Source organism: Pseudomaricurvus sp. ABR4_320 (assembly GCF_056159445.1).
Genome location: NZ_JBSWVF010000008.1, coordinates 171,826 through 257,656 on the forward strand (window position 1 = coordinate 171,826; position 85,831 = coordinate 257,656).

An 85,831-nucleotide genomic window follows, 5' to 3' on the forward strand; every position below is an offset into this window, starting at 1 on the left:
ACTCACTGGTTATTACGGTGTGCATTTGCTTGGCGGCGCCAAGTATGGCGTCGACCGGACAGGCCTGAATGCATTTGGTGCAGCCGATGCATTCATCCTCGCGAATAAATGCGACTTTTTTCACGTCGGATTCTTCGCCATGTTCTTCGTCGAGGGTTGGCGCTTCAACCCCCAGTAGATCTGCCAGCGTGTTAATGGTGCTCTGGCCGCCCGGTGGGCATTTGTTGATTGAATCACCTTCGGCAATGGCTTCCGCATAGGGGCGGCAGCCGGGATAGCCGCACTGGCCACATTGCGTTTGTGGAAGCAGGCTGTCGATTTGTTCAACAATGGGATCGCCTTCAACGCGAAATGCTATGGCCGCGTAGCCTAAAATAGCGCCGAATACGAGAGCGAGTAAGACCAGGGCGATAATGGCTGCCGCCACCGGGTGGTTCGAAAGAAATTCCAACATGATTACACCAACCCGCTAAATCCCATAAACGCCAGTGACATCAAGCCCGCGGTAATCATGCCTATGGCGGCACCTTGAAATGGGACAGGGATATCGGCTGCGGCGAGTCGCTCGCGCATGGCAGAAAAGAGTACCAGCACGAAGGAGAAGCCTAATGCTGCGCCAAATCCGTAAAGTGCCGATTCAGCAAACGTGTGCATTTTGGCTGTGTTTTGCAGGGCGACCCCCAGTACCGCACAGTTGGTGGTGATTAGCGGCAGAAATACACCGAGGACGCGATAGAGCAGTGGGCTGGTTTTTTCAATAAACATCTTGGCAAACTGTACAACCACGGCAATGACAAGAATAAATGCAATGGTTTTTAGGTATTCAAGCCCAAGTGGAGACAGCACGTATTCATGTACGAGATAGCTGCAGATGCTGGCAAGGGTCAGGACAAAGGTGGTTGCACCGCCCATACCAATGGCGGTTTCCAGTTTGTTGGAAACACCCATAAATGGGCAGAGTCCCAGAAACTGTACCAACACAAAATTGTTGACCAGAATTGTGCTGATCAATATCACCACGAATTCAGTCATCGCCTGACTCCAGTATAAAAAGTGAACATTCTAATCAATGGGCCGTGTCAGCCCTAATCTGTTTTGCCGTTGAGGCTGACCGGCGGCTTCAATAAGCGGCCGGTCGCTAGATTACATAATGCGTTGGCCGGGTTTAGCGCCACTGTCGGGCTGCAAGAGGTAGATCTCTTCTCCGCCAGGGCCTGCGGCCAGGACCATGCCTTCGGACATGCCAAATTTCATTTTGCGCGGCGCAAGATTGGCCACCAGTACGGTCAACCGACCTTCCAGCGCTTCTGGGGTGTAAGCACTTTTGATGCCGGAGAATACCTGCCGGGTTTCACCGCCCAGATCCAACGTCAGTTTCAACAACTTCTTGGCGCCTTCTACGGCCTCTGCTTTGGCGATCAGTGCGACGCGCAGATCGACCTTGGCAAAGTCATCGAAGCTGATTTCGGCGGCGATGGGTTCTTTTTGCAGTTCGCTGGTGGCCTCGCTGGGGGAGGCGGCGGTTTGCAGTTCAGCCAATTCGGCTTTTGCGGCGGCTTGCATGGCTTCGATTTGAGGTGCTTCGACGCGCTTCAGAAGAGGTTTGAACGCTTGAATGGCAACGGACCCGCGATAGGTGAGGGGGTGCTGCCAATCGAGCACTTCATCCAGAAAGGCTTCGGCATCGGCGCTCAACGTTGGTACCACTGGCTTCAGGAAGCGCACGAGAGCCCGAAACATGTTGATGCCCAAACTGCAGATCGCGAGAACCTGGGCTTCGCTGCCCTCTTGTTTGGCGAGAGACCAGGGAGCCTGCGCGGCGATGTACTCATTAGCCGCATCAGCCAAACCCATGATTTCACGCATTGCCTTGCTGTATTCACGGTTTTCGAAATAGTTGGCGATGACGCTGTCTGCTGCTTCAAATTTGGACCACAGTTCTGGATCGCAAGGCTCGGCGTTGAGGACACCACCATTTTTCTGGACGAACTTGGCCGTACGGCTGGCGATATTAACCACTTTGCCGACCAGGTCGCTGTTTACCCGCTGTACAAAGTCTTCCAGATTGAGATCCAGATCTTCCACGCCGCTGCCCAGTTTGGCCGCAAAGTAATAGCGCAGGTAGTCTGGGTTCAAGTGGTCGAGATAGGTTCTCGCATTAATAAACGTGCCGCGGGACTTCGACATCTTTTTGCCATTGACCGTCAAAAAGCCGTGAACACAGACTTTGGATGGCGTGCGGAAATCCGCTGAGGTCAACATGGATGGCCAGAAGAGCGCGTGGAAATTGACGATGTCCTTACCGATAAAATGGTACAGCTCGGTGGTGGATTCTGCATTCCAGTAATCGTTGAAGATGCCATCGGCTGTGTCTGGATTTTGCGAAACCAACCAGTTTTTAAAGCTGGCCATATACCCGATGGGGGCATCCAGCCATACGTAGAAGTACTTCTCGGTTTCACTGGGGATTTCAAAACCGAAATAGGGCGCATCGCGGGAGATATCCCACTCTTGCAGTCCGCTGTCTAGCCATTCGGCGAGTTTGTTGGCTACTTCATCCTGGAGGTGACCGGCACGGGTCCACTCTTTAAGAAAGTCCCCGAAGGCTGGCAAAGTAAAAAACAGGTGATCGCTTTCTTTGGGAACCGGCGTCGCACCAGAGAGTACCGATTTGGGGTCGATCAACTCCATAGGTGCATAAGTGGCGCCGCAAGCCTCGCAGTTGTCGCCGTATTGATCTGGCGTTTTACATTTTGGGCATGAGCCTTTGATGTAACGGTCGGCCAAAAATAGGGATTTTTCAGGATCATAGGCCTGAGTGATGGCGCGACGTGCGATGTGCCCATTGGCCTCCAGGCGCTTGTAGATCAGCTCGCAAAGCGCTTGATTTTCTGGCGAATGGGTCGAGTGGAAGTTGTCAAAACCGATGTTGAAATCGGCGAAATCACGCTCGTGTTCTTCTTTTACGCGGGCAATCTGCTCTTCAGGGGACAGCCCCAGTTGTTCCGCTTTAAGCATGATCGCAGTGCCATGCGCGTCATCGGCACAGACGTAAGTGCATTCGTGGCCGCGCATTTTCTGGAAGCGCACCCATATGTCGGTCTGGATGTATTCCACCAAGTGTCCGAGGTGGATTGAGCCATTGGCGTATGGCAGGGCGCTAGTGACCAGAATTCTACGGCGGTCTGTCATTGGAGGAACGTCTCCCGGCGTTGTGACAGTGAAAAACACGGCAGGCCTTAAGGCCCGTTAAAAAAGCGCGCAACTATAGCATTTTTGGATCGAATGAGCATTTTTTAGACCGCTATTTGAATTTGGATAAATTCATGGGGATTACCCTGTGCTAAAACGGCGGCCGTGTTTGAGAAAGTCATCTAAAGTTAACATTGTGACCGTGTTGATTGTGGTGTGACACGGTTTTCCCGTGTCTTTGGATAGACTCCGGCTAGTGTGGATATGGAAAGGTTTACTCCTGATACGATTCAGTAAGGTAGGCGCAAATATGACCTTATACGCAAAAACTCGCAAAGGCATCGAGGAGGTCCGCTCTCGCTCTGGTGCGGTCGACGCCAGAACCCGGCGGGCTCTGATCCTATGCAATGGTCAAATGAGCACCGATGAAATTCTCGCTGCATTGGGCAACGAAGAGGCAATGAAAGCTCTGGATTGGCTGAAAAAGGAAAATTATATTGCGCCAGCGGGCGCTACAACCGCGCCGATTATGGCTGCAGTGGGCCGTTTTTCGGCAGATTTGAATCGATTACCGACAAAACGGTCTCCCAAGGATGTATTAAAAGCCCGTCACTTTATGGTTCATACGATTGGCCATTTCTACGGCGAGGAGGGCCATGCTCTCCTGAGGTCGCAAATTGCAGAAACCCATACCCGATTTGCCTTGAAGGCTCTCTACCCGGAATGGGCTGAAATTATGGAAAATTTCGATCAGTTTCCAAAACTAAAAAAAGAATTGTTCAAGGTGCTGTAGAGCCGACGCGGGCCTTGCGATGAGTGTCGACGAGGCCCTGCCGATCATTGTTCAGATTTTTTAGGCAATGGGTGCATTACTTAAGTCATCGTTCGGATTAAATTCATATTCCGGATCTGGCTGTAGCTCTTCCTGAAATTCTTCCACATGCTGCTCCACCGCTGTGACTGGCCGATCGTATTGGGCAACGTGGAAGATGGCATCCCCTTCGTAGACCAGTGGCAAGTTGGTTCTGCCAATGACTACGCCATCCTGGGTCGCTTGCATGGTCGCTTCCTGGGTTCCCAGTGGGTCTGCGATTAACGCCAACACCTGTCCTTTGCTGACTTTGGCGCCAAGCGGAACCAGCGTGCGCAGAATGCCGCTCTCGGGTGCTCTTAACCAGTGTGTTTGGTAGCTGATAATCGGCGTGCGATGAACTTTGCGGCTTTGGCTTTTACGTAGCATGCCAATGCTGCGCATGACGTTGATGATGCCCTTGAGGCCTGCCCGAATGTGCATTTCATCAAACCGCAGAGCCTCTCCGGCTTCATACAGGATAACCGGGATTCCTGCTTGCCCGGCCGCATCGCGCAGGGATCCGTCGCGCAGTTGCGCATCAATGGCCAGTGGCACACCGAAAGCTTCTGTCATGGCTTGGTTGCGCTCGTCGGAGAGGTCGGCGCGAATCTGGGGAAAATTACTGCGATGTCTGGCGCCGGTATGTAGGTCAATCCCATGGGTGGACTTGCGTACAATCTCGCGAAAGAAAGTGTAGGCGGTGCGTCCTGTCAAAGACCCCTTGCTGGAGCCAGGAAAGGATCGATTGAGGTCTCGACCATCAGGCAAGTAGCGGTCGTGATGTACAAAGCCGTAGACATTGACGATAGGAATGGCGAGCAGGGTGCCTTTGAGCTTTTCCAGACTTCGGTGCTGAAGCAGTCGGCGTATCACCTCTACGCCGTTGATTTCGTCTCCGTGAAGCGCCGCGCTGACGAAAAGCACCGGCCCCGGCCGGCTTCCCCGTATCACCTGTACCGGGATGGAAATGTTATCGTGGGTGTAGAGTGGCGCGACAGGAATATCGACCAGGCGCCGTTCGCCAGGGGCGATGTCCACACCGCCGATGTTGAGTAGATCAGGGGGAGAGTCGTTACTTTTAGCGCGAGGCATTAGGTCGAGATGGGCTCCTGTGAGAGGCTATAGGATTTCTGCGGGTCGACCAGAAAGCGGCCGTGCATGGCGGTACGGCCGAGCAATGCTCGGAATTTCATTGTATCCCGGTCAGTAAGCGTGACTTCGGCAGGAAACTCGGCTTCACCAATTTTAATCTGGGTCTCGATCACATAGCGCATTTCTTCATGGCCGCCGGAATCCCTTACGGTTCTCCGATCTTTCACGCGAGCTTCACAGTTGGCTTGAAGATCATTGTTTTCCTGTTCAGGGTGGACAGAGAAGCGTACCCATAATTCGCCATCTTTATCAAAGGGTTCAACAAAGAAGGCGTGTAGTGCACTGGTTCTGGCGCCGGTATCGACTTTCATTTTGATGCGCTCAATGCCGAGCGCCGGGAGTGATGCCCACTCCCGCCAGCCGATGGTGAGTTTTTCAGACATGACAGTGTTCTCGTTTGTCCTGCAGGACCTGTCTTCATAAAAAGGGTTTGCCCATGAATAATAGGAAACCCCTTGCAAGGCAGAGGCCTGGCCGCGAATAAAGATCGTTCAAATACTCAGGGTTCGCGGTCCGGAGCATTATTGGGGTTGAGGTTATTGTCTGTTTCCAGCTCCTGCACGGCGGGCATGCGTTTGCGTCTGGCACGCGCCGGTACCATACCGCGCATGGATTCCAATTTCCCGAAGCAGAGCAGTTTGTCATCGGCCTCAAGAACGCGATCAGCACGTGGGTTGGGAATAACTTTGTTTCCGCGATAGAGCGTTAAAACGTTGATGTCACTCTCGCTAAGGCGGGTCTCAGCGATGGTCTGCCCAACAAATTTGGAGCCTTCGGGAACATAAATTTCGCTGACGCCATAACCGCGGCTAACCGTGAGTCGCTGTCGCACATCGATCTCTGGAAAGTCCACTTGAGCGGCTATGTAATCAATGACCGCGCCGGCAACGTCGAGGCCGGTAGCCTTTTCGATACCTTCTAATCCGGGGGAGGAGTTGACTTCCATTACCTGTGGGCCGTTCTTGCCTTCCAGCATGTCGACGCCCGCAACGCGCAGCCCCATGATCTGGGCACAGCGAACCGCTGTCTCAGCGTATTCTTCTGGCAGGTCTACCGGCTCAGCAATTCCACCTCGATGCACATTGCTGCGAAACTCCTGTCCTTGTGCAACACGGCGCATAGCTGCAACCACTTGGTCACCGACAACAAACGCGCGAATGTCTTTGCCTTTGCTTTCGGCGACGAATTTTTGCACCAGCACATTTTGCTTCTGGCTTTGTAACAATTCGATAATGGCCTCTGCCGCTTTTACCGATTCCGCCAGCAGTACACCTATCCCCTGGGTCCCCTCAATTAACTTAATGATGACCGGGGCGCCACCAACACGCTCGATGGCTGGCAGTACGTCTTTCTTGTCGCGAACAAAGGTGGTTTTGGGAATGCCAATATGATGTCGACTGAGAATTTGCAGGCTGCGCAGTTTATCCCGGGAATTCAAAATACCGTGGGCGGTATTCGCGCAAAAAACATCCATCTGCTGAAATTGTCGAACGACCGCCGTACCGTAATAGGTAATGGATGCGCCGATACGTGGCAGTACAGCATCAAAATTATCCAGGGGTTTCTGACGGTAAAATAGGTCCGGCGAACCGCGATCCAGATCGATGGCGAATTTTAAGGTGTTGAGGATATGTACCTCATGGTCGCGTTGTTGCGCCGATTCCTTAAGGCGTCGCGTACTGTAGGCATCAGGCGCGCAAGACAAAATTCCAAGTTTCATAGATAGGCCAGTTCCGGCTGGTTTAACGAATTAACACGTGAGTTATTGGCGATTATGATGTGGTATACGCAGGAAGATCGGGCTGCGATTCAGTTTTTGCGATAACCTTCCCAAGATAAGTCCGGCAACAGTAATTCAATTTCTGCCCGTGTGCCAGTTGTACCTTAGGTGCTATGTGAGAAGGTGAGTTACCGGGATGGTGTGAGGCATATAGAGAGGTAGAAAAGGATGACAGAATCCGAACAGATTGCGTCTTGGATGGAAGAAATTGCCGCCTTGGCGCTTCCGGATACAGATTTCCAACTGGGCGAGATTGCCGAGGTGGCAAATCTCCATGTGACAGGGGCAGGGTTAAACCTTGAGCTGCGGATGATGATCCCGGCAGAGGGCTGTCGCCCACAGCTGCAAAGTGAGATTTCAGCCTGGTGCCAGAAACATGGTGTGTCTTTGGCTGAGCTCGATATCGATACCGAGGTGCTCGCGGCTCCTGCTGCAGCGACGGAAACCGGTATTCCTGGGGTCAAAAATATATTGGCCGTGGCATCCGGCAAAGGGGGGGTTGGAAAATCGACCACGTCAGTGAATTTAGCCTTAGCTCTGGCCGCTGAAGGCGCAAAAGTAGGCATTCTCGATGCCGACATTTACGGCCCCAGTATTCCCACGATGTTGGGTGCAGCGGGGCAGAGACCGGAGGTTCATTCCGGCAAAATCATGGATCCAGTTCCCGCTCTGGGGCTTTCATCCAACTCGATCGGCTATTTGGTCGATGAAAACGCCGCCATGGCTTGGCGTGGCCCCATGGCGACTGGCGCGTTGCAGCAACTGTTGCGTCAGACCCGCTGGGGTAATCTCGATTATTTGGTGATCGATATGCCGCCGGGCACCGGTGATATTCAACTAACGCTGGCGCAAAATGTTCCTGTTACCGGAGCGGTTGTTGTCACCACACCCCAGGACATCGCACTTCTGGATGCTCGCAAAGGCATCGAGTTGTTCGACAAGGTCAGTGTGCCTGTTGTTGGAATTGTGGAGAATATGTCGACGCACATTTGCAGCCAGTGTGGGCACGAGGAGGCGATTTTTGGTCACGGAGGTGGTGAAAAGCTTGCCGCCCAGTTCGGAACCCAACTGCTTGGTGCGCTACCTCTGAGCTTGGCGATCCGCGAGCAGGCCGACAGTGGTTTGCCGACCGTTGCGGCGGATAAAAACTCTGATGCCGCGCTCAGCTATCGCCGCATTGCCCGTCGAGTAGCCGCCATTCTGTGTATTAGCAATCAGGCGGAGTCGCTGCCGACCATCGAGATCAGTGACGATTAAGCAGTCTGTGCGGCGAATGGTGCTGGCTCCAGCCTATTGATCGCTGGTTAGCCTAGCGCTCGTGACGGGATGGCTCTCGGCCGGGAAACTCAGTAGAATTCGCGCTTTTGGATCTCCAGGCAATGAGCGATGAGTGTAAACCGCTTCTCTGGGTAACTGCGGGGAAGATCCAGTACATTTTTTGCTTTGGGAGAATACGCCAGTCATGTCTATCAAGTCCGACAAGTGGATCCGTCGCATGGCGGAACAGGAAGGAATGATCGAACCGTTCGAAGCGGGCCAGATTCGTCACGATGCTGACGGTCAGCGCTTGGTCTCCTACGGAACGTCCAGCTACGGTTACGACGTACGTTGCGCCAATGAATTTAAGATCTTCACCAACGTACATTCCGTGGTGGTTGATCCTAAGCACTTCGATGAAAACAGCTTTGTCGATGTTCAGGAAGATGTGTGCATTATTCCGCCCAATTCGTTTGCTCTCGCACGCACCGTGGAGTATTTCCGCATTCCCCGCAGTGTGTTGACCATCTGCCTTGGAAAATCCACCTACGCGCGCTGTGGCATTATTGTAAACGTGACGCCATTAGAGCCTGAGTGGGAAGGGCATGTGACCTTGGAATTTTCCAATACCACGCCGCTGCCAGCGAAAATCTACGCCAATGAAGGCGTGGCGCAGATGTTGTTCTACGAATCAGATGAAGTCTGCGAAACCTCCTACAAAGATCGCGGTGGCAAATATCAAGGGCAGCGCGGGGTGACCTTGCCACACGCGTAAGCCTCTCAATCACCGATCTATTCTTCGCGAAAGCCGTTGCCGCTCGGTAACGGCTTTCCGCTTTCGCGTTTCTCCGCGAATTCCTGACATCCAATTCCTTTATTGAATGGTATAAGCTTCAGGGCATCTGTTCTTTGCTCGGAATGCGCCTCTCTCGAATGTCTAAGGATGTTTTATGACACAAGTTCGTTTACCCGTCGCCTTGTTAATCTGCCCCACGCCAGAGGCGTTGCTCTCATCATTGCAGACACGTTGTGAGCTCGTGCATTGGTACGACCTTTCCGACGCAGAGCAGGGCGCCTGGCTGCAAGAGCAAGCCTCTGCGGTGACAATCGTAATGACGAGCGGCAATCTCGGCTGTCCCAATCAACTTGTCGATCAATTGCCGGCCCTGAAGTTGATTGCCATCAACGGCGTCGGTTTTGACAAAGTGGATATCCCATACATGCAAAAGCGTGGTGTTGCGGTGACCAATACCCCCGGGGTATTAACCAACGATGTTGCCGACCTGGCGGTGGGATTGGTACTGGGTTTGTTCCGCAACCTTCACCACGCTGATGCGTTTGCCCGTCGGGGCGATTGGCAAAAAGCGAATTTCCCGCTGGCCAGACAAGTCTCCGGTCGACATTTCGGTATTGTTGGCTTGGGCCGGATCGGAATGGCCATTGCCCAACGTCTGTCGGCTTTTGGGAAAGTCAGTTATACATCGCGTCAACCCAAAACTTGTGACTATAGCTACGTCGATAATCTGGAGACATTAGCTCGTAATGTGGATGTGTTAATTCTCTGCGCGGCGGCTACCCCGGAAACCAGACACATCGTTGATCGCAACATTCTTGCTGCACTCGGTTCTGAAGGTGTTTTAGTGAATATTGCCCGCGGCGCTTTAGTGGATGAAAGCGCGCTGGTTGATGCTTTGCAAAGTGGCGCCATCGCCGGCGCGGCTCTGGATGTTTTCGAGCAGGAACCGTTAATTCCTGAGGGGTTGGTAAACAGCGATCGCGTTTTGTTAGCGCCACATATCGGCAGTGCAACAGTGGAGTGCCGGGCGGCGATGGCCGATCTGGTGCTGGCGAATATCAACGCGTATCTGAACGAAGAACCTTTGCTGACGCCAGTTGATTAATTTAGAACGCAGTTCAAGTCATTTTTGCCGATCGCTTTACGTTCTCGGTTTTTATTTCGACCAACAGCTTCGCTAGCTTTCCACCCCTTGAGCCTCAAGACGAAATTGTTTTGGGGTGATCCCCGTGTGCCGTTTGAAAAAGCGGCTAAAATGCGCCGGATCAATGAAGCCCAAATCGGTGGCAATTTGAGAGGCTGTGCTGTTGGTGTAAACCAACGTTCGTTGGGCTTCAGTCAGTATTCTTCGGTGAATAAGCTGTAGGGCCTTAGATTGCCGAAAGCGTTTGCATAGGTTGTTCAAATGCGTGGCGGAAATGCCAATCTGATTTGCATACCAGTCGACACTGTGCTGTTGATTGAAGTGGTGCTCAACGAGTTCGATAAAGTTCTCAACATGCCAGTTGGCTGCTGAATCTTCCTGTTGTGTTTGGTCGGGTTGTAAGTGACGATCAATCCATATCGCGAGAGCCTGAATGAGGCTTTCCAGTTGCAGTTCCCGGTGGGGCTGCTGAATGTGAGTCTCCAGACACACGCCATGCAGTAATGTGCTTATGTATTCCTGGTGCTCCGCCGTTGACAGCTTGTGACCAGACGCTTGCAGCCAGTGAAGTTGTCCTAACCGATCTTCTAAGGTTTTGAGCAGTGGTCTCGCCACAAATAAGACGTATCCAGAAGAATGCTCTTGCCAGAGAAAGGTATGAACGCTTTGGGCGGGCACGATCAGTAGGTCGCCGGGCGCGACTAGGTATTTTTGAGCGTCGACCTCGGCTTTGCCTTGTCCTGTTAACAGAAAAAAGACCTGGAGCAGATCCGGGTGGCGGTGAGGCTTAATTTGCCAGTCGTATTGGGCGCTGCGAATACTCAGTTCTTCGCAGTGGGCACGATCCAATAGGGGCCAGGGCGTTGGCTCGCCGTAGAAGTCGGTCGCGGGAATATTGTGATGTCCGGCCATGGGCTGTTAGAAAATTGATAATTATGTTGAGTGTTATTTCTAATTTATACCAAAAGAATCTTTGCTATCCTAGCATCTGGCGCCAGGCGGTAAATTTTGTTTAAGTATTGAGCAATTAGTGCCGTATACCTCGTAATTGCCAGCGATAGCTTGTAAAGTCACGCGGTTTGTAGTCCCCGCATTATTCTTACTCTGTCCGACTGCGTTTGTGGACTTATCCCGAGCAGACCTCCGAAATTGTATTGATCACCCCTTTGTGCTCCGGCTCTGGTGGGCCACCGTTCGCGCTTTGGTGGTGTGTTGAACGCTGCAGTAACTGATTGTTTTATAGGAAGAAAACCCTTGGTAACAAGTAACGGAAAAACCATTGGAAGAAAAGAGTTTATCGCGCTGATGGCGGTGGTCATGTCTCTCACGGCTTTGACCACCGATGCCATGTTGCCTGCGTTACACGCTATTGGTGTGGAATTACAGGTTGCCACAGCGGCAGATACCCAGCTGATTATCTCGGTCATGTTTATCGGGATTGCGTTGGGACAGATCGCTCTTGGCCCTCTTGCAGACAGTCTAGGTCGCAAGCCAACGATGCTGATAGGGATTGGCATTTTCCTGATAGGCTCGGTATTAACGATTGTCGCAGATGATTTTGGCACCATGATGGTTGGTCGACTGATCCAGGGGTTGGGGATGGGCGCGCCGCGAGTTTTGTGTATGGCGATCATTCGAGATCAGTTTCGGGGCCGCGAGATGGCCCAAATCACATCCAATATCATGAGTATTTTTATATTGGTGCCGATGTTGGCGCCAATGTTTGGGCAATCCATGCTGTTTCTGGGGGAGTGGCGATTGATTTTCGCCGCAATATTTGTCTTTGGGCTTTGCGTTGGCCTTTGGTTTTATTTGCGTATGCCAGAAACACTGTCGGCAGACAATAAGGTGCCTTTTTCATTGTCTCGCATTACGCGCACCACGGCGATGATTTGCCGGAATCGTGCGATCATGCTTTATACGCTTGCGACGGGCTTGGTTTTTTCGGGCTTTGTGGCCTATCTAAGTTCATCGGCGACGATATTCCAGTCGATCTATAAAATGGGTGATTCGTTTGCACTCATTTTTGCGGCGATTGCGCTGGGTATTGGTATCGGTTCACACATGAATAGCCGCTTGGTCATGCGGTTTGGCATGGCGCCAATCGTTTACGCTGCAGCGATGTTGGTGTTGGCGTCTTCGTTGATTTACATGGGCGCCACTCTCATTGTGGGGACGAATTTGCCGCTCTGGTGTACTTGCCTTTGGCTAGTGTCGGTTGTGTTTTGCAATGGGTTGGTGTTTGGAAATCTCAATGCAATGGCAATGGAGCCGCTGGAGAAAAATGCCGGGATTGGTTCAATGGTGGTTGGTATGTTATCGACGCTGATTTCGGTTCCGCTGGGTGCGTTCGTCGCCCGATCTATGGGGAGTGATATGCTGCCGCTGGCCATCGGCTTTTTTGTTTTTTATCTGGTTGCGCTACTGGTTGTAAAGCTGGCAGGTCGGTTTTCTGAGCCTGTGACGCGTTAGGGGCCTCGTAGGACTCGACAATCTTCCTCGGAATCATTTTAATCAGCGTTTTGTTGCTGGTTACTTATCTTGAAACTTAGAAGTAAACTGATCGTCAGCTTTACCGCTGTCACTTTGATACTCGTGCTTCTGCTCTTTCTGGTGTTGCGTTGGAGCTTTGGTCGTGGTGCAGAGGCTTATATTCTCCAGCAAGACCGAGCTGAATTGGAAGCTTACGGGGAAGCCTTGTCCCGTTGGTATTCGATTCACCCGTCCTGGGAGCCCTTGTCTGATCGAAATCAATGGCATGCGTGGCTGGAGCAAAATGATCCCGATCCAAACAGCGGCAGCAGGGGACCTGGACCAGAGTTTCAACCCGGCGATAGCAGACCTCCTTCAGGCCCGCCTGATGGCAGGGGGCCTAATGGGCCGGGTGGTGGACCTCCTGACAATGGCGCCGGTCCGGTAAAGCCATATTTTTTGCTGTCACCGGATGGCAATCTGTTAGCCGGGGAAAGGCGCGAAATCGGAATGCAATTTCCGATAAAAGACCCTGCAGAAAAGCTTCAGGCTTATTTGGCATTGCCTCCGCCACCATCACGATTGACAGGGTTTTGGAATAATCCGCTGGTCAATCAAAGCTTTGAAATTCTTTTGCTTCTTTCCGTGTGTGGCTTGTTGTTGTCGATCCTCGCTGCTGTGATCTTTTCATCGCGCTGGGTTGGCCGCCTGCTTGCTTTGCATGCGCATGTTGGCGTGCTTGCTCAGGGAGAATATGGTCGCCAGATGCCTGTGGATGGTCGAGATGAGATTGCTGAATTGTCTCTGCAATTAAACGAACTCTCCTTACGTTTGCAGTCATCCCGCGATCAACGGAAACAGTTAACGGCAGACATTTCTCACGAATTGCGAACGCCACTGGCAAATTTACGTGCGGGGTTGGAAGCGATGCAGGATGGCCTTTTGCCGGCGGATGGTAAGGGCTTGGAGGCTCTGTTGGGGCAGGTGCTAAGACTGAATCAACTGGTTGAAGATCTCTATCAGCTCTCTTTAGCCGATGCTGGCGTGTTGACTTGCCATCGAGAGCCGCTCGATCTGTCAGTGCTCGTTAGCGCGGTTATTAGCGATTACCGACTGCGAATCGAGGAAGCCGGCCTCAGTATAGAATGGGTGATCGATCGTGAAAATCGATATGACGTGCTCGGTGACAAGGGGAGATTAACGCAGTTGCTAACCAACTTGCTGGAAAACAGTCTGCGTTATACGGATGCGCCTGGCAAGATTAGTGTTTCGATTTCAAAGCGGGATAACGAAGTAATTTTGGTTGTCGAGGATAGTGCACCCGGAGTTGCGTCCGAGTATTTTACGCATTTGACCGATCGTCTGTTTCGTGTCGACAAATCCCGTAATCGTGTTAGCGGAGGTGCCGGCCTTGGGTTAAATCTGTGTCTCGCGATCGCAAAAATGCACCAGGGTGATTTGCAGATTACCGCCAGTTCGCTGGGGGGAATTGCCGTTACATTTTCTTTGGAGTTAGCCCCATGACATTGCCTCCGCAGATTTTGCTCGCCGAAGATGAGCCATTGTTGGCTCAGGCACTGTCGGCCTACCTTAAGCAGGATGGTTATCAGGTTTGCGTTGTAGATGATGGCGCCGAGGTAATCCCGACGTTTGAGCGAGTCAAACCGGGCATGTTGTTACTAGACATTATGCTGCCGAATATTGATGGCATGGTGCTGTGTCGTGAAATACGAAAAGTTAGCCAATTGCCAATACTCATGTTAACGGCGCGCGTGGATGAAGTGGATCGTTTACTGGGGTTGGAACTGGGCGCTGATGATTATATTTGTAAGCCCTATAGCCCTCGAGAGGTTCTCGCTCGCATTCGAGCCGTTTGGCGTCGTTACGAGATTTATCAGGAGAATTCTTCTGGCTCAGACAATACCTCGCCGACAGAGGAGGTCGTTTTGGATGAGAAAACACTGACGGTGCATTGGCAGGGCAAATCGGTGGAGTTGACTCTCGTTGAATTCAGGCTTCTACAGACATTGCAGGGCGAACCTCGCCGAGTGTTTAATCGTCAACAATTGATGAATCGTATTTATAACGACAGCCGTATCGTCAGTGATAGAACCATAGATTCACACATCACCAAGTTACGGCGCAAGTTGCAAGATGTTGGGCTTTCACAAGACATTATTCGATCGGTTTACGGCGCCGGTTATAAGATCAACTTGCCGATTTGATCCATTTCGTTTTTACTGTTACTGGAATTTCTTCTTTGAGTTTGTTCGGCCCTAGGTTGTTATTTCCATATTGTTTGCACATTCCCTTGTTATTCTGAACTGAGATTTTCGGACACACGTCTGTATTTGACCACGGTTTCCGTGTGCCAAGTGTGTCTTTTCATCGGCATTTGCTGTTTGATTCATTCGTCTCAGGAAGAATTCTAATGAAAGATCGCTCGTTGAGATCTCTGTTGCTTTTGGCCTCTTTAACCTTGCCTGTCGCATACCTCAGTGGTTGCGGTGGAGACTCAAGCAGTGGTGATTCTGACTCCACAGAAACAACAACAGAAACCACAACAACCACGACCGACGATAGCACCACGACGGATACGTCAGATGATTCGAGTACGACGGCCATCGATACATCCGGTGTCGACATTACTGATTGTGAAAGCGATACGGACATTGAAACAGTGGTCTGCGCGGCTGAAAGCTTTATCTCTACCCTGACCTCCGATGAGCAGACTTCGTTAATTTACGACTGGTCAGATTCCACGGCGAAAACCACTTGGTCAAATTTCCCTGTTGGAATTGCGTCTCGTAATGGTTTGAGGTTTGGGGATTTAAGTGAGGAGTCTGTTACTGCAGCATTGGGCGTGGCTAGGGCTGCTCTGAGTGAGGCGGGCTACGAAGATTTTATTGCTATGCTAAAAGCAGATGATTATCACTTATCCCAGTGAAGGGGTTCTGGTATCCAGTTTGACGACAGAGCAGCAAAGCTTGGTCAAGCAGGCCATCGCTGGTTGGGTGGAAGACTATGCTGCAGATGTTTCTGACGCGCGTATGGCGGAGTATACTTCGGATGCCGTTCTTGCCGAGACCTATATTGCTTGGGGAGGGACAGAGTCAGCGGGGGTGGATGTTGATGTGAATGGCACTTATATGCGAATTGATGGCCCTCGGCTTTGGATAGAAGTTGCCTGCCAAAATGGGATCGTTATACAAAATGAAACCCATTACCACACAATCTTTCGCGACAAGTCAATGGATTATGGGAATAGTCTGTGAGTGCGAAAGGTATCAGTCTGCAGGCGAGTCGCAATTCTACTTGTCTGTACGTCCTCTTTTTGCTCATTTTTGTATTTGGCTGCGCAAATGCACGGGCCCACGATGCGCTGACGAGCGGTGTCTGGTTGGATATCGGGTCTAAACATGTCTTTCTGGAAACGGTGGTCCCGGTCAATCAGTTGGCATTGGCGTTACCGGAATTCTCAGAAAAAGTGACCGTGTTACGTGAAGCCGACAGGGAGCTGTTAAAAGAGTATTTTATTGAGCACGTCGGCTTGCTCGGGAAGGATGAGAAGCGTTTTCCCGGTAAGGTTTTAGCGCTGTCGTTGGCAGATCAGGAAGGGCAAAGGTTTCTATCGGTTCAAATGGCGTTTTATTTGTCCGATTCATCTGACAGTGAGGGCTTGTTATTGCTCGACGATGCCGTACTGCACCGGGTCGTCAGTCACAAAACCTTTGTTTTGATACGCTCAGATTTTCGTCGTGGAATGGTGTCTGGCGATGTCACCCAGATAGGCGTTATACGCTACCGGCACAATTCTCTGCCATTAGTTGAAGCATCCGGTGATCGCTGGCAAGGATTCGTCGCCATGTTGATGTTAGGGGCTGAACACTTTTGGGAGGGAACCGACCATCTGCTGTTTTTACTGGGGATTCTATTGCTGACACCTGTGTCTGCCTGGCAGCGCAGGGCACGAAGAAAGGTTGCGGCAAAAACGCTCCTGTTGTCGATTACCGCGTTTACCCTGGGTCACTCAATATCTCTGGCTGCGGCATCTCTCGGTATTTTGGTGATTCCTGCCAGGCCGATCGAAGTGTTGGTTGCATTGTCAATTCTGGTGGTTTTTGTTCAAGTGTTGCGGGGAGTGGGAGGGCGCCATCGTGGAGTTTGGTTGGCTGGAGGTTTCGGGTTGATTCACGGTCTCGCCTTTGCCGGTGTATTGATGGATATGAAACTGGTTGGTGCTGATCTGGCCGTGGCACTCCTCGGATTTAACCTCGGCCTTGAATGTTTGCAGTTGCTTGTCATCGGTCTGTTGATTCCGTGCTTTTATCTGCTGGGGGATTCGCGGTTTGGTTCCTGGGTTGTCAGAGGTGTTTCGGTGTATGCCATGATTCTAGCCGGAGGTTGGGTTGTGGGGCGTTGGTTGGCAATACCCAGTCCTGTCGCCGGTTTGGATTCCTTGTTAACTGAACACAAACTCGCCATTTTCTTGGGGTTTGCGGTGTTGTGTTTACTGCAGGGAATGCGACGATCACGAGGCCATCGGGCGTCCTCTATCGCCACCTATACGATTGATTAAGTTGTTCTTCCGAGTGCACGGTTCCCCATTCCTGTAAGTCGGGGGGTGGCGTGCCACTGTACAGCTTTTACCCAATTCTGTTAGTCTTCCGGTCCCCCCCGACAACTTGAAACTCTGTTTTCCTGATCTTTGGATCAGGCTGGGTTTATAGCGCCCATATATCGAGTTTTGCCTCACGTCTAATTCATTGAGTAGTACTATGACTATAAAAATACGTCTCAGTCTGATGATGTTTTTGCAGTTTTTTGTTTGGGGTGGCTGGTTTGTAACCCTTGGAACGTTTCTAGCGAAAAACCTCTCCAGTAGCGGTGCCGAGATTGGCATGGCGTTCAGTACCCAATCCTGGGGCGCGATCGTTGCGCCATTTATTGTTGGCTTGATCGCGGATCGCTTCTTTAATGCAGAGCGTATTCTTGCGGTTTTGCATTTGGTGGGTGCGGTACTTTTGTACCTTATGGCAACGGCAAGCGATTTCTCAGCATTTTATCCTTTGGTTCTAGGCTATATGATTCTTTATATGCCTACTCTTGCGTTGGTGAACAGTGTCTCGTTTCGCCAGATTGCTGACCCTGCGAAAGATTTTCCCGGAATCCGAGTTTGGGGAACGGTTGGATGGATTGCAGCGGGTTTGGCGATTAGCTACCTGTTTTCTTGGGATTCATCCGACGCGATCGAAAGCGGTATGTTAAAAAATACCTTTTTGATGAGTGCGATTGCGGCGGCGATTCTCGGCGTCTATTCATTGACACTGCCAAGTACGCCGCCGGAACGATCTGGAGGTGAAAAAGTGTCTTTAGCCGTTTTGATCGGCGCCGATGCTTTCCGGCTATTGAGGGATCGAAACTTCCTCATTTTTTTCGTCGCCAGCGTGCTGATCTGTATTCCTTTGGCTTTTTATTACCAGAATGCGAATCCCTTTTTAAGCGCTGTAGGTGTCGAAAACCCAACCGGAAAAATGACCATTGGTCAGATGTCCGAAGTGCTCTTTATGCTACTGTTGCCTCTGTTCTTACAGCGATTTGGCATCAAGTGGACTCTGGTTGCAGCCATGTTGGCGTGGGCGCTGCGTTACGCGCTATTTGCATTCGGTGATGCCGACAGTGGTCTGTGGATGCTGATTTTGGGTATTGCTTTGCATGGTATTTGTTACGACTTTTTCTTCGTTGCCGGTCAGGTTTATACCGATGGTCGTGCAGGGCCTGCGTTTCGTAGTTCAGCCCAGGGGATGATAACCTTGGCGACCTATGGTGCTGGGATGTTGATCGGATTTTTCATTGCTGGCTGGGCAACGGATCACTATCAAGCTGCCGATGGCGTTATTTGGAACAGCTTGTGGATGTTTCCTTGTTTCATTGCTCTGGTCATCACAGTACTCTTTGCCGTCAGCTTTAATGGTAAGCGCGCAAACGCTGCGACTGAGGCGTAGGGATTCTTTGAGTTAGTCTGCAGTCGCAGGCGCGTTTGGAAAAATGGGTGGTTCGCTCATAGGCCACCCATTTCTTTTGGACTATGAGCTAGTTCAATAAGCTTTTTTCTTCTAGCTTTCGATCTTTCTTGAGCTTCACACGTATAACCGATAACGATAGGTTCTTCTATCAGGCTCTGCGGCAACAAACGAAAGTAGCATCAAACCCGTTGCAACTATACTCCCGTCCCCTATGCCCGAAAGTTGCATATCTCCGCCTATCCACAATCTCTAGTATCTGTAATGTTAAGGCCATTGAGAGAGTAAAATTATGGAGCACACCGTACTGGTCGTAGGTGGAGGTGCTGGCGGGCTGCCGCTGGTCACTTTGCTTGGGCGCCGTTTGGGGAAATCCGGTAAAGCTAAGATAGTCCTGGTGGATAACGCAGGTAGTCATGTATGGAAGCCACGCTTCCATGAGGTGGCGACGGGCGCTATCGACGGCGATCTGGATGCTGTGGATTTCCGCGCTCACGCTCGTCTCAATCACTACCGTTTTGAACCGGGTGCTCTGCAGTCGGTGAATCGCGAGAGTCGCACGATTACCCTGGCTCCCGTGACCGATGAAACTGGCGAGGTTATGTTGCCGGCTCGGCAATTGGCATACGACACGTTGGTTCTGGCCATTGGCAGTCAAAGTAATGACTTTGGTACGCCGGGGGTGCGGGATAATTGCTACTTTTTAGACCGGCGTGATCAGGTGGAGCGTTTTCGAGAGCGCTTTCTCAATTTGTGTCTAAAGGCGGACTATCGAGACTCGCCTCTGCGTGTGGCTATCGTTGGCGCTGGTGCTACTGGTGTTGAGCTGGCGGCTGAAATTCACCATGCGGTGGCCATGTTGCACCTCTATGGTCACGATCACCTGGATCGTTCGCGCCTGCAAGTGGATATTCTTGAGGCCGCGCCGCGCATACTGCCGGGTTTACCTGAGCGGATTTCGACGGCGGCGTCCAAGCGGTTATCGGGATTGGGGGTGACGATTCATACTGGCTCGGCTGTAAAAAGTGCGGAACCGGGTGCGTTTATTGTCGGAGAGGATGAGCGCCTGGAAGCTGATTTACTGGTCTGGGCAGCGGGCGTAAAAGCCTCGGGTCTGCTCACTGAAATTGATGGCCTCACCACTAATCGAATCAATCAAATCGAAGTGAATGCGTCACTTCAGGCAAAAGGCGATGAGAACATCTTTGTGATGGGAGATTGTGCCTGTCTGATCCCAGAGGGTGCTGAACGCCCGATTCCGCCTAGAGCTCAGGCTGCGCAGCAAATGGCAAAATTTTTGGCGAAGCAAATTCCCAAGCGCATGGAGGGCAGGTCTCTGGATAATTTTGAATACCGCGATCAGGGCTCCTTGGTGTCTCTGTCCAATTACAGTTCAGTCGGGCATCTGATGGGTAACTTAAAAGGCGGCAACTTTTTCATTGAAGGCTGGCTTGCGAGGATGATGTATGTCGGGCTGTACCGAATGCATCAGGCTGTTTTGTTCGGTTGGGCGCGTACCATCATGCTTCTTTTGGCGGGACGTTTTGGTCGTATGGTCAGACCCAGGCTCAAGCTGCACTGAGTTGTCTCATTATCATCATTGCTGCCGGTTGGTGGCGATGATGTTCCGTCGTTTTCTCCCTTTATTTGTATTCTTACCTATCATTACGCCTTTTCGGCAACATTATTCCTCATAGTCGCTGCTGTTGATCTGCGCTAAATGGCGCTTGAAGGCTTCCAGCGCTTTATGGTCAGTGCAATCCACGTTAAACGTGTTGTGAAAGTTAATGGTCATAGCGGCATGTTGATCTTTGAGTGTCACCGTGTAGCCATCAAAGCCAGCGTCGGCTGACATTCCATCCAGGCGCCATACCTCGCCACTCTTTTCTCCATAGCGAGTGACCTTTTCAAACACGCTTAGGGCTTCTCGAACATCGATTGCGACATCGTCTGACATGGTTGTGCTCCGCTTGATTAGTGCTCGGTGAGAGGTACGAAGCTTGACTGGCAAAGGTTCGCTTAAGAATTTGCCGCCTAACACAGTAATGTGACAATATTATTAAGATTTTGGCAAAAACTTGGTTTAGTGCATTTTTTATGTATTATTAATGTATATACAAAGTATAGCCTTGGGTTGGGTTAGTTCACTGGTTATAAGTAGATGTTACTTAAGCTTTTGAATTAAAAGGGAACAATGAACGGAGAATACCAATGAGAACAATAAAAACCGCTCTATGTGTTGGCCTGTTGTCAGCGTCTGTATGCTGGGCTGGCGACAAAAATTCTGCCGAAGAGACAATATTTCTCTGGCAAGATGCCGTTAACAGCGGGCTACAAGTGCAGCCTGTCCAGCTGGTTGAGCCAAAATTCCCCGCTCGGGCGGCCCATGAGCGCAAAGAAGGGTTTGTGACCTTGTCATTTCAGGTCAGTGAGAACGGTGACGTCACTGATATTCGGTTGATCGACGGTAAAAACAGCCGGTTTTTCCTGGGGGCAGCGAAAGAAGCTCTGTCGAAATCGACGTTTCGAGCAGAAAATCGCCGCGGGCAAGCCGTGGCGGTAGCCGGACTGGAAAAGCGTTATGACTTTGAGCTGGTTTCCGTAGCTGGGTATGCAGAGCGCAAAGCGGAATTGGCTGGGCTTTGAGCGTTATCGGCCGCTTTTATTGAGATTCCGCGGAAGTTGTACCCTCTGCGGGATCTGCTGATTGAGATGCCTGTTCCTGCACAAATTCCCGAATAAATCGACGTATCTCTCTGGCTGCGCTGCTGTCTAGCTCTTCACAGAGGGCGATAAACTCATCTCTCTCTTCCGAGCTGATCCGGATGATTAGCTGACTGTCCTTTTTCTTTTTGCGCTCTCGCTTACCGGATTTTGTCATTGAAATGTACAACATCAAGTGGTCTGGTGAAGGGCTGAGTCTACCGAGCTGCCGATAGGGTCGCAATTACCTGGCGTTAAATTGCCTATATTTGGTGGCATGCTGCCTCTGAGAGGGAGGGCGAGTTCTGTAGCCGTAGGATGGGCTTTTCTTTTTTAACGATCTAGAGCGCCTGTTTTGCTATTTTATCCCAAAATGTAGCACTTTTTAGGATGGGTGTTGATGCGCTGTAATCTCGGCGCTATATTCCCCGCAAACCGTCATTCAGCTTGCTGTCGATCAAATCACTTTCGTTTGAGCCTTCTCGGCATGCGAGTGTACTAATCTCCGGTAGGGTGATATCCATATTATCGGTGCGTTGAATCCGCTGCCGTATTCCATCTGTTGACCGCTTATAATTAAATGCCGCCGGGATAACATACCTGTGGGCGAAAACTAGTTGAGGTGCCTTGTGAACAAAGATCGATTGGTCATTTTCGATACAACCTTGCGCGATGGGGAGCAGAGTCCCGGAGCGTCCATGACTTTGGATGAAAAAGTCCGCATTGCCAAGATGCTGGAGAAGATGCGGGTCGATGTCATCGAGGCAGGTTTTGCCATTGCCAGTCCTGGGGATTTTGCTTCCGTAAAAGCGGTAGCGGATGCCGTAAAGAATTCTCGCGTATGCAGTTTGGCTCGCGCCAATAAGCTCGATATTGAGAGAGCCGGGGAGGCGATTGCCACGGCAGCAGCAGGGCGCATTCACACGTTTATTGCGACCTCGCCTATTCACATGAAATACAAGCTCAAGATGTCGCCAGAGCAGGTCCTTGAGCAGGCGGTCGAGGCGGTGAAACTGGCTCGCAATCTTTGTGATGATGTGGAGTTTTCTCTCGAAGACGGCAGTCGCACTGAGCCGGACTATATGTATCGAATTATTGAGGCGGTGATTGCTGCCGGTGCGGGAACGGTCAATATTCCGGATACCGTTGGCTATGGCTCTCCCGAAGAATATGGTGCCATGTTTAAAGGTGTGATCGACAATGTGCCTAATGCCGATAAAGCGATCTTTTCAACACATTGCCACAATGACCTTGGATTGGCGGTGGCCAATTCTCTCTCTGCGGTGATGAACGGTGTGCGCCAAGTCGAATGTACCATTAACGGTTTGGGGGAGCGTGCTGGCAATGCTGCGCTTGAGGAGATCGTTATGGCGGTGAATACCCGCAAAGATTTTTATCCGGTCGACACAGGTATCGATACTCGCCAGATCGTGCCAACGTCTCGCCTGGTCGCCAGCGTTACAGGATTCCCCGTGCAGCCCAACAAGGCGGTAGTGGGCGCTAATGCCTTTGCTCATGAATCCGGTATTCACCAAGATGGCGTGTTAAAGCACCGCGAAACCTACGAGATCATGACTGCCGAAGATGTAGGTTGGTCGTCAAACCGATTGGTGTTAGGCAAGCATTCAGGGCGAGCTGCTGTGCGTTCACGCTTTGAAGAGCTGGGTATCAGTTTTGAGTCCAAGGAAGAGCTGGATGAGGCTTTCGTTCGCTTCAAAGATCTTGCTGATAAGAAGCATGAAATTTTTGATGAAGATTTACAAGCACTGGTAGGCGCGCAACGTAAAACCGAAAAGTGCGAAGAAATTTATACCTTCAAAGCACTTGAAATCAGCTGTAAAACTGGCCAGAAACCCTCCGCAAACATTTCTTTGGCAAGTAGCGGAGAGGTGATGTCGGCTCAGGCGGTCGGTAGCGGCCCGGTGGATGCGGTATTTAAAGCCATCGAGTCTTTGGCGAAGAGTGGGGCAGAGCTGGAGCTGTATTTGGTCAGTGCCATTACTGCGGGCACCGAAGCCCAGGGTGATGTCACAGTTCGTCTCTCGCGCAATGGTGTCATCGTCAATGGTGTCGGTGCAGATACCGATGTTGTTGCCGCGTCCGCCAAGGCTTACATCAGTGCTTTAAATTTGCTGGAAACGAAATCCGGTCGTGCACATCCACAATTGGATGGAATCTGACCGTCTGCCGTCAATGCAGGCCGCTGCTTTCGGGGCGCGCGGCTTGTTTGCTTTCGCTCTTTTATCCCCCTCGTCAGATTGCCCAAGAAAGAGGCGGTTTCCCCCGGTTTAACGAGGGCAGTTGCTTGTCAGTGATCTACGCTTAGTAGTACCGACAACACCTTGATGACGAAAGAGACCCGCAAAAATGCTGTCGAAGTGGTTTGGAGTTAAGCGTCCACGCGATTACCAGTCTGATGCCTCGCAAAAAGAGGCTAGGTGCCAGCTTCTCGGTGCCAGTTTGGATGGCGCCTTGGCCATGGCGGAATTCGATAAAGCGGGCCGAATTACTCAGGTTAATCACGCCTATGCCTCTCTTCTCGGGTGCACCCCTGCCGATTTGACGGGGATGCCATACTCTCAATTGTGCGCAGAGGGGGCAGATACTGATGACGAGGCGAGTTATCGAGCGCAGTTATTATCGGGGCGCTCGGCATCTTGCAGTCGAGTTCGCCGTCGCCGTCCGGATGGTGGTCAGGTCTGGCTGAGTGTCCGATTGGTGCCTTTAGCTTCAGAAAGTGGTTCGGCATTGCTCGAGATCGCCGAAGATGTTTCCACAAATGTATACCGAGACCGTGAATCTCAAGGGCTTTGGAACGCGATTAACCGATCAATGGCTGTGGCGCATTTCGATACGACCGGTACGTTGATCCAGGCAAACGAGAATTTTCTGCAGATCATGGGCTACGGGTCTGAGGCGGTCACGGGAATGCGGCACGAACAGTTTTGCTCTGCAGCCCAGCGAGAAAGTGGTGCCAGTGAACGTCTTTGGAAGGAGCTGAATGATGGGCACTTTCAGTCGGGACAGTTCGAGCGGCTCCACAGCGGGGGTGGTTCTATTTATCTAGAGGCTTCATACAATCCGGTATTTGATGTGCATGGCAAGATTGCCAAAATCATCATGTTTGCCAGCGACGTGACGTCTCACACAGTGAAAGCCCTGCGCGAGGCAGAAGGTGCAGCCAAAGCTTACACCATTTCCTTGGACGCGCGTTCAAGTGCAGAAGGAGGTGCCGAGCAGGTCGAGGCGACCAGCGTGCGAGTTCAGAAAATCGCCGATCAGTTGCAGTCAACGGCTACTCGACTGGAAGAGTTGAGTCGAACATCTACCGAAATTGATTCGATTGTTGGGACAATCAATACCATCGCAGATCAGACCAATTTGTTGGCTCTGAATGCCGCCATAGAGGCCGCCCGTGCCGGCGAAGCTGGGCGCGGTTTCTCGGTGGTAGCCGATGAAGTAAGAAATTTGGCCCAGAAGACCACTGCATCGACTCTGGAAATTCGCGACATAGTCGGGCGAATTCAATCCGATACCTCTGCCGTTATCGACAGCATGGACCAAACCGTTGCCGAGGCCGAGGCGGGAAATCGCCTCTCGACCGAAGCCAGTGGCCACATTGGCGATGTGCTAAGACATATCGTCGATACCGTTGCGTCGGTGGAAGAGATTGCCAAGCAGGCGGGGCGTACAGGATAACCCGAAGATTGCCGATTCCTTTGCGGCAGTACTGGCGGTATCATACGTCGCTTTTACGGCCTTCGGGTAACCGGTAGTTGCCAGGCGGAGTACGCTCAGCACGGCGGATTGCACACGCTTTATGAATGAATTACAGCGTCAGACCTACCTCAAGACATTTGGCATTGTCAGCTATATGCCGCGAGTCCAGCTGCCCCATGCGCCGGCCTCAACCCAAGTAACCCCTTCTATCGTTGCCCTCGCTGAGGTTCGCCCAAGGTTGGCGGGCTTGGTGGATGCTCAAGCCGAGCCAGCTCCGGTGATTGCGAGCCCTGCGTCCTCTGCCGACACTGGCAGGGTGGCTGCCGAGGTTGCGGCTCTGGTTGATCAGGTTGAAAGTCGGCAAGTCAGGTCTTCTACTCGTCCGGCTATTCCGGATATTAAGCCCGCAGCTCCTGTCGCCAGAGAAGCGTCCTGTCGATTCTCCTTGGGAATCTGGCGACTGTCTGAACTGTTAATTGTCGACAGTCGCCAATCAGGGTTAGCGCTGCCGACGGATGCATTGTTGCGGAATTTACTCTTAGCGCTGTTTGGGCGGAAGATTGTCTTGCCAAGGGTTGAAATCTTCAATTGGCCTGTCAAATCCCATCAAGCTCTGGATGCTTCTGCTGCGGCTGCCCGTGATGCGCTGGCGGGTATGCTGAGTGGGTATGTCGAACAGGCGCCGATTTCGAATTGTTTGATTTTGGGGTGTGAGGCTGCGACTTATCTCTGTGACGGCGACACGGGCCCATCCTTTGGTGAAGCCAACGTCGATGGCGTTGCGCACCCAGCCATTGTGGTGCCTAGCCTTGCCGAGATGCTGCAGGCGCCGGAATTGAAATCGGTGGCTTGGAGAGAGCTTTCTTCGTTGCGCGCGCGTCTAAAGGGGGCTGAAAATGACCTTTGATGTTGAGGCGCTTCAGTTGTGATTGCACCTTTGTCGGAAGGGATGTCGATTGTCCAACTCGGGCAGTCTTCATTAAATGACGTATTGGATATGGAGTCTCGCGCCCACAGCCATCCCTGGACCACTGACACCATGCGCAGAGCTTTGGATAAATATCTCTGTTTTGGCTTAACGGCGGATTCTGGCGACGGTTCTGCTCCATTGCTGGCATTTGCGATCGTCTTGAATTTGCGGGGGGAGGCAGAACTGCTGGACTTTGTTGTCGATCCTGATTTTCAGGGGAGAGGACATGGGAGGCGGCTTTTGGAATGGCTATTGGACTATTTACCCTCGACCTACGGCGTAGAGCGTTTCTTTCTTGAAGTGCGGGAATCGAATCAAGCGGCGATCGGATTGTACAGTGGGCGTGGTTTCTCTGAGCTGGGTGTTAGGCCGGACTATTATCCCGCAGTCGGTTGGGGGCGAGAAAACGCATTGATTATGGCGATTGAGCTGAGTTTGATGGAACGTCAGTAACATCTTTTTAGGTTTTCAGGATTATCTATGCCGTTTGAGCAGCTTTCTTCCAACATCTTTTTAACCATCGGTATTGGCTGCCTGCTCGCTGCGCTTTTCATCACAGCGTTACTGACTCTCAAGCAACGTCGCCGTGAACGTCAGCTCCTGGGGCTGCGCTGGGTTGGGGGAGTGAGGTTGTTGTTGTCTCATATACAGCAGCATCGAGGATTGACCCACGGTTTTGTCTCCGGTGGTAAGGCTGTCTTTGGGGATATAGAAGCCCTGCAGCGAAAGGTCAGTCGTGACCTGGCAAAGATTTCTGCGCTCGACCCCGCGATTGAAGAAAATGAACGCTGGCAGCAGATTACGCAGCGGTGGGCGCAATTGGCAGGAAACTATCGACGCCTGGATCCTGCGGAAAACATGCGGCGCCACAACCGCCTCATTAAGCGAGTCCTCTATCTGATTGATGAGATCGCTCAAGATACCTATCTTTTATCGCTACGTAATAAAGACCATACATCGTTGCATTCGTACTGGCGTGAGTTATTGATGGCGTCAGAATCGATTGGGCAAGCTAGGGCCTTGGGAACCGGCGTGGCCGCAGCCGGTTATTGTGATCGGCAGTCAAAAGACCGGTTGCGAGAGCTCTGCTCTGAGATTGAGAATAACACCCGCAAATTGCGCCGAGATGTGCAGCCAGGTAGCAACGACTCGCCAAAACTGATCAAAATTTTGATCGACTGTATTAACGAGCACATTCTCCGGGATCGGCCGACAGTGACGCCTGAAGAATATTTCGCCCTGGCCAGTCGAGCCATTGATAGCTTATTCGATCAGTTTGATCGCATGCTTGCTGAATTGCAGTGGGATTAGATCCATCACTCAATCCTGGATACCTTCTTTCGTAACCGTCTAAACGTGACTGTCACTTTCAGGTTTTCGGTAAGCCCTTTCTCCGTCCCACTCTCCTCGTTGATTGATCCAACGTCCTGTTGCGAAATCGAGCGCTAGGCATTCCTTTTTATTTCTCAATCAGTGGTTTTTACCGTTGGTGATAACCCGTTCTTTTCAGTAATGATCCTTTTTGGTGCGTTTATGCTTGGGGTAATGGGCGCCAACAAATTTTTCTGATGAATCTTTTTGGTGTTTTATTGGGCGTTTGTGTCCATGGTGGTGCGATAAGTTCAGTCGACAAAAATCAGTTGTGCCGTTTTCTCTGAATCTACCGAAGTGAAGGAGGTAAATTTGCACTTTAGTTGTGCAAAATGGCGCAATATACGTTTTTTTGCCGTACTTTTTTTGAGTTGATGAAAAACTGATCGTTGGCATACATGCTGCTAAAGGATATGGGCGTTCAAACGATTTCGCTGACCGTGATAAAGGCTGATCGTTTATGGGGCATTCTTGGAGCAAGCGGTTTTTGCCGCTATTGCTTTAAGGTTTCTGAGTTCGACGTCGAGATCGCATCGATTTAACTAAAAAGCAGAAAACTATTATTGAGGAATGAACATGAGCTGGTTTAAACCGCTGGGGCGAGTTGTGGCAGCCACTGTTGTGGGGGTCTCATTTTCAACAACGATCGTACAGGCTGAAGAGCTTGGCTGGCCCGAAAAAGAAGAATTGAAATTTGGGTTTATTAAACTAACCGATATGGCGCCTATCGCCATTGCTTACGAAAATGGCTATTTTGAAGACGAAGGTCTCTACGTGACCATCGAAGCTCAGGCCAACTGGAAAGTCCTGCTCGACGGCGTGATTGATGGAACACTGGATGGTGCTCATATGCTCGCGGGGCAGCCACTTGCTGCAACCATCGGATTTGGGACTAAGGCTCACATCATTACACCGTTTTCTATGGACCTTAATGGAAATGGTATTACCGTTTCCAATGAGATCTGGGAGGCCATGGAGCCGAACATTTCCAAGATGGATGATGGCCGCCCAGAGCATCCAATTAAGGCTGATGCTCTAAAACCCGTCGTCGAAAAATATAAGTCGGAAGGCAAGCCTTTTAATATGGGCATGGTTTTTCCGGTCTCTACCCATAATTATGAATTGCGCTATTGGTTGGCTGCTGGTGGTATTCACCCCGGTTACTATGCGCCTAAAAAGGGTGATACATCGGGCCAAATTGATGCGGATGCACTCCTTTCCGTGACGCCACCGCCACAAATGCCTGCAACTCTGGAAGCTGGAACAATTTATGGTTACTGCGTGGGTGAGCCATGGAATCAGCAAGCAGTATTTAAGGGTATTGGTGTTCCCGTCATTACCGATTACGAAATTTGGAAAAACAATCCAGAAAAAGTGTTCGGTATTACCGCTGAATTCGCCGAGAAATATCCAAACACCACCATTCGGTTAACGCGTGCACTGATTCGTGCTGCAAAATGGCTGGATGAAAATGACAACGCTAATCGCCCTGCTGCTGTGAAGATACTGTCGCAATCAAATTATGTGGGTGCGGATTATGATGTTATCGCAAACAGCATGACCGGAACCTTCGAATATGAGAAGGGCGACAAGCGCGAGGTGCCCGACTTTAACGTGTTCTTCCGCTATAACGCCACCTATCCCTATTACTCTGATGCCATCTGGTATTTGACTCAAATGCGTCGTTGGGGACAGATCGCCGAAGACAAAAGCGACGAGTGGTATAAAGAAACCGCTGCCAATGTGTATCGCCCAGATATCTATCGTTTGGCCGCAGAATCTCTCGTCGAGGAAGGCTTAATGGACGCGAAAGACTTTCCGGATTTTGCCACCGAAGATGGTTACAAGGATCCGCAAAGTGAATTCATCGATGGCGTAACCTATGACGGTACTAAACCTAACGCCTATATCGACGCCTTTGAAATCGGTTTGAAATCCGGCGAAACCCCTTAACCGATAGCTATTACTTCCTGACGTTTTAGGAGCGACTTATGTCCACATCATCAACGAGTTCTATCGGCAAAACCGTCGAGAGGCGATTGTCACCTGAAAAGATCAAAAGTCTTTTCAACGATCTGACCAAAGTTCTGGTAATCCCTGTCATTGGTATCCTCGTCTTTCTGTTGCTGTGGTCATATGGCGCTCAGAAAATCGACACGTCTCTGGGTAAATTTCCCGGACCTGCCGTAGTCTGGGAGCAATTTCAGTCTCTGTATGCGGAGCATGTGCGCGAGCGGGAAAAAGAAGCCGCTTTCTACGAGCGCCAGGAAAAGCGTAACGCCGATCGTGTCGCTAAAGATCCAACCTATGAGCCAAAGATTCGGCCCTATACCGGTAAAGAGACGTTTATCGACCAAATTTTTACGTCTCTGGTGACGGTGATGTCCGGCTTCCTGCTGGCGGCGATTATTGCAATACCTCTGGGTATCGCGATAGGTCTAAGCAAGGCATTGAACTCTGCCATCAATCCGATTATCCAGATCTTCAAGCCGGTCTCTCCTCTGGCATGGTTGCCCTTGGTGACCATGGTCGTGAGCGCTACCTATGTCAGTGCCGATCCAATGGTGCCTAAATCTTTTGTGACATCCATGATTACAGTGACACTTTGCTGTCTTTGGCCAATGGTGATTAATACCGCTGTTGGTGTCGCGAATATCCCCAGTGACCTTGTCAATGTCAGTAAGGTACTGCGATTGCCTGCACTGACCCATGTGCGAAAAATTGTCTTACCGGCGTCCATCCCAATGATATTTACCGGAATGAGGCTGTCGCTCGGTGTGGCTTGGATGGTGTTGATTGCCGCTGAAATGCTGGCGCAAAACCCTGGTCTTGGAAAGTTTGTCTGGGATGAGTTCCAAAATGGCAGTTCCAACTCTCTCGGAAGAATCATGGCCGCAGTTTTGGTTATCGGATTCATTGGTTTTCTTCTCGACAGAATCATGCGGCAAATTCAGCGAGTTGTGTCTTGGGACAAATCCAGCGCTGAGCGTTAATTGAGTCGAATAGAAGGAGTATTTCCGTGAGTAACGTCATTCTAGATATCAGTCATGTCGATATGGTTTTTGAGACTCCGAAGGGCTCATTTACCGCTCTGAAAGATGTGAATCTTAAAATCAAAAAAGGTGAATATGTTTCATTGATCGGACATTCCGGTTGCGGAAAGTCCACGGTACTTAATGTTGTGGCGGGTTTGCACAAGGCAACGCGCGGGGGTGTCGTCCTTAACGGTAAAGAGGTGACCGAGCCTGGTCCGGAGCGAGCGGTTGTTTTTCAAAACCATTCGCTTTTGCCGTGGCTGACGTCCTTTCAGAACGTTGAGCTTGCCGTAAAACAGGTTTTTGGAAAAACGAAGACGAAGGCCGAAATCAAAGATTGGGTGGAGCACAACCTTGAATTGGTGCATATGAGTCACGCTTTGCACAAACGCCCCGACGAAATCTCTGGCGGCATGAAGCAGCGAGTTGGTATTGCGCGAGCTCTTTCTATGCAACCGGAAATTCTTCTGATGGATGAGCCTTTTGGTGCGTTGGACGCCCTGACCCGGGCACACCTTCAGGATTCTCTCATGGAGATTCAAAATGAGCTGAATAACACTGTGATTATGATTACTCACGATGTTGATGAAGCGGTTCTGCTGTCTGATCGCATTGTGATGATGACGAACGGGCCTGCGGCAACCATCGGTGAAATTCTGGATATTGATTTACCTAGACCACGAGAACGTTTGGCCCTGGCGGAAGATCCCATTTATACCCACTTGCGTTCGGAAGTTTTGAAGTTCCTCTATGAGAAACAGCGCAAGATAGAACCTATTTCAAAATCAAAGAAAAAAGGTACTGGCAAAAGTCAGGCCGCTTAATACTCACTTAAAACTGTTGTATGGAGTTTGCAATCCCATGAAATCAATATCAAAAAACGTATTGGCCTTAGCGGTTGTCACGTCGTTCAGTGGTTTAGTGTACGCCGCAGAGACGCTTACCGAAGCCATGACCTCTGGTACTGCATATGGTGATTTTCGTTTGCGTTACGAGGGCGTCGACCAAGACAATGCTCTGGATGACGCCAGTGCCTTGACGTTGCGCAGTCGCCTCGGCTACATCACTGACTCGATCAACGGGTTTTCCGCGACAATCGAATTTGAAGACAGTCGGATTGTTGCAGGTGTTGATGAGTTTTCCGTTCCGCCAGCAGGCTACAATACCGGAGAGTACTCCGTGATTGCAGACCCGGAAACAACCGAGCTGGATCAGGCATTTATTCAATACAAGAGTGATTTGTTTCAAGCGATGGTTGGTCGCCAGGTTATCAAGCTGGATAACGTACGTTTCGTCGGTGATGTGGGTTGGCGGCAGGATCGACAGACGTTTGACGCAGCGACCTTTGTTGCTACCCCTGCAGAAGGATTGACGGTCACTTATTCATACATCGATGAACGCAATCGCATCTTTGCAGAAGAAGCCGATATTAGTTCTAGCGACCACTTATTGAATGCCAGTTTTGAAACTGCCTTTGGTACATTGACCGGATATTCCTACTTATTGGAAGCCGACGATGGTCCAGATAACGCATTAGATACATACGGTATTCGTTTCGCAGGTGAGTCTGGTGGCGATACCAAGTTCAGTTATGCTGCTGAATTTGCCACGCAAACCTCGGAACTTGATGGTCGCGCCGACTATGACGCTGATTATATGCTGTTTGAAGGCGGTGTCAGTGTCAGTGGGATAACGGCGACTGTAGGCTATGAGGTTCTGGGTTCAGATGACGGCGCCTACGGTTTTTCTACACCGCTTGCGACGCTGCATGCCTTTAATGGATTTGCCGATATTTTTCTAACGACGCCGTCTGAAGGTTTGGAAGATCTATACGTAACAGCAGCTGGAAAAATTGGCCCTGGAAAGTTGTCCGTTACCTACCACAATTTTGCAGCCGATGAGAGCAGTGACGCAGTGGATGATCTTGGTACAGAAATCGATGTTGCCTACGGTATGAAATTCGGTAAGAATTATAACGCGGGTATCAAATACGCGGCTTATTCAGCAGATGATTATGCGGTGGATACCGATAAAATCTGGGTTTGGGTTGGTGCAAGTTTTTAATTAGATGAACCTTTGGGTTAGTCAGTGATGCAATTTGTATCACTGACTAACCTGTGCACAAGGTAGATCGGTTAGAAAGGTCTATTGATTGGTGGGAATATATATCCTCGGCCACCACCTACAGCCACACCATGATGAACAGAACCTTTGAATTGAAAGAATGTTATTGGCGATACATTGGTAATTGCTTCTGTCGCTAACGGAAATTCCAAGTTTACTTGTTTGATTTCTTGACCCTGTTCATCAAACAGCTGAAATTCCGTGCCTTTGATTTTGAGGGTAAACGTCACTTCTACGTCATCTTCGGTTTTCTTGCCACAGTCATGTTTTACATCTTGCATATCGAGCTCCTTTCTTTGGGTTAAAATTGCAATGTGAAATTGGCATAGATAAATCGATCTCTGGGATACCGGATTTCTTCGAATTGGTCGTCGAGCAGTTCTGAATCGCTGTTGGTGAGGTTGTTGATTCCCATCTCAATATGGCCCATGCGCTTTGGCAGTTTTAATCTTGATGATACGTCGAATGCCCAGCCATTGTTTGAAATGGTATTTTTAGAAAAGCTCTCATTGCTATCGGCGATGATCTGTGAGGAATAGTCGTATTCTTGGTCGGTGTATCTGGCATTCATCGAGAGAGAAAGAAACGAGTTTGGCCAAAACGTGAGATTTATTAGATTAATATACGAGCGGCCGCTATTCCCGAGAGCGTGTTGCAGGTTGTCCACTTTATTGTATTTGTAGCTAAGGGATAGCGATAGAGTATCAGTTGGTAAGCAATTCGTGTAGAGCTCGTGATAACTTTCATTGGATCTATGTTCTGAAAGGTCGATTGACGCGGTTTCGTAATTCGGCGTGCTATAGTTGAAATCAATTTTTCGTTTTATAAAGTTTCCTCCAAACGTACAGCTCAATGCTCTTTCTGTATCAAACCCCAAACCGTAGTTTTCACTAAGTGAATAGTTTAGGTCATCATAGATTTGGTTGAAGCCAGATGTTTCCGTTTTTGCAATCGTTTGATTGGCTGCGATGTCTCTTTTCACTTCTCTAAAAAATGCTGCTCTAAAGATGACACTGTCAAACCGATAGGATGTACCAAGTTTGGGTGACCATTCGTTAATGTCATCTATTCGACTTGTGCCCGCTAGGTAGTCCAGTCCGTTGAGAAAAATCGATCCTGGAATGTCACTGTGTTTGAGTTCATCATAGGAGACTCCTGCTTCCAGCTGAAGGCGAGGCGTAGGCGAAAATTGAACTGAGGAGAAAAACGTCGTTTGTTCGAAGGGGTAATTTAGTTTGAATTCGACAAGTAAACCCGGCACATTTGTTGATAAATAATTTAAGTTGGCGTTTTCATGCTGCTTGTAATAGCCATAGCCAGCTTCAAATTGAATAGAGTCGATGGACCTCTGGTATTTGATTTCCGCTGATAAAGGCGATTTGTCCGTCGTGATTCCTCCCATTTGATCATAATCATAATATGTCTCATCCCAATGTTGTTTAATTAGGGACGTCATAATCAGGCTGGTAGCACTGGGATTAAAAATCCCGCCGATTCTATAGGTGTTAATGTCTCTGTCTGTAGTCTGATGACTTTCGAATTCTGAGAGGCCAAGGTATCCGCTCTCTGTCTCGGTCTGTCGAATTTCGCCCTGAATTCTGAACCGGGGCGTGACTTCCCAATTTGCAATCAGATTGATGATATCCTGCTGTTGTGGATCATAGTTACTGCTTCCTGCGCTATCGTATTTATATTGGCTTATTCCTAACGACAAGGGGCCATTCAGAAGGTTGATAGAAAGGTCTTCTGAATAGGTGTTATTCGATCCCGCCATTCCTGAAATACGCGCGTTCACACCATCTGTCATAAATAGCTTGTTGTATTCGTTGGTACTTAAATCCAGCGGGCCTTGAAGAGCGTAGGGCAAAATGTCACTGTCCTTGCTTTGCGGTCGTGAGGTATCGTTTGATGGCGGCTGCAAAAGTTGTGATTGAAGAAGTTCTGAAACTCTGGCGGATTCGAGGTGCTTATCTGAGCGATAGTTGGCTGCAAGTAGCCGATGGCCTTGGCTGGAGAACGGGTTGGTGTCTATGGCTTCAATGGCTTTGATTTTTAGCCCTTGTTGAAATCCTATGGCTGTATATGCATCAGATATCGTAGAAGCTCTCGCGGCTTCGTCGTTTTGTAGCAGGCTCTCAGAGCGATAGGGTGCCCTTTGGTCGTTCAGTTGAAGTGACTTTTCGATATCTTTTATTGCGCTAATGGGACGGTTGCTGTAGAGCTTTCTTACGCCTTCATAAAACCAAGGGGTTGGGTCTTGAGGATCAAACTCTTTGGCTAATTCCCATTGAGTCGATGCTTCCTTGTCGCGCTTTTCTTCAAAGTAGGCTCGCCCTAAGTAGCTGCGTAGCACACTTTTCGTCGGGTCGAGGCTTGTTGCAATTTCTAGATCACGTCGACCGTTAGCAATATTTCCTCGACGTAGTTGTGTTAACCCTCTGCCGAGATAGGAGCGAGGGTTGTTTGGGGTGAGCGCTAGAGCTCGATCAAAGCCGAGGTTGGCCTCATCCAATTTTAACGAGAAGAGGTTCGCAAGCGCCTCTTGCGCAACGACTTCTCCATTATTGGTATCAAGCGCAGATGCTTTTTTCGCAGAGTATACGGCGTTAGATAGATCTCCTGTGGCGATCTGTAAGTCGCTCAGCCTGGACCATGCGAGGGAATTGTTTGGCGCTACCTGTGTGGCGGAGATTGCTGTCGCTTTGGCTTGATACAACTCAAGGTTAGCTTGTTGTGCAATGGAGAGAGCGATTAAGGCATGAACAGATGTCGCATCGAGGCTAACAGCGTTTTTTGCTAGGGCTAATGAGGCAGCATTATGATTTGATGCCGACGAAATAACGCTCTGCAATGCCAAAGATTCTGGTGTATTGATAGGACGTAAAATGTTTTCTGCCTTTTCTTTCTGTCCTGCCGAGAGTAGCAGTGCGGCTTTGGCGATGCTTGTGGTGCTTGTTTGGTTGAGAGGCAAAAGTGCTTTAATCGCCAAATCGGGTCGCTGCTGTTCGAGATATTGCGCTATTTGTAGTTTGATATTGCTGTCGAGAGCGAGATCATTGATTGTAAACAGGGGTGGATAATATATCGCCCAGTCAACCATTTCTGCTTTCTCTACATGTATTACGGAAAGTTGTTGCTGGTTTGCGGTGACCTTCGCCTGTTCTCCCGAACTGATTTGGATTGATGAGCCTGTAGTGGGTGATTGTGCATTCACCGTTCCTTCTATAACGGAAATGCTGCTCATGTCAGGCAGTGCTGTTACGATGAATTCTGTTCCTTCTACGCCCGCATTGACGAATGGTGTTTGAACATTGAAGCGGTTTTTTAAACGGCTGATAAAGTGGCTGATGCCTCGCTCCAATTGGAGTAATGACGAGCCATTTGAAGGCGGGGAGGGAAATGTGATGACCGTATCAGAGCCAATTCTCATGTAAGAATTGTTACGTAGATAAAGAGCGGCGCGGCTATTTTCTCCGGTAATCAGCACATGTTCCGTACAGATTCGCCGGTCTTTTAGCAGCGTTTCGACGGTACCCGTTTTCTGGTTTTGAATGCGTACTTCACCAGTAAGCGCAATGGCTGTTGCAATCCAATCCTCGCAACCCATGGCTTTTGATGAAATAAAAATAGCTAGGTATACAACCCATTGTTTCCGCACTTGTTGCTCCTTGTGCTGAACAGTATCCGTTTTCCATCCGACTGTCTTACTGAATCCGTTGCTCCTTTTTAAAACGATTCTTTGCCTGTTATGCCGTTATGGGAGAGACCCTTATCTGAAAAATTTAGGAGCTAAGCATTAGCGTGTGCTGATTATAGGGGTACGATAGATGAGGCTAGCGTAATGTGCTGTGACAATTTCACATTTCTTAAAACTTGTCACCTGAGTCTTTGTTGTTGCAGAGTTGTGGATGGTTTTATGGCTTTATTCTGGCTTCTGCGTCAATCAAAATCACAGTTTCCTTACGCGCCGCGATGGTGCTTCCGGGGTAAAGAATCCTATGTTCTCTCGCTTACTGTGTAGGAAGTGGTAAGGGGCGTGAATTGGCAATCATCTGACGGTTTTCATCCAGTTCTAACATAAAGTGGCAGTTAGATGGCAATTTACTTAGAGCGAGCTCGGTGATTCTCTGGTAATGGGCGATGAAGCGTTCTATCTGTTCGGGGCTCATCAATCCACTGGTGTCGCCTCCCTGGCCAAGGCGAGCTTCACGCAGCTTGTCTTCTTGCTCAAGACGCCAACGGTAAACCGTATCGAAGGAGGGGGCTTTTAGCATGATCATTATGTCGAGATTGTCGAACAATTCTCGATAGGCGCCAGTAAGCTGGAGATTGACATACTTGCGCCACAGCGCCTGATCATCCTCGTTGGCTTCCAGTGCGTTCACTGGTGTTTCAAGGTCCGAATCGTCGGCAGGAGGAACGCCGACGCACCAGCCTTCCAGTATGATAATGTCAAGGGGAGCTGCCAGATAATCCCAGGCTGATGTTGGTGAGCGATCATCGGCGGCTTTGTCGAATCGGGGGATTGCCACTTCATCCGCGGAACCATCAATGGCTTTCGTCAGCGTTGCCTGAGCGAGCTGAGTATCGTGAGTTCCGGGCACACCCCGCGTAACCAATAGAGGGTGAATCTCGGCTCCAAGTTGCTGCCGCTCTGATTTCGTGAGGTAAAAATCATCGATGGATACAGCTGCCGCCTGGAGTTGATAGCAGTCTTTGAAGAGCATGACCAAAGCGTCGGAAAGCGTGGTCTTTCCCGAGCCTTGGCAGCCATTAACACCAACGACTAAGGGGCGTTTAAGTTGGCGGCGTTGTTTCACAATCGCCTCAGCGATAGGGGCTATCTGATTTTCAATGATGTTGGCATAGGCCTCTGGAAGCCGATGCTGGGAGAGAAACGTAGAAAAGTCAGGTTGGCTCATTGATGCAGATATCCGTATTTACTGCTTCGGCCCATATCGACCGCAAGGTGGATTGATTCTTCAACAATACAGAGTCATGAGAAGCTTGTGAAGAGCGGTTCTTTTAACCACGGATACCTTGCGGGTAGGTCCGTGGACAAGGCGTCTAGCGGGAGGTACTCTGGTCTCTAAATAATTGTATGAGACATTTCGAGTTTTAATCACTATGGACAGTTTTCTTCCCTTCATTATTTTTGGTTGTATCATTTTTTTATTCTGGACGGTCGGAACCTACAACCGCTTTATCAAATACCGCAATATGATTGAGGAAGGTTGGAGCATCATCGATGTTGCTCTAAAGCGACGGGCCAATTTGATTCCGAAGTTGATCGCGGCGGTTCGTGGCTATATGGAGCATGAGAGCCGGATGCTGGAAGAGGTTACATCACAACGCCACGCCGCTGCTGATGATCGGGGCGACATCACCAAAAAGGAGACTCGAGTCTCTCGGTCTTTGAACCATTTATTGGGTCTTGCTGAGGCCTATCCGGATTTAAAAGCCAGCACGAATTTTCTGGAGTTACAATCGACGCTCAATGATGTGGAAGAGGAGATCGCAACCTCCCGAAACGTGTTCAACCAACGTATCCGTCAGATGAACACACTGGTTGAGCAGTTCCCTAGTAATGTCATTGCTAACATCTTTCACTTTCGTCGCGAAGAGTATTTCAATCTGGAATTGGCAACTGAACGAGACGTGCCTGCCACTCCCTGGGATGAACTAAAGTAGTCTTCTGTTCACCGGTCGCCTCTTTTGGTGCCCGGTGTAAATCTTTGTTGTCACAATCAACCGATATCGCTCTTGGTATTCACACGGAATCAGTTTCACGCTTTGACATAATTGTCATCGTCTTTGCCAAAAGTGGCTAGATAACGGCCTCTCTACTTTTTACGGCATCGTTCTAACTCACAGTCTCGTTTTATTTTTTTGTTATAAATCAGACGGTTATTTCTCTGCTTCGTCGTGGCATGAGTTTCGCTCTAGGAGCTGGTGCACGTTTTTCCTGTCGTGTCTTTGGGCGGACCTAATGCCGCTGCAATGTGGTTACGCTGATCGGAGTGGCTATGAGATTTCCAACGTCGACCTTCACCCGAGAGGTTATCGGCATCCTGCTAGTGAAAACGCTATTGATCGTATTGATCGGTCGTTTTTTCTTCTCTGAGGAAGTTGCTGTTACCGCGGTCAGCCAAGCCCGCCAAATGGGGCTTTCCGAGCTCTCTATTGAAACAATCGCAAGTCCAACTGAAGGGGAGTCTGACTAGTGGATGCCAATATTGTCGAGTTGTCTCGGCTGCAATTTGCCGTAACGGCGCTGTATCACTTTCTATTTGTTCCCTTAACCCTGGGTCTATCTTTTTTGCTTGCCATCATGGAATCGGTCTATGTGATGACGGGCAAGCAAATCTATAAAGATATGGTTCGTTTTTGGGGAAAGCTGTTCGGTATCAATTTCGCGTTGGGCGTAACGACCGGACTCACGATGGAATTTCAGTTTGGAACCAATTGGGCGTACTACTCCCATTACGTTGGGGATATCTTTGGTGCACCTTTGGCGATTGAGGGGTTAATGGCATTCTTCCTTGAATCGACCTTCATCGGATTGTTCTTTTTTGGTTGGGATCGGCTGTCAAAGGTGCAGCACCTTGTGGTGACGTGGCTTGTGGCATTGGGATCAAACCTCTCTGCATTGTGGATATTAATCGCCAATGGTTGGATGCAAAACCCGGTGGGTGCAGAGTTCAATTTTGAAACCATGCGCATGGAAATGGCCAGCTTTAGCGATGTGATTTTTAATCCCGTTGCACAGGTCAAGTTTGTTCACACCGTGTCTGCAGGCTATGTGACGGGATCCATGTTTGTGTTGGCGATCTCCAGTTATTACCTGCTCAATAAACGCGATGTTGCTTTCGCAAGACGGTCATTTGCGATCGCCGCCAGTTTTGGCATGGCATCCATTCTATCGGTGATTCTGCTTGGCGATGAATCCGGTTATGAACTGGGTGATGTACAGAAAACCAAACTGGCAGCAATTGAGGCAGAGTGGGAAACCCACCCCGCGCCTGCCAGCTTCACCTTGGTGGGCTTTCCGAATGAAGACACGGAGACCACCGACTATGCCATCAAAATTCCCTATCTTCTCGGTCTGATTGCAACACGGTCTGTTGACGAACAAGTCACAGGGATTAAGGACCTTAAAATTGAGCACGAAGCAAGAATTCGTCGCGGTATGCATGCTTATGCGCTGTTAGAAGCGTTGCGAGAGGGCAATGCCAGCTCGGAGATTAAATCAGAGTTTAAAGACTATGTTGATGATCTTGGTTACGGGTTGTTGCTAAAAAAATACACCAACAAGGTCACCGACGCGACGGAAGAGCAAATTGCACTGGCGGTGGAAGATACCATTCCCGGTGTTGCGCCCATGTTCTGGAGTTTTCGAATTATGGTTGGTATGGGTGCCTTGATGTTGTTTTTAATTGGCTCGGCATTTTATGTCACCTCGCGCCACCGTATTGAAAGACACCGCTGGTTATTACGCGCTTTACTCTTTGCGTTACCTGCGCCCTGGATTGCTGCTGAACTTGGTTGGGTGGTTGCTGAGTACGGCCGCCAGCCGTGGTCTATTGGCGAAGTTCTGCCGACGGTTTTGTCCGTTTCCACCCGCTCAATCGGTGACATATGGATGAGTTTGGTTAGCTTCGTTCTGTTTTATACCGGTTTGCTGATTGTGGAAATGTATTTGATGATCCGCTTTGCACGTCTTGGCCCCAGCAGCTTACATACCGGTAGATATCATTTTGAGCAGACGCGTGAGTATGCAGTTCCCGATGCGTCTACCGCGGTTTAGAGTTTGGCAAGTGAATTCTGAGGGCTAGTTTATGTACGATTATGAATTTCTGAAGCTGATTTGGTGGCTGCTCATTGGTGTCCTGTTGATCGGCTTTGCGGTTACCGACGGCTTCGATATGGGAGCCTTAAGTTTACTGCGAATCGCTACCCGCGATGATCGTGAGCGCCGGGTTATCTTAAATGCCGTTGGGCCTCACTGGGACGGTAATCAGGTATGGTTTATCACGGCTGGCGGCGCCATTTTTGCCGCCTGGCCAGTGGTCTACGGTGTGGCTTTTAGCGGTCTTTATTGGGCTCTTTTGCTGGTTTTATTTGCGCTTTTTTTTCGCCCTGTCGGATTTGAATATCGTTCGAAGATAGAAACCCGTCGCTGGCGTGAAAATTGGGACATTCTGCTGTCGGTTGCCAGTGCGATTCCCGCTCTGGTGTTTGGCGTTGCTTTTGGCAATTTGTTTTTAGGGCTGCCTTTTGATCTCGATCCGTACATGCTGTCTCACTATAACGGTAGTTTTTGGGCATTATTGAATCCGTTTGGTCTTCTATGTGGTTTGGTGAGCTTGTTGATGTTGGTGATGCATGGTGGCGCCTTTTTGCAGCTGCGCACGGACGGTGATTTAAGAGAGAGGCTTTCCCACATCACGAGAGTGGTAGCGCTTGCGTGTCTGGTGCTATTTGTCATAGCCGGTATTTGGGTGGCTTTGATGCCCGGTTATCACATTGCGACCATGCCCGCTGCGGGAAGTGTCATGACTCCTTTGCAAAAAACGGTGGAGTTGGTGCCCGGAGGATGGTTGAGTAATTACCAGGCCTATCCTTGGACTGTCATTTTCCCACTATTGGGAATAGCGAGTTTGGGGCTGACGGCTCTCGCCGCAAAGCGCTGTTGGTCATGGGCAACGTTTTTGCTCTCGAGCATCGCTGTGGCCGCAATCATCCTCACTGCAGGCTTTAGCTTATTCCCGTTTATTTTTCCTTCCAGCTTGCAGCCAGATCATAGCTTGACGCTGTGGGATGTTACATCCAGTCGGAAAACTCTCGACATTATGTTGGTCGTCGCCTTGGTGTTTGTACCCATCATCATCTGCTACACCACGTGGGGTTATTACAAAATGTGGCGACGTTTAAATGTCGAGTTTATTGAAGAGAATCGTCACGCTGTTTATTGAATGTAGAAGGAGAATCTGTATGTGGTATTTCGCCTGGATATTAGGGGTGTTGCTCGCCTGCTCCTTTGGCGTCGTTAACGCATTGTGGCTGGAAGTGACAGAGAATCTGGATCGTGATGCAGATGCAGAATAGAGGTGCAATTATGAGCCGCAGCCTACAGCAAGCAAATTGGTCGACCTGGATATCAATAAGCCGTTGGATATCGCTGGCCGCTGCAGGGATTTTATCCGCCATTGTGCTTACAGCTCCAAACGTCATCGCAAGCAATGCCAGCGAGTTAGATCATGGAGAGTTAACTCTGGTTATGCTGGGTATCAGTCTCGGCTTCGTGCATGGGCTTGGGTTTTCGTTAGATCGGCGATGGCAACGGCTACTCGTAAGTCCGATAACGGCTTGGCCATTAATGGGATTGGGTCTTTACCAGTGGCTGGGTTCATAGCGAAAAAGGAGGAAGACGGATATGTTGAAAGCAGTAGTTTCATTTTTTGTTTTGCCGGTTGTGACTGTGTCTTTTGGTGTTTCGGTCTCTGCCAGCCAGGAAGAGTTGGTTGCTTTAGATGCGGAGAGTAACGCTCGGGTCGCTCGATTTGGGGGAGAGCTTAAGAAGGAGCTGGTCGCCGCACTGACCTCTGGAGGTCCGGTTGCGGGAATTGCTGTCTGCCAGTCTCGCGCTCCGCAAATCGCGGAAGCAAACAGTCGTGAGGGGTGGACGGTAGCTCGGACATCTCTCAAATATCGCAATCCAGAGAACCGGCCCGATGAGTGGGAAATCAAGTGGTTGGAAAATTTCAAACGGCGCCAGGAACAGGGGGAGGATGTCAAAACCCTTATGGTGAGTGAAATTAAAGACGGCGAGTATCGATATATTCGCGCAATTCCAACTGCTGAGGTCTGTACAACCTGCCATGGCAGTGAACTGGCACCGGCTGTGGAAAACGCCTTAAAGGATTATTACCCAGATGATTTGGCTCGTGGGTACAAGGTAGGCGATATTCGTGGCGCGTTTACGGTGATTAAGCAGTTTTCGAACGAGAGCCTTCAATGAAATTTGTCATTAAACACCTTTGATACGGTCAGCCGAGATTGGATTTGACCATATCGAACACTTCTAGAATGCGCGCGACGAATTGATCTTTAGGGCGAAAGCTGCCATTGGTTCGCTGACGAAAATCACTTTCCATATTGTCGAGCATGCGTTTTAGGCGCCGCCGGTGCAAGCCTGTCATGGCTTGTATCGGGTCTGTGATCAGTCCCGATAGGGACGCGAAAGATGCAAGTATGACGAGCACAAACAGTACACTGAGAAGCGTAAGACCTGTGCCTGGCTCTGCTGGAAAAAAGCCGTAGTAAATGCCGCCCAAGGTTTCGCCAAGAAAGAAATTGTTGACGGCAAAGTGTTCTGCCAAGACTGCGGCGATAAAAAAGCCGATACCGAACCCTCCAGGAGTAAATTTCTGAAAGGCAAAGGCGCCAAATATCGTGCAGCTTACCGTGTTGGCGATATCAGAACTGGCTGTGCGGGCGACCCGGTATTGTAGTAACGCGTCTTCAACCAGTGCATCGAGCTGGCGTTCCGTGTGCGCACTGGCATCGAAATCACTGTCCTGGTGCTCTGCGTAAAGCGCCTCTAAAGATTCTTTCAGATAGCTATCGGGTATGACAGTCGCTCCGCTGGATTCGAGCAGCTCCGAGCGAATAAGGTCTGCAACTCGTGTTTGTACGTCTGTTGTCAGACCTTCGGGGACATGCTCCAGCCAGCTGGCAATACGTCGGTAGCCGCGTTTTTCCAATAAATGTCGAATCAGGCTTAGCAGGGCATAGATAGGTGCCCAGACCAGATTGACAGGGGCTCGCAATATATCCATACCGAATGCAATTCGATTTAGGCGCCATGCTCCGGGGTAGCAGAAGTGGCGTTTGACGAACGGCTGGACACGTTGCCGACAATCATTGAAGTACTTTTCCCCGGCATTCAGGATGGCACTTTCAATATCGGCTTGAGTAAAGTTGTCCTGTGGCTTTGACATCTCGACAGGCTCAGATCATCAGAAAGGCAGTGTTAATAGGATGCATGGCCGTCATAGTAAATTCAAGAAGGATTCGTTTTCAGTTAAGGTATGCAGGTTACATTAACCATGATTGTGCTATGTTGCCGTATAACCTGATTGGCAAGCTACACTTACCGGAGAGGCGATTGGGGCATCGCCACCAGTCCATTTCATTTGAATTTATACCCCAGAAGGAGATCTATGCTCGCGGAGTTTAACGAGAGAGTTGCTGCATTTTTTAAGAAGGATTCTGCCGGGGGCATCATCCTGATGCTGGCCGCAGCTCTCGCGCTGGTGTTTGCCAACACCCCCCTGGATAGTATCTACGAACTGTTTCTCGCCACACCCATGGAAATTCGAGTCGGTGCATTGGTTATTGCAAAGCCGTTACTGCTGTGGATCAACGATGGTTTGATGGCGGTATTTTTCTTTGTTGTGGGCCTTGAGCTTAAGCGCGAAGTGGTTGAGGGGGAGCTGTCCAAGCCCAGTAATATTGCGCTTCCTGCGATCGGTGCCATCGGCGGAATGGCGGTTCCCGCGTTGATCTTTATTCTTTTCAATAGCGACAATTCCTTTGAAATGCAGGGTTGGGCAATTCCCGCCGCGACCGACATTGCTTTTGCCCTCGGTGTTCTGGCTCTGTTGGGGTCCAGGGTACCCGTTACGATCAAGGTCTTTTTGGCGTCTCTCGCCATTTTCGATGACGTCGGTGCGATTATTATCATCGCGATTTTTTACACTGAGCAGATTTCTCTCACGGCGATTACCGTCGTCGCTTGTTGTTTGCCGATTCTCTACATACTAAATCGCAGCGACGTATCCATACCTACGCCCTACGTAATGGTGGGATTGGTCATGTGGGTAGCGACGCTGAAATCCGGTGTTCATGCGACTTTGGCCGCTGTTATTTTGGCCATGTTCATTCCTATGCGTTCAAAGAAAAATCCAGAGAAGTCGCTGGTAACGGATATGGAGCACAGCCTGCATTCAGTTGTCGCGTTTTTCGTGGTGCCAGTCTTTGCTTTTGCCAACGCTGGCTTGGATTTGCGTAATGTCGGTTTCTCGCAAGTATTCCATAGCGTTCCTATTGGTATCGCTTTGGGGCTGTTTCTTGGTAAGCAAATTGGTATTTTCGGTATCTGCTTTTTGGCCATTAAAACACGTCTCACACAGTTACCGAAGGGTGTTACGTGGATGCAGTTGTGGGGAACCAGCGCCATTTGTGGTATTGGATTTACAATGAGTTTATTTATTGGAACTCTCGCCTATACGGAAGACGGGCAGCTGTTTGATGAGCGCTTAGGTATTATTGTTGGGTCGCTGGCATCTGGACTAATGGGGTATTGGTTGCTGTCGATGAGTCTGCCAAAATCTGGTGCTGAAGTTTCAAAAGCAGCGAAGAGTGGCCATTAGTTATGACAGATTCAATAGATTATGGAGATCTTGCGGCGGTCGAATACGCCAATGTACTCAAGCGTTCGCAAGTCATGGATTGTGGAATTCGAGAATTGTGGTCGGGAACTCCGCGTATTGCTGGCTCAGCATTTACCGTTCAATTGGCGCCGGGCGATCATTTGATGTTGCATGCCGCGATTTATGAGGCGCCTCCCGGTTCCATCATCGTCGCGGATGGCTGTGACACCGCCTGTGCTGTCGCTGGAGGTAACGTCTGCGCTATTGCGCAACAGCGAGGAATTAAAGGGTTTGTTGTTGACGGTGTGATTCGTGACCTGGCTGAGATTCGTAAAATGGCATTTCCTGTTTATGTCAGGGGAGTCGTGCCATTCCCTGGCAAGAAAGCGTTTGTGTCGCCGTTGAATGAAACCATTTCCTGTGGCGGGGCCACTGTTAATGGTGGCGATATCGTAATTGCCGATGAAGAGGGTATCGTGGTACTTCCGGCTGGTGAGGCGCCGGCTCTCTATGCGGCCGCCCATGAAAAATTTGCTGCTGAACAGGCGCTTTCTCTTGACGAATGGGAAGCCAAACACCGTGCCAAGCTAGCATCTGTGTTGCCTAATTTTAACTAGCTCCCTTTCATTAAGAGGCCTTGCTGGCAGTGTAGCGCCGCAAGGCCTTTTCAACTTCGACCAATATCAGTACACCAACGGCAATCAAGCCTATCTCTATCCATGCTGTTGTAGGCACCGAGGTTGTTCCGAAAACAGTCTGCATGGGCTGCCAATAGGTGAGCGCAATCTGCAAAATAACCTGTAGGGTGACACCACCCCATATCCAAGGATTAGAAAAGGGATCCATTCGCCAGAATGGATGGTGTTGACTGCGACACGCAAACAGAAACACAATTTCAACGGCAACAAAGACATTGACGGCGATGGTTCGTGCCAGGTCTGTGTCGTTGCTGATTCCCTGCCAGCGCATAAAGAGACCGAAGGCGCCCGCCAGCATCAGTAGTCCTACTAACAGTATTCTGCCCAGCAGAACTTTATCGAGGATTGGGTGGCCAGGTGCTCTGGGTTTGCGAAGCATGACGTCCGTTTCGATAGGTTCAAACGCCAGGCTCATACCCAGCAGAACGGCGGTGGTCATGTTTATCCAAAGAATCTGTAATGGTGTTATGGGAAGGGTTACGCCCGCAAAGATAGCCGCGAGAATCACCAAGCCCTCGCCGAAGTTCGTGGGTAATGTCCAGGTGATGAATTTGACTAAGTTATCGTAGACGCCGCGGCCAGCTTCTACGGCGGCCTCGATGGTGGCGAAATTGTCGTCGGTGAGCACCATATCCGCGGCTTCTTTGGCGACATCTGTGCCACCAGCGCCCATTGCAATGCCAATGTCGGCGGCTTTCAAGGCTGGAGCATCGTTGACTCCATCGCCGGTCATAGCAACGACGTCTCCGTGGTGTTGTATCGCCTGCACCAAGCGCAGTTTTTCAGCGGGTTCCACACGAGCAAATACGCGAATGTCTTGCACGACGTTACGCAATTCTTCATCGTCCATTGCTGCGAGTTGCGTGCCAGTAAGTACACTGTCGTCGTTTGAGGCGATGCTCATTTGTCTGGCAATGGCCAGTGCCGTAATGGCGTGGTCACCAGTGATCATTTTGACTTCGATACCTGCGCGGTGACAGGCATCTACTGCTCGAGTGGCTTGAGGGCGTGGTGGATCAATCATTCCCTGTAGGCCGATAAAACAGAGCGGACCCTCAATATCTCTGTCATCAGCGAGTGTCTGTGCCGATTCCAACTTTGCAAAGGCGAGTACTCGCAGTCCTCGGGTGGCCATGTCCTGGGCTGCGGCATCGATGGACTTGGTGTCCGCAGCGATGACAATCCCGGATGCGTCGACCATGGTATCGCAGCGGGGCAGTATGCGTTCCAAGGCGCCTTTGATATAGATGACCTGATCATGACCTGCGGTGTGCAGAGTCGCCATGGTCTGCCGTGTTGCATCGAAAGGCAGCTCTGCGAGCCTTGTGTATTCTACTTGCAGCTGGCTTTCATCGAGTCCCGCTTTACGGGCTGACACGATAAGTGCAACCTCGGTTGGGTCGCCATCGACTCCCCAGCCTTCGTCTTTCTTCGATAGGGCGGAATCATTGCAGAGTGCACCCACCAAGAGACATTCGTGTAAAGCGCCGGTAATTTCGGTGGGGTTACCCTCCGTCGTCAGGGATCCTTGCGGGGTGTAGCCTTGCCCCGACACAGTCACCCATTGGCTGCCGGCATAGATTGCCTCGACAGTCATCTGGTTTTCGGTCAGCGTTCCCGTTTTATCTGAGCAAATGACTCGGGTGCTGCCGAGCGTCTCTACCGCTGGCAGTCGTCTGATGATCGCCTGGCGTTTGGCCATGCGCGCCACCCCAATCGCGAGAGTCACGGTCAAGGCCGCGGGAAGACCTTCTGGAATAGCGCCGACGGCCAGCGCGACGGCAGCCATCAGCATGTCCATAGCGGTCTCGCCGCGAATAATGCCGATGAGAAAGGTGACGGTTGCGAGGGTAAGAATAACCATTAGGAGGAGGTTGGAAAATTTCCCCATGGCCTGGGTCAGCGGTGTTTCCAGTGTGCTGGTATTGGACAGTAGGGCTGCGATGCGACCTGTTTCAGTATGATCGCCTGTCGCTACGACAAGCCCTCGGCCCTGTCCGGCGACCACCAGAGTGCCGGCGAAGGCCATGTTGGTTCGATCTGCGACGCGAGTTTCGTGGGGCAGCGGATCCTTATGTTTGATGACGGCGGCGGCCTCGCCGGTCAGCGCCGCTTCGGTCGCTTGTAGGCCGGTAGCGTGTGCGACCCGTAAGTCTGCTGGAACTCTGTCACCAGCGGTAAGATGCACAATGTCTCCGGGGACCAGGTGTTCGGCATTTAGACGCTGACGACTGCCCCCTCGTTGTACACTGACCTCTGATGATACGGTTCGAGCCAGGGCCGCTAGCGCTTGCTCGGCACGCCCCTCTTGGATAAATCCGACAATGGCGTTGAGCAGTACAACCCCGAAAATCACTGCAGAATCCACCCATTCGCCTAGTGCGGCGGCTGCGATACCGGCTGCGATCAAGATATAAATCAACGGCTGGTGAAATTGCAGCAGTAATCGCATCGCCGGGCTGCGACCGGCCTGTTGCGTCAAGCGGTTGTGGCCGTGTTCGTCTAGCCTAGACTGGGCGTCGTCGTGATTTAGGCCGTGTTCAAGGCTGGTGTCGAGATGATTGGTCAGCGCGTCCAAATCATGGGCGTGCCAAGGATGTTGAGGATCATAGGTGGAGCGAGTCTTAGCGTTCATAGGGATATCCTACGAGCATACAACCGGCGGTTTATTGATCTGAGATAGTTTTGTTCGATATTACACTGGGCCGGGTTTGTAGGCGACGCTGTTAATGCCGCTCGGTAGAACGTTGGGGTTCTCAATAGGGGGTTGAAGACTCTTAATATAGGGTTGAAGACTCCTAGCAGGGTGTTGAAGACTCCTAAAAGGGGTTGAAGACTCTCGTCGCATATTTGAAGGGCAGTTATTTTGCTTAATCAGCCAGTATCAATGGTCGGCAATTTATTGCGTATGCATTCTCCGCTAGAATAGCGGGCTTTTGGCCCGGATGGGCAATGTCCAGCATCAAACAGGGCGCTGTGTACATTCAATACAGAGTAAGGTTAAGAGGATGGGCGACAGCAATTTAGCCGATGAAATTAAGAAGAGACGCACATTTGCGATTATCTCTCACCCTGACGCAGGTAAAACCACCATTACTGAAAAGCTGTTGCTGCTCGGGCGGCTCATTCAATCCGCGGGAACCGTAAAAGGGAAAAAGTCCGACAAACATGCGACGTCTGACTGGATGACCATGGAACAGGAGCGTGGGATTTCTGTGACATCATCGGTCATGCAGTTTCCCTACCACGAGCGTATGGTTAATCTGCTGGACACTCCTGGGCACGAGGATTTTTCGGAAGATACCTATCGCACGCTTACCGCGGTGGATTCTGCGTTGATGGTGATTGATGGCGCCAAAGGTGTGGAAGATCGAACCATTAAGCTGATGAATGTTTGTCGCTTGCGGGACACACCTATTTTCAGCTTCGTAAACAAGATGGACCGGGATATTCGTGATCCTATCGAGTTGCTCGATGAGATTGAATCAGTGCTGGGTATTGCCGCCGCGCCAATTAACTGGCCCATCGGCATGGGCAAAGACTTTAAGGGCGTTTACAACCTCTACAATGACGTCATCCATGTTTTTGTTCCGGGCAAAGCCAGCACTCTGGCAGAAGCGGTTGAGATCCAAGGATTGGACTCTGACGAAGCAAAAGCGTTGATGGGTGAGGAATACGAGGATTTTTGTGATGTCCTAGAACTAGTGCGCGGTGCCAGTCATGAATTTGAATTGGATGCCTATCTGCAAGGACAGTTGACTCCAGTTTACTTCGGTACCGCTCTGGCAAATTTTGGTGTCGCTGAAATGCTTAACGACTTTGTCGATTGGGCACCGGGGCCTTTGCCTCGAATCACTGAGCAGCGTCAAGTAGCCGTGGACGAAGATAAGTTCAGTGGTTTTGTTTTTAAAATCCAGGCCAACATGGATCCCAAGCATCGGGACCGAATCGCGTTTCTGCGCATTTGCTCCGGCCAATATAATCGCGGGATGAAATTGCGACATTCACGGATTGGCAAAGACATTAAAATTGCCGATGCGGTGAGTTTTAAAGCGGGAGAGCGGGATCTGGTCGAGACGGCATACTCTGGCGACATTATCGGCCTGCATAATCACGGCACGATTCAAATCGGCGACACCTTTACCGAGGGCGAAATCCTCAAATACTCTGGTATCCCTCACTTTGCGCCAGAGCTCTTTCGGAAAATTCGTTTGAAAGATCCCATGAAAACCAAGCAGCTGCAAAAAGGGCTGCAACAGCTCTCAGAGGAAGGGTCGACACAGGTGTTTTTTCCGCTTAACTCCAATGACATCATCGTAGGGGCGGTGGGTGTTCTGCAGTTTGAAGTGGTTTCGTATCGCCTTCTCGATGAATATAAGGTTGAAGCCATCTATGAGCCGGTGAGCGTTTACACCGCGCGTTGGGTTTCCTGTGACGATAGCAAGAAGTTGCAGGAATTCCGTAACAAAGTCTCTGATAACCTCTCCATCGACGGTGGCGGTCATCTCACCTATCTTGCACCCACTCGGGTCAATCTCTCCCTCACGGAGGAGCGTTATCCGGATATCGCTTTGCACGCGACCCGAGAACATTGATCCTGGAAGTCTGTTACCCATGAGTAAAATGAATATCGACATCCCAGAGAGGATGCCGCGTCGTCATGGCGCGCGTTGGCTGCAGAGCTTTGGCCAGTTTGTTCTGAGTACCCTCGGTTGGAAGCTCGAAGGCGAGTTGCCCAACGAGCCAAAACTGTTGCTGGTACTTGCGCCTCACACCTCAAATTGGGATTTTATTATCGGAGCATGCATCTGGCTAAGTCTGGATTTAAAAGTCTCCTATATGATGAAAAAAGAAGCGTTCTTCTGGCCTTTCAAACGCTTTTTCATCAATATCGGTGGAATACCGATTGATCGCACCAAGCCACAAAATATTGTGCGTCAAGCGGTTAAGTCGTTTCGAGGCAACGCCGGAGTCTGGTTGGGCATCACCCCTGAAGGGACACGTAAAAAGGTTACCAAGTGGAAGACTGGCTTTTTGCGGATCGCCCACGATTCAGGGGTGCCGCTGTTGCTGATTGGCATCGACGCAAAAACCAAAACGGTACGGATTGATCGCCTGATCGAAACAACCGGAGATCACAATGCGCAGGCTGAAGAAATCCGGCAGTATATGAATGCCACTTTTCAGGGAATCAATCCTGAAAATCAATAGGGCTCCGGTATTTTGTTTATTTACCAATGAATGTCGGTGCTTTTCGATTATGAGGATACGTTTGAGGTAGGTCGAACCGATGCTGGCGTCTATTCTGTTAAGTGTTGTGGTCTGCTGCCTAATGGGGGCGGTATTGTTTTGGTCGCGACGATCCTGGTATCGGGTCGACGAGGCGGATCTCAGGCAGTTATTGCAGTCGGTAATACTGGGGCAGGCGAATGCCAATGAATGGCAGGTATTTATTGAAATGCCGATACGTTACGACCCGTTTCTGGACGATATCCGAGAGTCCTGTCGGGTGATCGACGAAGCTCATCAGCCAGTGTCTGAAGCTCGGCAATACCTGTTGGATGGGGAAGGTGTGGAAAAGATTCGTGAGTTGCTAGAAAAGCTCGACAAAGAGCGGCCGGAAAAGCCGCTCTTATGATCTCTTATTATTCAGAAGCGATAAAAAAGCTGTAGTCGGAATTCGGTGACACTGACATCCGCTTGGTATCGCAGTTTGGAGAATTCGTAGTCTGAGCCGTCGGTTTCTGATTCTTTATCCAGCAACCAGCGATAGTAGTCGTCATTGTTAATAGATACTGAGCGCTCGTTGATCCATTCGTCCATGGGGAGTGATTGACCATTATCGAGATGAGCCCACTTAAGTTTCTGCAGCCATTCTGATTCTGAGACCATTTCGGTAGAATCTGCAACTAGAATGGACGCCCACGTCAAGGTTGCTGCAATTGTCAGCAATAAGCCTGTATAGCGTGCAGACTTCCGTAGCGCCCCCATGGGTTCTCTCCTGTAATTCACTGTTACTCAATATGTGTAGGATCTCACAAGGCCTCAAAAGTGACTGTGACAGACGTCCAATTTCGGCCAACCTTGCAATGATGCACGCGCCACCCCCTTGAAATTTACTTGCTATGGATCTACCCGAATCATTAAGTCAAATTGTTGCGGAAGCGATCCCCGGGGCGCGCCTTGAACACTTCGAGGTAGTTTCAGAGCCGTCGCTGCGATTGTTGTTACTTAACCAGGATTATCCCCGAGAAGCGCTTTCCTACGATGTCGCATTGCGATTGATGGAAAATCCGTTCTACTGGGCATTTTGTTGGGCGTCGGGGAAAGTGCTTGCAGATTTCCTGCTTAAACACCCTGAACGAGTGAAGAACAAGCGCGTACTGGATTTCGGGTCAGGATCTGGTGTTGTTGCTATTGCTGCGGCTCTGGCGGGGGCGGATGAAGTCATTGCCTGTGATTGTGATCCGTTGGCTAGGCAGGCGATTCGCGATAACGCGCAACTGAATCAGGTTGAATTAACGGTGGCAGATGATCTCAACGCCGTGCGTGGCCCGGTAGACTGTTTAACGGCGTCCGATGTGCTTTATGATCGAGATAACCTGCCGTTGTTGGATGACTTTTTACAGCATGCTAAAAGTGTCATTATCGCAGATTCCCGGCTTAAACATTTTTCACATCCTGCCTATATCAAAATCGCCGAAACTCCTGCGTTGACGCTGCCTGATCTAGATGAATCTGTCGAATTTCGAACGGTACGACTGTATACCGCGAATGGTTGAGTGGACGTTTTAGGGGAAAAGTAGGATAAAAAAACGCCGGGTATCCCTGTTGAAGATAACCCGGCACAGCGACTGTTCTTGTCGTATCACGTTATCAAATCTGGAAAATTCAATAACGCTTAGATAGCTTGTCTTTGGCTAGCCGCCTTGGTTGAGCTTTGCTCGAACTGATGCAAGTTTGACACAAATGGTGAAAACTTGCATGGCTTTATTCAGTTCAGGCACGGATGGGACTGATGGGGCCAATCGAATATTGGCGTCATCTGGGTCTTTACCATAGGGAAAGGTCGCGCCCGCAGGCGTTAATTTCACGCCTGCATCGGAGGCCAGTTTCACAACTTCACGAGCGCAGCCCGGTTGCGTATCAAAAGAAATAAAGTAGCCGCCAACGGGAGATTCCCAGCTTCCGAGGTCTGAATCGGTAAAGGCTGCTTCAAGGTGTTCGAGCACGGTCTCAAAGCGTGGTTTAATAAATTCGGCGTGCTTTGCCATAAGCTCTGTAACCGCACTTAAATTTGGAAGCAGTTTTAAGTGGCGTAGCTGATTAATCTTATCAGGGCCAATGGTTGCGGCTTCCAGAGATTTTTTAAAGCCCGTCAGGTTTGCTGTAGAGGCGGCCATGAAGGCGACGCCTGCACCCGCATGAGTGATTTTGGATGTAGACGCGAATTGCAGAAGGCTGTCTTCGGTACCATTGCGGACGCAAGCGTCCCAAAGGCTGGCAAGCTGAGGTGGTTCACTGGTCAGGTCGTGTACGGCGTAGGCGTTATCCCAAAATATGCGGAAGGCTGGATTTGCAATCTTTCCGAGCTGCGCCATGCGTTCAACAGTGGCATCGCTGTAGATAACACCCGTGGGGTTGGAGTACTTGGGTACACACCAGATCCCGATAATCGATGGATCAGCTTTAATTTTAGCTTCAATTACATCCATATCTGGGCCGTCCGAAAGCATCGGCACGTTGATCATCTCGATATTCAATCGCTCACAAATAGTGAAGTGGCGATCGTAGCCTGGTACCGGGCAGAGAAATTTAGGGTTGGCGATGTCCTTCCATGCTTGGTCATTACTTTTAAGACCAAATTCTTTTGCGAAGGATACCGCTTGATACATCAGTGTCAGGCTGCTGTTACCGCCAGCAATCACCGTTTCTACTGGGACTCCGAGCAGTTCTCCTCCGAGGCGACGTGCCTCGATCAGACCATCCAAGCCGCCGTAATTACGGACATCTGTGCCATCTTCACTCATGTAATTGCCGTCGAGAATGCCGTCGAGAGCATCAGACAAGCTCAGTTGTTGAGTGGATGGTTTACCGCGGGTTAAATCCAGCTTGAGGGATTCCTGTTGCAGGGCGGCATAATCCTTGGCGAGTTGGGCTTCCCACTCGGCTAATTGTTCGGTGGAGGCGTTTTCCAGATTCACGATGCGACTCTCGGTTGTGCACTTGGAAAGGGAGATTGCGGTGGCGAGAGCGTCAGCGAATCGTCCCGGTGGATAGAGCGCGTGAGTATATTGCACCGGCGCACGCTTAAAAAGGGGATACGGGGGTTTTTTAGTCTATACGCTGCGTGTTTTGGGAAAGGGAATATCAGGATTCCATATGGGATTGAAGGTAATTATTGAGGCCCATTTTAGCGATCAGGCTGAGTTGTGTTTCAAGCCAGTCGACGTGTTCTTCTTCGGATTCCAGAATGCTCTCGAGCAGCTCCCGGCTGACATAATCGCGCACGGACTCGCAGTAGGTAATCGCTTCGCGTAGGTCGGGAATTGCAATGAGTTCAAGTTTGAGGTCGCACTCGAGCATTTCTCTAGTGCTTTCTCCAATCATCAATTTGCCCAAATCCTGAAGGTTTGGCACCCCTTCGAGAAACAGGATTCTCTGAATGAGTGCATCGGCGTGCTTCATTTCGTCAATGGACTCGTGATATTCGTGCTCATTGAGCGTGTCCAGTCCCCAATTTTTGTACATGCGAGCATGTAAAAAGTATTGGTTGATGGCGATGAGTTCGTTGAACAGAATTTTATTGAGATATTCAATAACTTTTACGTCACCCTTCATCAGACCGTCCTTTCTTGATGTGGGATAGGGAGAGGCAGACGCCATCTGCGTCAGCAAACAGGCAAAGGATATCTGCCGTTTAGTCTGCAACGGTGACTAGGACGAGTCAAGGCGTGAGGCTTGTTAAGGAAGGGGGGTTAACCTGCCGCGTAGAAAAGCTCAGATTCGGCAAGATTATCCATTTCGGCCAGGGTTTGATCGATGACTTGTTTGGTGTGAAGGCCGCATTTGCCGCACTGAGTCATGGCGCCGAGCTCTTGGCGAACTGCACGTAGAGTACTGGCACCGTTAATAACGGCGTCTTTTATGTGGGAGTCGGTAATGCCTTTACAGATACAAACGTACATAGCAGCTATTTAATTGTGTATCTAGGGGCTGTGTCATCGGAAGCATCCACCTGATTTCAGGATCGACCAACTTTGCTCAACGACCTACGCCAGTTAACGGTATAAAGTTAAAGTTATTCTAAATGATAATGGTTGTCAACAGCGGCTGGTTCAAATTCTCATTTTGCATTTTTCGGCTAGGGTGTGCCGAAATATACCAACGTATTGGGAGTGTTGAGTGATAGGTTTGCAGGAACTGGCGGAGACTTAAAAAGGATTAATTCTAAGGGGGATTGCGAAGGTGGACGTGAGCCAGCAAGGCCGGCTCATTTCGTTGCGTATTTCACACTTTTTGTCGATTGAGGTGCCTGGATTAAGGTTCCTCGTCGGTCTCGGGGAGCGGCCATCCTCCGAGCTCCCGCCAGCGATTGATAATCAAGCAGAAGAGCTCGGCGGTTTTGCCTGCATCATAAGCCGCTGAGTGGGCGCTGCTGTTGGAAAATTCGATGCCAGCCAATTGGCAACTGCGCGCCAGTACCGTGTGACCGTAGGCGAGACCGGAAAGAGTGGCTGTATCAAAGCAGCTAAATGGATGAAAGGGGTTGCGTTTGATGCCACAGCGGCGCGCTGCCTCGTTGATAAATCCCAGGTCGAAATGGGCGTTGTGAGCCACCATCACCGCTCTGGTACAGCCGTGATTTTTCACGGCGCGGCGAATGCCGGCGAACAGTTCGCTGAGCGCGATCATTTCTGGGGCGGCATCACGCTCTGGGTCGTGAAGGTCAATTCCAGTGAAGTCCAGCGCTGACTGTTCAATGTTCGCCCCTTCGAAAGGTTCGATGTGGTAGTCGATGGTGGACTCTGCAAAGAGATTGCCGTCGTCATCCATATTAAGGATGACGGCAGCGACTTCCAGCAGGGCATCGGTGCGCGAATTAAATCCTCCGGTTTCCACGTCGATGATGACCGGAAGAAAGCCTCGAAAGCGCAATGCAAGCGGGGACTTGCTGTTCTCTGATGTGCTGAGAGATGGATCGGCGGGTAGCAAAGTATCTTCCTTAATTAACCAGTTTCCACTGTAGGGTTTCACCGGCAAGTACGGGCATTAAATCACCTCCGGGAAAGGGGATGGATTCTGGCACCTGCCAGGGTGTTTTTTCCAGGGTAACCTGGGTTTCATTGCGAGGCAGGTCATAGAAGTCGGCGCCAAAATGGCTGGCGAAGTCTTCCAATCGTTCAATGGCTCCAGCCTCGTCAAACGCCTCCGCATAGAGTTCAAGAGCATGAGGGGCGTTGTATACGCCTGCGCAGCCACAAGCCGCTTCTTTGCGGTGGCGGGCATGAGGCGCGGAATCTGTGCCGAGGAAAAACTTGGGATTGCCGCTGATGGCCGCTTCCAGTAATGCTGTTTGGTGAATATTTCGTTTGAGAATGGGTAGACAGTAGAAGTGGGGGCGAATTCCTCCGACAAGCATATGGTTGCGATTGAACAGCAAGTGGTGTGGGGTAATCGTTGCTGCGACCTGACTGCCCGCTGAGGTTACAAAATCAGTAGCGTCGCGGGTCGTTATATGCTCAAGCACAATCGGCAGCTGAGGGTAGCGTGCTACCAGCGGTTGAAGCGTGCGATCGATAAAGATTTTTTCGCGATCAAAGATATCGACATTACTGTCTGTCACTTCACCGTGTATGAGCAGGCGCATTCCGCATTCCTGCATGGCTTCGATGGCAGGGTAGATATGGGCAATATCTGTGACGCCAGAATCTGAATTGGTGGTTGCCCCTGCGGGATAGAGTTTACAGGCGACAACGCCCGCAGATCTGGCTTCTTTGATGATTTCAGGTGAAGTGCGATCGGTCAGATACAGCACCATTAGCGGGGTAAAATTCCTATCGGGCGGAATTTCTAACTTGATTCTGTCGGCATACGCCAGCGCCATTTCAGCCGTGGTAATTGGCGGTACGGTGTTGGGCATGGTGATGACCCGATGGAACACTTTTGCAGCATCTGTGACCGTGGTCTTTAACGCGTCGCCGTCCCTGAGGTGGATGTGCCAGTCGTCGGGCTGGGTCAGGGTGATGCTGTTGTTCATGATTGTGCTCGTCCTCAGTGCCAAAGGCTGAATGCTACCGAATTATGGTGCTAAAGCACAGCGGAGTGCCGCCGATAACATGGGTATCAAAGTGCTCAAATCCCGTCTGAATTGCGGCATATGGGTTCCCGAGAGGGTTCGAAATCAAGGGGTTTGGCGCTAAAATTTTCTTATTGGGTGTTGTTTTAGGTGCTATACCCAGAGTATTCGTTGGTCGGCAGTAGGGCCGCGGTAGTGTCGGTGAGGCAATGATCCGTTATGAGCTTGATAGTCACAACAAGAGCTATGTTGGTGAGTAATTGTGAGAGATTCGTCGTCGCCACCTTGCTGATTGCTTGTGTGATGGGCGCCCCTCGTGCATTCTCAGCTAGCGCTTATCAGGTGCCTATGGATGCCTCCACCTGGACTGCTGAGACGTCGGTGTTCGCCTGTCGTCTAAGCCAGGATATTCCCCTATTCGGCGGTGCGACTTTCGAGAGGTTGGCTGGCGAAGAAGCCAAGTTTTTGTTGAACTCATTGTCCCCTCGATTGGCATCGGGAAAAGCCATGCTGAAGCTCAAGGCGCCCGCATGGAAGCCGGAATCCGTCACCCGTGAGCTTGGCTATGTGGATGTTACCCAGGGGCGTTTACCCATTACTGTGGTGAAAGACAAAGCTGAACGTATGCTTGAAGCTTTGCAGCATGGTCTCGATGTTGAATTCACCCGTGCGGCCTGGTTTGGCGGAGAAGAAAGCCTTCGAGTACGACTGAGTACCATCAATTTTCGCGCCCCCTATGAGCGGTATTTACAATGCCTTGCTCAATTGCTGCCCGTTAATTTTGATCAGATCCGCAGGACCTCAATCTTTTTCGCGCCCGGCGCAGCGGATCTCCCGGCGAGCGAAGAAGTGAAGCTCGACAATATCGCAATCTACGTGCGAGCCGATGAAAGTGTTGAGTCTTTTTATATTGACGGGCACACAGATTCTGATGGCACCCGTAGCGATAACTTGGAGCTTGCCAAGAAGCGCGCCGAGATGGTTCATCGCCTGCTCGTTGAGCGAGGTATTCCGCCCGAGAAGATTACCACTCGCTGGCACGGTGAGCGCTACCCGGTAGCGAGTAATCGCTCCGCTGGTGGACGCGCTAAAAATCGCCGAGTAACGATTCGACTGGAGAAAAATGATGAGGGAACCCTGCCTTCGCTAGCTTCCAGCCGATGACCTTATAAAGACTTTTCGGTTCATCTTTTCGTCGAAAATTTTCTTTAATGTCTGTGAAAAAGCGTTGATTGGAGCTACAATTCGCGCCCCAAAGCGCTTGAAAGAGTGCGCTGTCGTTTCCCTCGTATAAGTTCTCTGGTTGTTTCGGGAGTGTGTCATGTCTGCAGTCAACAAGGTCGTCCTTGCCTATTCAGGTGGTTTGGATACCTCCGTCATTGTCCGCTGGTTGCAGGAAACCTACGATTGTGAAGTCGTCACTTTTACCGCTGATATCGGTCAGGGGGAAGAGGTAGAGCCGGCTCGAGCTAAGGCTCAGGCAATGGGCGTGAAGCAGATTTATATCGAAGATCTGCGCGAAGAATTTGCTCGCGATTATGTCTATCCCATGTTCCGCGCCAATGCCATATACGAAGGTGAGTATTTGCTGGGCACCTCTATTGCGCGACCACTTATTGCCAAGCGACTGATTGAAATTGCCAACGAAACTGGTGCTGATGCGATTTCTCACGGCGCAACCGGTAAAGGCAATGATCAGGTTCGCTTCGAATTGGGTGCGTACGCACTAAAGCCTGGAATCAAAGTTATTGCACCGTGGCGCGAGTGGAATCTGACGTCTCGCGAAACGTTGATGAAGTATTGCGAAGAACACCAGATTCCTGTCGATTTCGCGAGCAGTAAGAAGAAAAGTCCCTATTCCATGGACGCTAATTTGCTCCATATCTCCTATGAAGGGGGCAATCTGGAAGACCCATGGTGGGAAGCTGATGACCCGGAGATGTGGCGTTGGACCGTAGCGCCTGAGCAGGCGCCGGATGAGCCAACGTATCTTGAATTAACCTATGAAAATGGTGATATCGTTGCTATTGATGGTCAGGCGATGTCTCCGGCAACGGTTATGGCTCATCTCAATAAAGTCGCCGGCGCCAATGGTGTCGGACGCCTAGACATCGTCGAAAATCGTTATGTCGGTATGAAGTCCCGCGGTTGTTATGAAACTCCGGCAGGGACCGTCATGCTGAAGGCGCATCGCGCCATTGAGTCGTTGACCCTGGATCGGGAAGCGGCACATTTAAAGGATGAGCTGATGCCTAAGTATGCCAGTTTGGTCTACAACGGTTATTGGTGGAGTCCTGAGCGAAAAATGCTGCAAGCCGCGATCGATGAATCGCAAAAAGCGGTGAGTGGCGATGTTCGCGTGAAACTCTACAAAGGCTCTGTATCTGTGGTTGGTCGCCGCTCCAGTGAATCCCTGTTCGATGAAAAAGTCGCAACGTTTGAGGATGATGCTGGCGCCTATGACCAAAAGGATGCTGCTGGATTTATCAAGCTGAACTCGTTGCGGTTACGCATAGCCGCAAATAAGGGGCGAGATTTCAGCTGATAATGAGCCGGTGAAAAGCCGGCAAATTATTAAGAATATAGACAGTTAATACTGCATTTGCTGTTGGACCGTGCCGGCAGCCTGTTCGGTGCCCGATGTCATTCGGGCGCGATACTCTACACTACAAGTTAATCAGCCTGAAGGGGCTGGTGTGCGCTGAGTCCGGCCGGTGTTGACCAGAATCAACAACTGGCAGACCCGATGCGGGTATGCTTGCGCTCCCTGTAGGAGACGGGGTGTTTATGCAGGCCTGGTGCACCTCATAAATGGATTAAAATTTAACCAATCAGGAATGTCACTATGAGTAGTAATCAGGTAGCGGCTGCAGAGCATCCCGTCTATGACTACAAGATAGTACGCCAGTTCGCCATCATGACGGTGGTCTGGGGTGTAGTCGGCATGGGGGTCGGCGTTTTAATCGCCAGCCAGCTCGTTTGGCCCGAACTAAACGATCTTTTCCAGCCTTATTCGCATTTTGGACGATTGCGTCCGCTACACACTAATGCGGTGATCTTTGCATTTGGTGGTTGTGCGTTATTTGCAACTTCATATTACGTCGTCCAGCGAACCTGCCAGGCCCCGCTGTTCGGTGGTTTCCTCATACCTTTTACGTTTTGGGGATGGCAGTTGGTTATTGTGCTGGCCGCGATAACACTACCGCTCGGTTACACCACCACTAAAGAGTATGCGGAGCTGGAATGGCCGATCGATATTCTGATTACATTGGTGTGGGTATCCTACGCAATCGTGTTTTTTGGCACGATCGTTAAGCGTAAGACATCTCACATCTATGTTGCTAACTGGTTTTATGGCGCGTTCATTATCACCATTGCGCTGCTGCATGTCGTTAACAGCATGGCGGTTCCTGTCACTCTGACCAAGTCTTATTCCATGTACAGCGGTGCAATGGATGCGATGATTCAGTGGTGGTACGGCCATAACGCAGTCGGTTTCTTCCTGACTGCGGGTTTCTTGGGAATGATGTATTACTTTGTTCCTAAGCAAGCGGGGCGCCCAGTTTACTCCTACCAGCTGTCCATTGTTCACTTTTGGGCGCTGATCAGTCTGTACATCTGGGCTGGGTCTCACCACCTTCACTATTCCGCTCTGCCCGATTGGACGCAAAGCCTTGGCATGGTGATGTCACTGGTTCTGTTGGCGCCTTCCTGGGGCGGAATGATTAACGGCATTATGACGCTGTCCGGGGCTTGGCATAAGCTTCGCACCGATCCGACGCTGCGTTTCCTTGTGGTTTCTCTGTCTTTCTATGGAATGTCCACGTTTGAAGGGCCGATGATGTCGATCAAGACAGTCAATGCGCTCTCTCATAACACCGATTGGACGGTTGGCCATGTGCATTCTGGTGCACTCGGCTGGGTTGCCATGATCTCTATCGGTTCTATCTATCACCTGTTGCCCGTACTCAGCGGTCGCAAGTCCATGTGGAGTGTACCGCTGGTTAACATGCACTTTTGGCTTGCCACCATTGGAACGGTTCTTTACATCGCCTCCATGTGGGTGAATGGAATCATGCAGGGCCTGATGTGGCGTGCCTTTAACTCTGATGGCACTCTGACCTATGCATTTGCTGAAGCGGTAGAAGCCAGTTACCCGGGCTACTTCGTTCGTGCCTTGGGAGGAGCTTTCTTCCTTACTGGAATGCTGCTGATGGCTTATAACACCTATCGCACCATGAGTGCCGGCGAGCGTACAGACTCTGCCGAAGCGCCACAGACTGCGTAAGGCATAAGGAGATAGACGTTGAAAAATCATGACTTAGTCGAGAAGAACCTCGGCCTGCTGATGATCCTTACTGTAGTTGCCATCGGTTTTGGTGGTTTGGTAGAGATTGTTCCTCAGTTCTTTCAGCCTCAGACGACAGAGCCTGTTGAAGGCCTGGAGCCATGGACTGCCGTTGAGCTAGAGGGGCGCGACATCTACATTCGCGAAGGCTGCCATGTCTGTCACACCCAGATGGTGCGTCCACTGCGAGCTGAAGTTGAACGTTATGGCCACTATTCTGTTGCCGGAGAATCAGTTTACGACCATCCTTTTTTGTGGGGTTCCAAGCGTACTGGGCCTGATCTTGCTCGGGTAGGTGGTCGCTATTCCGACGAGTGGCATCGTGCGCATCTATACAATCCTCGTAACGTTGTACCTCAATCCAACATGCCGGCGTTTCCTTGGTTGTTTGACAATGTTTTGGATGGGGAGCTAACCGGCAGAAAAATGGCCGCATTACGTTCAGTAGGTGTTCCTTACACCGATGAGGATATTGCAGGGGCTGAAGAGGCGGTTAAGGGAACAACCGAAATGGAGGCGTTGATCGCGTATCTCCAGCAACTGGGAACATTGCTGCAACAGAAACGCTAAACAAGGTTTGGCTGGAGGGACTTGCAATTGGATATCAACGATCTGAGAAGTTTAGCCACAGTACTTGTGGCCATAGCCTTTACCGGAGTTTGTTGGTGGGCATTTTCTCCCAGTCGTAGAAAGCGGTTTGACGAAGCAGCCAATCTCCCCTTCGAGGAAGATGATTTAGATGCGATGGAGCAGTCTTCTGCTGTCCTCCGCTCTAAGGATAAAGACAAGGCAGGATAAATTATGAGCACGTTTTGGAGCCTGTGGGTTATCGTATTAACGGTAACCAATATTGCGTTGGTCGCCTGGGTGTTATTTGCCAATCGCAAAGTAGCCGTGAGTGATGAGGCGGACCCAGAAAACAAAACCACTGGCCATTCCTATGATGGCATTGAAGAGTTTGATAACCCGTTGCCTAAGTGGTGGTTCCAGATGTTCTGCGGAACGCTGGTATTTTGGGTCATCTATTTGGTGCTTTACCCAGGATTGGGCAATTGGGGTGGTGTGCTTGGCTGGACGTCCCAGAACCAGCTGGAGCGGGAGCAAGAGAAAGCCGAAGAGCAATATGGCGCTATCTATGATGAATTCAGCGCTATGCCAATTGAAGAGGTTGCTCAGGACCCTCGCGCGCTGAAAATGGGGGTGCGCTTGTTTGCGAACAACTGCGCCGTTTGCCACGGGGCTGATGCTGGTGGAAACTACGGTTTCCCAAACCTGACGGATGACGATTGGCTGTACGGCGGTTCACCTGACACCATCAAGCAAACGCTATTACACGGACGCAACGGAAATATGCCTGCTTGGGGTCCTGTCATTGGTGAGGAAAAAGTTATCGCTGCGGCAGAATATGTACTGTCTTTGTCTGGACGTGAGCATGATGCGGCTCTTGCAGAAGATGGTAAAAAAGTCTTCGATCAAAACTGTATGGCTTGTCACGGACCAGATGGTAAAGGGATGCAGGCCCTTGGTGCTCCAAATTTGACCGACGACATCTGGCTTTATGAGGGTACTCCACAGGGGATCCGACATTCCATTCGTCAGGGGCGTAACAATGTGATGCCTGCACAGCAGGACAAGCTAAAAGAAGAGAAGATTCACCTTCTAACGGCATACGTGTATAGCTTGTCTCATTTCGAAGAATAACCGTCTGACTTTCAGGCCCGCTCATCGGGCCTGTTGAGAAAGATCTTTCCCACCCGCCGATTCTGGAATGGGGCGCCGGGTTATCGGCGGACAGGAAAGTCGAGCCCCGTTTTCGGGGCTTTTTTATGGCTGCAGTTCCGTCTCTGCGCGCGTGTAAGTTCTTTATGGGGCTGTTTGATAGGGCGTCGCCGTGGCCCAGTTAACATATTAGAAACATCGAAAGTATTTGTTTTCTGTCAACGTGCGGTCACTGGTTTTCGCTACCATGGTGATTGTTACGTACATGTGTGCAGAGACAAAATCGCAGGGCGCAGCCGTGTCACCATGCGGATTTCGAACCGGAGGTTTCAATGAACGACAAGATTCCACTCAAAGACGTCGACGAGGAGAAAACCGTTCGCTACCGACGGTTGTATGAAGAGGCCAACAGGGTCTACATCCGCAAAATTTCTGGCTTTTATCAATCGATACGACGCTACACGGGTATCCCGCTGATTTTAGGTTTTCTATTGCTGCCTTGGCTCGTGATCGATGGCCGCCCGGCCATGCTATTTGATCTTCCCGAGAGAAAATTCAATATTCTCTGGATGACCTTTTGGCCTCAGGATGGGATGTTGCTGGCATGGTTACTGATCATTGCGGCTTTTAGTCTGTTTACAGTAACAGTCCTGCTTGGAAGAGTTTGGTGTGGATTTACCTGTCCTCAGACGGTGTGGACATTAATGTTCATCTGGGCGGAGCACCTCACTGAAGGCGATCGTAACAAGCAGATTAAGCTCGACAGCAAGCCCTGGTCTTACGAGAAGTTTCTGCGTAAAGCCGGTAAGCATTCCCTTTGGGTCGCCATTGCGCTGGTTACCGGATTGACGTTTGTCGGCTACTTTTATCCCATTCGCGATTTGATTCTTGGATTCCTGCCCAGGATCGATGAGACGGGCTATGTCACCTTCGGTGTTCCCGCCGTTGCAGCCTTCTGGACGCTGTTCTTTGCGGCGGCTACATATATAAATGCTGGCTGGATGAGGGAACAGGTCTGTAAATACATGTGTCCTTATGCCCGCTTTCAATCCGTAATGTATGACTCCGATACTTTGGCTGTTCATTACGATGCCGTACGCGGAGAGTCCAGGGGACCACGTAAAGCGAAGGAAGACTATAAAGCGAATGGCAAAGGTGACTGTATCGATTGTTCCTGGTGTGTTCAGGTTTGTCCTGTAGATATAGATATTCGCGATGGTCTACAGTATGAATGCATCAATTGTGGCTTGTGCGTGGATGCCTGCAATCAAGTTATGGATAAGATGAATTATCCTCGCGGGTTGATCCGATTTACGTCGGAAGATCAGCTAAAAAATGGTTCGACCCATTTTCTGCGGCCACGCTTGTTTGGTTATTCGTTTGCCGTTGTTGCTATGATCTCCGCGTTTGTTTATACCGTGGGGACACGGGAACCTGTGTCCGTGGATGTTCTGCGGGATCGTGGTGCGCGTTTGTATCGGCTCAGTGGCGATGATGTACAAAATGTGTATACCTTGAAGATCAATAATATGGATCGTGAGGCGCATACCTACGATGTCGCAGTAGAAGGTAACGGCTCGTTTGAAGTGCAAGGATATCGCCCGATGATAATCGAGGAAGGTGAGATCTTTACTCAACCCATTCGAGTGGCAATTCCAGATAAGGAATTGACCAGTTCAAAAAACTCTATTGTCATCACAGTCACAGCGAAAGACGATCCCGCAATTACAGCTAGCGAAGAGGCCAGTTTTATCGGCCCCCATAAAGACTAATCACAGGAGTTAAGCGGTCAGTGGCGTTAAACACTCGACTGTCACTGACTCCGCTGCCAGAGAATGTAGTAACACTATGTCGCTCAACAAGCCTACCTCTTCATCAAATGATCAAGATTCAGGTCCTTGGTATAAACAATTTTGGGCATGGTTTGTCCTTGCGCCGTTGATAACGGTGATGCTGGCCTGGATTCCGTTTATGACGATTGTGCTGAAAGGGGCTGATGACGTAGTGATTGATAACTACTATCGTGAAGGCCGCATGTACAATCAGCGCCTTGATCAAGATCACCATGCTCAGCGACTGGGGATAGAAGGTGATTTGCGATTTGACCTTGAGGTGGGGGAAGTTCTGCTCACGATCTCAAGTAGTGATCCGCAATACACTTTGCCAACGTCGTTGCAGCTTTATTTGGATCACCCGGTTGAAGCGGATTACGATCAGGTAATTACCTTGCATCAGATTCGGGATGGCTACTATCGCGGGGATTTGGAGCAGCGTATCAGTCACCGTTGGTATCTTCGACTCTATCCTCATGACAGTGATCCTGCAGTTACAAGTGCGGAAGAAGCCGCCAAGCGCGCCGACAGCTGGCGGATTATTGGCGAGTTTAACCTGGATCAGGCCGACCGGTTACATTTTGGTAGCACCGAGTGAACGCAGCTTTGCGAGAGTGCTTTCACTGTGGATTACCGGTTCCTCGCAATGGGGATTTTACATTGCAGGTTGCCGGTGAGCTCCGCGAGTTTTGCTGTCCAGGTTGTCGGGCGGTTGCCGCCGCTATTGTCGATGGCGGTTTAGACAGTTTCTATCGTTTTCGCAGTGACAATAACTCCCGTCCCGACAACCACACTGTGTCTTTTGATGCGTTTGATCAGGCCGATGTCCAGGAAGAATTTGTTCACCATTATGGCGATGTCGCCGAAGCCAGTTTGCTGTTGGGTGGGATCAGTTGCGCGGCTTGTGTTTGGTTGATTGAACGTTACCTGGGTAGCCTTGATGGACTTGTCAGTGTCAGAGTCAATGCATCGACCCATCGTTGCCTGGTGCGCTGGCAGCCAGCTGTCTTATCACTCAGTCAACTAATGACGGCTCTGGCAGAAATTGGCTATACGCCCATGCCAGCAACTCAAGAGATGCAGCAGGCCTTGCGTCAGCAAGAAAACCGCAAAGGGCTGATGCGTCTGGCGGTTGCAGGTTTCGGCATGATGCAAGTGGGAATGGTGGCCACCGCCATGTATGCCGGGGCGGATGAAGGCTGGGAAAGCTATTTTCGCTGGGTTAGCTTGTTAATATCGATCCCGGTCGTCCTGTTCAGTGCGCGACCGTTTTTCTCTGCCGCAAAGCGTGCTTTGATGACTCGTCATTTGACGATGGACGTTCCCGTGTCTCTTGCGATTTCTGGGGCATGGCTGGCGAGTATCTGGGCAACTTTTCGTGGTGGGGGTGAAGTCTATTTTGATTCCATTGCTATGTTTACCTTTTTCCTCCTGCTCGGACGATTTTTGGAAATGCGAGCTCGTCATCGCAATGGGATTGATGCGGAACGCCTCGGGCAGCTGTTGCCTCTGACCATACAGCGCTGGACAGGGGAAAGCTGGCAAACTCTGCCATTAAAGCAAGCCCGTGTTGATGACCGCTTATTGGTGATGAGTGGTACCTGTATTCCCTGTGATGGTGTGGTGTTGAGTGGCAGTGGCGGTGTGATTGAAACTCTGTTAACCGGTGAGCCTGACCCCATCTACAAACAGCCGGGTGACAGCGTGATAGCCGGTTCCATGACGGCAGATACGTCCTTTGAAATTCAGGTCACTGCGACAGGAAGTCAAACTCAGCTATCGGCCATTGAACGTTTGGTGGAGCAGGCACAGCAGGAAAAGCCGAAGCAGGTTGCGGTCGCGGATCGACTGGCGGGCTATTTTGTGGCGGCGGTTCTCCTGGTGACAATTGTTGTCGGTAGTTTCTGGTGGTGGCGAGCCGGTGAGGAGGCCATCTGGGTGGTGCTTTCCATCCTGGTGGTAACCTGCCCCTGCGCCTTGTCGCTGGCATCTCCCACAGCGTTAACGGCTTCTATCGGCTGGTTGCGGCAGCAGGGATTGCTGATAACCCGCGGCCACGTACTCGAAACGCTCCCGACAATAACGACGGTCGTTTTTGATAAAACGGGTACGCTTACTGAAGGCAGTCCTAACATTGTCAGCTTACACGATCAGCAGGGTATGTTGGTGTCGGAACCGGTGAGACACCGCTTGATGGCGATTTGTGCAGCCTTGGAAAGAGGGTCTAACCACCCCCTCGCGCGAGCTTTTGACAGCTATCGAGATCAGTTGACAGCGAGGGAGTTGCAGCACTCACCCGGACAGGGGGTGGCAGGTGAAATTCAGTTGGATAATGACGGGGACATATGGCGTTGCCGTCTTGGGCGACCGGATTTCGCGGGTATGGTGGGTAAGCCTCCACACGTTGGTCAATGGCTCGCATTGAGTATGGCGGCATCCTCCGAACAACGAAATTACTGGTTGCAGTTGCGCGATGAGTTACGCAGTGACGCTGTTGACGTTGTCGATGGCATAAAGGCTCAAGGGTTAGAGGTGGTCTTGTTGAGCGGCGATACGGCGTCGGTCACTCAGCAGATTGCGGATTCTTTGGCTGTTGAATCCTGGCGAGGAGACCAGCGACCGGAAGACAAGTTAGCCGATATTCGCCAACGGCAGGCCCGTGGCGAGAAAGTACTGATGGTAGGGGATGGTATTAATGACGTTCCCGTGCTCAGCGCGGCAGATGTGTCTATCGCGATGGGCGGTGCGACGGATCTGGCGCAGACCCGTGCCGACAGTGTGCTGCTCAACAATCAGCTGCTGCTTATCCTTGCCGCCCTGCGAAAAGCGCTTGAGACTAAACGAATCATTCGCCAGAACATCGGATGGGCGATCGGATATAATTTGGTTGCCTTACCTCTGGCTGCCGCAGGCATGATCCCTCCCTGGGCTGCCGCGATTGGTATGTCAGCCAGCTCGCTCTTGGTGGTTGGCAATGCCTTGCGTCTGTCTGGCCGGGGGCGAGCGAACCCGGCTGCGGTAAACTCACGTACGCGCGTCGCAGCAGCAACTCAATAAGCCTGATAGATTGATCTTGGAGACATTGTGGCCAGCCTGTATTTACTCATCCCTATCGCTCTATTTTTCGTCGTTGTTGCGGTGGCGGTATTTTACTGGGCGGTAAACAGTGGCCAATTTGATGATCTGGATACAGAGAGTCAGCGCATATTTTTTGACGAAGACGACGTGGCGCCGGGGGCCGAAGGCTCGCAAAAGTCTGTTCAATCTTCCCCAGAAAAGGACGAGGACCAAGCCAAGGCTGAAAAATAGCCGTTTGGAATCGTAATTACCATGGATGTATTTTCTGTTGCAGGCTTGCCCCTTGCGAGTGCTTTTTTACTTGGTCTGATGGGGAGTGCCCATTGTTTGGGCATGTGCGGAGGCTTGATGGCTGCCCTGGGCTTCGCTGTACCAGCGCAAAGGGGTGGTCCCTCTCGTGTGATCTTAATTTTCTGTTACAACCTGGGACGCATTGCTAGCTATACGTTGATTGGTGCATTGGCTGGCTGGCTTGGTTGGTATTTGCAAGATATCGCATCTTTGAAGCCGCTGAGATGGGCCGCAGGTTTGTTATTGATCGCAATGGGATTGTACCTGGCGGGATGGTGGCAGGGGCTGACCTATCTGGAGCGCGCTGGAAGCGTTTTGTGGCGCCATATTCAACCTTTCGGTCAAAAGTTGATGCCGGTTAGATCGGCGCAGGCGGCCTTATTTTTGGGGGTTATTTGGGGCTGGCTGCCCTGTGGTCTGGTGTATAGCGCACTTGCTTATAGTCTCGCTCAGGCTGCTCCAACGCAAGCGGCGGCGGTTATGCTGGCTTTCGGTCTGGGAACGCTGCCAGCGGTGTTTCTGGCCGGCATAATGGCTGAGCGTCTTCAACGGTTGCTTCGCCTTAAGGGTCTGCGTTCGCTGATGGCTCTTTCTGTCATTCTGTTCGGCCTGTGGACGATTTACGGGACTTTGGGACACGGTTCTGGTCATTCCGGACATTCTGCTCATGCACAAGACCACGGTCATGAGCCCGCATCATCGACGGCGACTGAACACAGTTCTGAGGCGCCGATGTCTGAGCATCATGATCACCATCACCGGTGAGTAAATTCGCCTCTTGATCTCATGGGCCCTTTGTTAGGCTCAATTTCTGCTTGCTAGTAGCGGGGTAGTCACAACAACCGCTGGAAGTGTGATCGGGTTTGCCACCGCGCCCCCGCCTGATCGACAGAATTTCTGCTGACGTCCGTCTATCGTTATACCGTGCTGAAATGCCAAGGTGTGCGACCAAAGTGCCATTTATCTATCTCGCGGAGGATGTCCTCTCGAATGATTTGTTACAGCCATGTGGGAAGTGACTGGATATCTGGCACACTTTGGCATATAAAGCCACTAGGAAGTTCGGAGCAGGAATGACGCGCAGCAGGCAGAGCTTTCTGTCGTCAGGCTCGACATCGAACCCGTCAGAGAGAATAAGATTATGGCAAGCCAAGTTATCTGTGAGCCATTGCCTGAAAGTGGAAAGGTTTTACCGATCCTGAATAAGATCACCATTTTCGGTGGCCTGTCTGAAGATCAGTTGTTAGAGATCTTTAAGCGCTTGGAGCTGGTCCATTATTCGGCCGGCGAAACAATTTTCCAAGTGGGCGACAGTGCCTCTCACATCTATATCGTAGAAACCGGACGAGTAGAGCTCTATTACAAAGTCCAAGACTCCTCCATACTGAAGGCGGAGCTTACACCGGGAACCTGTTTCGGTGACATTTCTGTTATTGGAATACAGCCCCATTCCGCAACCACCATCGCCACTGAGAATACTGACCTTCTGATTTTGTCAGGCGCCGCTCTGGACGATATTTTCTGTCACGATCAGGTCTTGTTTTCCATACTGATATTAAATATTGCGCGGGAATCCTGTCGGCGGCTGCATAAGACAAACCAGCAGTTGGTCTCCTGCCTGGCTAAAAACCCGCAGATTTCCATCGACGATATCGAAAACTATTAGTTAGGGTGAAAATGGCCGATGAATTGGGCCATTAACCCGAGGATAGTGAGTCAGGATCATGACTTTGGCAATGATAGCCTCTGGTTGGCCATCATTGCGGTCAATTAACTGGCTAGTCTTGTCCGCTGGTATATCCTTAAGGAAAGAGGAATTTTCAGATGGGCTTATGAAACAGGTATTTCTTGCCAATCCCAAAGGGGGGTGTGGTAAAACCACGCTTGCCACCCAAATTGCTGCATGGGCCGCCGGTCAGGGGTTGGCGGTCGTTTTGGTTGATCATGATGAGCAGCAGTCTTCGATGGACTGGTTGCGGCTGCGCCGGCCAGGTCTGCCTCCAGTTTATCCTGTTGCAGCTTTTCGTGGTGCTACTCTGCCATCATTAAAAGTAGACCTGGTTGTACATGATATGCCCGCCCGGGTGACTTGTGGCGAATTGGAGCGCTGGTGGTCCTATCAGTCAAAGTTGTTGATTCCTCTACAAGCGTCACCGACCGATGTTCTCGCATGCATGCGGTTTTTAGGTAGCCTCAACGCCAACGGTTGGCCGGTTGCTGATGACGGTCAGGTTGGGGTTGTTGCCAATCGAATCAAGCACCATGCTCAATACCAGCGTGTTCTCAACGAGTTTATTGCTTCCGTCAATGTTTCTCTGGTGGCAAGTTTACGTGACACGCAGAATTACGTCCTGGCCTTGGCATCCGGTTACAGCCTGTTCGAAATGCCTGCATCCAGGGTGGCAACCGATTTGCAACAGTGGCAGGATTTGACCCAGTGGTTGTGTGCCGCTGAATCTTCTACCGTGCAGCAAACCGCCTGATACCATATCTTTCTCTCCTCTGATTGCGTTATACCAACTGGCGCGGGCGGAGTTGGTTCGGGCGGGGGGCTCTGTTAGTATCCGCAACTTTTTAGCGCTTTCCTCCCAGGGATGACTCCGAGATGTTCAAACTCATTACGTCGAATCAGTACAACGTCAAAAACGATGTTCTGTCGGGATTTACCGTCGCTTTGGCGCTGGTCCCAGAAGCCGTGGCCTTTGCTTTCGTAGCCGGTGTTGAACCCATGGTGGGCTTGTACGCCGCCTTTATGATGGGCTTGCTCACCTCCATTTTTGGAGGGCGCCCAGGGATGATCTCCGGTGCTACTGGCTCCACAGCGGTAGTGATGGTTGCTTTAGTGGCCGATCATGGCGTCGAATTTCTGTTTGCGACGGTGGCTCTCGCAGGTATTTTGCAAATACTTGCCGGTGTTCTGAAGTTGGGCAAGTTTATTCGGATGGTGCCGCATCCGGTCATGCTCGGATTTGTAAATGGCTTGGCCATTGTGATCTTTCTCGCACAGCTGCCCCAATTTAAAGTGGAAATCAGCGACGGTGAGCTGGTGTGGATGCAGGGCGAAATGCTCTTCACCATGGGAATCTTGATTTTCGTGACCATGATGATCATGCATTTCCTCCCCAAGTTGACCACGGCAGTACCATCGGGGCTGGTTGCGATCGTCTCGATGACCGCGATTGTTGCCTGTTTTGACCTGGAGGCACGCACGGTTATTGATTACGTTCGGGATATGTTACCTGCCGATCAAGCTGCGGATGCAACTCTCGAGGGGGTCTTACCGAGCTTCCATATTCCCGCAGTTCCTTTCACGATGGAAACGCTAAAAATTATATTGCCTTACGCGGTGATCATTGCGGCCATCGGTCTGATTGAATCGCTATTGACCCTGAGTTTAATCGACGAACTGACGGATACCCGGGGTCGCGGTAACCGAGAATGCATCGGGCAGGGAATCGCCAATACCACGAACGGTTTTTTTGGTGGTATGGGTGGTTGTGCCATGATTGGACAGTCGATGATCAATATTAATTCTGGAGGGCGTGGACGATTGTCGGGTATTTCTGCGGCTCTGGTGTTATTGGCGTTTATTCTTTTCGGTGCCAATTACGTCGAAATGATCCCCCTTGGCGCCCTCGTTGGCATCATGTTTATGGTGGTTTTGAGTACCTTTGAATGGTCTTCTTTTCGTATCATGCCGAAGATTCCGTTTACGGACGCGTTCATCATCGTGCTGGTTTCTTCGGTAACCGTATTTTTCGATCTGGCAATTGCGGTTATTGTTGGCGTCATTGTTTCCGCTCTGGTCTTTGCCTGGAAGCATGCCCAGCACATCGAGGCCGACACCTACGAAGATGAAAACGGCTACAAGGTTTACGATTTGCGCGGGCCGGTATTCTTTGGTTCTGTCAGTAATTTCAAAGAGTTGTTTGATCCACAAAATGATCCCGACCATGTCGTGATTGAATTTAAGCGATCTCGGATCAGTGATCATTCCGGTATCGAGGCTCTGGATTCTCTGGCAGAGAAATATAAGGCACTCGGTAAAACCGTTCACATTCGACACCTGGCTCCGGAATGTCGAGGGTTATTACGCAAAGCAGGCGATCTGTGCGAAGTGAATATGCTGGAAGATCCAAAGTACCATGTCGCATCGGACGAGCTGGGTTAAGAACTGGCCGCGTTGTTAACGGCATTTCGGGGAGGGATTCATGAATACGTTGTACTGGCATGACTATGAAACTTGGGGTGAGGTTCCGTCTCGGGATCGCCCCTGTCAGTTTGCCGGTATTCGAACCGATGAGTCCCTTGATGTTATCGGCGAACCGCTGATGATTTTTTCCCAGCCCATGGCGGATACCCTACCAAATCCTGAGGCGTGCCTGGTTACAGGGTTGACGCCGCAGAAAGCCGCCGAAGAGGGCATGCCGGAGCCTGAGTTTATTGCCCGTATTCATCGAGAACTTGCGGAACCGGGCACCTGCGGTGTCGGCTATAACAGTTTGCGTTTCGATGACGAGGTTACGCGCTACGCCCTGTATCGCAACTTTTTTGATCCCTATGGCCGTGAGTGGCGCGACAATAATTCCCGCTGGGATATTATTGATATGGTGCGGATGATGCGAGCTTTGCGTCCGGATGGCATTGTCTGGCCAGCGCGAGCAGATGGTACACCGAGTTTACGACTTGAAGACCTGACAGCGGCCAACGGTATCGCCCACGAGGGTGCTCACGATGCACTTTCCGACGTAATGGCAACCATAGAGTTAGCGAGATTGGTGCGCGAGCGTCAACCCAAGCTCTACGACTATCTCTACGGTTTGCGTCGCAAGCAGGCAGTGATGGCGTTGATTGATGTGCAGAACTGCAAACCTCTACTGCATGTATCGTCTCGATTTCCCGTCGCAAACGGTAATACCGCGTTGGTTGCCCCCTTGGCTCTTCATCCGGTTAATCGCAATGCGGTCATCGTGTGCAATCTTTGTGAAGATCCTGCGCCTTTATTGGAGTTGTCTCCGGAAGTGATTGCCAAGCGGCTCTACACTCGCACGGAGGATCTCGCTGACGATGAATCTCGAATTCCTTTAAAGCTGATTCATATGAATAAGTCTCCAGCCCTGGCGACGGCAAAATTGCTGGATGAATCGACCGCCGATCGATTGGAGATTGATCGAGGTGTCTGTGAACGCAACTGGCAGCAACTGCGCGCGCATGATTTAAGAGAGAAGCTCGCGGAGGTTTATCGCCTGTCTGAGTTGCCGCCAGAGCGGGATCCCGAGCAACAGCTGTATCAAGGCTTTATTTCCGACGGTGATCGTCGCCGTGGAGATCAGTTGCGGGGAGATCCTGAAACGCTATTGGCCAATGACGGGTTCGGATTTGACGATGCACGGCTGAATACCTTGCTGTTTCGCTATAAGGCTCGCCACTTTCCCCACCTTCTTACCGATCAGGAGCGGACAGACTGGCAGACGTGGCGTTGGCAGCGCTTGACGGATCCTGACGCTGGGGCGGGGTTGACGGTGGATGAATGTCTCCAGAGAATCGAAGTTTTATCGGCGTCTGGCGATCTGAGTGAGGCCCAATTAACCATTTTGGACAGCTTGGGCGAATACGCAGTAGAGCTACTGGAAGAGTAAGAAGAGGTTATTCTGCAGGGCAAAAGTTCCCCTAACCCAGAGTAAAATTCCTCACGCTTGATGGCCGTCAAGCATCTATAATTTAGGGGTTTCTAATGTTTGTTGCTCTCCGTAAATGGTCGCACAATAGGTGTGTCATCAGAAGGAGAGGATACAACAATGAAATCCTTGCCCCATGAATACCTCATCAATGCAACAGCTGCGACGGATGGCCCCCTCCTGTGTTCTGCGGATGGCTTGCCGAGCTTGGATGTTGAACCTCCAAAGCAGTTTGGCGGCGCCGGAAACTGCTGGTCTCCAGAGGACTTACTGGTTGCCTCGGTCGCCAATTGTTTTATTTTAACGTTTCGTTCAATTGCTCGCAGTTCAGGTTTTCACTGGCGACGTTTGACGTGTTCCACCAGTGGCTTGCTGGAGAAAACTGTCGGGGGCTTGGCGTTTACGCGGTTTGTTAATCAGGTAGCCTTGACTCTGGCCGAAGCGCAGGACGAAGAAAAGGCTCGGGAGTTACTGCTTAGAGCCGAGAAAGCCTGCTTGATAACCAACTCGCTTTCCGGCCCGGTTGCAATGGAGATTGTTATCCATCGCTCAGACCAATAGTGTTAACGGTACCTAGCTAACGCGGTTGAATTCGATAACGTTTTTAGCTGAGGACCAGCAGCCTTGAAAGATGCGAACACGCGGATAGCGCTTTTTGATGAAGGCTTGCAGTTCCTGACAGGCATTTTTCGGCGCGGCCATACCAAAATATACACTGGATAGGCTCTGGGTATCAAAACGCAGGTTTTCGTACCATTCGTTATCAGGTGGTAGAGGGGCTTGCTGGTCAAAATTTGCGACCTGATGAAAGCATCGCCATTCCTGCTCGGAACTGAATTCATCGGGTTTGCCCAAAAATTTTTCCTGGAACTGATCTTTGGGATCGCGTTGAATGTTATTGATGACCGCGTCCAGCTCTTCGCGTAACGTGATGATCTCTACTGGGCGCTGACTGTATTTGACCTGCCTTGCTTGGCTAAAGCGACTCTCTACAGTGGCGTCGAATCGTAGAGCGACTCCCCGGTGATTGTCTCCGTAACTGCGCCAGTTGATGAGGCTGTCGTTGCGATGAGAGAAAGTACATATTCTCAGCGAGCTAGCGTACTTGCGCCACTCCTGCATGATCTCTTGCTGTTGCGCCTCACGATTCTCAACAATCTGCCCCAAGAGTTCTCCAAGTACCCCTTCTGCTTCATCCGGTGATGCAAATCGCTCTTCTTCCCGCCAGCGGCGAATGGCGTTCAACAGTGGCGAATGGCCTCGCGGCGTATCTCGAGCAAAGATCATGGCGCTTGCGGATTGAATCAGCTGCTGTAACAGCGTTTGGTTGTCAAAGCTCAACCGGCTTACGTGAGACAGTTCCAACGGATCATTGAATAAATGGGGAGAGCTCCAGCGCAGGCAGCGCGTGTCCAGAATCCATTCCGCGGTTTCGAGAGAACAGAATTTTGTCAGATAGTCTGGAGACTTATTTGCCACGCGCTTTATCCATTGCCATCCTCCCTGAGAGCGGGGTTAGCTTATTGCCTCAAATGTGCGTTATCAGAGGTTGTTGTTCCTCATAGAAGGCTGTTTCTACAGATAACTGTAGTCCATTTTTAAAATGCCGTGGTGCATTGCATGACGCGGAGCTAAAATGTGCGCGGCTTCCATCCCAACTCTAGAAGGTACTGATCATGCAATTTCCCGGCGCACATATTCTTTCAATAGAGCAGTTTGAGCGGGAAGATATTGAGCATATTTTTGATGTCGCTGATCGCATGGAGCCCTACGCCCAGCGCCGCAAGGTGACTCGAGTGCTGGAAGGCGCAATTTTGGGCAATATGTTTTTCGAACCCAGTACCCGCACGCGGGTCAGTTTCGGCGCGGCCTTCAATTTGTTGGGTGGAGAGGTGCGTGAGACGACAGGTATTCAAAACTCTGCCATTGCTAAAGGTGAATCCCTCTACGACACTGCGCGCGTTCTGTCAGGGTATAGTGATGTTATCTGTATGCGACATCCACAATCCGGCTCAGTGGCGGAATTCGCTGCGGCCAGTCGGGTGCCTGTAATCAACGGTGGCGACGGAGCGAACGAGCATCCGAGTCAGGCACTGTTAGATCTTTACACCATCCGCAAGGAGTTACACGACCGGGGGCAGGGCGTCGATGGTTTGCGCATCGCCATGTTTGGAGACCTGAAATACGGCCGTACCGTGCACTCACTCTGTAAATTGTTGGGATTGTTTAAAAACGTAGAACTAACCCTGGTGTCTCCTGGAGAGCTGGGTATGCCTGATGCGATTGTTGAAGAGCTGCGCAGTGTAGGCCATACCGTTCATGTGTCTGAAGATTTGGCGGGGGGGATTGGAAATGTCGATATTGCCTACGCCACACGCATCCAGGAAGAGCGATTTGCCACCAAAGATGAGGCGGATTTGTATCGCGGACGTTTCCGTCTCAATCAGGCCATTTATACACAATATTGCAAACCGAACACGGTCATAATGCACCCATTGCCCAGAGATTCGCGCGCGGATGCCAACGAGTTGGATAACGATCTCAACCTCAATCCCAATCTGGCCATTTTTCGGCAGGCGGACAATGGCGTTCTTATCCGTATGGCGCTGTTTGCGCTCATACTTGATGTGGCTCATCAGGTCGATCGCTATGCGAAGGATGTAAACTGGTACAGCGGCCGGGAATAAACCCATCGCAAGAAGCCTGCTGCGACTGGCATTGGCGCTCTATCTCAGGTATTTTGTGCGCCCCATTTCCAGCCAGTGTCCAGAGCTGCCCTAAACAAGCGATTTCAGCCCCTATGACTGAGACGAATTTCGACGACATCCGCCCTTATTCCGATGAGGAAGTTGCGCCCGCTATTGCACGAATTCTCGACTCCCAAGAATTTGTCGGAGCAATTGCAGGCCTCAGATTTCCGCGATTAACACGCTGGTGCCCCTGGATTATCATCCCTCTGGTACGCCGTTTTCTGAAAAAGCAGCTGGACGATATCAAAACGGTCAAACAGGTGCAGCAGGCCGTTGCCTACTATATGGGTAAGATGATCGATAAACAGGTCAGCAAGCTCACTATATCCGGTCTGGACTTACTCAATCCTCGATATTCTTATTTGTTTATCAGCAATCACCGTGACATCGTCATGGATCCTGCCTTTGTTGGCTGGGCATTGCACCATGACAGCTTCGATACGGTTCGAATCGCGATTGGGGATAATCTGCTCAGCAAACCATTTGTTGAAGATCTAATGCGCATTAACAAGAGTTTTATTGTTAAGCGCTCTGCAGCGACTCGCAAAGAGAAGTTCCGCGCATCCAAACATTTGTCTGAATATATTCTGCACTCGTTAACCGTCGATAAAAGCAATATCTGGCTCGCGCAGAGGGAAGGGCGTGCTAAAGATGGCCGTGATATCACGAACGCCGCCATAATCAGTATGCTGGCTCTAAGTCGCGATAAGAAGACTCAGAGCTATGCTGAACATATCAAGACTCTAAGAATTGTCCCCGTTTCGATTTCCTATGAATGGGATCCCTGTGATCAACTCAAAGCCCGTGAATTGCACACCGTCCGCGAACATGGCAATTACCAAAAGCAGCTGCACGAAGATATCACAAGCATTGCTCAAGGTATTGCTGGTAAGAAAGGGGCGGTACATATCGCTTTCGGAGAAGTGCTCAAGGGGGATTTTGAGACGGCGGAAGATGTGGCAGCGGAGATCGACCGCCAGATTTGGGAAAAATACGTTCTCCATGCCAGCAATCATGTCGCATACGAGGCATTACATGGCCATATTGCGGATGCTCCGGTTACCCATAGGCATAAACCGTTTAAAAAAGGGCGCTATGCTGCGGTAGAACGAGAAATGCAGCGTCGCCTGGACGAGATTCCTGTGGAGCAGAGAGACATACTTCTCGAAATCTACGCCAATCCTGTGACCAGCAAGCTCCAGAGCTTGCACGGCGAATCAGAGAGTGAGCCTTCTTCCGCCAAGACCGGTTGAAAAAGGTAGCTTTCCGCAAACTCCCAGACCCACCACACAATATTGTGTATCATTGCGTCAAAATGACAGCGCTTACCATCGGTTGCCTACGGGGGATGTTCTCGCCGTTGTAAGTCGAAAGTAATCTCTGTTGCATTGTAGCTTTGGGTATTCAATTGATGACGTCGTACATATATCAACACTTGGTGACTTTATGCTGTGCTGGCGTGGTGGCCTTCAGTTCTATGGCGGTAACGTCTGCAGATGCTGCTGACAACTATGGTGTCGCAGATACTGAGCATCAAACAGAGGTATCGCCAGACTTGCTTGCGGCAGAGGAGATAGATCGCTTTACGGGCAATCCAAGAGTGATTGTACTCAGCGACATGGGCAATGAGCCGGACGATCAGATGTCTTTTATTCGATTCCTGCTCTACGCCAATGAAATGGACATTGAAGGCCTGGTGGCCGTTACGTCGTTTTTCCAGAAAGATGTCACCCATCCGGACACTTTGCGGGCCTTGTTGAGCGTCTACGGAGATGTGCAACCCAACCTCAGCAAACATGCCGACGGCTGGCCCGAGGCCAAAGATTTGCTCAGCCGGGTCTCCAGCGGCCCTGTGGGTTATGGGATTGATGCTATCGATATTGAAAAGCTCTCCTCCGGAGCGCAATCCATCATAGCCGCCGCTGACAAAGAAGATACCCGGCCACTTTGGATTGATGTCTGGGGGGGAGCCAATACTCTGGCAGAAGCGCTGAGTTGGGTGCGGGCCAATCGCTCTCAAGAAGCACTGGCGAGCTTTGTCGAGAAGTTGCGGGTCTATTCGATTTCCGATCAGGATGATAGCGGGCCTTGGGTTCGCCGGGAGTTTCCCGATTTACACTACATTGTTTATCCGACCATTCCCGGTGGAGATGAATTTTACTATGCGACCTGGACGGGCATCGCCGGAGATGAGTATTACCGCAATGGCGCCGGTGCTGATACATCACTGATTACCAATGAGTGGCTCGATAAGCATATTCGCAGTAAGGGCGAGTTGGGCAAACACTACCCTAAATACTGGTTCATTATGGAAGGGGATACGCCCGCCTTTTTACACTTAATCCGGAATGGCCTGCACAGCTATCGCAATGCGGGTTGGGGCGGTTGGGGTGGTCGCTACATTTTTCGACAGCCCTATGGCGAAACTCACCCCATTTGGACTCAGGGGGGAGACCTCTTCCGGCGGGTGACGTCTCAGGATTCTGTTCTTGGCGTCGATGGGCGTGAATATATTAGCGATCAAGCGACCATTTGGCGTTGGCGTGAAGCTTTTCAAAATGACTTTGCTGCCCGCATGGATTGGACATTCCAACCCTTCGACAAGGCCAATCATCCCCCAGATGTCATGGTTAACAATCTCGCCAATGACCAGCCCTTGGAAATGTCAGTGCACGTTGGTGAGACACTGACCATTGATGCTTCGGCGACTCATGATCGGGATGGTGACGACTTGGCCTATCGCTGGTTTCAATATGAAGAAGCTGGCTACTCTCCGGATTGGGGCGTTGCCGATATTCACATGGAAAATGTCGATCAACCGCAAGTGAGGGTAAAGATAAACGCCAGCTGTAAAGACTACTGGCTGCCTAAGTTGATGGCATGTCCACAGCAGGGGCGAGCCCATTTGGTCTTAGCGGTGACCGATGATGGCGAACCGCAACTAACTCGTTATCAACGTGTGATTCTGACCGTAACCGATCCAGAGCTAGCAGAATGACCGATTGAGGTGTTTCTAAAACGGTCCAATGCGTTGGCGTTGGATCATCAGCACCCGAATCCCCCAGAAGATCGCCAGTAATATCAACAGGCTGCCAATGCCAAATGAGGTCTTGGCCAGCCCTGCCGCAGAATCTATGGCATTGGTCATGGTCAGCAGGTTGCCCCAATCATGGGCGGATTCGCCCATCCCCCCAATTAAAGGAAGCGACCGATAAGGCGCGTCGGCGATATAGGGCGAAACATCGATAAAGCTCTGACCGCACCACCACAGCATCATACTGCCCGCAAACGTATCTCGACGCTGCCAGACAAAGGCTGCGAGCAAAATCAGTGGAAGCAGAACCTGAAACAGGCTGCCTCCCAGAATCATCATAAAACGGCCGAAAGGCATAAACAGGACGTGGCCGAATTCGTGAAAAGGCAAATTGATATTGTGCATAAAAGAGCCGCCGATGGTTTCCCAATCAATGCCCCCGGCGATAAATGATAATCCCCAGAGAGCAAAGACGATCCCTGTGACTGTGCGTCCCCAAAACACGACGCTCTCAACGCTTTCCGGGCAATAGAGTAGGGTCTCGTGCAGTTTCTGGCGCAGGCTGATGCTTTCCTCCATCGAGATATGGGAGGACGCGGATTCTCTCTGTTGCGCCATCACACTGTTATCTTGTTTCTCCTGCGATTTGGCATAGACAATCCCGCACTGGGGGCAGATTCCCGGATGAACGTGGGTATCCATCGCCGTGCGGCGATACTGACATTTGGGACATACCTGGGACATGAGAGCACAGTGAGCAACAGCGTTGATACTAACTATAGTTCAGAGAAAATTATTGCGGTTTCCTTTGGTGAGAATCAGCGATGGACTTAGTTTGGCTCAGCTGAGATGACTGACAAGAGAGTCGCAGATGCAGTAACCCTCGCGCCTTCGACCACTTGCCATTGGAGCCTTGGAACGCATTTAGCGAGCTCGGCTTTTGGAATCCAAATTACCGCTTCTGTATCGCAACTTTCTCCTGGCCGTAACACCCCTTTTCTGGGTTCAAAGATGATAATGCCCATGTAGTTATCTCTTGGCGGTTGCCAGGGAAAATGATGGCTGGCGCGATAACCGGAGCGCGACTCACGATCAATTGCAGAATGGCGGCCGCCTTGCTCGGTGGTGGTTAAGGCAAGATTGATCTTGATTCGTAACGCGACAAAATCGCTTTCTTGGATCATTAATGGATTTCTCTACATCGTATTGTGGTTACGCTTACTTGAAATCATAAATTCCTTTTATTGGCTTCACCACTGGTCATGTGTTCTTAACAAAGCTGGCGGAAGATCTCTCATTTCCTAGTCAAAAAGATGGATCTTCCCATGTCTCGTGATTTTCCTGTTTCCCGCCGCCGACTGCTGAAAACCGTGGCTATTGGCGGTACGGCGGTCGCTTTGTCCGCCAGCTCCAAACTTTCCCCCGGTCGCTTTTTACACGGCGTTGCCAGCGGTGATCCGCTCAGTGATCGCGTGGTGATCTGGACTCGGGTAACAACGCCACCTCGTCGTCAGAGTAAGGTTTGTGTGCGTTGGGTTGTCGCTAAGGACTTTCACTGCCGCGAGATTGTGGGGAGGGGGCGTGTCGACGCCGAAGTGGAATCCGATTATGCCATTAAACTGGATGTCACCGGTCTGGAGCCGGATTGCCGATATTTTTATCGATTCTATACCGCGAATCAGGCGTCTCCCGTCGGTCGCATGAAGACGCTACCAATGAATGAGGTCTGTCGTTACCGTTTGGGTGTCGTGTCCTGCTCCAATTATCCTGCGGGCTATTTCCACGTCTATCGAGAGTTAGCCAAGCGCAACGATATCGATGTTATTTTGCATCTGGGTGATTACATCTACGAATATCCCCGGGACGGCTATGCATCGGACGATGCCGCAGCGATGGGGCGGGAGTCGATCCCTGCAGAGGAGTTGTTGACCTTGCAGGAATATCGCCTGCGCTACGCTCAGTATCGCAGTGATCCAGATTTGCAGGAGGCGCATCGTCGTCACAGTTTTATTTGCGTTTGGGACGATCACGAAGTCAGTAATGATGCTTGGCTCGAAGGTGCTGAAAACCACAACGAGGGAGAGGGCGATTGGCAGGCACGCAAGGCTGCGGCGATTCAGGCTTATTATGAATGGCTACCGATACGTGAACCCATTGATGGTGAGCGTGAGCGACTCTATCGCCATTTCCAGATTGGGGATTTGCTAGACCTTTATATGCTGGATACACGCATTATCGGTCGCGACCAGCAGCTGAGCTATACCGACTACATGGATACACAAACGGGCGCGTTCAATGCTGAGAGTTTTCAGGCGGCATTAGTGGATTCCAACAGAACGCTACTGGGACTTGAGCAGCGAGTCTGGTTACAGCAGCAATTGGCGACGTCGACAGCCCGTTGGCAGGTGTTGGGGCAGCAGGTGTTGATGGGCCGTATGAATCTACCGGCACCGCTTATTACCGGGCAAATTGGATTTGCGGATTACGCAACCCTGGTACAAAAAGCGACGATTGATCCTGCGAGCCTGACTGTGGCGGAACAGCAAATCTTGGCGCAGCCGTCTATCCCTTACAACCTCGACGCCTGGGACGGCTACTTCTACGAACGAGAACTGGTGCTGGAGACCGCCGCGGCCTATGACAGTAATCTCGTAGTGTTAGCCGGGGACACACATAATGCCTGGGCGAATAATCTGCAAACGTTAGGCGGGGCGTCAGTGGGTGTCGAATTGGCGACGTCCAGCGTGACATCACCAGGTATGGAGGAGTATTTTCCCTCGGAAGATCCCGATGTTTTGGCGCAAATGGTGACGAGCCTGGTGGAGCCTCTCGCCTACACGGATTTGCAACATCGTGGCTATTTGTTGGTGACGTTAACGCCTAAGATCTGCCATGCGGAGTGGAACTACGTTGATCAGGTTAAAGCAGGCGATTATAAGCCGTTAACGTCTGCACATCAGAAGCTTTGCAGTCACCCTGGTGCAAATGGCAGAGTCCTGTTGGACGCCTGAATTTAGATAAGAGTCCGGGCAATTGGCCGACTAAAAAGGGCGTTCAACGCCCCTTGTAGTCGGCTTTTTCTTTCTTTAAAAACGCACTGACACCACTGAGAAAGTCCTCTGTCTTTGTCGCCAGACTGAACGCCGCTCGCTCGGCGTCCAGCTGCTGTTGCAAGCTATTCGTAGGCCCCATCGATGCGAGTTGTTTGTAAGCGCGATAGGAGCATGTTGGTCCTTTGGCAATGCGCTTTACCAAAGCCTCGCTCTCTTCGATAAAACCGTCGCTTGGCAGAATACGATTGATCAATCCGAAAGACAGTGCTTGTTCACAATTCCAGGTGTCGCCCAGCAGCATAAATTCCGCCGCCCGCTTAGCGCCAATCTGTTGCGGCAGAAAATAAGTGCCGCCGCAGTCCGGTACACCACCGATTTTGTCGTAGGCGAAGACAAAGCGAGTGCCTTCTGCCGCGAAGACCAGATCACAGGCCGCCATTATGCTAATACCGGCACCGGCAACAGCACCGTGAACACAGGCGATAACCGGTGTGGAGGTGGAATGAATAAACTTCACCACCGGATCCAGTTCATCCAGCATGGCATTGATGACGTCGGCGGCTGCATCGAAGTCTTTGGCGAAGGAGGCGACATCACCGCCAGCCATAAAGGCTTTGCCGTCACCGCGTAGGACGATGGCTCGCAGATCATTACGGTCTGCTAATCCACGTATCGCTTGATGACATGCTGCGGCAGTTGGTACATCTAGGGCATTCATGGCCTTGGGACGATTGAGATGAAGCGTTGCGATATGCAGTTCTTCGTCAATAGTGACGTAGGCGAGTTCGGACATAGGTGGCCTGCGGTCGTTGAGGTTATTTCGGTTGCATGCGTACGGCAGCGTCCATTCGAATGGTCTCGCCGTTAATGTAATCATTTTCTACTATGTGTGTCGCCAGCGCAGCAATTTCACTGGCTTTGCCCAGGCGTTGTGGAAATACCGTCGACGCTTCCAAAGACTTGTAATAAGACTCTTCAATGGTATCGAACATCGGTGTGTGAATTAGGCCAGGGGCAATGGTGCAGACACGGATACCATAGGGCGCCAGTTCACGGGCCATGGGCACAGTCATACCGACGACTGCGCCCTTGGTCGCAGAATAAGCGATCTGACCTATCTGCCCTTCAAAGGCGGCAACCGATGCGGTATTGGTAATTACGCCGCGACAGCCATCGTCATTGACGGGTTCGTTCTGTGCCATCTTCTCTGCGCCTAAGCGGCAAACGTTGAAGGTGCCCACCTGATTCACCATCACGGTTTTCATGTAGATATCGAGGGGGTGGGGGCCTTTCTTGCCATAAGTTTTGCACGCAGGAGCGATACCGGCAAAGTTGTTAATAATATGTAGGGCGCCGAATTTTTCCCATACAGTATCGATGGCTGCCTGCACGGATTCTTCTTCGGCAACGTTAACGTGCAGATAGATCACCTGTTCGCCCAGTCGTTCGGCAACGGCGTTCCCTAGAGTTTCATTTAGGTCAAAAATGGCGACGTTTGCGCCTTTGGCAACATAGCTTTCGACGGTGGCTAAACCCAAGCCAGAGGCTCCGCCGGTAACAATGGCTGTCTTTCCTGAGATATCCATGTTTTTTCCTTTTTATAAACAACAAAGATGGTTTTTTAAAGAGCTTCTAAAAGGGTTACATTGGCGATACCGCCGCCCTCGCACATGGTTTGTAACCCGTAACGCAGACCACGCTTCTTGAGTGCATAGATCAGGGTCGTCATCAATTTAGTGCCGGTTGCGCCTAACGGGTGGCCTAGGGCGATTGCGCCGCCGTTGACGTTGAGTTTTGCAGGATCCGCATCGAGCGCCTTGAGCCAGGCCATAGGGATAGATGCAAAGGCTTCGTTGACTTCAAACAGATCAATTTGATCCAGAGTCATTCCGGCTTTGGCCAGCGCTGTCCGAGTTGCGTTGATGGGTTCTTCCAGCATAATAACCGGATCCCCGGCCGTGACCGCAAAGCTGTGTATGCGAGCCAAGGGCGTCAGGTTGTACTCTTTAAGTGCGCGTTCGCTGACGACCATAACGGCTGAGGCACCATCGCACATCTGGCTGGCGTTTGCGGCGGTAATGCAGCCGCCTTCGGTGAGCGGTTCAAGCGTGGCCATTTTTTCCAGTGAAGCATCTTTGCGGACGCCTTCGTCTTCGGTATGTAAACCGTCTGCGATACGGATTGCCACGATCTCATCGGCGAAGGCGTTGGCAGCAATGGCTGCGCTGGCTTTTTGATGACTGGCGAGAGCAAATTCGTCCATCGCCTCACGGCTGAAACCGTATTTTTCCGCGATCATTTGTGCACCGACAAATTGACTAAAGCCTTTGATACCATAATGTTCGAGAATCTTTTGGCTCCAAGGGCCTTCACCAATTCCAGCCTTCTTATACAGTCCCGCGTCTGAACCCATGGGAACGCGGGTCATGCTTTCAACGCCGCCCGCGATAACAATATCCTGAGTTCCAGACATGATCGCTTGCGCGGCGAATTGAGCGGCTTGCTGGGAGGATCCGCACTGCCGATCGATGGTAACAGCGGGAACAGAATCCGGCAGGCAAGAGGCGAGCACTGCGCTGCGGGCAATGGCAAAGGCCTGTTCACCGCCTTTGGTGACACAGCCAAAAATCACATCTTCAATTTTTTCTCCGGGAACACCGGTAGACTCGATCAAGGCATCGATAACGCTGCCGCCTAAATCGGCAGGGTGGACATTGGCCAGGGCCCCTTTGGGGCGACCGCCGGCGGTTCTATAGGCGCTGACAATATAAGCTTCCACGCGATACTCCTTAGCGGTTTATTCTCATGCCTGCGAACGTAGAGAGCAGGCTGTCGGTTGAATTACGGTGGCGATTTACTGTTTGATGTCACTCACATATTCGGATAGTTCGGGCCCCCGGCACCTTCCGGTACCACCCAAGTAATGTTCTGGGCAGGGTCTTTGATGTCGCAGGTTTTGCAGTGCACGCAGTTCTGGGCGTTGATTTGAAAGCGCGGGCTGCCATTCTCTTCCACCACTTCA

The 85,831-nt window shown here is 50.8% G+C and carries 82 protein-coding genes and 2 pseudogenes (1 of these 84 cut by a window edge); 55 read left to right on the top strand and 29 right to left on the bottom strand.

All coding sequences use genetic code 11. The features are described 5' to 3' along the window. The 3 genes from rsxB to metG all read right to left on the bottom strand — a co-directional run. Positions 1 to 454: the 5' portion of an electron transport complex subunit RsxB gene (gene rsxB / locus ACXAFR_RS17100; protein WP_475178940.1), read on the bottom strand. 179 nt of this gene lie to the left of the window's left edge; 454 of the gene's 633 nt are visible here — the first part of the coding sequence; its start codon is at positions 452 to 454; its stop codon lies beyond the left edge, outside the window. A 2-nt stretch (positions 455 to 456) separates the two neighbouring features. Continuing rightward, on the bottom strand, positions 457 to 1,032 hold the full coding sequence (gene rsxA / locus ACXAFR_RS17105; RefSeq protein ID WP_475178942.1) for an electron transport complex subunit RsxA: 576 nt from the start codon (positions 1,030 to 1,032) through the stop codon (positions 457 to 459). Between the two features lie 111 nt (positions 1,033 to 1,143). Further along, positions 1,144 to 3,192: a methionine--tRNA ligase gene (gene metG / locus ACXAFR_RS17110; RefSeq protein ID WP_475178944.1), complete on the bottom strand. Its 2,049-nt coding sequence runs from the start codon at positions 3,190 to 3,192 to the stop codon at positions 1,144 to 1,146. A 310-nt stretch (positions 3,193 to 3,502) separates the two neighbouring features. On the opposite strand from metG, the gene ACXAFR_RS17115 reads away from it, so the two are divergent. After that, positions 3,503 to 3,985: a hypothetical protein gene (locus ACXAFR_RS17115; protein ID WP_475178945.1), complete on the top strand. Its 483-nt coding sequence runs from the start codon at positions 3,503 to 3,505 to the stop codon at positions 3,983 to 3,985. A 60-nt stretch (positions 3,986 to 4,045) separates the two neighbouring features. Here ACXAFR_RS17115 and ACXAFR_RS17120 read toward each other — a convergent pair whose 3' ends face one another. From ACXAFR_RS17120 to ACXAFR_RS17135, 4 genes and pseudogenes are all read right to left on the bottom strand, one after another. Continuing rightward, positions 4,046 to 5,137 (bottom strand): succinylglutamate desuccinylase/aspartoacylase family protein, encoded by a 1,092-nt coding sequence (locus tag ACXAFR_RS17120; RefSeq protein WP_475178947.1) that lies wholly within the window; start codon positions 5,135 to 5,137, stop codon positions 4,046 to 4,048. Then, positions 5,137 to 5,580, bottom strand: a complete 444-nt coding sequence (locus ACXAFR_RS17125; RefSeq protein ID WP_475178949.1) for an ATP-dependent zinc protease family protein — start codon at positions 5,578 to 5,580, stop codon at positions 5,137 to 5,139. Before ACXAFR_RS17125 ends, ACXAFR_RS17120 begins: the two co-directional genes overlap by 1 nt. 116 nt (positions 5,581 to 5,696) lie before the next feature. Further along, positions 5,697 to 5,984, bottom strand: a complete 288-nt coding sequence (locus ACXAFR_RS17130; protein ID WP_475179050.1) for a cation:proton antiporter regulatory subunit — start codon at positions 5,982 to 5,984, stop codon at positions 5,697 to 5,699. A 9-nt stretch (positions 5,985 to 5,993) separates the two neighbouring features. Further along, a pseudogene (locus ACXAFR_RS17135) lies at positions 5,994 to 6,917 on the bottom strand (ATP-grasp domain-containing protein); the annotation flags it as partial. Between the two features lie 228 nt (positions 6,918 to 7,145). Here ACXAFR_RS17135 and apbC point away from each other — a divergent pair. The 3 genes from apbC to ACXAFR_RS17150 all read left to right on the top strand — a co-directional run bounded on the left by apbC (position 7,146) and on the right by ACXAFR_RS17150 (position 10,135). Then, positions 7,146 to 8,234 (top strand): iron-sulfur cluster carrier protein ApbC, encoded by a 1,089-nt coding sequence (gene apbC / locus ACXAFR_RS17140; protein WP_475178950.1) that lies wholly within the window; start codon positions 7,146 to 7,148, stop codon positions 8,232 to 8,234. Positions 8,235 to 8,439: 205 nt separating this feature from the next. Continuing rightward, positions 8,440 to 9,009 (top strand): dCTP deaminase, encoded by a 570-nt coding sequence (gene dcd, locus ACXAFR_RS17145; RefSeq protein WP_475178952.1) that lies wholly within the window; start codon positions 8,440 to 8,442, stop codon positions 9,007 to 9,009. A 175-nt stretch (positions 9,010 to 9,184) separates the two neighbouring features. After that, positions 9,185 to 10,135 carry a 2-hydroxyacid dehydrogenase gene (locus tag ACXAFR_RS17150; RefSeq protein WP_475178953.1) on the top strand — a complete coding sequence of 317 codons (951 nt, stop codon included), beginning with the start codon at positions 9,185 to 9,187 and terminating at the stop codon, positions 10,133 to 10,135. A gap of 72 nt (positions 10,136 to 10,207) precedes the next feature. Here ACXAFR_RS17150 and ACXAFR_RS17155 read toward each other — a convergent pair whose 3' ends face one another. Further along, positions 10,208 to 10,435, bottom strand: coding sequence for a helix-turn-helix domain-containing protein (locus ACXAFR_RS17155; RefSeq protein WP_475179051.1), 228 nt, complete (start codon positions 10,433 to 10,435; stop codon positions 10,208 to 10,210). Positions 10,436 to 10,609: 174 nt separating this feature from the next. Further along, a pseudogene (locus tag ACXAFR_RS17160) lies at positions 10,610 to 11,086 on the bottom strand (cupin domain-containing protein); the annotation flags it as partial. Positions 11,087 to 11,428: 342 nt separating this feature from the next. On the opposite strand from ACXAFR_RS17160, the gene ACXAFR_RS17165 reads away from it, so the two are divergent. From ACXAFR_RS17165 to ACXAFR_RS17200, 8 genes are all read left to right on the top strand, one after another. Next, positions 11,429 to 12,646, top strand: coding sequence for a multidrug effflux MFS transporter (locus ACXAFR_RS17165; protein ID WP_475178954.1), 1,218 nt, complete (start codon positions 11,429 to 11,431; stop codon positions 12,644 to 12,646). Between the two features lie 69 nt (positions 12,647 to 12,715). Next, positions 12,716 to 14,170 carry an ATP-binding protein gene (locus ACXAFR_RS17170; protein WP_475178955.1) on the top strand — a complete coding sequence of 485 codons (1,455 nt, stop codon included), beginning with the start codon at positions 12,716 to 12,718 and terminating at the stop codon, positions 14,168 to 14,170. Further along, positions 14,167 to 14,871, top strand: coding sequence for a response regulator (locus tag ACXAFR_RS17175; protein WP_475178957.1), 705 nt, complete (start codon positions 14,167 to 14,169; stop codon positions 14,869 to 14,871). Before ACXAFR_RS17170 ends, ACXAFR_RS17175 begins: the two co-directional genes overlap by 4 nt. Positions 14,872 to 15,077: 206 nt before the next feature. Then, positions 15,078 to 15,593: a DUF3500 domain-containing protein gene (locus ACXAFR_RS17180; RefSeq protein ID WP_475178958.1), complete on the top strand. Its 516-nt coding sequence runs from the start codon at positions 15,078 to 15,080 to the stop codon at positions 15,591 to 15,593. Further along, positions 15,571 to 15,921 carry a DUF3500 domain-containing protein gene (locus tag ACXAFR_RS17185; RefSeq protein WP_475178959.1) on the top strand — a complete coding sequence of 117 codons (351 nt, stop codon included), beginning with the start codon at positions 15,571 to 15,573 and terminating at the stop codon, positions 15,919 to 15,921. Before ACXAFR_RS17180 ends, ACXAFR_RS17185 begins: the two co-directional genes overlap by 23 nt. Further along, positions 15,918 to 17,225, top strand: a complete 1,308-nt coding sequence (locus ACXAFR_RS17190) for a HupE/UreJ family protein (protein ID WP_475178961.1) — start codon at positions 15,918 to 15,920, stop codon at positions 17,223 to 17,225. The genes ACXAFR_RS17185 and ACXAFR_RS17190 overlap by 4 nt, the downstream gene beginning before the upstream one ends. A 199-nt stretch (positions 17,226 to 17,424) precedes the next feature. After that, the gene (locus ACXAFR_RS17195; RefSeq protein ID WP_475178962.1) at positions 17,425 to 18,651 is read left to right on the top strand and encodes a nucleoside permease; all 1,227 of its coding nucleotides are present in this window, start codon (positions 17,425 to 17,427) and stop codon (positions 18,649 to 18,651) included. Between the two features lie 310 nt (positions 18,652 to 18,961). Next, a complete protein-coding gene (locus ACXAFR_RS17200; RefSeq protein WP_475178964.1) occupies positions 18,962 to 20,251 on the top strand; it encodes an NAD(P)/FAD-dependent oxidoreductase in 1,290 nt (429 codons plus the stop codon). Between the two features lie 102 nt (positions 20,252 to 20,353). Here the strand turns inward: ACXAFR_RS17200 and ACXAFR_RS17205 are convergent, their stop codons facing one another. After that, positions 20,354 to 20,626, bottom strand: coding sequence for a DUF3081 family protein (locus ACXAFR_RS17205; protein WP_475178965.1), 273 nt, complete (start codon positions 20,624 to 20,626; stop codon positions 20,354 to 20,356). 254 nt (positions 20,627 to 20,880) lie between these two features. Here ACXAFR_RS17205 and ACXAFR_RS17210 point away from each other — a divergent pair, with 254 nt between their 5' ends. Next, positions 20,881 to 21,315, top strand: coding sequence for an energy transducer TonB (locus tag ACXAFR_RS17210; protein ID WP_475178966.1), 435 nt, complete (start codon positions 20,881 to 20,883; stop codon positions 21,313 to 21,315). A gap of 16 nt (positions 21,316 to 21,331) precedes the next feature. Here ACXAFR_RS17210 and ACXAFR_RS17215 read toward each other — a convergent pair whose 3' ends face one another. Then, the gene (locus ACXAFR_RS17215) at positions 21,332 to 21,565 is read right to left on the bottom strand and encodes a hypothetical protein (RefSeq protein WP_475178967.1); all 234 of its coding nucleotides are present in this window, start codon (positions 21,563 to 21,565) and stop codon (positions 21,332 to 21,334) included. A gap of 436 nt (positions 21,566 to 22,001) precedes the next feature. Between ACXAFR_RS17215 and ACXAFR_RS17220 the strand changes: the two genes are divergently transcribed. The 9 genes from ACXAFR_RS17220 (at position 22,002) to ACXAFR_RS17260 (ending at position 32,532) form a co-directional block, all read left to right on the top strand. Further along, a complete protein-coding gene (locus ACXAFR_RS17220) occupies positions 22,002 to 23,552 on the top strand; it encodes a 2-isopropylmalate synthase (RefSeq protein ID WP_475178969.1) in 1,551 nt (516 codons plus the stop codon). A 187-nt stretch (positions 23,553 to 23,739) separates the two neighbouring features. Beyond that, positions 23,740 to 25,071 carry a methyl-accepting chemotaxis protein gene (locus tag ACXAFR_RS17225; protein ID WP_475178970.1) on the top strand — a complete coding sequence of 444 codons (1,332 nt, stop codon included), beginning with the start codon at positions 23,740 to 23,742 and terminating at the stop codon, positions 25,069 to 25,071. Between the two features lie 121 nt (positions 25,072 to 25,192). Continuing rightward, positions 25,193 to 25,999, top strand: a complete 807-nt coding sequence (locus tag ACXAFR_RS17230) for a hypothetical protein (protein ID WP_475178971.1) — start codon at positions 25,193 to 25,195, stop codon at positions 25,997 to 25,999. Positions 26,000 to 26,017: 18 nt separating this feature from the next. Beyond that, positions 26,018 to 26,515 (top strand): ribosomal protein S18-alanine N-acetyltransferase, encoded by a 498-nt coding sequence (rimI, locus tag ACXAFR_RS17235; protein WP_475178973.1) that lies wholly within the window; start codon positions 26,018 to 26,020, stop codon positions 26,513 to 26,515. 27 nt (positions 26,516 to 26,542) lie between these two features. Then, positions 26,543 to 27,373 carry a nitrate- and nitrite sensing domain-containing protein gene (locus tag ACXAFR_RS17240; RefSeq protein WP_475178974.1) on the top strand — a complete coding sequence of 277 codons (831 nt, stop codon included), beginning with the start codon at positions 26,543 to 26,545 and terminating at the stop codon, positions 27,371 to 27,373. Between the two features lie 636 nt (positions 27,374 to 28,009). Continuing rightward, positions 28,010 to 29,386 (top strand): CmpA/NrtA family ABC transporter substrate-binding protein, encoded by a 1,377-nt coding sequence (locus ACXAFR_RS17245; protein WP_475178975.1) that lies wholly within the window; start codon positions 28,010 to 28,012, stop codon positions 29,384 to 29,386. Positions 29,387 to 29,424: 38 nt separating this feature from the next. After that, a complete protein-coding gene (locus ACXAFR_RS17250; RefSeq protein ID WP_475178977.1) occupies positions 29,425 to 30,426 on the top strand; it encodes an ABC transporter permease in 1,002 nt (333 codons plus the stop codon). A 62-nt stretch (positions 30,427 to 30,488) separates the two neighbouring features. Then, positions 30,489 to 31,292 carry an ABC transporter ATP-binding protein gene (locus ACXAFR_RS17255; protein ID WP_475179053.1) on the top strand — a complete coding sequence of 268 codons (804 nt, stop codon included), beginning with the start codon at positions 30,489 to 30,491 and terminating at the stop codon, positions 31,290 to 31,292. Positions 31,293 to 31,329: 37 nt separating this feature from the next. Continuing rightward, positions 31,330 to 32,532 (top strand): alginate export family protein, encoded by a 1,203-nt coding sequence (locus ACXAFR_RS17260; protein WP_475178978.1) that lies wholly within the window; start codon positions 31,330 to 31,332, stop codon positions 32,530 to 32,532. 71 nt (positions 32,533 to 32,603) lie between these two features. Here ACXAFR_RS17260 and ACXAFR_RS17265 read toward each other — a convergent pair whose 3' ends face one another. The 3 genes from ACXAFR_RS17265 to ACXAFR_RS17275 all read right to left on the bottom strand — a co-directional run bounded on the left by ACXAFR_RS17265 (position 32,604) and on the right by ACXAFR_RS17275 (position 37,514). Further along, positions 32,604 to 32,873 (bottom strand): hypothetical protein, encoded by a 270-nt coding sequence (locus ACXAFR_RS17265; RefSeq protein WP_475178979.1) that lies wholly within the window; start codon positions 32,871 to 32,873, stop codon positions 32,604 to 32,606. 20 nt (positions 32,874 to 32,893) lie between these two features. After that, positions 32,894 to 36,250, bottom strand: a complete 3,357-nt coding sequence (locus ACXAFR_RS17270; RefSeq protein WP_475178980.1) for a FecR domain-containing protein — start codon at positions 36,248 to 36,250, stop codon at positions 32,894 to 32,896. A gap of 352 nt (positions 36,251 to 36,602) precedes the next feature. Continuing rightward, entirely contained in the window at positions 36,603 to 37,514 is a 912-nt protein-coding gene (locus ACXAFR_RS17275; RefSeq protein ID WP_475178982.1) for a hypothetical protein, read from the bottom strand. Between the two features lie 205 nt (positions 37,515 to 37,719). Between ACXAFR_RS17275 and ACXAFR_RS17280 the strand changes: the two genes are divergently transcribed. The 7 genes from ACXAFR_RS17280 to ACXAFR_RS17310 all read left to right on the top strand — a co-directional run bounded on the left by ACXAFR_RS17280 (position 37,720) and on the right by ACXAFR_RS17310 (position 42,613). Then, entirely contained in the window at positions 37,720 to 38,283 is a 564-nt protein-coding gene (locus tag ACXAFR_RS17280; RefSeq protein WP_475178983.1) for a LemA family protein, read from the top strand. A gap of 335 nt (positions 38,284 to 38,618) precedes the next feature. Further along, on the top strand, positions 38,619 to 38,816 hold the full coding sequence (locus ACXAFR_RS17285) for a hypothetical protein (RefSeq protein WP_475178984.1): 198 nt from the start codon (positions 38,619 to 38,621) through the stop codon (positions 38,814 to 38,816). Continuing rightward, positions 38,816 to 40,399: a cytochrome ubiquinol oxidase subunit I gene (locus ACXAFR_RS17290; RefSeq protein WP_475178986.1), complete on the top strand. Its 1,584-nt coding sequence runs from the start codon at positions 38,816 to 38,818 to the stop codon at positions 40,397 to 40,399. Before ACXAFR_RS17285 ends, ACXAFR_RS17290 begins: the two co-directional genes overlap by 1 nt. Positions 40,400 to 40,430: 31 nt before the next feature. Continuing rightward, positions 40,431 to 41,567, top strand: a complete 1,137-nt coding sequence (cydB, locus tag ACXAFR_RS17295; RefSeq protein ID WP_475178987.1) for a cytochrome d ubiquinol oxidase subunit II — start codon at positions 40,431 to 40,433, stop codon at positions 41,565 to 41,567. A gap of 19 nt (positions 41,568 to 41,586) precedes the next feature. Further along, the gene (cydX, locus tag ACXAFR_RS17300) at positions 41,587 to 41,700 is read left to right on the top strand and encodes a cytochrome bd-I oxidase subunit CydX (protein ID WP_475178988.1); all 114 of its coding nucleotides are present in this window, start codon (positions 41,587 to 41,589) and stop codon (positions 41,698 to 41,700) included. A 10-nt stretch (positions 41,701 to 41,710) separates the two neighbouring features. Beyond that, positions 41,711 to 42,007 carry a cyd operon YbgE family protein gene (locus tag ACXAFR_RS17305; RefSeq protein ID WP_475178989.1) on the top strand — a complete coding sequence of 99 codons (297 nt, stop codon included), beginning with the start codon at positions 41,711 to 41,713 and terminating at the stop codon, positions 42,005 to 42,007. Positions 42,008 to 42,028: 21 nt separating this feature from the next. After that, positions 42,029 to 42,613, top strand: coding sequence for a Tll0287-like domain-containing protein (locus ACXAFR_RS17310; RefSeq protein WP_475178991.1), 585 nt, complete (start codon positions 42,029 to 42,031; stop codon positions 42,611 to 42,613). A 28-nt stretch (positions 42,614 to 42,641) separates the two neighbouring features. Here the strand turns inward: ACXAFR_RS17310 and ACXAFR_RS17315 are convergent, their stop codons facing one another. Continuing rightward, a complete protein-coding gene (locus ACXAFR_RS17315) occupies positions 42,642 to 43,595 on the bottom strand; it encodes a DUF6635 family protein (RefSeq protein WP_475178992.1) in 954 nt (317 codons plus the stop codon). A 222-nt stretch (positions 43,596 to 43,817) separates the two neighbouring features. Between ACXAFR_RS17315 and nhaA the strand changes: the two genes are divergently transcribed. Both nhaA and ACXAFR_RS17325 read left to right on the top strand, forming a co-directional pair. Next, positions 43,818 to 45,029 carry a Na+/H+ antiporter NhaA gene (gene nhaA, locus ACXAFR_RS17320; RefSeq protein WP_475178993.1) on the top strand — a complete coding sequence of 404 codons (1,212 nt, stop codon included), beginning with the start codon at positions 43,818 to 43,820 and terminating at the stop codon, positions 45,027 to 45,029. Between the two features lie 2 nt (positions 45,030 to 45,031). Then, positions 45,032 to 45,646, top strand: a complete 615-nt coding sequence (locus tag ACXAFR_RS17325; protein ID WP_475178995.1) for an RraA family protein — start codon at positions 45,032 to 45,034, stop codon at positions 45,644 to 45,646. Between the two features lie 10 nt (positions 45,647 to 45,656). Here the strand turns inward: ACXAFR_RS17325 and ACXAFR_RS17330 are convergent, their stop codons facing one another. Further along, entirely contained in the window at positions 45,657 to 48,362 is a 2,706-nt protein-coding gene (locus ACXAFR_RS17330; protein ID WP_475178996.1) for a cation-translocating P-type ATPase, read from the bottom strand. A gap of 373 nt (positions 48,363 to 48,735) precedes the next feature. Between ACXAFR_RS17330 and ACXAFR_RS17335 the strand changes: the two genes are divergently transcribed. The 3 genes from ACXAFR_RS17335 to ACXAFR_RS17345 all read left to right on the top strand — a co-directional run bounded on the left by ACXAFR_RS17335 (position 48,736) and on the right by ACXAFR_RS17345 (position 51,365). Further along, the gene (locus ACXAFR_RS17335) at positions 48,736 to 50,322 is read left to right on the top strand and encodes a peptide chain release factor 3 (protein ID WP_475178997.1); all 1,587 of its coding nucleotides are present in this window, start codon (positions 48,736 to 48,738) and stop codon (positions 50,320 to 50,322) included. A 19-nt stretch (positions 50,323 to 50,341) separates the two neighbouring features. After that, positions 50,342 to 50,938, top strand: coding sequence for a 1-acyl-sn-glycerol-3-phosphate acyltransferase (locus tag ACXAFR_RS17340; RefSeq protein ID WP_475178999.1), 597 nt, complete (start codon positions 50,342 to 50,344; stop codon positions 50,936 to 50,938). A gap of 79 nt (positions 50,939 to 51,017) precedes the next feature. Further along, on the top strand, positions 51,018 to 51,365 hold the full coding sequence (locus ACXAFR_RS17345) for a hypothetical protein (protein WP_475179000.1): 348 nt from the start codon (positions 51,018 to 51,020) through the stop codon (positions 51,363 to 51,365). Between the two features lie 11 nt (positions 51,366 to 51,376). Here the strand turns inward: ACXAFR_RS17345 and ACXAFR_RS17350 are convergent, their stop codons facing one another. Continuing rightward, entirely contained in the window at positions 51,377 to 51,718 is a 342-nt protein-coding gene (locus ACXAFR_RS17350; RefSeq protein WP_475179001.1) for a hypothetical protein, read from the bottom strand. A gap of 134 nt (positions 51,719 to 51,852) precedes the next feature. Here ACXAFR_RS17350 and ACXAFR_RS17355 point away from each other — a divergent pair, with 134 nt between their 5' ends. Then, positions 51,853 to 52,509, top strand: coding sequence for a class I SAM-dependent methyltransferase (locus tag ACXAFR_RS17355; protein ID WP_475179002.1), 657 nt, complete (start codon positions 51,853 to 51,855; stop codon positions 52,507 to 52,509). Positions 52,510 to 52,647: 138 nt separating this feature from the next. Here the strand turns inward: ACXAFR_RS17355 and ACXAFR_RS17360 are convergent, their stop codons facing one another. The 5 genes from ACXAFR_RS17360 to pyrC all read right to left on the bottom strand — a co-directional run bounded on the left by ACXAFR_RS17360 (position 52,648) and on the right by pyrC (position 56,987). Continuing rightward, positions 52,648 to 53,931, bottom strand: a complete 1,284-nt coding sequence (locus ACXAFR_RS17360) for an aspartate aminotransferase type Ic (RefSeq protein ID WP_475179054.1) — start codon at positions 53,929 to 53,931, stop codon at positions 52,648 to 52,650. 166 nt (positions 53,932 to 54,097) lie between these two features. Then, a complete protein-coding gene (gene bfr / locus ACXAFR_RS17365; RefSeq protein ID WP_475179004.1) occupies positions 54,098 to 54,568 on the bottom strand; it encodes a bacterioferritin in 471 nt (156 codons plus the stop codon). 137 nt (positions 54,569 to 54,705) lie between these two features. Continuing rightward, complete coding sequence (locus ACXAFR_RS17370; RefSeq protein ID WP_475179005.1) at positions 54,706 to 54,915, bottom strand: bacterioferritin-associated ferredoxin; 210 nt, start codon at positions 54,913 to 54,915, stop codon at positions 54,706 to 54,708. Between the two features lie 352 nt (positions 54,916 to 55,267). Next, positions 55,268 to 55,942, bottom strand: a complete 675-nt coding sequence (gene rnt / locus ACXAFR_RS17375; protein WP_475179006.1) for a ribonuclease T — start codon at positions 55,940 to 55,942, stop codon at positions 55,268 to 55,270. Positions 55,943 to 55,952: 10 nt separating this feature from the next. Further along, positions 55,953 to 56,987, bottom strand: a complete 1,035-nt coding sequence (pyrC, locus tag ACXAFR_RS17380) for a dihydroorotase (protein WP_475179007.1) — start codon at positions 56,985 to 56,987, stop codon at positions 55,953 to 55,955. Between the two features lie 258 nt (positions 56,988 to 57,245). On the opposite strand from pyrC, the gene ACXAFR_RS17385 reads away from it, so the two are divergent. The 16 genes from ACXAFR_RS17385 to ACXAFR_RS17460 all read left to right on the top strand — a co-directional run bounded on the left by ACXAFR_RS17385 (position 57,246) and on the right by ACXAFR_RS17460 (position 74,533). Then, positions 57,246 to 58,190 (top strand): flagellar protein MotY, encoded by a 945-nt coding sequence (locus tag ACXAFR_RS17385; protein ID WP_475179009.1) that lies wholly within the window; start codon positions 57,246 to 57,248, stop codon positions 58,188 to 58,190. Between the two features lie 157 nt (positions 58,191 to 58,347). Beyond that, on the top strand, positions 58,348 to 59,571 hold the full coding sequence (locus ACXAFR_RS17390) for an argininosuccinate synthase (RefSeq protein WP_475179010.1): 1,224 nt from the start codon (positions 58,348 to 58,350) through the stop codon (positions 59,569 to 59,571). A 300-nt stretch (positions 59,572 to 59,871) separates the two neighbouring features. Beyond that, complete coding sequence (ccoN, locus tag ACXAFR_RS17395; RefSeq protein ID WP_475179011.1) at positions 59,872 to 61,314, top strand: cytochrome-c oxidase, cbb3-type subunit I; 1,443 nt, start codon at positions 59,872 to 59,874, stop codon at positions 61,312 to 61,314. Positions 61,315 to 61,332: 18 nt separating this feature from the next. Continuing rightward, a complete protein-coding gene (ccoO, locus tag ACXAFR_RS17400; protein ID WP_475179013.1) occupies positions 61,333 to 61,944 on the top strand; it encodes a cytochrome-c oxidase, cbb3-type subunit II in 612 nt (203 codons plus the stop codon). Between the two features lie 27 nt (positions 61,945 to 61,971). Continuing rightward, a complete protein-coding gene (locus ACXAFR_RS17405; protein ID WP_475179014.1) occupies positions 61,972 to 62,172 on the top strand; it encodes a cbb3-type cytochrome oxidase subunit 3 in 201 nt (66 codons plus the stop codon). Between the two features lie 3 nt (positions 62,173 to 62,175). Further along, complete coding sequence (ccoP, locus tag ACXAFR_RS17410; protein ID WP_475179015.1) at positions 62,176 to 63,075, top strand: cytochrome-c oxidase, cbb3-type subunit III; 900 nt, start codon at positions 62,176 to 62,178, stop codon at positions 63,073 to 63,075. Between the two features lie 350 nt (positions 63,076 to 63,425). Next, on the top strand, positions 63,426 to 64,865 hold the full coding sequence (gene ccoG / locus ACXAFR_RS17415) for a cytochrome c oxidase accessory protein CcoG (RefSeq protein ID WP_475179016.1): 1,440 nt from the start codon (positions 63,426 to 63,428) through the stop codon (positions 64,863 to 64,865). 76 nt (positions 64,866 to 64,941) lie between these two features. Beyond that, complete coding sequence (locus tag ACXAFR_RS17420) at positions 64,942 to 65,523, top strand: FixH family protein (protein ID WP_475179018.1); 582 nt, start codon at positions 64,942 to 64,944, stop codon at positions 65,521 to 65,523. Continuing rightward, a complete protein-coding gene (locus ACXAFR_RS17425) occupies positions 65,520 to 67,982 on the top strand; it encodes a heavy metal translocating P-type ATPase (RefSeq protein ID WP_475179019.1) in 2,463 nt (820 codons plus the stop codon). Before ACXAFR_RS17420 ends, ACXAFR_RS17425 begins: the two co-directional genes overlap by 4 nt. Positions 67,983 to 68,009: 27 nt before the next feature. After that, positions 68,010 to 68,234, top strand: coding sequence for a cbb3-type cytochrome oxidase assembly protein CcoS (ccoS, locus tag ACXAFR_RS17430; RefSeq protein WP_475179020.1), 225 nt, complete (start codon positions 68,010 to 68,012; stop codon positions 68,232 to 68,234). A 21-nt stretch (positions 68,235 to 68,255) separates the two neighbouring features. After that, the gene (locus tag ACXAFR_RS17435; RefSeq protein ID WP_475179021.1) at positions 68,256 to 69,059 is read left to right on the top strand and encodes a sulfite exporter TauE/SafE family protein; all 804 of its coding nucleotides are present in this window, start codon (positions 68,256 to 68,258) and stop codon (positions 69,057 to 69,059) included. 376 nt (positions 69,060 to 69,435) lie between these two features. After that, positions 69,436 to 69,960, top strand: a complete 525-nt coding sequence (locus ACXAFR_RS17440) for a cyclic nucleotide-binding domain-containing protein (protein ID WP_475179023.1) — start codon at positions 69,436 to 69,438, stop codon at positions 69,958 to 69,960. Positions 69,961 to 70,126: 166 nt separating this feature from the next. Next, positions 70,127 to 70,777 (top strand): nucleotide-binding protein, encoded by a 651-nt coding sequence (locus ACXAFR_RS17445; RefSeq protein ID WP_475179024.1) that lies wholly within the window; start codon positions 70,127 to 70,129, stop codon positions 70,775 to 70,777. A gap of 122 nt (positions 70,778 to 70,899) precedes the next feature. Then, positions 70,900 to 72,465: a SulP family inorganic anion transporter gene (locus ACXAFR_RS17450; protein ID WP_475179025.1), complete on the top strand. Its 1,566-nt coding sequence runs from the start codon at positions 70,900 to 70,902 to the stop codon at positions 72,463 to 72,465. A gap of 40 nt (positions 72,466 to 72,505) precedes the next feature. After that, positions 72,506 to 73,933 (top strand): exodeoxyribonuclease I, encoded by a 1,428-nt coding sequence (gene sbcB / locus ACXAFR_RS17455; protein ID WP_475179027.1) that lies wholly within the window; start codon positions 72,506 to 72,508, stop codon positions 73,931 to 73,933. A 159-nt stretch (positions 73,934 to 74,092) separates the two neighbouring features. Next, positions 74,093 to 74,533 carry an OsmC family protein gene (locus tag ACXAFR_RS17460; protein ID WP_475179029.1) on the top strand — a complete coding sequence of 147 codons (441 nt, stop codon included), beginning with the start codon at positions 74,093 to 74,095 and terminating at the stop codon, positions 74,531 to 74,533. Positions 74,534 to 74,545: 12 nt separating this feature from the next. On the opposite strand, the gene ACXAFR_RS17465 is transcribed toward ACXAFR_RS17460, so the two are convergent. Next, on the bottom strand, positions 74,546 to 75,451 hold the full coding sequence (locus ACXAFR_RS17465; RefSeq protein ID WP_475179030.1) for a DUF2971 domain-containing protein: 906 nt from the start codon (positions 75,449 to 75,451) through the stop codon (positions 74,546 to 74,548). Between the two features lie 197 nt (positions 75,452 to 75,648). On the opposite strand from ACXAFR_RS17465, the gene ACXAFR_RS17470 reads away from it, so the two are divergent. The 3 genes from ACXAFR_RS17470 (at position 75,649) to ACXAFR_RS17480 (ending at position 79,720) form a co-directional block, all read left to right on the top strand. Then, positions 75,649 to 76,659, top strand: a complete 1,011-nt coding sequence (locus ACXAFR_RS17470) for an aspartate carbamoyltransferase (RefSeq protein ID WP_475179031.1) — start codon at positions 75,649 to 75,651, stop codon at positions 76,657 to 76,659. Between the two features lie 113 nt (positions 76,660 to 76,772). Beyond that, positions 76,773 to 77,975, top strand: a complete 1,203-nt coding sequence (locus ACXAFR_RS17475; protein ID WP_475179032.1) for a 1-acyl-sn-glycerol-3-phosphate acyltransferase — start codon at positions 76,773 to 76,775, stop codon at positions 77,973 to 77,975. 158 nt (positions 77,976 to 78,133) lie between these two features. Next, a complete protein-coding gene (locus tag ACXAFR_RS17480; protein ID WP_475179034.1) occupies positions 78,134 to 79,720 on the top strand; it encodes a DUF1593 domain-containing protein in 1,587 nt (528 codons plus the stop codon). 15 nt (positions 79,721 to 79,735) lie between these two features. Here ACXAFR_RS17480 and ACXAFR_RS17485 read toward each other — a convergent pair whose 3' ends face one another. Both ACXAFR_RS17485 and ACXAFR_RS17490 read right to left on the bottom strand, forming a co-directional pair. Continuing rightward, on the bottom strand, positions 79,736 to 80,500 hold the full coding sequence (locus tag ACXAFR_RS17485) for a hypothetical protein (protein ID WP_475179035.1): 765 nt from the start codon (positions 80,498 to 80,500) through the stop codon (positions 79,736 to 79,738). Between the two features lie 86 nt (positions 80,501 to 80,586). Further along, entirely contained in the window at positions 80,587 to 80,940 is a 354-nt protein-coding gene (locus ACXAFR_RS17490) for a hypothetical protein (RefSeq protein ID WP_475179036.1), read from the bottom strand. Between the two features lie 141 nt (positions 80,941 to 81,081). On the opposite strand from ACXAFR_RS17490, the gene ACXAFR_RS17495 reads away from it, so the two are divergent. Then, positions 81,082 to 82,767, top strand: a complete 1,686-nt coding sequence (locus ACXAFR_RS17495; RefSeq protein WP_475179038.1) for an alkaline phosphatase D family protein — start codon at positions 81,082 to 81,084, stop codon at positions 82,765 to 82,767. 43 nt (positions 82,768 to 82,810) lie between these two features. Here ACXAFR_RS17495 and ACXAFR_RS17500 read toward each other — a convergent pair whose 3' ends face one another. The 4 genes from ACXAFR_RS17500 to ACXAFR_RS17515 form a co-directional block, all read right to left on the bottom strand. Then, positions 82,811 to 83,602 carry an enoyl-CoA hydratase/isomerase family protein gene (locus ACXAFR_RS17500; protein WP_475179040.1) on the bottom strand — a complete coding sequence of 264 codons (792 nt, stop codon included), beginning with the start codon at positions 83,600 to 83,602 and terminating at the stop codon, positions 82,811 to 82,813. Positions 83,603 to 83,624: 22 nt separating this feature from the next. Continuing rightward, positions 83,625 to 84,395, bottom strand: coding sequence for an SDR family NAD(P)-dependent oxidoreductase (locus ACXAFR_RS17505; protein WP_475179041.1), 771 nt, complete (start codon positions 84,393 to 84,395; stop codon positions 83,625 to 83,627). Between the two features lie 35 nt (positions 84,396 to 84,430). Next, positions 84,431 to 85,588, bottom strand: coding sequence for an acetyl-CoA C-acetyltransferase (locus tag ACXAFR_RS17510; protein ID WP_475179042.1), 1,158 nt, complete (start codon positions 85,586 to 85,588; stop codon positions 84,431 to 84,433). A gap of 92 nt (positions 85,589 to 85,680) precedes the next feature. Further along, positions 85,681 to 85,831: 4Fe-4S dicluster domain-containing protein (locus ACXAFR_RS17515; protein ID WP_475179055.1), on the bottom strand; the 151-nt coding region annotated here is incomplete at its 5' end.

Bases quoted from the DNA above. Each gene is read 5' to 3' on its own strand.
- rsxA (WP_475178942.1), bottom strand. From the start codon at position 1,032: ATGACTGAATTCGTGGTGATATTGATCAGCACAATTCTGGTCAACAAT.
- metG (WP_475178944.1), bottom strand. From the start codon at position 3,192: ATGACAGACCGCCGTAGAATTCTGGTCACTAGCGCCCTGCCATACGCC.
- ACXAFR_RS17115 (WP_475178945.1), top strand. From the start codon at position 3,503: ATGACCTTATACGCAAAAACTCGCAAAGGCATCGAGGAGGTCCGCTCT.
- ACXAFR_RS17120 (WP_475178947.1), bottom strand. From the start codon at position 5,137: ATGCCTCGCGCTAAAAGTAACGACTCTCCCCCTGATCTACTCAACATC.
- ACXAFR_RS17125 (WP_475178949.1), bottom strand. From the start codon at position 5,580: ATGTCTGAAAAACTCACCATCGGCTGGCGGGAGTGGGCATCACTCCCG.
- apbC (WP_475178950.1), top strand. From the start codon at position 7,146: ATGACAGAATCCGAACAGATTGCGTCTTGGATGGAAGAAATTGCCGCC.
- dcd (WP_475178952.1), top strand. From the start codon at position 8,440: ATGTCTATCAAGTCCGACAAGTGGATCCGTCGCATGGCGGAACAGGAA.
- ACXAFR_RS17150 (WP_475178953.1), top strand. From the start codon at position 9,185: ATGACACAAGTTCGTTTACCCGTCGCCTTGTTAATCTGCCCCACGCCA.
- ACXAFR_RS17175 (WP_475178957.1), top strand. From the start codon at position 14,167: ATGACATTGCCTCCGCAGATTTTGCTCGCCGAAGATGAGCCATTGTTG.
- ACXAFR_RS17180 (WP_475178958.1), top strand. From the start codon at position 15,078: ATGAAAGATCGCTCGTTGAGATCTCTGTTGCTTTTGGCCTCTTTAACC.
- ACXAFR_RS17185 (WP_475178959.1), top strand. From the start codon at position 15,571: ATGATTATCACTTATCCCAGTGAAGGGGTTCTGGTATCCAGTTTGACG.
- ACXAFR_RS17195 (WP_475178962.1), top strand. From the start codon at position 17,425: ATGACTATAAAAATACGTCTCAGTCTGATGATGTTTTTGCAGTTTTTT.
- ACXAFR_RS17200 (WP_475178964.1), top strand. From the start codon at position 18,962: ATGGAGCACACCGTACTGGTCGTAGGTGGAGGTGCTGGCGGGCTGCCG.
- ACXAFR_RS17205 (WP_475178965.1), bottom strand. From the start codon at position 20,626: ATGTCAGACGATGTCGCAATCGATGTTCGAGAAGCCCTAAGCGTGTTT.
- ACXAFR_RS17210 (WP_475178966.1), top strand. From the start codon at position 20,881: ATGAGAACAATAAAAACCGCTCTATGTGTTGGCCTGTTGTCAGCGTCT.
- ACXAFR_RS17215 (WP_475178967.1), bottom strand. From the start codon at position 21,565: ATGTTGTACATTTCAATGACAAAATCCGGTAAGCGAGAGCGCAAAAAG.
- ACXAFR_RS17225 (WP_475178970.1), top strand. From the start codon at position 23,740: ATGCTGTCGAAGTGGTTTGGAGTTAAGCGTCCACGCGATTACCAGTCT.
- ACXAFR_RS17230 (WP_475178971.1), top strand. From the start codon at position 25,193: ATGAATGAATTACAGCGTCAGACCTACCTCAAGACATTTGGCATTGTC.
- ACXAFR_RS17240 (WP_475178974.1), top strand. From the start codon at position 26,543: ATGCCGTTTGAGCAGCTTTCTTCCAACATCTTTTTAACCATCGGTATT.
- ACXAFR_RS17245 (WP_475178975.1), top strand. From the start codon at position 28,010: ATGAGCTGGTTTAAACCGCTGGGGCGAGTTGTGGCAGCCACTGTTGTG.
- ACXAFR_RS17250 (WP_475178977.1), top strand. From the start codon at position 29,425: ATGTCCACATCATCAACGAGTTCTATCGGCAAAACCGTCGAGAGGCGA.
- ACXAFR_RS17255 (WP_475179053.1), top strand. From the start codon at position 30,489: ATGGTTTTTGAGACTCCGAAGGGCTCATTTACCGCTCTGAAAGATGTG.
- ACXAFR_RS17260 (WP_475178978.1), top strand. From the start codon at position 31,330: ATGAAATCAATATCAAAAAACGTATTGGCCTTAGCGGTTGTCACGTCG.
- ACXAFR_RS17265 (WP_475178979.1), bottom strand. From the start codon at position 32,873: ATGCAAGATGTAAAACATGACTGTGGCAAGAAAACCGAAGATGACGTA.
- ACXAFR_RS17275 (WP_475178982.1), bottom strand. From the start codon at position 37,514: ATGAGCCAACCTGACTTTTCTACGTTTCTCTCCCAGCATCGGCTTCCA.
- ACXAFR_RS17280 (WP_475178983.1), top strand. From the start codon at position 37,720: ATGGACAGTTTTCTTCCCTTCATTATTTTTGGTTGTATCATTTTTTTA.
- ACXAFR_RS17285 (WP_475178984.1), top strand. From the start codon at position 38,619: ATGAGATTTCCAACGTCGACCTTCACCCGAGAGGTTATCGGCATCCTG.
- cydB (WP_475178987.1), top strand. From the start codon at position 40,431: ATGTACGATTATGAATTTCTGAAGCTGATTTGGTGGCTGCTCATTGGT.
- cydX (WP_475178988.1), top strand. From the start codon at position 41,587: ATGTGGTATTTCGCCTGGATATTAGGGGTGTTGCTCGCCTGCTCCTTT.
- ACXAFR_RS17305 (WP_475178989.1), top strand. From the start codon at position 41,711: ATGAGCCGCAGCCTACAGCAAGCAAATTGGTCGACCTGGATATCAATA.
- ACXAFR_RS17310 (WP_475178991.1), top strand. From the start codon at position 42,029: ATGTTGAAAGCAGTAGTTTCATTTTTTGTTTTGCCGGTTGTGACTGTG.
- ACXAFR_RS17315 (WP_475178992.1), bottom strand. From the start codon at position 43,595: ATGTCAAAGCCACAGGACAACTTTACTCAAGCCGATATTGAAAGTGCC.
- nhaA (WP_475178993.1), top strand. From the start codon at position 43,818: ATGCTCGCGGAGTTTAACGAGAGAGTTGCTGCATTTTTTAAGAAGGAT.
- ACXAFR_RS17325 (WP_475178995.1), top strand. From the start codon at position 45,032: ATGACAGATTCAATAGATTATGGAGATCTTGCGGCGGTCGAATACGCC.
- ACXAFR_RS17330 (WP_475178996.1), bottom strand. From the start codon at position 48,362: ATGAACGCTAAGACTCGCTCCACCTATGATCCTCAACATCCTTGGCAC.
- ACXAFR_RS17335 (WP_475178997.1), top strand. From the start codon at position 48,736: ATGGGCGACAGCAATTTAGCCGATGAAATTAAGAAGAGACGCACATTT.
- ACXAFR_RS17340 (WP_475178999.1), top strand. From the start codon at position 50,342: ATGAGTAAAATGAATATCGACATCCCAGAGAGGATGCCGCGTCGTCAT.
- ACXAFR_RS17345 (WP_475179000.1), top strand. From the start codon at position 51,018: ATGCTGGCGTCTATTCTGTTAAGTGTTGTGGTCTGCTGCCTAATGGGG.
- ACXAFR_RS17350 (WP_475179001.1), bottom strand. From the start codon at position 51,718: ATGGGGGCGCTACGGAAGTCTGCACGCTATACAGGCTTATTGCTGACA.
- ACXAFR_RS17355 (WP_475179002.1), top strand. From the start codon at position 51,853: ATGGATCTACCCGAATCATTAAGTCAAATTGTTGCGGAAGCGATCCCC.
- bfr (WP_475179004.1), bottom strand. From the start codon at position 54,568: ATGAAGGGTGACGTAAAAGTTATTGAATATCTCAATAAAATTCTGTTC.
- ACXAFR_RS17370 (WP_475179005.1), bottom strand. From the start codon at position 54,915: ATGTACGTTTGTATCTGTAAAGGCATTACCGACTCCCACATAAAAGAC.
- pyrC (WP_475179007.1), bottom strand. From the start codon at position 56,987: ATGAACAACAGCATCACCCTGACCCAGCCCGACGACTGGCACATCCAC.
- ACXAFR_RS17385 (WP_475179009.1), top strand. From the start codon at position 57,246: ATGAGCTTGATAGTCACAACAAGAGCTATGTTGGTGAGTAATTGTGAG.
- ACXAFR_RS17390 (WP_475179010.1), top strand. From the start codon at position 58,348: ATGTCTGCAGTCAACAAGGTCGTCCTTGCCTATTCAGGTGGTTTGGAT.
- ccoN (WP_475179011.1), top strand. From the start codon at position 59,872: ATGAGTAGTAATCAGGTAGCGGCTGCAGAGCATCCCGTCTATGACTAC.
- ccoP (WP_475179015.1), top strand. From the start codon at position 62,176: ATGAGCACGTTTTGGAGCCTGTGGGTTATCGTATTAACGGTAACCAAT.
- ccoG (WP_475179016.1), top strand. From the start codon at position 63,426: ATGAACGACAAGATTCCACTCAAAGACGTCGACGAGGAGAAAACCGTT.
- ACXAFR_RS17420 (WP_475179018.1), top strand. From the start codon at position 64,942: ATGTCGCTCAACAAGCCTACCTCTTCATCAAATGATCAAGATTCAGGT.
- ACXAFR_RS17435 (WP_475179021.1), top strand. From the start codon at position 68,256: ATGGATGTATTTTCTGTTGCAGGCTTGCCCCTTGCGAGTGCTTTTTTA.
- ACXAFR_RS17440 (WP_475179023.1), top strand. From the start codon at position 69,436: ATGGCAAGCCAAGTTATCTGTGAGCCATTGCCTGAAAGTGGAAAGGTT.
- ACXAFR_RS17445 (WP_475179024.1), top strand. From the start codon at position 70,127: ATGAAACAGGTATTTCTTGCCAATCCCAAAGGGGGGTGTGGTAAAACC.
- ACXAFR_RS17450 (WP_475179025.1), top strand. From the start codon at position 70,900: ATGTTCAAACTCATTACGTCGAATCAGTACAACGTCAAAAACGATGTT.
- sbcB (WP_475179027.1), top strand. From the start codon at position 72,506: ATGAATACGTTGTACTGGCATGACTATGAAACTTGGGGTGAGGTTCCG.
- ACXAFR_RS17460 (WP_475179029.1), top strand. From the start codon at position 74,093: ATGAAATCCTTGCCCCATGAATACCTCATCAATGCAACAGCTGCGACG.
- ACXAFR_RS17470 (WP_475179031.1), top strand. From the start codon at position 75,649: ATGCAATTTCCCGGCGCACATATTCTTTCAATAGAGCAGTTTGAGCGG.
- ACXAFR_RS17475 (WP_475179032.1), top strand. From the start codon at position 76,773: ATGACTGAGACGAATTTCGACGACATCCGCCCTTATTCCGATGAGGAA.
- ACXAFR_RS17480 (WP_475179034.1), top strand. From the start codon at position 78,134: ATGACGTCGTACATATATCAACACTTGGTGACTTTATGCTGTGCTGGC.
- ACXAFR_RS17485 (WP_475179035.1), bottom strand. From the start codon at position 80,500: ATGTCCCAGGTATGTCCCAAATGTCAGTATCGCCGCACGGCGATGGAT.
- ACXAFR_RS17490 (WP_475179036.1), bottom strand. From the start codon at position 80,940: ATGATCCAAGAAAGCGATTTTGTCGCGTTACGAATCAAGATCAATCTT.
- ACXAFR_RS17495 (WP_475179038.1), top strand. From the start codon at position 81,082: ATGTCTCGTGATTTTCCTGTTTCCCGCCGCCGACTGCTGAAAACCGTG.
- ACXAFR_RS17500 (WP_475179040.1), bottom strand. From the start codon at position 83,602: ATGTCCGAACTCGCCTACGTCACTATTGACGAAGAACTGCATATCGCA.
- ACXAFR_RS17505 (WP_475179041.1), bottom strand. From the start codon at position 84,395: ATGGATATCTCAGGAAAGACAGCCATTGTTACCGGCGGAGCCTCTGGC.